This window comes from Pedobacter sp. T50_32 (assembly GCF_057652195.1).
In genome coordinates this window covers 1-115,343 of sequence record NZ_JBYFBY010000006.1, presented here as the reverse complement: position 1 = coordinate 115,343, position 115,343 = coordinate 1, and the positions used below count along the sequence as shown (strand labels likewise).

Sequence of the window (115,343 nt, the reverse complement as noted above, 5' to 3'; positions counted from 1 at the left end):
GTTATCCATTTGAAAGTGATGCTGCTAAACAATTGAACAAAGATATTTTCGAAACCATCTATTTCGCCGCAATGACTGCTTCGGCTGATTTAGCAGAGAAACATGGTGCTTACAAAACTTTCAAAGGTTCGCCATTATCAAAAGGTCAGTTCCAATTTGATTTATGGAATGTGACTCCAGATAGCAACCGTTGGGATTGGGAAAGTTTAAGAAAGCGTGTAGTGAAAAAAGGTGTGTACAACTCGTTACTGGTAGCGCCAATGCCTACGGCTTCAACTTCTCAAATTTTGGGTAACAACGAATGTTTCGAACCATATACTTCAAATATTTACACTCGTCGTGTATTGAGTGGTGAGTTCATCGTGGTAAACAAACACTTATTGAAAGATTTAGTAGCGTTAGGCTTGTGGTCTCCACAAATGAAAGATAGAATTATCTTAGCTAACGGATCGATCCAAGACATCGCTGAAATTCCAGATTACATCAAAGAATTGTACAAAACAGTTTGGGAAATCAAGATGAAGAACATCATTGATATGTCGGCTGATAGAGGTGCATACATTTGCCAATCTCAATCGTTGAACTTGTTCATCAATGCACCGAATACTTCAAAACTAACTTCAATGCACTTCTACGCTTGGAAAAAAGGTTTGAAAACCGGTATGTATTACCTACGTACGCAAGCAGCTTCGCAAGCGGTTAAATTCACTGTAGAAAATCAAGGTGGTAAAGCAATTGAAGCAGTAATTCCTGCAAGTATTCCGCAAAACCAAGTTGCAGAAGAAATTATTGATGGACCAGTTTGTACAATGGAAGAAGGTTGTATCAGCTGTTCTGGATAATATCGGCTCAATAGTTCACTAGTCATTGGTTCATTAGTTTTGAGATGAACTTCATGATAAAGCAATAATAATAAGGTTCTGGATATAAAGTTCAGAACCTTATTTTTTGTCCGTACTTTTGCTTTTAGCTCAATAGTTCATTTAGAAATAGACTGCCAAATGAACTATTGAACCAAGGAATCAATGAACAAGCCTCATTTACATAGCAAACATGAAATTATTGCCTGCGAGCGATGTGGTACCGCTATTGAGTGCAAAGCAAATGCTTACACTAAATGCCAATGCAGCGTTGTTCAGTTGACCATTAATGAGGTGCAATACGTTAGCGAGTTGTACGATGGTTGCTTGTGCGCCAAATGTTTAATGGAGCTACAGCAAGAATATCGAGACGAAATAGGGATTTAAGGTAAATGTATTGCTACCAATGTTCCTTTACCCGCTGTTGAGTCGATATCTACTGTTCCCTTTAAAAACTCTACCCTAGAATAGATGTTGCTCAGTCCGATGCCGGCTTTTACATCAACTTTATTCTTGTCGAAACCTTTTCCATTATCTTCTATGGTAACCGCAATTCCTTCTTCGTCTTTAATAATTTGAATATCAAGTTTCGAAGCTTCGGCGTGTTTAACCACATTGTTCACAGTTTCCTGAATTACCCGATAAATTACCGTTTCAGTTTGTTCGTCAAGTCTTTCATTTAAACCAACCGTTTCCAAAGTTACTTTGAGTTTGTCTTGATCTAATTTTCCGATAAATTCTTTTACTGCTGATGCCAGTCCAGATTTGATTAAGGCATTTGGCATCATTTGGTGCGATATGGAACGCATCTCGTCGTAACTTTCATTCACGAGCGCTAAAGCTTGTTCTGCCTGTAGGTTAACTTCGTTTTGTAGGTTAAGTTTAGAGAAAAGTCCATTGAGGTTCATTAACGCAGCAGATAACATCTGACCGACGCCATCGTGTAAATCTCCAGCGATACGTCTGCGTTCCCTTTCTTCAGCATCTAAAACCGCTTTAGAAGCAATATCTTGTTGTTTTATAATTTCCGATTGGAGTTCTGCTTTAGCTTTAAGCTTACGACGGTTAATAAGTAGGTAAGTAAAAAGAATACCTAATAAAAGCACGCCGCCCGCAATGCCTAAGCCTAAGTTTCGCTGTTTGATTTTTAGTCTTTGTATGATGTTTTGCTGATGTAACGACTTTATTTGCTCCTCTTTCTTTTCAGTTTGGTATCGTACTTGATAGTCAGAAATTAAAGCAGTTTTATCTTTTTGAAATAGCGAATCCTTAATTTTGGTAGATGCTATATGAAGCTTATATGCTTCTTTAAATTTTCCTTGTTTTTGGGATATCAGTGCCAAGGTTTCTTTGGCATCCATAACTTGCTTGCTTGCGCCTATTTCTTCGGCAATGGTTATTGCTTTTTTAGCACTTTCATTAGCTTCGTTAAGTTTTCTAGTTTTAAGCATCAGCTTTGCTAAATGGATATAAGTAAAAGCAAGTTCCTTTCTGTTGTTGTATTTTTGGTTTAAACCAACTGCGGTATTTAGAAATTCAAGTGCTTTTTGATCATCGCCTTTGGCAGCATAACCTATACCTGCATTAGTGTAGGTAAGTGGTAAAAATTGTAAAATATTGAGTTCCTTAAATGCCTTTTGTGCTTTTAGCGAATAATATATGCAGCTATCGTACTGGTTGGTATAGTAGTAAACCGAACCTAAATTGGCTTCTGTAAAAGCAGTTTCTCTAGGTTTGTTTAATTTTTTATAAATAGCATTTGCCTCCTGATAGTACTTGATTACATTTTTATAGTCTTCGTGCGCTTTAAATAGAATGCCCAAATTGGAACTTACCATAGCAATGCCTTCAATGTGTTTTTTCTTTTTGTAAGTTCGATAGGCTTCGTTGTAATACTTTAAAGACAGCGAAAAATTTCCCAATTCGTCGTAAGCTACACCAATATTGTTTAGTGTATTAGCAGTCTTGATCTCATCATTAAGCTGTTTTCTTAATTTGAGTGCATCTAAATTGTAAGCCAGAGATTTTTTATAATCGCCCTGTGCTTCGTAGGTAACTGCCAAATTATGAAAGGCTTCTACTTCAAGCTTATTTTCCTTCTTTTCCTGTGCTAGTTTTAACGCTTGATAACCGAATATTCTTGCAGAATCTGGATGGTGATATCTGTATTCCCAACACAGCTCTAATAATATTTTAACATCGTTTTTATTAGCTTTTAACGCTTTTGTTAGGCTATCTATCCTGGATTGGGCAAAAACCGGAGTTGAGGTAAGAGCTAATAGCGCAAAAAAGAAAGTTATTTTTAAAAGAGAGTTGCTTAGTGGCATAGGTTCAGTTACTTAGCTCTAAGTTACGCATAAATTGTTTTAAAAATCTAAGGGTTATTACTGATATTGATAAAGTGAAATAAAAGTTTACTCCAATAAATAATATCATTACTTTTAAACAAAATAAACTGAATTAATGAAGCTTTTACTTGTTGACGATCACGCTATTGTAACCGATGGATTGCAGGTCTTACTGCAAAATGAGGAAGGATTTACCATTGTAGAAAAATTGGTGTCTGGAAATTTTGCCTTGGCGTATTTAAAACAGAACGAAGTGGATTTAATGATCACCGATTATTCTATGCCCGACATGGATGGATTGACTTTGGTGAAACAAGCAAAAGCTTTACGTCCAGATCTGAAAATTATTGTGTTGAGCATGCATGATGAAGCAGTAATGATTAAAGATATGCTAAGTGCAGGCGTAGATGGTTATGTGCTTAAAAAATATGCACAACAAGAATTGCTTAACGCAATACAAGCAGTTGGCAACGGCAGACAATTTTGGAGCGCCGAAGTTAACAGAGCGCTATTAACGGCTTTGCAACCTCAAGAAACAGAAAATCATGTTACGGAGCGAGAGCTGGAGGTGTTGAAACTCTTGGCGCAGGAGCTTACCAGTAAACAAATTGCTGAAAAGTTGTTCATCAGCGAACGTACTGTAGAAACCCATAGAAAAAATTTGATGAGAAAAACGGGAGCCAGTAACGCCATTGGACTGGTGCGTTATGCATACGCTCACAAACTTATTTAAAATACGCAATAATACGTAGCTGTTTTCAGTAGAAATGCTGAAGTGTTTGGCAAAGGTTCGAACTTAATTTTGGTTTATAAATCTTAAAATAACCAAAATGAAAAAGTTTCTTACCATCGCTTTGTTGTTGACAATAATGGGCGCTAGCGCTTATGCGCAAAAAATAGTTTATTATTCTACCGTTATCAGTACACCAGATAAGGCGATAGATTTTGATTTCGGATTTTACCCGAAAACAATGCAGTATGTTGAGCCTGCAGATGGCAAAGGCTATACCGTGATTAGATGTGCTGTCATTAATCAAAAAACTGCAAAGCCTTTCGAATGGAGAGATGAGAAAGTAAATATCTACCTTAAATCGGGTAAACTAATTAGAAACTATACTACCAGAGCAGAAAGCGGCGATTATGCTGTTAAATATACTGTTGATCCTGGAGTAACTCGCTATCAAGAATATTGTTTTAGCCATAAGTTTGCTGTTGATGAAATTGAGAAAGTTTGGCTGGTGCTGGGAGATAACCAAATTTTTGAGCTATACAAGAAAGAAGTAGATCCTAAGCCTGCAACTAATGCCACTGCCGCTAAGCAGTAATTTAATTTTGGTTAATTGTTTGAATTGGTTAACTGATTACTAGACTAATCGCCCAATTAGAAACTGCCAACTGAAAACTTAGTTCTTTTTAACGCCTTTTAAAATCATTAAACTTAGCGGATTGATATTATATCCGCTAATGTTGTTTTGCAGCATTACCACAGATTGGTCATATAAAATAGGAACAACAGATGCGTGCTCTAAAACCATGTTATCCATTTTATGATATAACTCGAAACGTTTTTTAGGGTCGTTTTCATAGTAACTTTGTTCGAAAAGTTTATCGAATTCTTTATTAAAGTAACCAGTGTAGTTGGGACCGAAAGGAACCTTGTTTTTAGAATAGAAAACAGAAAGATAATTTTCTCCGTCGGGATAATCGGCGATCCACGAACCTCTAAAAAATCCTACTTCGTTTTTAGACATCAAATCTCTTAAACTGGTGCTTGGGCTTACATCTACCTTCGCTTTAATACCAATATTGGTCAATTCGCCCTGTATAAACTCAATTAGGTCTTTGTAAGTGGTAGACGTGCTCAGTTTAATTTCGGGCATTCCTTTGCCATTCGGAAAGCCAGCTTCGGCTAGTAGTTTAGCAGCTAAAACTGGGTTATAATCATAGCCCTTTACTTTAACGCTGTCGAAACCAGGCATCCCTTTGGGAATAAAACCAGAAGTTGCGGGCGTACCGATGCTGTTACGCAAATATTTAATCAATTTTTTCCTATCGATGGCGTAGTTGATAGCCTGACGAACTTTTTTAAATCTCAAAGGCGAGTTCTTTACCAGTTCTTTATCTGGATCAACCAGGATACCCAAATATTCTGTGCAAAGGTAGGCGCCTTTAGTAAGCTGGAATTCGCCTTTATACTTACTTGTCATCTGTCCGCTTTTGGTCAGGATATCATCGCGATAGCTACCATCCACACTGTAAAAGAAATCTAATTCCTTTTTTAGGAAGTTCATGAAGGCACTCTGTTTATCGTTGATGAACGAAACTTTAACCGCATCTAGGTGAGGTAGGGTGTTTCCTATACTATCTTTCTCGAAGTAGTTCTCATTTTTGAGCAATACCAAAACTTCATCCTCTTTCCAGTATTTAAACTTAAAAGGGCCTGTGCCCACGGGATTGTTCCTGAAATCTTTTCCATAGTGTTCTACCACTTCTTTAGGCACAACAGAGCAATATTGCGCTGTGAGCAGGTTCATAAATGCAGGAAAAAGTTTAACCAACGTTACCTGAAAAGTGCTATCATTTAAAGCTTTGAAACTGCCGGCATCCTTAACTTTGTCGCTGAAAATCCAGCCGCCAGAAGAAGCAACCTTCGGATCAATTAATCGGTTAAAACTGTAGGCAAAATCTTCTGCAATTACTTTTCGCCCTTTTCCATTTTTGAAGAGGCTGTTATCATGAAAGAAAACATCGTTACGAAGGTGAAACGTGTAGGTTAGTCCATCTTCAGAAGTGTCCCAAGTTTTTGCGATACAGGGTACTGTGTTCAAATCTTTATCTACCTGTACCAAACCGTTGAAAATTTGGTTAATCATCCAAACTGCATTTTGGTTGCGGGCAAAAGCCGGATCTAAAGACGTAAGGTTTTGATCTAGGTTAATGTTAAATACTTTCTTATCGCTATGCTGATTGTTTTTACAAGAAAACAAGATGGTTAACAGGAAAAGGCAAAATATATTGATTTTAATGGTACGCATCGCTAGCGGAAATAGTATTTTTGTGGAATTGGAAACATTAAGGAGTTAAGGTACATTAAGTTTTTGAGCTAACAAAAAGCTTTCAACTAATATTACTTAAAGCGCTAATGTTTAATAGCATTTTATCACATACCCATAACGAAAATTTAGATGTCGTCTTTTAATGAGCTTTTAAATACTGAAAATGATATCGCTTTGCGTGAAGAATTACAAGAGCGTTTAGATATAGTGGAACACAAAATTAAGTTCATAGATAAGATGCCAGTTTGTTTTTTAAATACTGACGGACAGCCTCATGTTGAAATTGCTGCAATTGCAGAATTAGGTGGGGCTATTGTAACGTTAGAACCTATGGAAGCTGTATATGTGATCTTTTATGAACAAGGTAGGCTGTTGGATGATTTGATGCGCAAAGCTCCCGTTTTGTTGGTGGAAGATTGGCCTGCAGTGAAATTTAGTAGGGTATGCCTTATGGCAGATGACTACCGTTTGTCTAGAGCTGAAGATGCTGTCGCTTTGGTAGAGGATATTGCCGAGATGATACACCCTGGCCATTTTATCTTTGGTCACGAAGGGGATAAGTGGATTAGATTTACGGTTTAACGTTTGTATTGTTATTGGCGATGAACAAGCCAAATACAGTTAACCAGTTAGCCAATTACCCTAATAAGCCACAAACTTTTCCATTTGTTGGTCTGTAAACTTCAAGGTGTCTTCTTGATAAAATTCGCCTTGTTCGTTAAGCTCGTTTTTAATGTAGGAGATGTGCAAACGTAAAGGCATTACGTTAAGATGTAGATAAGCGCAAACGCCATTGAAGTGCTCTATACCTCTAATGTTGCCATATTTGCCAGAGGAGATACCAACCAAACAAGCTTTTTTATCGTAAAAACTTTCTGGAAAAGCACAGGCATCAATTAAGGTTTTTAAAACACCTGGGTAACTGCCATTATACTCTGGAATAACAAATAGGAATTTGGTTGTTTGCGTAAATAGTTGCTGTATTTTGTCGAATGCTTCTGATTTTTTTCCGTACAAATCTTCGGCTACAAAATTGGGTGGTAAGTCTTGTAAACCAAACAAGGTAGTTTGTAAGCCCTTTTTAGCCAGTTCATTTTGATAATATTTAGCAACTTTTAACGTATTGCTATTAGGTCTGTTAGTTCCGGCTATGATGGTTATCATTTAAAAATTGTTGATAAGATGTGTAAAACACAAGTAGCCGCGATACTATTATTTAGTTTTAGTTCGTATCTTAGCTAATTGTTAAAAAATGCCTATACATTACAAAAATAGCATTTTTTAGAGATTTTTAGTTTAAAAATAAGGCCATTACATTTGTGGCGTTTTCAAGGAGAATAAATGAGTAAGATTATTGCTTTAGCAAACCAAAAAGGAGGAGTGGGGAAAACCACATCGTCTATTAATTTAGCAGCTAGTTTGGCGGTTTTAGAATATAGAACGCTTTTAGTTGATGCAGACCCTCAGGCTAACTCTACTTCGGGTATTGGTTTTGATCCTAGAAACATCAAGAACAGTATTTACGAGTGCATCATCAACGATGTTGAACCAACTGATGCCATTGTAAAAACAGAAACCCCGAATTTGGATCTACTCCCTGCGCATATTGATTTGGTAGGTGCCGAAATCGAAATGATTAATTTGACCAACCGTGAGTACAAAATGAAAGCGGTATTGGAGAAAGTAAAAGATCAATATGATTTTATCATTATCGATTGCTCGCCATCTTTAGGTTTAATTACCATCAACTCCCTAACCGCAGCAGACTCTGTGATTATTCCCGTACAGTGCGAGTATTTCGCCCTAGAAGGATTGGGTAAATTGTTAAATACTATCAAGATTGTGCAAAATAGGTTAAATCCGGCTTTAGAAATTGAAGGTATTTTGTTAACGATGTACGATGTAAGGTTACGTTTGTCGAATCAAGTGGTAGAAGAGGTGAAAACGCACTTCCAAGATCTGGTTTTCGAAACCATTATACAGCGTAATACACGTTTAAGCGAGGCTCCAAGCTATGGTGTTTCGGTAATTATGCATGATGCAAATAGCAAGGGCGCAATCAATTATTTAAATTTAGCAAGAGAAATTGTTCGTAAAAACGGATTGCTTAAAGAAGAGCAGGAAGAAAATACAGCAACTATTTAAGATATATAGATGACATCTTTTCAAAGAAAAACCGGATTAGGTAAAGGATTAAGTGCACTTTTGGATGATAACGAAACGGTTAATTCAGCCCCTAAGTCTGCCGTAGAAAATATACCAGCAACGCCTCAAGTTGGAAGTATTAGCCATATTAAATTGGTTGATATTGAGACTAACCCGTATCAACCGCGTACCGAGTTTGATCAAGTGGCTTTAGACGAATTGTCTGAATCGATTAAGGTGCAAGGTTTGATACAACCCATCACCGTTCGTAAAAATGGAGATAAATATCAGCTAATTTCTGGTGAGCGTAGGTTTAGAGCGTCTAAACTTGCAGGTCTTACCGAAATTCCAGCTTACATCCGCACTGCTGATAATCAGCAAATGCTGGAAATGGCGTTGATCGAAAACATCCAACGTGAAAATTTAAATGCTATTGAAGTAGCTTTAAGTTTTCAACAAATGATAGACGAGTGTAACTTAAAATCTGAGCAACTAGGCGAGCGTGTAGGTAAAAATAGAACTACCGTAGCCAACTATTTAAGGTTGTTGAAACTGCCGCCTGTTATTCAAGCTTCTATCCGCGATAACAAAATCTCCATGGGCCATGCCCGTGCTTTAATCTCTGTAGATGATGAAGCAAAGCAACTTTTCATCCACCAAGAAATTCTAGATAAAGGACTGTCGGTGCGTAAGGTAGAGGAGTTGGTAAGAGGTATTCACCATGTACAGGTAAAAACACCGGTTAAGCAAGAAGCAGTTTCTTTTGAATATCAAAAGTTACAAAATGACTTGGCTTCTAAGTTTGCAACTAAGGTGAAATTGAAGGTAAAAGATAATGGAAAAGGGGCTATCGAAATTCCTTTTGTAAGCAACGAAGATCTTAACCGTATTTTAGAACTATTAGATTGGTAATGCGGGCATTTCTGCTTTCTGTTGTATTGTGTTTCGCTTTTACTTTGGTAAAGGCACAAATTCCTACAATCCCAATTAGGCCAGATACAACTGCCAAATTAGATACGCTTGCACCTGCAAAGTATATCAATCAAGGCAGAATTGCGGGTAGAAAAGCAGTTTATCGTTCACTAATTTTTCCAGGTTTAGGTCAGGTATATAACTATGGCTTAGTGGTTGATGATGTTAAAGCTGGAAGAACACAGGGAAAACGTATTGGACAGAAGATGTACCTAATCGGTAAGATCGGCGCTATTTATGCAGGCGGTACCATGTTGGTGATGTCGTATATCGAAAACAACAACAATTATAATAGATTTTTGCGAGAACTACAGTACCGTAGAATAAATAATACTAATGATGCCATGCCTGATAATGGTCTAGAACGATATGAAACAATAGAATCGTTAACTACAGGTAAAAACATTTACAAGCGTAACCGAGAAGTGGTACTTATTTCTTTGGTCGGTTTGTACGGGCTAAACGTGTTAGATGCTTATGTAACTGCTCGTTTAAAATACTTCAACGTAGACGAAACATTATCGTTTAAAATATCACCAACAACTATAAATTCAAATACAATGTTTGGTTTTAACAACGTTACGCCAGCATTAAAACTTACGCTTAGATTATGACACCGATCCCGATGTTGTCGGGAGAGTTCTCATCAACATTTAAAATAAAAATATAAACGGATGAAGATAGCACTTTTAGGCTATGGCAAAATGGGGCAAATTATCGAACGTTTTGCTACCGATCGTGGGCACGAAATTGTGCTTAAAATAGGAATTGAAAACTTAGAAGATCTCAACATAGATAATCTTAAAAAAGCTGATGTTGCGATAGATTTTAGTGCGCCAGCAGCTGCAGTAGATAATATTTATAAATGTTTTGAAGCTAAATTGCCAGTGGTTGTAGGTACTACAGGTTGGTATGGCGAGCTGCAAAAAATAAAAGATGATTGCGAATCTAGTAACAATACCTTGCTTTATGGTTCTAACTTTAGCATTGGAGTAAATATCTTTTTTCATTTAAATAAGGTGTTAGCAAAGCTGATGAACAACTATCCTGCTTACGACGTACAGGTAGAAGAAATACATCATACGCAGAAATTGGATGCGCCAAGCGGAACTGCAATGACTATTGCCGAAGGAATAATTGAGCAATTGGACGGCAAAAACGAGTGGGTTAACGAATTGGAGGGAACTCCAATGGTAGATAAGCTGAAAAATGAGCAACTTTTAATCGAATCGCTTCGAATTGAGAACGTGCCAGGAACACATACCGTTGTTTACAGTTCTGAGGTAGATGACATTGAAATAAAACATACAGCACATAGCAGGGCAGGTTTTGCTTTGGGTGCGGTTGTAGCGGCAGAATGGCTACAGAACAAAAGAGGTTTTTACAGCATAGCTGATATATTTAATTTTAAAGATTAACGATGAATTGGAAATTCTGGCAAAAGAAACAGGAATCTGATAAGCCAAAAAAGAAAAAAACTAAAACTAGAGAATGGGTTGATGCAATTGTTTTTGCAGTAGTTGCTGCAACTATTATTCGCGTATTCTTTATAGAAGCTTACACTATTCCTTCAGGTTCGATGGAGCGCTCACTTTTAGTTGGCGATTTCCTTTTCGTAAGTAAAGTGAATTATGGAGCCCGAGTGCCGATGACACCTGTTGCTTTCCCTTTCGCACATCACACTATGCCATTTATCAATACCAAAGCTTATTGGGATGGCGTGCAGTGGAAATATAGAAGGCTACCTGGTTTGCAGGATATCAAACGTAATGATGTGGTAGTTTTCAATTTTCCAGAGGGAGATACGGTAGTTTTAGAGCGTCAGGATGATAACTATTACCAGATGCAGTTGCGTGGTGAGAGTAGAGAATCGATTTGGTCGGGTTACAATGTGGTAAGTAGACCGGTTGACAAGCGTGAGAATTTTATCAAACGTTGTATTGCCATTGCTGGCGATACCATTAGTATGAGAAACGGATTGGCTGTTGTAAATGGCAAGCCAGAACCACTGGTTGGTACTGGAGGTTTTACTTACAGTGTAGAGTTTACTACAGCAGATATCAATTTGAATTTGTTTGTAGAAATGGGTTGTAAAGGTTTAAATCCAACAGCACTTCCAACTGTTTACACTTTTGAGGCTACGCCTGATGTTGTTAAGGAGCTCAAAAAATCACAGTATGTAAAAGCGGTGAAGGAAGAAGTATTGGAACCTGAAGATTTTGATGTAACAATTTTCCCTCATGATAAAAACAGAAAGTGGAATTTGGATAACTATGGACCGTTTGTAGTACCTAAAAAAGGTTGGACCGTTACTTTAGACAGTTTAAATATGCCTTTGTACGAAAGAGCAATCCGTATTTACGAAGGTAATAAATTAGATAAAGTTGGTAACGACTGGATGCTAAATGGAAAGAAAGCGACTACCTATACTTTTAAAATGAATTATTATTGGATGATGGGTGATAACCGTCATTCATCAGCAGATTCACGTTATTGGGGTTTTGTACCAGAAGATCATATTGTTGGTAAGGCATTGTTCATCTGGTTAAGTATTGATGGAGAAGGCTCGTTCTTGAATAAAATAAGATGGAACCGAATTTTTAAAGGAATACATTAATATTCTGCCGTCATTGCGAGGTACGAAGCAATCTTAACGGATCGCAATAAAAAAGCATCACTCAAAAAAGTGATGCTTTTTTTGTTGTCGTGTTATGCAAAATGGTTTAGTCTTGCATCATGGTTTTATAAATTCAATCCATATGTACAGAAAACTATTTTTTTCAGCGATACTTTTTTTTAATGTTGGAGCTTTTGCCCAAGAAAATCAAATTAACGTAAACTCTAAAATTAGCGACGTTACAGTTTTTATGAACGGCGCACAGGTTCAGCGCTTATCCGATAATGTGGAGTTGCCGCAAGGTGTTAGCCTCCTAGTTTTTTCTGGGCTTTCTTCGAGTATAGAAACGCAAAGTTTACAAGCCAAAGGTGAAGGTAATTTTACTATTCTCTCTGTGACCAAGCAAAATAATTTCTTGTTGGATAAAAAGAAATCGGAGCAAAAAATGGCTTTAGTTGGTAAATCTGAAGAGCTTTCGGATAAAATTATCGACCTGAATAATCAACTGGCGGTTTACAAGGCAGAGGAGGAAATGCTGATGAAAAACCAAACAGTAATGGGGCCAAATGTAAATTATGATTTGGCGAAGTTGAAAGCTGCGTTAGATTTTCAAAAGCTAAGGTTAAATGAAGCTAAAAATAAGCAAGCAGCTTTGCAAAAGGAGATTGCCAAATTGCATGAGGAAATTAATAGAATAAATAGACAAGCTACCGAAATAGATGGAAAACCGATTGGCAACTCTAACGATGTAGTAGTTAAAGTATCTACCAAAGCTGCTACTAGAGGTAAATTTGCATTAACCTATTTAGTGAAAAATGCAAGTTGGTATCCATCTTATGATATTAGAGCAAAAGATGTAGCAAGCCCAATTCAGTTGGTTTACAAAGCCAATGTTAGCCAAAATTCTGGCGAGGAATGGAAGAATGTAAAGTTGATTTTGTCTTCTGGAAATCCATCTAATAATAACGAGAAGCCTGTGTTGCCAACCTATAATTTGGGTTATTTAAGTGCTGGATATTCATTTTTTAATCCGGTAGCGGCTACTTCAAATATTGTTAGAGGAAAAGTAGTCAGCGCAAGTGATAATTCAGCGTTGCCAGGAGCGTCTATTAGAGTTAAAAATTCATCTATTGCAACAGTTACGGATCTTGATGGAAATTATTCGATACAATTACCAGCGGGTTCAAGCACTTTAGAGTTTAAATATATCGGTTATGAACCTCAAGAGTTAGTTGCTTCTTCAGGACGACAATTAAATGTTAGGTTGAACGAAGATGTTAAAAGGTTGGATGAAGTGATGATTACAGCTGCGGGAGAGGGGGCAGCTAAAAAGAGATATAACACAACTGCTTCAGTTGCTACTATTAGGGGGGGGAGCTCGCTATTTTCTATGCCTTTGGAGGTTAAAAACATAGAAAAGCAAACCAACGTTACCTTCGAGATTAAAATGCCTTACACGATTTTAAGTGATGGCAAGCAAGCTACGGTTGATATTGGTAACTACGATTTTAAAGCTGACTACGAATATTATGCAGTGCCGAAAGTAACCAGCGACGCATTTTTGACAGCAAAGATTACCGATTTTAATGATGTAAACTTTATTAGCGGCGAAGCCAGCATTTTCTTTGAAGGAACTTATTTAGGAAAGTCATTATTGGATATTCAGAATACGGATACTTTAACGATTTCGCTTGGCGTAGATAAAAATGTTTCTGTAAAAAGAGAAAAACAAAAGGGCTATACCGAAAGACAGTTTATTGGATCGTCGCAAAAAGATACACGCCATTTTGTAATTGATGTGAAGAACAGAAAAAGCCAGGCGGTGAATTTGACAATTGAAGATCAGTTGCCAATTGCTACCAATAATGATATCACGGTAGAGAAACAAGAGCTATCGAAAGCTAAATTAGATGAAACCAACGGCAAGTTAACCTGGCAGTTTTTGTTACAACCAAACGAGCAAAAGAAAATTGATTTGAAATATCAAGTTAAATACCCAAAAAACAAACCGATTAACATTGAGTAGTTGATTTAGCAGGTTATTTTAACGAAATATTTTACAAAAAAGCCCTGATTGAATTTTCAATCAGGGCTTTGCTATAATTTAAAGACGGAATTAAGCCAACTGTTTCAGTTGTTCTGCAATCTGAGCATCAAGGCTCGCACTTGCTTTAGCTAGTGGCAAACGAACATCGTCACCGCAAATACCTAACTGTTTCAATGCAGATTTAACACCTACCGGATTACCTTCTGCAAAGCATAACCTTGTGAATTCTATCAAGCTTAAATGTGCAGGCTTAGCCTTTGCGAACTCGCCGTTTAAACACAATCTAATCATATCCGAGAACTGTTTTGGTACTGCATTTCCGATTACAGAAATTACACCTACAGCGCCAATAGAAATCATTGGTAAAGCTACAGGGTCGTCTCCAGAGATTAACATGAAATCTGCAGGTTTATCTCTCATAATTTGGTTAAACTGGTCGAAAGTACCAGCAGCATCTTTAATGCCTATTAAGTTTTTGAAATCATGAGCTAACCTGCAAGTAGTTTCAGGTGTCATGTTAATTCCAGTTCTACCAGGTACGTTATAAAGTAAAATTGGTAAGCTGCTAGTTTCACTTAAGTATTTGTAGTGTTGGTAAATACCTTCTTGATTAGGTTTGTTGTAGTACGGACTAACAGAAAGAATAGCATCGTAACCCGTGCTTTCGAAAGTTCTAATTTCTTCGGCAACGCTTAACGTATCATTGCCACCAATGCCAGCCATTAAAGGCAAACGACCATTGTTAATTTCAGCGGTAAATTCCCACACCTTCTTCTTCTCGTTCTTGCTTAATGTAGCGGTTTCGCCAGTTGTCCCTAAAGATACGAGGTATTCGATACCTCCATTAACCAAGTGATTAATCAGGCGTTCTAAACCCTGATAATCTACCGAGCCATCGGTGTTGAAAGGTGTGACCAATGCTACACCTGTTCCGTGAAATTTGTTCATTATGTTTTATTGTTTATTAATTGCTTTTACTCTCGTTTACAGCAGTGATTAAATTAGTCGTCACTCTGAATTTATTTCAGAGTCGGTTAGCTGATGCTGAAATAAATTCAGCATGACGAGCGTAAAGGTTATGAATTTAGCATTTGCTCCAATTCTTCCTCGCTAATTAATTTGATATTCAGTTTAGTGGCTTTCTCTAATTTCGATGGTCCCATGTTATCGCCTGCAACTAGAAAGTCTAGCTTGGCTGAGATACCACTTAAGATTTTACCTCCGTTTTCTTCTATCAAATTCTTCAATTCATCCCTGCTATATTTTTCGAAAACGCCCGAAATTACAAATGTTTTTCCATTTAATTTGTCGCTTTGGAGCTTATTTAACGTTTCTTTTACTTCAAAGCACAAACCCGCATCTTTCAATTCATTTATCTGCGCTATGTTGCTGTTTTGTGCAAAATATTCGTTGATGCTTTCTGCAATACGAACGCCAATTTCATCTATGGCTGTTAATTCTTCCAAAGATGCAGCTGCAAGATTGTCGATATTCTTTACGCCTTTAGCTAATTTCTTCGCTACAGTTTCGCCAACATATCTGATACCCAATCCGAAAAGTACTTTTTCAAAAGGCATTTCTTTAGATTTTTCGATACCGGCTAGCATGTTATCGATAGACTTTTGACCAAAGCGTTCTATCGCTTTTAGTTCGTCTGCCTTTTCATGGAGTTTGTACAAATCGCTGATGTGACGAACCAAACCACGCTTGTAAAAAGCTTCGATAGTTTCATCGCCTAAGCCGTCTATGTTCATCGCCTTGCGACCAATAAAATGTTGGATTTTGCCAACTATTTGTGGTCCACAACCATCATCATTAGTACAGTAATAAGCCGCTTCGCCTTCTTTACGAATTAATGGAGTGCCACATTCAGGACAATTTTCGATAAAGTGAATGGCTTTAGTATCGGGTTTTCTTAGCTCTAAATTTACTTTGATAATTTTAGGAATGATTTCGCCGCCTTTTTCTACCCAAACGGTATCGCCTTCATGCAAATCTAGACGAGTAATTTCATCTGCGTTGTGTAGTGTTGCTCTTTTTACTGTTGTACCTGCTAAAACTACAGGCTTTAAATTAGCAACAGGTGTAACTGCGCCTGTACGCCCAACTTGATAGGTTACTTTCTCTAAAACTGTTTGTACTTCGGCAGCTTTGTATTTGTAAGAAATAGCCCAACGAGGAGATTTAGCTGTAAAACCTAATTCCTGCTGTTGTGCGTAGTTATTTACTTTGATTACGATGCCATCAATATCGTAGCTCAGTTTAAAACGTTCGGCATCCCAATAGTGGATGAAATCTAAAACTTCCTCAATATTTCCAGCTAGTTTAGTGTGCTCACAAACATGAAAGCCCCAGCTTTTAACCGCTTCTAAGCTTTCCCAATGTGTTTTGAAAAACTGCTTGTCAGTATATAAACCGTATAAAAAGCAATCTAACGGACGTTTTTTCACTTCCTTAGAGTCCTGCATTTTTACCGTTCCAGCAGCGAAGTTTCTTGGGTTAGCATAAGCCACTTCGCCAAGTTCTTCGCGTTCTTTGTTTAAACGTTCAAAGGCGGCTCTATGCATAAAAACTTCGCCTCTAATTTCGAAAGTTTCTGGCACGTCTGCACCTTTTACCTTGTGTGGAATAGAATGGATGGTCTTGATATTTGCAGTCACATCATCTCCTTGCGTGCCGTCGCCACGAGTTACCGCACGAGTGATTATGCCATTTTCGTAAGTGATGCTCATCGATAAACCATCAAATTTCAGTTCGCAAACATATTCGAAATTATCGCCAATAGCTTTGCGCACACGCTCGTCAAAATCTCTCAAGTCTTGCTCGTTGTAAGTATTGCCCAGCGACAACATTGGCCATTTATGCCTTACGGTATTAAAAGTTTTGGTGATATCGCCACCAACTTTCTGTGTAGGGGAATTGGCGTCAGCAAACTCTGGATTTTCTTTCTCCAATTTGGCCAATTCTTCCAATTTCTTGTCGAATTCGTAATCGGCAATGGTTGGCATAGCCAAAACATAATAATTATAAGTGTGCTGATTTAGCTCGGCTACCAGCGCATCCATTTGTTCTTTTATCGAAAATAGAGACATAAGGCGAAGATAAGGAGTTAGTAGATTGTTTGGTGGTTAAATTGCTAAATTGTTGAGAGCAATCAGTATAGATTTTGCTTTAGAAAAGCAGTGGTGTTGCTACTATAGAAATGTAGTCCCGTTATTCGCTTTACTTGGTTCGTGCCTCACCTGCGTGCTCGCTACTACCGGGTTTAGTTAAGCTAGGGCAATGCAAAATAAAAAAAGATGCATCGCCCTAATCAATTTTGTGGAAGTATTACCAACTGTCGGTTCTAAAAGGAGCTACAGGTAAGCCATTTTTGGTAAATAAATTAGAAATGCCAGCATCTGAAAAAGAAAAACGAACGGCAGTAGGCTTTTTAATTTCACTATTAAAAACAACCAATTGTTTACCTTTAATTTTAAACTTTGCTGGCTTGAAAACCTTGCTATCATCGGCAATCAATAAGTGAGCAATATCTTTTCCTTTCACTTCCAATCCATCATCTAAACCATCAAAGTCAATCACAATTTGATTTCCATCCACTTTGTGAGACTTATAAACTGGCGATTTGTAAGCCAGTAATTTCTTGCCGTAAACGTTTACCAACGACAAATCCGCCAAACGGCTGGCAACGTCTTTTTTTAGTATCGGGTGGATATTATTAGTATCTGGCGTTAAATCTGATACCACTACCATTCCTGTGTTTTTTAATGCCAAAAGTTTAGCTTGCTGTTCTCTTAGTAGCGCACCTTTTTGCAAATCAGGTTTAGATTTATAATTGTGAGGTGCAATTTGTACGAAATAGAAAGGTAAATCTGCTTTCCAAGCACCTCTCCAAGAGTTAACAAGTTTTGTCATTAAATGATTATAGTTGGCGTAAGTGTTCACGTTAGACTCGCCCTGATACCACAAAAAACCAGCAATGTTATAGCCAACCAATGGGTAAATCATGGTGTTCCACAACGTACCAGGCTCATGTGGGCGGCTGGCAGATGGTTTGAATGTAGCGGCATCTTTCGCCAACGCTGCATCATTGGTAACTGCGGTGTCTGGTAGCCAAACTTCTGCATTAGTGCCGCCAATGTTAGAACTGATAATGCCAATAGGTACTTTCAGTTCTTGTTGTAGTTTTTTTGCGTAGAAATAACCTATGGCGCTAAAACCATCAGCAGATTTTGGACTGGAAACTTGCCATTTGTTGCTGAAATTCTCTTGTGGATAGAAAGATGCAACTCTGTTTACATGAAGCAATCTTATTTGGTCGTTGCCAGCGTTAGGTAGCTCGTCCATCATTTCTTTTAGTTTGTTGCCCGAGTTCCATTCCATATTTGATTGTCCAGAACAAAGCCAAACTTCACCAATTAGGATGTTGCTTACTATTTGTTTGTATTTTCCATTTAAGATAGTGATGCTATAAGGACCGCCAGCTTCTGGAGTTTTAAGTTGTGTGGCAAACTTTGCATGTCCGCTTGCTTTCACAGTTAAAGTATCTTTGCCCCAACTCGGAATTATTTTAACGGTACCGCCTCTACCAGCCCAACCCCAAAAGTTTACATTGGAATTGCGTTGTAAAACCATATTATCCGAAAAAACGGAAGGTAAAGTGATTTGAGCTTTAACTGTTAAGCTTGCGCCGAAAAATAATGCTACAGCACAGGCTGTTTGGAAAATCTTCATGATGTATTAAGGTTTGAGAAACTGAAATTAAAAAAACGGTTTCGAATGTTAGTGTATTTCTTGGAAGTAATTATAGCACAGGCTACAACTCCGTAGATATTTGGCGAGGTTTTGTATATTAAACCCGATAGGAGTGGAAATACTTTTTGTTGCAGAAAATCAAACTTCGTAAGTTTCGAAAACTTACGAAGTTTCGTATGTTGCCGGCGGCATTCATAAAAAGATTGCAACGAAAAGCGGGACTTTCGGAAGCGAAAAATCACTGTATTTGCTTTTCTAATTAGTCAGCTTGCTGTAAGCCAAAAACTTAACGTTAATTGTTAAAAACTTCTGTCGTAAAAATGGGCTTCAAGTCTTATATTTACGCATCCCAAAAACTTTTTTTAGCGCATGAGTGAAGAACTGGACGATTTAAACGAAACCAATTTACCCGAAGAAGAGCGTGTTGAAGAACACAAACATACCGTTATTCCGATTAATGGTTTGTATGAAAATTGGTTTCTAGACTATGCTTCTTACGTAATTTTAGATAGGGCTGTACCGCACATTAACGATGGTTTTAAACCCGTACAGCGCCGTATTATGCACTCGCTAAAGGAGATGGATGATGGACGTTTTAACAAAGCGGCCAACGTGATTGGAAATACGATGAAGTACCATCCGCATGGGGATGCCTCGATTGGGGATGCGATGGTGCAAATTGGTCAGAAAGATTTGCTGATTGACTGTCAGGGTAACTGGGGCGACCCGATTACTGGCGATAGTGCTGCTGCGCCACGTTACATCGAAGCTCGTTTGTCGAAATTTGCGAACGATGTAGTTTTTAATGCGGATACTACCATTTGGTCGTTAAGTTACGATGGGCGAAATAATGAGCCTGTGACTTTGCCAGTGAAGTTTCCTTTGCTATTGGCGCAGGGAGCGGAGGGGATTGCGGTAGGTTTGGCCACCAAGATTATGCCTCACAATTTTAACGAATTGTTAGACGCTTCGATTGAGGTATTGAAGGGCATTCGTCCTAATATTTTGCCCGACTTTTTTACGGGTGGTATGGCCGATTTTTCTAACTACAATGAAGGCCAGCGTGGTGGTAAGATTAGGGTACGTGCAAAGATTACAGAGCGTGATAAAAAGACTTTGGTCATCACCGAAATTCCATATAGTACAACTACAGGTTCTTTAATTGATAGTGTTTTATCTGCGAATGATAAAGGTAAAATCAAAATCAAGAAGATTGAAGATAATACAGCTGCAAACGTAGAAATTGTAGTGCATTTGGCACCTGGTATTTCGCCAGATGTTACGATAGATGCACTTTATGCATTTACCAATTGTGAGGTTTCTATTTCGCCAAATACTTGCGTAATTAAGGATGATAAACCACATTTCTTAAGCGTTAACGATATTCTTGAGCAGAACACGAAGTTCACGAAATCGCTGTTAAAGCAAGAACTGGAAATCCGTTTGCACGAGTTGCAGGAGCGTGTTTTCTTTAGTTCTTTGTTAAAGATTTTCATTCAGGAAGGGATGTACAAAAATTCAGAATACGAAAATTCTGGAGATTTTGATACAGTGGTGCAGGTTTTACATCGTTTATTCGAGCCGTTTAAGGCATCCTTATATCGTGAAATACAGCCTGAAGATTTCAAAAAATTAATCGATAAGCCGATGAGTAGCATCACTCGTTTTGATGTGAAAAAGGCGGATGAGATGATGAAAGCTTTGGAAGACGAAATGAAAACCGTGAGAGGTCATTTGCGTCATTTGACGGATTATACTATTGCTTGGTTCGAGAAAATTAAGGCAAAATATGGTAAAGGACGCGAACGTAAAACTGAAATTAGGTTATTTGATAGGGTAGAGGCGGCTAAAGTTGCTTTGGCAAACGTAAAACTGTACATGAACCCAGAGGATGGTTTCATTGGTACGGGTCTTAAAAAAGACAAATTAATTGGCGACTGTTCTGATATTGACGAGATTATTGTTTTCCGTGAAGATGGTAGGTTTATTGTAACCAAAGTGGCCGATAAAACCTTTGTGGGCAAGAACATTATTCATGCGCAGGTTTTCAAAAAAGGGGATGAGCGTACGGTTTACAACATGATTTATAAGGATGGCGGAAGTGGCATCAGTTATATTAAGCGTTTCTCTGTTTTGGGAGTAACCCGCGATAAGGAGTACGATTTAACGAAAGGCAGTAAAGGTTCTAAGGCTTTATATTTTACCGCTAATCCGAATGGGGAGGCAGAGGTGGTTTCGGTGCAATTGAAACCTCATTCTAAGTTGAAAAAGCTGGCTATTGACATCGATTTTACGAATGTTGCCATTAAAGGGCGTAGCTCGATGGGTAATATTGTAGTGAAGTTTCCTATCAAGAAAGTATTACTGAAAACTAAAGGTGTTTCTACTTTAGCGGGTATCAAAATTTGGTACGATGATATCTTGAAGCGCTTAAATGTGGATGGTAGGGGTAAATATTTAGGTGAGTTTGATGGCGACGATAAAATCTTGCAGGTGTACGGCAATGGTACTTATGAGTTGAGTACTTTCGAATTGAGCAACCACTTTGACCCGGGCATTGTGCTGATGCAGAAGTATAACCCAGAGCATGTTTATGGTGTGGTGCACTACGATGGCAAGGCGAAGAATTATTTCGTAAAACGATTTGTATTTGAACTACAGCCAATTGGCAAAGTAGTAAGTTTTATCAGTGAAGAAAACGGTTCTAAAATGGTTTTCATTACTGGTAAAACCGATGCCAAGCTAACTGTTGATGTTGAAAAGGGCAAGACTAAAACTCCAGAAACTTTAGAGCTAGATTTGGCTAGTTTAATTGATGTGAAAGGTTGGAAAGCTAACGGAAACCGACTAACGCCACATACCGTAAAACAAGTTGAATTGGTAGATGCTGAGCTTGAAATTGGTCTGACCGAACTGGAAGAGTCGCATTTTGAAGTTACGGAGGTGCATACAGACCCATCGACAGGTAGAGAAGGTAGAGAAGAAGACACGGATGCTGATGTTGAAACTGTGGAGGAAATTCATGTTGCTGAGGTAACGCCAGAAGCTAATGAAGAAAGCCCGACTTTTGAAGCTCCTGAGAAGCCAGAGGAACCGAAAAAAGCAAAACCATCTTTCAAATCTGCCGCTAAACCATTGGTGGTAGAGGAATCGAAAAAGGAAGAGGTTAAAACCGAAGCAGCAGATAGTGAAAAACCTGCTGAGCCTGTTGTGCAGAAAAAGAAAATATCATTCGAGATTACCAATCCTGGGGATATTAAGATAGATGATAAAGGACAGAGTTCTATGTTTTAAATAAGCAAGGCTTTTCTATATCACAGTGTTCTGTTTTTTATTTTCTTAAGGTTTTCTTGTAAATTTTGAATTGGGATTTTTTGAAGCTTAGCTTGTGCAATAGCTAATTCTTGAATTTTAATAGCTTCATTCGTATAGTCTAATTGATATAATATATGCGCTAAGGTGTCGTAATAATGTGCAGAAGGATTAAGCTCTATCGAACGTCTACTCCAAATCATGGCTTTAGTAAGATAATTTATGTTTTTTGTCCCAGTTTTATAAAAATCCCAAGCTACGTTGTTTAAAATATTGGAATAAAGGTTGTTGTGTTCGATGCTTATGGACGATGTAGAAATTGATTTACTTTTTATTCCCACAGCTTTTACTTCAATACTGTCATTTTCAGATTTGACAATTGTTGGAGATGGAAAAGGTAGAGTTTTTAAAATTTCAGAGTGTAGGTATTTTTCTTGCTTCTTTTTAATTGTTTCTGCGCTTAAAGTCATATAGTTCTCGTCATAGAATGGTACAGCTTCTCTAAGAAAGTTTGTTGTATCACCAATACCTTTATAAAAACTTAACATAGTAGAAGTATAGTTTTTAGGTCCATAAATTGGTCCAGCTAATTCTTTTAGATAATTTCCAACAGCTATGGCTTGATTTACATTTTTCGTTTTAATAGCATTTATCATTGTATTATCCGTGATGGCGGCTCTAATTTTAGAAAATGTATTACCCGTACTATTGCGATAAACCATACTTATAAAATTTTTATTTGAAAAGGCGACTTTGAAAGCATTACCGTCAGCGTAAGGTCCCGCTTCTAAAATGAATAAAATAGTTTCATATTTTGTCAATTCTTCAGACGATAGTGTAGAGACATATTTTTCTATTAATTCTGCGTTATCTATAATACCAATAGATTTCCTAGCATCAATTACTTTCTTTAAAAGTACACTGCTATTTGGACTTTCTAAAAGCTCCTTTTCTAAGGTCCCTAATGTTTTCTCTTCCTTTTTTTCTATTGCATGCTTAATCATGGTTATGTACTTAGAAGTGACGGGGGAATAGCCTGTTTCCTTTAAAAAAGCCTCTTCATTATTATGTAGGAATAAAAAAGTTGGTAGCGTAGTTATCTTGTATTTTGAAACAATGTGTTTGATAGAAGGATTACCTATAGTGGTTTCAAAAATAATGAAATGCTCTGCTGCTATTTTAAAAAAATCAGAATTACGAAGAGTGTTTTTAGCATTTAGATTAGTTTGGTCTGAAGAGTTAGGTTCTATAATTATTAGAATAGATTTATCTTGAACTTTTGACAATTCGTGGTACTGTTTGAAGTTATTTGAATTTTGTCCAAAAGATACTAGAGGAAGAAAATAAATAAGATATTTAATAAGATATTTCATAGGAAGTTTTTCTAAAAATAGGAAATTTAAATTAAGTGGAATATAATAATACTATATTTGCCCAACTCAAAGGGGTGCTTGTTAAATACCCAATATTTAGCAGGCTGAGATTATACCCAGTTTGAGGTTTAAGGAAAAAGGTTTATGGTTTAGGGTTACCCTATGCCTTACTACCTCAAACCTTATACCTCCAAACGCACCTGATGCGGATAATACCGACGTAGGGATTTAATTTAGAGGTTTAAGCCAATTACTGTTTCGCCCTGAAAGCAGTTTTCAATTATTTTATTTTTAACGTAAGGTCGGCTATCGCTCAACGCCATACGCTAAACTATTAATCGCCGTTTGGCAAAATATTGAGAATGGAAATTCAGGAATATCTACGTCTGTTTATAGAACAGGCTCGTGCAATTAGTTACTTAGAATCGTTTGCCGTGGCTTTTGGTGTTGCCGAAGTTTTATTGGCTAAACGCAACAACATCTTACTTTATCCGGCAGGTATTATTGGAATATTGCTTGGCCTGTATCTAAAGCTAAACGTAAAGTTGTATGCTGAGAGCTTGCTGAGTATGTATTACTTGGTCATGAGCATTTACGGCTGGATTATTTGGAGCAAGCGCAAAGCAAGAAAGGAAGTGGTAAAAGTGAGTTGGACTACCAGACAAGAACTGCAAATTGCGCTGGCCATTTCTATTGGCGGTTATTTCGTTTTGTATTATGCATTGGTCAACTTCACCAATTCTGATGTGCCTATTTTAGATGCATTTGTTTCATCTGTCGCATGGGCTGGCATGTGGCTTTTGGCACGTCGTAAAATAGAGAACTGGATTTTCCTTAACATTTCGAACATTGTAGCTATTCCATTACTATGGCACAAAGACTTGGTTTTATTCTCGTTGCTAACATTATTCTTTTTCGTAGTGGCCATTTTCGGTTATTTCGATTGGAAGAAAATATACAATAAACAGTTGACAGTTTCCAGTTAACAGTTTTCAATGAACCAATTAAACAGTTAACCGATTAACCAACCTTACAACATTCCAACTTTTCAATCAACAACATTCAGCATGGAACAACTTACAGAAACTTGGCAGGAAGCCATTTTGAAATTAGCATCTCAATCAGAAGAACTTGGCGAATTACATCCTGATATTTTAGAAATAGCCTATGAGCAAGAATGGTTTAAATTGTATTTGCCAGTTGCTTACGGCGGACCGGGTAAAAAACTGCCAGAAATTTTGAGATTGGAAGAAGATTTGGCTTATGTAGATGGCAGTACCGCTTGGACGGTGACGCTTTGTAGTGGTGCAGGGTGGTTTGCTGGGTTTTTAGATGAAGAATTGGCAAAGGAAGTTTTTGCTGATAGAAAAGTTTGCTTTGCTGGCAGTGGTGCCGTTGGAGGAACTGCTCAAAAAACCGAAAATGGTTATCGTATTAACGGACATTGGAAATATGCAAGTGGAGCTTTGCATGCTACTATTTTCACTGCAAACTGCATAGTGCAAGATGAAAATGGTAATGATATTTTAGATGAAGAAGGTAAGCAGGTAATCAAGTCTTTTATCTTAAAAAGAGATGAGGTAGAAATCCAATCGGGTTGGTCTTATTTTGGTTTGGTTGCCACGGGAAGTCATGCTTTCGATGTTCATGGTGTAGAAGTTCCTGCAAATCGTTCCTTTAAAATTAATGAACCGAAAGTAGCTGACGAAGGCTTTGATTATCCATTTTTACAACTGGCAGAAACTACTTTGGCGGTTAATAGCTTAGGTATGGCTCGCCGATTTTTAGATTTAGTGAATGATAGTTTCTTTAATCGTTCTGGATTTAAGAGATATTCGCCAGAACAGGTAATTTTCTTTCAAGAAGAGTTGATGAAGTGCAAACATACGTTAACTACCATCCGTGAACATTTCTACGAAGCTTTTGATAATTCTTGGCATCAGTTGATCCATAAAAAGTATATCGATGAAGATTTGTTAAAGGACGTGAGCAGATTGAGTAGGGAACTAGCGCATCAATCTAGAAGGGTAGTAGATATATTGTATCCTTACGCAGGTTTGGAAGCCGCGAGAAAAGAAACTGAGATCAACAGAGTTTGGAGAGATTTGCACACTTCTAGTCAGCATGCATTGTTAACTTTTTAAACCCCTAAATCCCCTAAAGGGGACTAATTACGAAGTCCCCTTTAGGGGATTTAGAGGTAAAGAAAAAGGGTGTCGAAAAGCTTTTCGACACCCTAATCCCAACAAGCCTCCGGCTTATTGATATTGTATGTAAATTGGTCGCGGTTTTAGTCTCATCAGTTCTTCTGGTGTCATCAACCTGTTTGGAGCTTTCTTCAAATCATTTTTATAGAAGATTTTAAAGCCTGTAAACTGCACAGGTTCTCCGTAAATAAAGTGACGATAAGTGCCAAATTTCAAGTCAGGTTCGCCCCAGCCGTCCATGTGCATTACCACTTGTACTTCTGGACGTAATTTAATGCTTTGAGAGTTAGTTACCATTTTTTTAGTGAAACGGTGAATAACAAATACCTTCGGAGGCAAGTTATATTTTTTAACCAAGTTAGCTAAGTAACCGGAAACATAGTTGATTTCACTGGCATCGTAAGTCCCAATTTTTCTGCCTGGTAAAACACCACCTTTCATAGAAAATTCAGGATCGATACCTAGGTGAACATTAGGAAGTTTTAAGTACTCCTCCAATAATGGCAATTCTACCTGTATGGTACTTAACGCTACTTGAATATCTAAGAAAACGATCATGTTTTTACGCATTTTCGCAATATTCAATACCGAATCGATATGTTTAAATGGCATGCGGTTTCTATACTTTCCGTCTTTGCCAGGATCTCCAGCAGCAACTACTGCAATATAATGTAAAGCTGGCTGTACTGGAGTAGTTGGATCGGCTTTGTTCCATTTAGCAACTTCTTTATCTAACATACTCAACATGGTTTTTGGCTCATATTCGCCCAAAGCACCCATTTTTTTAGAATAGAGATTTCCGTAGTAACAAACAATACGCTTAAATGGAAGTATAGCTCCGTCCAAAGGAATAGGATGGTTTTTTACGGGCCATTTTCCAGTCGTATCGCCATTGGCATTAGCTTTTACAAGTTCATTATACTTGGCACTGTCAACAGGAGTTATGGTCGCAACTTCCTCTTCTTTAGCTGTAGTGGTAGTGTCAGTCCCTTTTGCTCCGTCTTTGCCTTTTTTATCTTTTGCGTCAGAGGTACATTGGGTAAATGTACAGATGGTAGCTCCAGCTACCAAGATCATGCTTGCGATCTTAGTGAATTTCATCCTATTCTATTGGTTTTTAGTTAATGCTTTCAAGGGTATTAAGCAGCTTCTGCTTTAAAATGTTTCAAATTTTTCAAAAATACATCATTTGTTAAAAGTAGCTAAGCTTACTTATCAACATCGATAAAAAAATATACTCTCTAAAATAGATGTTTTTCAGCGAATTAAAATAAGATGATGAAAAAACTTTTAATATTATTTGTAATTAGTCTAAATAAATATTTAATATTGCGCTATTATTTGAAATCATTCTAAATAAGGTGAGAAAACAATTACTATTTATCCTAACATTCGTTTTAAACTTAAACATCATTTTTGCGCAAACTGCTACCATTAATTTGCGAGGTAAAGTGCTTACAGCCGATGGGCAACCTGCTTACGGGCTAACATTGTCTATTAAAGGCACTAAGCATATAGCTTACACTGATAAGGAAGGTACTTTTAGAATCTCTGCACCGAGTGGCAGTTCAATCTTGATAATTAAGTCTGGAGTTTCTAGTGAAGAGCAGCAGCTAACTATTAACGAAATTACCGATAAGCAGTTAGCTCCCATCACTATTAAGGAAAAATCTTACGAGCTAAATGAGGTAGTAGTTACAGGTCAATTTGAAGCGCAATCTGTTAAAAACTCGGTTTACAATGTGCGCAGTATCAACTCAGAAAAAATAAAACTGAGAGGCGCTACTAATATCCAGCAAATCTTAAATACAGAGTTTGGTTTTAGGTTTAGTAACGATTTGGTTTTAGGTATTAGTGATGTAGAACTAATGGGCATGGGCGGAAGGAACATTAAAATTTTATTAGATGGTGTGCCTGTAATAGACCGTTCGGATTCGAGGGAAAGCTTAAACCAGATTGACATCAATACCATTGATAGGATAGAAGTTATTGAAGGACCAGTTTCTGTAACCTACGGCACCGATGCTTTAGCAGGCGTAATTAACATTATCACAAAGGGCGCAGGGCAAGCCAGGTTTGGTGTTTCTGCTAGACTGCAGGAAGAAACAGTTGGGAAAGAATATGGAGCATTAGCAGGTGATGGTATTCACAATAAAAACATTTCTCTTAATTGGAGAAACAAAGGTTGGCACGCCTTAGCGGGTTTCAGTAGGAATGAGTTTGGTGGATGGAATGTGCCGCCTAAAACTACTACCATCCAAGAAATGCCTTTTATAACTTGGTGGAGGGCAAAGGATCAATACCTAGGAAATGCTAAGGTGGGATACGAAAATGCAAAATTTAATCTTTGGTATAGATTGGATTTGGTAGATGAAAGAATTGCTAGTAGAACAGGTATGAACCCGAATATTTACGTAGCTAAATTTCCTACGTACATTACCAATAGATATACCCATCAGTTGCAATCAGACATCAAGTTATCAAGTAAACTACGTATAAATGGAGTTTTGGGTTATACAGATTTGCAAAGGAAAACGAATACCATTGAACAAAACTTTGCCACAGGAACTAAGGTGTTAAGTACGGGACAGGGAGAGCAGGATATCGCCAAATTTAATACAGCCATTTTTAGAGGTGTTGCGTACTACAAGGCATCTGATATGATCTCTTTTCAGGGAGGATTTGAATATAATAGGGATGAAGCAAGCGCTAATAGGATCAAGGGGAACCCAGTAATTGAAGATTATGCGCTATTTCTATCTTCGGAAATAAAGTTCGGCTCAAAAATAAGTTTAAGACCTGGAGCAAGATTTATTAAAAATTCTATTTATGATGCTCCGCCAGTAATTCCATCTTTAAATACCAAGTTTATTTTAACGGATAACCTTGACTTTAGACTAGCCTATGCTCGGGGTTTTAGGGCGCCGGCTTTAAGAGAATTATATTACGATTTTGTAGATGCCAGCCATACCATCTATGGAAATCCGAATTTGAAAGCTGAGCACTCTAATAGTTTTAATGGTTCTTTTGTATGGTCGCCAATCAATCAAAATGAAATTCGTTATTCGGCTAATCTTTCTGGTTTCTACAATATTTTCAAGAATAGAATTGGTTTTACCCAAGATCCTAACGATAATACCGTTACGAGCCTTTTTAACGTAGGAAGATTTAAAACCACAGGTGCATCGCTAACCAATACGTTTGCTTATAAAGCTTTAAAGGCTGATTTGGGCTTGTCTTACATTGGTAGATACAACTCGTTTTCTGAAGGCGATTACAATATGGCAGTTCCGCAATTTTCTTGGACACCAGAATTATTCAGTAACCTAATTTACAATCTACCAAAAATAGATGCATCTATAAGCGCATTTTTCAAATACTCAGGCCAAAGACCTGGTTATACATCAGATAATACGGTGCCAAATGGAGTAAAGGAAACTAAGATAGGAGCATTTAGTTGGACAGATATTATGTTCAATAAAAATATCTACAAACGGTTCACCATCAATGCAGGTGTTAAAAACCTGTTCGATGTGACCCAATTAAGCAATACAGAAACTGGATCCGGTGGTCCTCATGGTGGTGGAGGTGGTTCTGTGGCCTACAGCTATGGTCGCTCTTACGTGTTGGGGCTTACCTTCAACTGGAACAAATCTTAATGAAATAGCAAATTATACTACTAAAAATAAATTAAAGAAGAAGATGAATAAACTTAACTCAATGTTTGCCGTGGTTTTGATGGCATCAGTATTTACAGCCTGCTCAAAAGATGAAGTCGATCCCATTATTGTTGTACCACCATCTGATGGAAGTACAATGACTTTAAATGGAATAGCAGGTACGGAAGATGGAGCTTCGGCGGCAAATAGTGTTTATGTAGATTTTAGTGCCAATAAACAAACTCCTGTTCTTAGAAGTTCATGGGATTTGGGTTTCTATTCAGGTGCTGAGTTTAGAGTAATCATCAATAATTCAACCAGTGCTGGTGCTAAAGTTATTCAAACTGCAAATAGTTTGACAGCTGTTGGAGAGGCCGACACAGTTGGTTTGGTACTTGGATTTAATCAGATGTCACCAAAAGCAGAAGATTTTAACTTTTATGATCCTATTAATGGAAATATTTCTTCTACAGTAATTCCGGCAGTTTCGGCTACTGCATCAGATAATAAGGTTATTATTTTAAACAGAGGTACAGGTGGCGGTATTGCAGCTAGAGCTTGGATTAAATTATTAGTAACCAGAAATACAACAGGCGGCTATACAGTACAGTACGGAACCATTAAACAAACATCAGGATTTAAATCAGTTGATGTAGCTAAGGATGCTGGTTTTAATTTCAAGTTCGTCTCGTTAACAAGCGGTACAACTGTTAATGTTGAGCCAGCAAAAGCGAGTTGGGATATAGTATGGGGATATTCAGTTTATGAAACCAATTTCGGTCAAATGGTGCCTTATAACTTTTCTGATTTAATATTCCTTAATAAATTAGGAGGTGTTACTGCTGCACAAATTTCTACAGATACGAAGTCTTACGCTGCTTACGCTGAAGCTGATGTAGCTAGCACCAATTTTTTATCTAATAGAGATGAAATTGGGTCTAAGTGGAGAATAACGAGCCCAGCGGCATCAGCTGGTGTAAACTCAAAGGTGTTCTATGTTATAAAAGATGGCGCTGGAAATGTTTACAAATTGAAATTTAACAGTTTCCATGCAAACGATGCAGGTACTCGTGGTAAGCCTGTTTTAGAATATAAATTAGTTAAAAAAGGATAGTTGGTTAGTTAGTGTATCTCAATTATTAATAGTTTGTTTTGTTTAGGGAAGGCCTCCATGGATTTGGGGGCTTCTCTTTTTTAGGCGAGTTGTCGTCATTGCCAGCTTGACTGGCAATCGTAATGAGGTAGTAGGGATAATCACACTAACGCATTAGGATTCCCGCTTTCGCGAGAATGACGTATAGCGCAGGTTAAGAAGTGGTTCTAAACTTGCCAAAAACTCCCAACGGCAATTTAATACCAGAAGTAGCTTGTAAAAATAATTCGCCAGTTTCTAAATTCTTAACCTGAGGGAATGAAGTTTTAATCAAATTCTCTACAATTACCGAAGAAAAACCAAGCGAATAAGTATTTAGAATTAAGAAGTGCTCCTCAGGATCTAACAACTGCACCACATCTTGCATCATCTCTTGGATATGATCTTCTAACTTCCATTTTTCACCATTTGGCCCGTGACCATAAGCTGGCGGATCTAGAATGATGCCATTATATTTTTTACCGCGTTTCAGTTCTCTTTTTACAAATTTCAAAGCGTCTTCTACAACCCAACGAACATCTTTCAATTTAGAAAGCTCTTGGTTTTCGTTTGCCCAGTTTACTACTTGTTTGATCGAATCAACGTGGGTGGTATCGGCTCCTGCCGCTTTAGCAATTAAAGATGCTGCACCAGTATAAGCAAAAAGGTTCAATACCTTTGGCGTTGGTGTTTTAAAACTTTTGATAGACGACGAGATGTAATCCCAATTTACAGCCTGCTCAGGGAAAACACCTACATGTTTAAACGAAGTTAAGCCTAAACGTAGGTTAATACTTACTTCGTTATTTTGGTAGTTCACGTTCCAACGGTCTGGTACACTTTTATTGTGTCTTACCCATTCGCCACTTGTAGCCGAGCGACCTCTGAAAGTAATGTGCGCTCTTTTTTTCCATTCCTCTGACGACATTACTTTTTTCCAAACTGCTTGCGGCTCTGGTCTAGATAATATAAGGTTTCCGAAGCGTTCCAATTTCTCAAAATCGCCGCAGTCAATTAATTCGTAATCTTTCCAGTGGGTTGGTGTAAGCAGTTGTATCATGTAATGTTATGGGTTGTTTAAAGCTGTAATTTCAATAATTTCTTCAATTAGAAGAGTATAGAAAATCTAATCTCAAAAAGATAATATAACAGATTTCTAATTTATACTCAAAATGACAGCAGACCGCAAAGATAGGAAATTTAAAATTTGTCTTTCGCTGCCTTCATGAAACGGCTCGCAAATACGAAATCATTAAGTTCCTCGATATCGGTTTTGGCAATTTCTTTATTAGAGCCTTCCCAAAACTTTTTACCTTGGTGCAAGAACATGATGTAATCGCCAATGCCCATTACCGAGTTCATATCGTGCGTTACCACAATAGTGGTAGTGTTATATTCTTCGGTAATTTCCTTAATCAATTCGTCAATAACGATAGAAGTTTTCGGATCTAAACCAGAGTTAGGCTCATCACAGAAAAGATATTTTGGGTTCATGGCTATCGCTCTAGCAATACCTACACGTTTTTTCATCCCTCCAGAAAGCTCTGCAGGAAATAGCTTGTTTTTGCCTTCTAAGTTAACTCTCTCTAAACAGAAGTTTACACGATCTAGCTTTTCGCTTCTAGACTGATCGGTAAACATATTTAAAGGAAACATGATGTTTTCTTCAACAGTCATCGAATCAAATAGGGCAGAACCTTGAAAAAGCATTCCTATTTCTTTCCTGATCTCGATACGTTCTTCGGTATTTAGTTGGGTGAAATCTCTACCATCGTATTCTACATTCCCTTTTTCTGGGTGATGTAAGCCGATCATACATTTCAACAATGTCGTTTTCCCGGAACCAGAACCACCGATAATTAAATTGGTAATACCTGGTTCAAATTTACCAGAAATGCCTTTTAGTACATCGTTATCACCGAACGACTTGTAAATATCTTTAATCTCGATCATAACATTAACTGGGTTACAATGTAATCGCAGGCTAAAATACTGATACAGCTTACTACTACTGCACGGGTACTTGCTTGCGCTACTTCTAAAGCACCGCCTTTAACGTAAAAACCTTCGTAAGCGGGTACCGAAGTAATGATGAAACCGAAAACAAAAGCTTTAACCAAAGCCACAGCAATAGTGAAAGGATTAAAGTCTGTGGTAATACCTTGAATATATTCTGCTGGAGAAACCGCACCAGATAGTGTACCACCTAAATATCCGCCAGTAATACTTAATACCATAGAAATGATAACCAACACAGGAACCATTGTAATACCTGCAATAATTTTCGGTAAAATAAGGTAGCCAGGAGCGTTGATACCCATAATTTCTAAAGCGTCGATTTGCTCGCTCACTCGCATCGTACCAATTTCTGATGAAATAGCCGAACCAATTTTACCTGCCAGTACAATGGCACTAATCGTTGGACTAAGCTCTAAAATTGAAGAGTCGCGGTTTACAGAACCGATAATAGTTTTGGGGATAAAATCGCTAACCAGCTGGAAGGCAATTTGTAAGGTCATTACCGCCCCAATAAATGTTGAAATAATACTGATTAGTCCCAGAGAGCCAACACCGATGAAATTCATCTGTTGAAAAATGGCTTTCATGTATATTTTCGTCTTTTCGGGCCTTTTAAACGCTGCTTTTAAAAGGAGTATGTATCGACCGAAATTGGTAAAATTCATCTAATAAACAATTGTTTAATTTAACTCAATAATATACAAAGAAACAACAAAAATGTTCTGGCTTAGCTTAATTATTGAAAAAATATTAGCGATTGAAATTTTATTGCCTCTTTTGTAGACGTAAAGGCGGGGAAGGAGAAGCGCTAAATTGATAAATTGCTTTATTGTTATCATAGCTATAATTCACTTCTATGAGTGATATTCCAAATCTCAACTTTATAATATTTCAACTTTACAACAATTTATATGAATGCAATAATAACTGGAGCAACAAAAGGAATTGGAAAAGCTATCGCAGTAGAATTGGCACAAAGTGGATATAATATTATTGCCTGCTCACGAAATCTGCACGAACTAGCTGCTTTAGAAGCTGAGCTAAAAAGTTTCAACGTTAACGTGTTGACTGTTGAAGCAGATTGTAGTTTGAAAAATGATGTGCTAAAGTTCATTGATGCAGCTCTAGCTTTTGCTCCAAATATTGATGTATTAGTGAATAATGTGGGTGTTTTCGTACCAGGATCTTTGATAGACGAAGATGATGAAGTTTTCGAAAATCAACTGCATGTTAACCTAAATGCAAGCTATTACATGAGTAAAAGGATTGGAAAATTGATGCGTGAACAAGCTTTTGGGCATATTTTTAACATCTGTTCGGTGGCAAGTAAGTCGCCAGTAGAAAATGCTGGGAGTTATAGTGTAACAAAAGCAGCGATGCTTAGTCTTAATCATGTAATCCGAAAGGAATTGGCCCCTTACAAGGTTAAGGTAACTGCAATAATTCCGGGTTCTACTTATACCGCTTCATGGGAAGGAACAACCCTATACAAAGCGAAATTTGTACAGCCCGAAGATGTTGCTAAAGTTATTAAGACTGTACTGCTGCTAAGTGATGGAGCAAATGTTGATGAGGTAACACTAAGCCCTTTGGATTTTTAGAAAGGAGACACACAAAATGGAAAAGAAACTATATAGAAACGAACATGATAAAGCAGTAGCTGGTGTAGCTTCTGGTTTGGCAGATTACATGCAGATTGATGTAACCATCATTAGACTATTGTTTGTACTAACAACCATATTTTTAGCTGGTAGTGGCATTTTAGCTTACATCGTGTTGTGGATTGTTGCACCAGTTAATAACGACCCATCGGTGAAGTATAAACACTTTAAGAATTTTTATCAGCAAAATCCTCAGGGCGGTTCAATTTTCAATTCGCCAGAAGCTTTTGCAGACCAGACGAAACAAACGGAGCAAACTAAATGGAATACGCAAAATGCAGACGCATTTACCAAGTTTGATAACCCACCAAAGGTGAAGAATAACGATACAGGCAAAACTGTAGTGGGTTTAATCTTATTGGTGTTGGGAGTTTATTTCTTGATGAGACAGTTAGATCTTGTGCCCCACTGGTTTAATATATTCAAGATTTACAAATTATGGCCATTAGCAATTGTTGCTTTAGGTGTAAGCTTGATCTTTAAAAACCAACGTAAAAACGAGTGGGAAAACTTCAAGAAAACTACCGAAGAAGCACAGCGTAAAGATGAAAATAGAGGCGGTTTCGCAGAACCATCACAAGAAACACCTCCAACAAATACTGATACAACCGAAGAGAAGAAATATTAGGCTGTACGAGTTTTCAGTTAACCAATTCAATCTTCGAACATTACAACTTTTCAACCTTTAACAATATAACAATGAAATACGAAAGAATAATATGGGGTGTACTACTACTGTTTGTGGGTGGTGTACTCTTACTAGATAACCTTAATATCATAGAGTTTTACTGGAGAAACGTTTGGGGCTTTTGGCCAATCTTCCTTATCATTGGCGGTGTGAACATGCTTTTGAATAGAAATGGTTCACAAACTGGTAGCATTGTTTCGCTAGCTATCCTCATTATTGCACTGGCCTTTTTATTTGTTAGAGGACAAGAAAAACCTCAACATAGAGGGTGGCTTGGATTTTGGAAAGATAAAAACATAGAAGCAGATATCGATTGGGATGACAATCAGGATGATAACGATACTACCTTTAAAGGTTTAAAGTTCGCTGAAAGTTATAATGCTGCAGATTCGAGCAAGAAAACAACATTAAACTTATCTGGTGGTGGTACTTCTTTCAAGCTTAGTGATGCTACAGATAGTTTGTTTGAGGCTAGTGTAAACAAAAGGAAAGGTAATTTTTCTTTAACAAAAACTACTACAGATACATCGAATACGCTAACCTTTAAAATGAATGACAGAAAATATAAAGGCAACAAAAATAACTGGACGTTCAATTCGGGTGGTAATCAAGTAAAAGTACGCTTAAATACACAGCCGCTTTGGACCTTGAACCTTACTATGGGTGCTGGCGAGCTAGATTTCGATTTAACTAAATACAAAATTAGAACATTGAACTTTGATGGTGGTGCAGCAGATTTGAAAATCAAAATTGGGCAATTGTTGCCTATTGCCGATGTAAATGTGAAGACAGGTGTTGCCAATGTAGAAATTAAAGTACCTCAAGGTTCTGGCTGTAGAATTAAAACCCATACCGGTTTGGCTTCTAAAGATTTTAAGGGTTTCATTAAAAAGGATGATGGTTATTATGAAACGCCAAACTATGAAGGCTCTAAAAACAAGGTATTTATTAAGCTTGACGGCGGTTTAAGTAATTTCGAAGTAGACACTTATTAAAATTGATTGAATTATCTATGATGAGTTCGCTCTGCTCAGTTTTGAATGAGAAAGTGATTGAATGAAAGTTTTGACAGTTTGCAATTACCTTTATGGTTCAATCAATTCAAATAATAAATAATTTTGCTAATGGTTGGTGTTATCACCAACCATTTTTGTAATAGCTTTTTTTACTTGATAAGTTAGTTTAACTACCTTTATACCTTTGGCAATTAAGCTAGCATACAATTTAAACAAAAACCAGTTTGTACACTATTGTTGTAAAAGGTAAACCTCAGGGCCCATATACTTTAGAGGAATTGAAAAAGATGGAGATCTTTCCAGATACTTTCGTGAGGAAGCCTGGAATGGATGACTATAAGGAGGCACATGAGCTAGAAGAACTTCGCGAGCTAATGGGGTTTCGTAAACCTAAGCATACACCTCAATATTTTGCCAGCTTCGATCAACGTTTAATGGCTTGGGCAATAGATTTTTTTATTATCACTTTAGTTTATGCAATTATTTTGGCTATTGCTGTACTTTCTATAGAAGATAAGGATACTAGAATTGCTTTGGTAGCAGCTGTATGTTTATTGATACCTTTTACGAAATTTCTATACAATATTATTGGCGAAAGTTCTAAAACGCAAGGTACCATTGGTAAGAAAATGATGGACATTAAAGTAACCGGAGATGATGGTGCAGCAGTTACTATAGGAACAGCATTAGTTAGAAACATCGCCAAGATTGTATCAAATATTACTTTTGGTTTTGGCTATCTCTATTGTTTCCTCAATAAAAAGCAACAGTGTTTACACGACTCCATTGCGGGTACGTTAGTAGTAAAAGACAGGTTATTGTAAACCTTTACTCAGGCTCTAATGGAATTGCATTAATTGTAGCACCGTTTTCCTTGCAGATACCGCCATTTTCTAAATTAAATGCCCATCTATGCCTCGGACAAACTAAAGTATTATTTTCAACCCAAGCTTGAGTCATATCAGCTCCTTGGTGTGGGCAATATCTATCTACTTTATATTTGCAGCCTCCAACTTCAACAACTATTCTTTCAGTTCTATTCTCAATTTCTAAAATAGAGTCACAGAAAAAGTTCATGTCTTCTTTTTCTAAAATTAAAAATCCTTGCATCAAAACTTGGTAAACATCAGGAGCTCTATTTAGTCGCATTCTAAAGGTTAGGGAATAATCTTCCCAAGTTAAATTGCCATCTAAAACCCGTTTGATGTCGTAAGAGTTTACGTTGATCAAATAAAAATTCTCTATTTGCGGTTCTTTTGAGAGCGCTATGGAATTGTCTTCAAATGAAATTTTAATCATTTCACTTTCTTTATCCATAAATTTTAAAAAAAGTGGACGCTTTATTTGGTTTCTGCTACTAAAGTTAGCTAGTTTCTCCTTAAACTCAGTGATTAGCTTTTCAACTAGTTCATCAAATTCAAGATCCGAAAGGGGCTTTTTTATATGCTCGAAAAACTTGTTGTAGCCACTTGCATAGTCTAGTATATAATCTTTAAAATTTTGCTCGTTAACCCTATGTTTTGCCTTTTTTTGAAAGCAAATTTTGGATGAGATTTCTATAGCATCTCCTGGCATGATATCAGGTACTACTAGATTTTTATTCTTTAGTCTTTTATTCAAATAGCTAATCACTTGCTCATTTCTGGGGAAAATATTTTCTTCTTGAAAATTAATATGAAGTAAATCTGGGTCTAAGAAACAGGCTGGTCCGGCAGAGGGTATATAAATATCAGGATTTACTTTTTCAATTGCCACAGCCGTAGCCTCGAACTTGCTGATTTTTTTCTTTTTAGAAATTTTTTGATATGCTTCGTCTGGATAATCGTAACAAGTTGGATGCCATGTAGCCCCACTAAATTGTGCTGCAAAAACGTGTATATGCCCTTCCTCAATTTTAATAGTTTCCAATCTGTCATGTATCTTGCAATCATTCAAGTTCAAAAATTTGTAGCCCTCACTGCAAAAAAGGATGGCAGAGTCTCTATTAAGCTCACTGTCTTCGGTGTAAATCTTAATAGTTTCACTTTCGTTTAATGTGATCAACTCTTCATCATCACACAGTAATATTTGGTTTTTAGAGGATGCATTAATCTGGTCGAACAACACTGCCCTCCTAAACCGTGGAATGATATATGTAAATTCATGATGGTCGATACTGTTTAGGTAATTTAAATCGTAATGATCCTTGTGTTCATGACTTACGTATACATAGACCGCTTTCGTTGTGTTTGTTGTAAGCCTTTCAGTCACAAAGCTTTTCATGTGGTGATTTTTTGGGAACTGAAACCACCCTCCATCGAAAGCGCCATTTTCAGATAACCAAGGGTCAATAATGAGAATAGATTTTGAAGTTTCGATGAGAAAGCCAGCATGACCAAGAAAGGTTATTTCCATTTAATTCAGATGTTGATAAAGATTATTTATGCTGCAAAATAATAATAAAACTAAAATTTCCTAACCTTAAAACCTTTAAACAAGCTCGTTAATAAAGTTATGGTCTGAATTTAAAACCGTTTAACAATCCAACATTTAGCCTATCTTTGTACACCATGCAAAAAGAAGCAATTTTGTTAGACGGAGGTTATTGTAACAGCTTAACCCAATATTCGAGGTTTGTAACCCGTGAAGTGCAAATAGGAGATACGCCAATGGGTGCACACCATCCAATCCGTATCCAATCTATGACCACTACCGACACCATGGACACCATTGGTACTGTAGAACAAACGATACGCATGGTAGAAAGCGGTTGCGAATATGTTCGTATCACTGCGCCAAGCATTAAAGAAGCCGAAAATTTAGCTAATATTAAAAAGGAGTTGCGTTTTCGCGGTTATAATGTGCCTTTGGTTGCCGATATCCATTTTACGCCAAATGCAGCTGAAGTTGCCGCACGTATTGTAGAGAAAGTACGTGTAAACCCCGGCAACTACGCAGACAAAAAGAAATTCGAAAATATAGATTATACAGATGCTGCTTATCAGGCAGAGCTAGGCCGTATCTACAACAAGTTTTCTCCGTTGGTGAAAATTTGCAAGGAAAACGGAACTGCTATGCGTATCGGTACCAATCATGGTTCTTTATCAGATCGCATCATGAGCCGCTATGGCGATACTCCGCATGGGATGGTCGAGTCGGCAATGGAATTTATCCGCATGTGCGAAGACCTCAATTTCTACAATTTGGTAATCTCCATGAAATCGAGTAATACTCAAGTGATGGTGCAAGCTTATCGTTTGTTGGTACAAACTATGGTGAAAGAAGGAATGAACTATCCTTTGCACCTAGGTGTTACCGAAGCTGGCGATGGGGAAGATGGGCGTATTAAATCGGCAGTAGGTATTGGTACTTTACTTGCCGACGGGTTAGGTGATACAATTAGGGTTTCGCTAACAGAAGATCCTGAGTTTGAAGCACCAGTAGCAAGAGCTTTGGCAAATCGTTTTGAAAGAAAGTCGCTGGCAGAAGCTGATGGATCTTTAACCTTCCAACCTTCTAACCTTTCAACTTCTCAATCTCTTTACAGTCCGTTCCAATACCACAGAAGAAATACCGAAGAGTTAGAAAACTTTGGTGGGCATCAAGTACCTAGAGTAGTGATCAATCTTGAGAGTGAAAACCTAAAAGATCCAGCTGTTTTAAATGCTGTAGGTTTTAACTATTCAGCTTTGCTAGATAAATATAACCTTACCGACCAGGCATGTGACATGGTTTATTTGGGTAATCAATTGCCATCATTTTCATTTCCTGGCGGATTAAAACAACTATACAATTACCAAACTTGGTTAGGCTTGGCCGATAAACAAAACTGTCATCCTTTATTTAGCTTAACAGAGTTTGTTAACGCCGAACAAAAAGATGATAAGTTGAATTTGGTAAGGGTTTTGGCTGAAGATTTAGTAGTTGAACAGTTATCGTCTTTACAAAACACTGTATTAGTTTTAGCTACCAATACCGAAAATGCAATGCAAACCATCCGCCATGCGTTTACAAAATTATTAGCAGCCGATTTAAAATTGCCAGTAATTATAGAAAGAACTTTTGATGGCGTTGGTTTAGAAGATTTTCAGTTGTACAGCTCAACCGATTTGGGAGGTTTGTTTATAGATGGTTTTGGTGATGGTGTTTGGATCAATGCCAAAGAAACTCCTTTGGCAGTTGTCAACTCAACATCTTTCGGAATTTTACAGGCTACCCGTACCCGTATTTCAAAAACTGAATACATTTCTTGTCCAAGCTGCGGAAGAACTTTGTTCGATTTGCAAGAAACCACGCAAGCTATTAGAGCAAGAACATCACACTTAAAAGGAATTAAAATTGGCATCATGGGCTGTATTGTAAATGGTCCAGGGGAGATGGCCGATGCCGATTATGGTTACGTTGGTGCAGGCGTTGACAGAATTACACTTTACCGCGGACAAGAAGTAGTAAAGAAAAATGTAAATACTGCAAATGCAATTGATGAGCTGATTGGCATTATTCGTGCAGATGGTAATTGGATAGAACGAGAATAAAAAGGGAATGCTAACAAGCGTTGATTGGTATTTTTAACTAAGCTATATCTTTAATTCATTTCAAAGTACAGTATAGGTAACTTGTTTTTGCATCCCCTTTTAGGCGTTAATTTACCTAAGGCTTGTGGCCACTAGGTTATATGGTGCAATTTGTGTGTTTGTTTTTGTAAGTCTTGTCGCCACGTCGTTAAGCTTTTTTTGTACTTTAACTCGGGTTATATTTATCATTTTACCATTAATTTCTTCCTGATATATTAATTCCTGCTTAGTATTATAGAATTTAACCACAGATATTTTTGGTGTTTTTACATTACTTTCTACCACCCAATTGGCAAAACCAGCTTTTTTAGCGATTGTACTATCTTGTGCGCTTGCGGAGGTAATTGCCAATAGTATTAAGACTATAAAGTATATGATGTTCATTAGTACAACTTTCATGATGTTAGTTCTTTTAATATTACAATGCTAAATTATGGGTATGTAAATCCAGTTTAAAGCATTAGAGCTATAAGGTGTGCAAGCGCATTCTAATTACCCTTCAGCTAAACTTAAGTCCATTCAACGTCAATTAATTACCTTTAAATGTTGCCGGGTTGTTGTTCGTAGTTAAATCGATGTCGTTCGTCTAAAATTTAACTGAAAAATGCTTAAGAAATGTATTTTTGAAAATGCAAATGATACAGGCATACCAGCAAAAAGGTAGCAATAAAACTAGGATATTGTCGCATATCGCTTTTTGGCTTTCTGTATGGTTTTTAACTTCCTTTGTTTATGGTTACGAAAAGCAACCTGTACTGGTAGCTTTAGAAAGCAATTTGATGCTTTTGCCTGTACACATGCTGTATTTTTATACTCTGGCTTACGTTATTATTCCAAAGTTCCTGCTAAAACGAAAATACATTCAGTTCTTTAGTTTTTTAGTTCTATTTGTTGTTGTAATGCCTGCCATTACACGAACCATAGATATATTTTTGGTAGAACCGCATATCGATTTTTATTTAAAAAGTTTTGGATATAGGAATTGGGAAAAGGTGCAGGGTACTCGTTGGGAGCGCTTTTCTAACGTTGTATATTATCTCAATGCAATAAAGGGGGCTAATTTTATTGTTTGGTTTGGGGTAGCTATTAAGTTTTTTAAAGCTTGGTATCAGCGGCATCAAGCTGCTCTGGAAGCCGAGCTAAACCTACTAAAAGCACAAATACACCCTCATTTTTTATTCAATACGCTCAATAACCTTTATGCACTAACCTTAAATAACTCTCCAAAGTCTCCAGAAATTGTAATGGGCTTGTCGCAGATATTACGCTATATGCTTTATGAATGTAATGTAGAAAAAGTGCCCTTGCAGAAAGATGTGCAAATGTTGGAAAACTTCATCCTTCTAGAGAAAATGCGTTACGAAGAACGTTTGGATTTCAATTTCACTAAAGAGGGTGAATTAGAAGGACATCAGATTGCACCCTTGTTGTTGTTGCCTTTGGTAGAAAATGCTTTTAAACACGGTGCCGGAGAAAAAGTAGGTCAAGCTTGGATCAATATCGATCTAGCGATGGAAGGAGAGATGTTGAAATTCAAAATTAACAACAGTAAACCGGAGCAGCCGCCAACGCAACTATTGGAGAAGAATGGCAATATTGGTTTGGAGAACGTGAGGAAGCGCTTAGAACTCATTTACCCTAATGCGTACCAGTTAAAGATATTTGATGAGGAAGATATGTTCGCTGTAATTCTAAAAATTGATCTATCGCAAAACCTAAGTATATAATTTGAAATGAAGATTAAAGCTTTAATTGTTGATGATGAACCACATGCCATAGAGGTGATTGCTAAATATTTAGAAAGTTTTCCGGAAGTGGAAGTGATAGCCGTTTGCAATGATGGTATACATGCCTTTCATGTGTTGCAGCAAAAGCAGGTAGATTTAATGTTTTTAGATGTTAAAATGCCAGGAGTTAATGGGATAGAGCTGCTAAAAAGCCTTAAAAATCCACCAAAGGTGATATTTACAACTGCCTACAGCGAATATGCAGTGGATGGTTTTGAGCTCGATGCAGTAGATTACTTACTTAAGCCAGTTCCTTTTAATCGTTTTTTAAAAGCGATGGATAAAACGTTAACTGTTTTAGGGGCACGGAAACAAAGTATTCTCGTTCCAGAAATTGCATCAACTAGCGAGGTAAGTAAGTTTTTGTATTTAAAGGTAGATCGAAAGACCGTTAAAGTTAATGTGAAGGATATCTTTTGGATAGAAAGTATTAAAGACTACGTGAAAGTGGTTTTATCAGATAAGGTGCTCATTAGCAAGCAAAAAATCTCTGTTTTGGAAGAGTTATTGCCCGAAGATCAATTTTGCAGAATTCACAAATCGTTTATTATTGGCACTACGAAAGTAGAAAGTTATTATACTTATGCGGTAGAAATTTTAGGGAAAGAACTGCCAATTGGCAGAAACTACAAGCAACAGGCACTTAAATGTCTGCAGTTAAACTAGGTCTAGTTTCCCCAGGCGCTAATTACAATTTTTCTACTGCCGCCTCTATTGCGGTGCTCGCACAGATAGATACCTTGCCAAGTTCCCAAATTTAATCTTCCATTGGTAACAGGAATAAGCACAGAAGCTCCCATTAACGAAGATTTGATGTGTGCTGGCATATCATCATCGCCTTCGTAGTCATGTTCATAATCAGGATCGTCTTCGGGTACAGCTTTGTTCATCCAAGTTTCAAAGTCAATTCTTACCGTGGGGTCGGCATTTTCATTAATAGTTAAAGAAGCCGATGTATGCTGAATAAATACCTGCAACATTCCAGTTTTGATGTTGTTAATATCAGGGAAAGCATGTAGTATTTCATCGGTTACCAAATGAAAACCTCTGTTGCGGGCTTTTAGGGATGTTTGTTTTTGAAAAAAATGCATCATCTTATCTGCTGCTTATACTATCCAAAAACTTCAAACTCTTTTCACAAACTTCAAATAAATGCGGAGGCAAAGTTTCGCCTGGGTAAGGATGTGCTGCACCATAAACGTGGTTTGCACCTTCAATACGAACCAACCTGCTTGCTGGGTTGGCATTTGCCAGTTTTTCTGCAGTTTCAAAAGGTACATTCACGTCATCGTCTCCCTGTACAATTAACCACGGAATGTTAATCTGCTTTGCAGCATTTACAATATTCAGCTGAGCTTCGTTTGTTTCAAAATCTTCAAGCAAGGTTACGTTCAATGGCATTTTTTCTTTGGTACGAGCATTTATAACTTCGATTTTTCCATTTTTTCGCCAATCTTCTTCCTGCTCTTTTTTCCACAAGCTACTAAAATCTGCAATGGAACTCCATGTAATCAAACCTCTTACGTGAGGATTGTTAGCTGCCTGCAAAATACTCAAGCCACCGCCTCTACTATGTCCAATTAAAAAAACATCTTTTACGCCTAAGTAGTTAACTGCGTGATTAATGATAATATCTACATCTGCCAGCTCCTTACTAAAGGTATTAGAAGCAAAACTATCTAAATCGCTTACATCTTTTGGTTTTTCGGGTGTTACACCGCTATGTGATAAATTGAATTTTAAATATCGGTAACCGTTCTGTACAAAATATCTCGCTACTAAATTGTGAGCTCCCCAATCTTTAAAGCCTTTAAAGCCATGTACAAAAATAACCAGAGGTGTATTAGAGTTATTTTCGTGGTAAGTTAAATCTCCATGTATGGGTTTGCCAGCGGCTCCTATTAGTGAAAATTGTTCTTGGTGTATCATTAAATTAAGATTTTTGTGCTCAAATCACGATCAGTTAATACATTATTAATTGCACTTTAAAGCAATTTAGCAATACAACAATAAAACAATCTTCCTGTTTGGTAATTTAAAACCTTTCTAAATTAGCCTAAATTACAGCTTAATGACAGATAAGCCCGATTGCCTTATTACTTTTGTTGCGCTAAAATAACACGGCTAACTATTTTGGAATATTTAAAGATTATTGCATTTACACATAAGCAAATTGACCTAAAGTCTTTAGGGAAGTTGGTTATCTGTGAGCAAACGTTGGATGATAGGTTGCGTAATATCCAGTCTGAGCTGAATATCAAAGAGATATTTTATGTAGGTACCTGTAATAGGGTCGAATTTATTTTTACCTCTGCAGCTCAGTTAGATAGGTCGTTTATTTCTAGGTTTTTACATGTGTTGGATATGGGGCTTCCAGAAGAGTACATGGAAAATTTCATCAATAATGTTTCTACTTACGAAAATGTTGAGGCCTTTAACCATCTTTTACGTACATCTTGTTCTTTAGAGAGTTTAGTGGTAGGCGAAAAGGAAATTTTAGCACAGGTACGCAAGGCTTACGAAGCTTGTAAAGAGGCTGGTTTTACTGGCGACTACATGCGTATGATCATGAACCGAGTGGTGAAAACCGCTAAAGAGGTTTACACGCACACCAATATTTCTCGAAATCCAGTATCGGTGGTTTCTTTAGGTTACAGGAAACTACGTGAATTAAACATGTGTGGCAATTCTCGTTTGCTAATTATTGGTGCAGGCGAAACTAACAACAGCATAGCGCAGTATCTTAAAAAACATAAGTATTCTAACTTCTCTATCTTCAACAGAACTTTAGAAAAAGCAGAAAGTTTAGCTAAAGAATTAAATGGAAAAGCCTTTCCGTTAGAAGAGTTGGCTAATTTTAAAGGTGGATTTGATGTAATTATCACTTGCACAGGTGCTACAGAACCTGTAATTACCACAGAAATTTATAAAAGCTTATTGAACGGCGAAACCGGTAAAAAGGTAATTGTAGATTTAGCGGTACCAAACGATACAGCTTTAGAAGTTAGAGAAAACTTCCCAATTCACTACATCGAAGTAGAGTCTTTAAAGGAAGTAGCTCGTAAAAATATCCAAGAGCGTTACGATGAATTGGTAAATGCCGAGCATATCATCGAAGAAAATATCAAAGAATTTGAATTGGTTTTACGTCAGCGCCGTATTGAGCTGGCGATGAGTGAAGTGCCAAGAAAAATCAAAGAGATCAAAGAAAAAGCGGTTAATACCGTGTTCGCACAAGAAATTAATTCTCTTGATGACGAAGCGAAAGCAGTTTTAGAGCAGGTAATTAGCTACATGGAGAAAAAATACATCAGTGTTCCCATGTTAATGGCCAAAGATATTCTGGTTAAGAATAGTTAGTAGGTTTGAGTATTAAGATGTGAGATATGAGACTGGTACTGCCATTTCATATTCAATAATTAACAATTCAACAGTAAAACAATCTTTCAATTTCTTATTTTAGCGCAAAATCTTAATATACAGTGAAGAAAGTAATTATCGGAACCCGCGGTAGTGATTTAGCCCTTTGGCAAGCCAACTACACGAAAGACAGATTAGCCAGCATTGGCATTGAGGCAGAACTGAAGATCATTAAAACGCAGGGCGATAAAATCCTAAATCTTCGCTTAGATAAGTTGGAAGGTAAAGGCTTTTTTACTAAAGAGTTGGAAGACGAGTTGATTAACGGCACAATTGATATCGCCGTTCACTCTCACAAAGATTTACCAACAACCAATCCTCCGGGATTAATCATCGCAGCAGTTCCAGAAAGAGAAGATCCTGCAGAATTATTATTGATTTTAAAAGATTGTGTAGATGTAAGCCACAAGCTTTCTTTGAAAAAAGGAGCAATGGTGGGTACTTCATCTAATCGTCGTAAAGCACAATTATTAGCTCTAAGAGCTGATTTAAATATTGAAGATTTACGAGGAAACGTGCCAACGCGTATCCAAAAATTACGTGATGAAAATTACGATGCTATTGTTTTGGCAAGAGCGGGAGTTAATCGTTTGGGATTAGATTTGAGTGAATTTCACGTTGAAGTAATTGATCCTATCGAGATTGTACCTGCGCCTGCACAGGGTGCTTTGGCAATTCAAATTAGAGAAAACGATACGGAGCTTTTCAATGAGCTTCAAAAGATAAATGACCCCGCAGTAGTAGAAGCTATTTCGGTAGAACGTAAAGTGCTCAATCTTTTCGAAGGTGGCTGCCACATGCCTTTAGGTTGTTTCTGCAGAAAAGAGGATGGCGAATTTGAGGTTTGGACATCTAAAGCAGAAACTGCGGATGACTTTCCAGATCGTTTATTTATAAGAGCTGCTTCAACTGAAGGTTTGGCGGAACAAATTGTGGCTAAATTTGCAGCAGAGAGAAAGAAACCTGCTAAAGTTTTTATCTCTAGAGAAGTTGGCGAAAACAGCTATTTCCGTAAAGCTTTAGAAAAACAAAACATAGAAATTGATGGGCGTTCGTTAATTCGCACATTTCCAATTGTGAATGTATTGGATGATTTCTTCCTTAAAAATGCAGATTGGATTTTCTTTAGCAGCAGAAACGGTGTAGAATATTTCTTCAAGCTAAATCCAGTTTTACCTAAAAAGGTAAAATTTGGTGTAGTAGGTCGTGGCTCGGAAGACTCGTTGCGTAAGTTTGGCCATTTGGCAGATTTTGTTGGCGAAGGTGGCGAGATTGAAGAAGTAGCAGAAGATTTTGCAAAAGCAGCAGACGGACAAACCGTAGTTTTTCCTCGTGCGCAAGACTCGCTGCTAACTATGCAAAAATTCTTAACGCCAACCACTAAAGTAATCGATTTGCCGATCTACGAAACTGTAATGGAAGAAAACATAGATGGTTCATCTGCTGATGTGCTAGTGTTTACCAGCCCAAGCAACGTTGATGCTTACTTTGTAGATAATTTATTAGAGCCAGAGCAAAAAGTGATTGCAATTGGTAATTCTACCGGGAAGAAATTTGATGAAATGGGTGTAAAATATACTTTACCATATTCGCCAGATGAAATTGGTTTGGCAGAAGCTGTTTTTGGTATCGAACTGAAATAAAATAGATTGTTAAAATAAGGTAAAGACTTTACAAATGACAGAAGCATAAGATAATAATGTTTCTGTCTTTGCATTTTTGCACTATTGAAATAAATCTCAATACTAATTATTCATATCTCACTACTAAAATATGCTGCACAGACCACGTAGGCTAAGAAAAAATCCAATCGTAAGAGAAATGGTTGCCGAAACGAAATTATCGAAGGATATGTTTGTTTATCCGTATTTTGTGGTGCCAGGAAATAATGTTGTTCATCCTATTGATGCAATGCCGGGTATCAGCCACTTTTCTACAGATACTTTATTGAAAGATGTAGAGAAAGGATTGAGCTTAGGTGTAAATAAAATCATGCTTTTTGGTGTTGGCGATGAAAAAAGTGCCGATGCAAAATCTGCTTACGATAGCAATTCATTAGTGCCGGTTTCGGTAAGGGAATTGAAAAAACAATTTGGCGATGATTTGTATATCGTTACTGATGTTTGTGTGTGTTCTTACACCAATCATGGGCATTGCGGTATTATGCACAACGATTATATCCAAAACGATTTAAGTGTAGAGTTGATCGCGAAAATGGCTTTGGCACATTCGCAAGCTGGTGCCGATATGTTGGCGCCTTCAGACATGATGGATGGTAGAGTAGCTGCGATCCGTGAAAGGTTAGATGGTAACGGTTTTGAGAATGTGGCGGTAATGAGCCACGCCACTAAATTTGCTTCGGCATATTATGGCCCGTTCAGAGAAGCGGCAGATTGTGCACCGAGCAAAGGAGATAGAAAAGCTTATCAAATGGATTTCCGTAATCCGGATGAGGCGGTGAGAGAAGCTTTGTTAGATGAAGCAGAAGGTGCTGATGTGCTGATGGTTAAACCAGGCTTAGCTTACTTAGACGTAATCGCAAGACTGAAACAAAATACCAAATTGCCAATTGCTGTTTACAATGTATCGGGAGAATATTCAATGATTAAAGCAGCAGCAGAAAAAGGCTGGATAGATGAACAAAAAGTAGTAATGGAAACGATGTATGCCTTTGCCAGAGCAGGAGCAAGCATTATTACCACTTACCACATTAGAGATATTGTAGAGAATAAATGGCTTTAGAGGTGTAAGAGGTTTAAGGCGTAAGGTTTTTGCGCTTAGAACCCTAAACCCTAAATCCTAAAACCTAAAATAAATGCAAGACATATCAAGAGCCAAATCGGCAGAACTATACGAGAAATCGAAAACTTATTTTCCTGGTGGAGTTAATTCTCCAGTACGTGCTTTTAAATCGGTTTACGGTACGCCGTTGTTTATTCAAAAAGGTGATGGGCCATATATCTGGGATGCTGATGGTAACCAGTTTATAGATTTTTGCGCAAGTTGGGGACCTTTAATTTTAGGACATAACAACGCTAAAATTAGAGAGAAAGTAACCGAGGTAATGCAAAACGGAATGAGCTTCGGTGCACCAACAGCATTAGAAAATGAGTTGGCAGAGCTGATTATCAAGAACAATCGTTTTGTAGAGAAAATTCGCTTTACCAGTTCTGGTACTGAGGCGGTAATGTCGGCAATTCGTTTGGCAAGAGGTTATACTGGCAGAAATAAAATTATCAAGTTCGAAGGTTGTTACCACGGTCATAGCGATTCTCTTTTAGTGAAAGCTGGCTCTGGTTTGGTAACTTTTGGGGAAACTTCTTCGGCGGGTGTGCCTAAAGCATTTGCTGATGAAACTATCGTAATTGCTTTGAACGATAAACAAGCAATTACAGAAGCTTTCGCTCAGTTTAAAGATGATGTTGCTGCAGTAATTATCGAAGGTATTCCAGCTAATAACGGATTGTTGATCCAAGATAAAGACTACGTTGAGTTCTTAAGTGAAACTTGTACGGCTAATGGCGCTTTATTAATTTTTGATGAAGTAATTACAGGTTTTAGGGTAGGTTTTGAAGGTGCTGCAGCGCATTATGGCATCAAGCCTGATATTGTAACTTACGGGAAAATTATTGGTGGTGGTTTGCCAGTGGGAATGTATGGCGCTTCTAATGAAATTATGGCACATATTTCTCCTGATGGCGGCGTTTATCAAGCGGGCACATTGTCTGGAAATCCAGTGGCGATGGCGGCTGGGATTGCAACATTAACTATTTTAAGCAGTGAAGGTTTTTATGAGGAGTTAAATGCCAAAGCACAAGCTTTTGTAAACGACTTGAAAGCTCATATTGCCGATAAAGGTTACAAGTTGAAAATCTTCACAGTGGGCTCTATTTTCTGGTTTGCTTTTACAACTGAAGATATTAAAACCGCCGAGGCTATTGATCCAACCAGTATGGATAAATTTAAAATCATGCACCGTGAGTTGTTGAATAGAGGGATTTACTTTGGTCCATCGGGTTATGAAGTGGGTTTTGTAAGTGCAGCGCATACAGGATTGGAGTTGGATAAAGCAAAGCTGGCGATATTTGAGGCTTTGGAGGTGGTTTTCGGATAATAAGGATAAAGGAACAAAGAGCAAGGAACAAAGATTAAGGAGCCGAGTTGTCTATCTTGCTGTCATTGCGAGGAGGAACGACGAAGCAATCTTAAAGCGTTGGTTTGTTCTTTTGATAGTTGTAGGCTTGCTTCGTTCCTCGTAATGACGATAATAGTATTGTTCTCTCCCATTTAGGGGAGAAATGTCCAAAGGACAGAGAGGGGTTTGTTTGTTAACTAAACCCGATTGAAGTAAAAATACTTTTTGTAAGTGTCATCCTGAGCTTGTCGAAGGATTAGTTGTTATAAAGATGCTTCGATAAACTCAGCATGACAAATAGTTAAGAGTAGTGCCAACAAAAAGATTAAAACGAAAAGCGGGACTTTCCTGGGCGAAGCATTACAGAAACCTGCTTTTCAAATAAAAATAATTAAATTTAAAAGTCCCTTTTGGGGGTTTGGGGTATGAAAAAATCCATTATCATATTTTATGTTTTACTGTTCTACGCATTAGGTCAACTCATTAGCTGGGGCGCTTTAGTAGTAAAAATTGATGCCAGCCGTATGCCGATGATTATGGGCGAAGGTGCGGTTTTCTTGTTTCTTTTAGGTATCGGCGCTTATTTTATCCACGCTTCTATCAAAAAAGAAGGGCGTTTGAAAGAGCAACAACAAAACTTTTTAATGTCGATTACGCATGAGCTGAAATCTCCTTTGGCAGCTATAAAGCTATCGTTGCAGACTATTGTACGTAGAGAATTGGACAAGGAACAACGCACAACGTTAATAAGAAACTCGTTAAAAGATGTAGAACGTTTAGATGATTTAGTGGAGAATATGTTGTTGGCTACCAAAATTGAGAGCAGAACTTATTCTTTTCCGAAAGAGCAGTTTAATTTTTCTGATTTAGTTACCCGAATTTCGGATAGATTGCAGGTTCACTCTTGTGGTTGTGAGCAAATTATTTCTACTAAAATAGAAGACGGGGTGATGATTGAAGGCGACCAATTTGCGTTATCATCTGTGGTGACGAATTTAGTAGAAAATGCCGTGAAGTATTCTGGGCCATGTGCCGAAATTACAGTAGAGCTGTGCCAAAATGACGGTAAGCCGAAATTAGTGGTTTCGGACAAGGGTTTGGGCATTCCCGATAGTGAAAAGATGCATATTTTCGATAAATTTTACCGTGTGGGCGATGAAAATGTGCGTAAAAGTAAAGGTACTGGACTTGGCTTATTTATTGTTAAGGAAGTATTACAAAACCACGACGCCGATATTAGCGTTAAAGATAACGTACCTCACGGTGCAATTTTTGAAGTAACATTTAATTAATATGTCACAAAAATTAAGAGTATTATTGGTTGAAGACGAAGATCATTTGTTAGACGCCATCAAATTAAACCTCGAATTAGAAGGTTATAAAGTTCATGCCGTTAAAGACGGTAAAACCGCACTAAAAGTATTTAAGGAAGAACGCTTTAACTTGGTAATTTTAGATGTAATGCTACCAGAAATGGACGGTTTCCAAGTTTGTGAAACTATTCGTTTAGAAAATACAGAAGTACCTATTTTGTTCTTAACCGCTAAAAATACAAGTGAAGACAGGGTAATGGGATTGAAAAAAGGTGCCGATGATTATTTGGTAAAGCCTTTCAATCTTGAAGAACTGATTTTACGTGTGGGTATCTTAGTGAAACGCAGCTTAAAATCAGACGATTTAAAAGAACTGAATTCTTACAAAATTGGGGATAAAACCATTTACTTTAACTCTTTTGAATTGAAACAAGATGATGGTACTGTAGTGCCTTTGACCAAAAAGGAAACTATGCTATTAAAGCTTTTGATTGAGCGTAAAAACGAAGCGGTTTCTCGTGAGCAAATCTTGGAAACAGTTTGGAATTACGATGTATATCCATCTACCAGAACTATCGATAACTTCATTTTAACGTTCCGTAAGTATTTCGAACCAGATCAAAAAAATCCAGTTTATTTCCACTCAATTAGAGGAGTAGGTTATAAATTTACCGACATTCACTAATGTACAATAAGTTAGGCAGATATATCTTAATAGCGATTTTTGCTGTTTCAGCGCTGGTGAGTTTATATATTCAGCAATACCAGTTGGCGTCAATTTCGGGTATGTTAGCCGCTTTTATTCTTTGGAGTCATTTTAAACATGGCTCTGTACTTTTAGCGTCTAAGCATTTTAAAAACTCCGACTACGAACGAGCGGAAAAAATGTTAGATGAGGTAGAAAACCCTGATCATTTATCTAAAAGCAGACGTGGGTTTTATGAGTTTATGCGAGCTAACATAGCACTAAAGCGCGAAGATTATGAAAAAGCTGAATTTCATTTTCAGTTGGCAAGCCGTTTTCCCTTAGGCGGAAAAAACGATAAAGCTTATGTGTTAATTCATTTAGCTAACTTAGCGCTCCGAAAAAGAGATGTAGAAAGAGTTTTGGCTTACACTGGGAAGGCTAAAGAGCTTGCAACATCATCAAGAGCAATAGAAATTATATCAAATATAGAGAAAGAGGCCAATAAGTTGGCAAATTAGAAACATGGAGAACAATTTATTTTTAGACGCAGCATTTTCAAAACAAACAGAACGCCCACCGGTATGGATGATGAGACAAGCCGGTAGGTTTATGCCTCAATACTGGGAAATTAAAAACAAGTACTCTTTTTTAGAGATGTGTAAGACCCCAGAAATTGCTGCCGATGTAACCATGTTACCTGTTGATTTGCTAGGTATTGATGCAGCGATTTTGTTCTCTGATATTTTAGTGACAGGTGAAGCAATGGGTGGAGATTTGAGCTTTACCCAAGGAGTGGGACCAAAGTTTGCCAATCCAGTGCGTAACGAAGCTGATATTGATGCTTTAGCGACTGATTGCTTGGATAAATTACAATATGTTGCTGATGCGATTAAAGTAATTCAGCAACGTTTAAATGGCAGCATTCCGTTAATTGGTTTTGCTGGTGCCCCTTTTACGGTAATGAGCTATTTGGTAGAAGGTGGTTCTTCTAAAGATTTCAAGTTAACGAAATTGTTAATTCACAATCGCCCAGAATTAGCACACAAGCTTTTGGCTAAAATTGCCAAGGTAACTATCGACTACTTAAACTTACAAATTGAGGCTGGCGTTAATGCTTTACAATTATTTGATAGCTGGGCTTTAGCTTTATCTTGGAACGATTATCAAGAGTTCTCACACCAATACAACCAACAGATTATTGCTGGTTTAAACAGAACAAACATTCCGGTAATTTCTTTCTGTAAGGGAAGTTCTGTGTTTGCGCCAATTATGGCAGAAGCAAAACCAGATGTAATTTCTGTAGATTGGAATGCTGATTTGTTGAACATCAAAAAAGCTTTGCCAGCTGGCATTGCTGTACAAGGTAACTTAGATCCGCATATTTTATATGCAGACCAACCAGTAATTAAAGCGCAAATCCATAAACTGTTTGAGCGTATGCGTGGCGAAAATGGATTTATTTTCAACTTAGGTCATGGTATTATGCCGGATATTCCTTTCGATAATGTAAAATACGCTATCGAAGTAGTGAAAGAGTTTAAGTATTAATATCTTTAATCCCCGATTGGGGATTTTTTTATGGAAGAATACTACTTTTATATAAAAGCAACACATATTGTGTTTATGGTAAGCTGGATGGCTGGTTTATTTTACGGCGTTCGTTTGTTCATTTATCATACAGAGGCCAATAGTAAGCCAGAACCTGAAAAGACGATCTTAACTGCAGAATACGCCAAAATTACAGCGAGATTGTGGAGCATCATTGCTACACCAGCTATGATTTTAACTGTTGTAGCGGGGTCTTTGATGCTATATCTGGTGCCTACGTTGTTGCTAACGCCTTGGATGCACGTTAAACTGGGTTTTGTTGTTGCTTTATTGGTTTATCATTTTATTTGCCAAAGCGTGATGAAAAAGCTCCGTAACGGTACTTCCAAATGGACATCTAACCAGTTGCGTTTGTGGAATGAAGTAGCAACGATTTTATTAGTAGCGATTGTATTTACCGTAATTTTAAAAAGTGCTGTGAATTGGGTGTATGGTCTAATTGGCCTAATTATTTTCTCAGCAGTAATCATGATGGCGGTGAAACTCTATAAGAAACATAGGGAGAAGAAAGGTGAATAGGATTTTGTTGATAGGAAAAGCGCAACAGTTGAAAAATCTTAAAATGAAAAAGCAATTACTAGTCGTCTTTTTATTGACTTTGGTTCATTCGGTTAATGCCCAACTCAACAACAATTATCTTTACAATCGTATACGTCCAGCAGATAGTTTAAGTAAGGAACTACATCTCAATTTCTATAACTTCAACTATGTTAGAAACTACGAGTATTCCAATGATTTCCATGACGGATATACGCTTTATGGTACACAGCTGGAACCACAATTAACCTACTACGCACATCCAAACTTAGCAATTACGGCTGGCGCATATTTGAGGAAAGATTTTGGAAACGAACGTGGACTGTATGATGCAAAACCTTTATTTAATGTAAAGTATAGCAAGAACGATCTTACGTTAGTATTTGGAAGTTTAGAAGGCAATATTCAGCATAATTATATCGAACCGATCTATAATTTCGAACGAAAAATAACCACGCCAGTTGAGTACGGCACACAACTATTAATCGACAAAGAGAAATTCAGTTTAGATGCTTGGATTGCTTGGGAGAAAATGATTTATCGCGGCGATGCTGCTAAAGAACGAATTTCGGGTGGTTTCACTGCAGATATCGCTTTGATAAAGAAGAATGGCTGGAAGTTCAGCATTCCAGCGCAAGTTTTGGTTTATCACACTGGTGGACAGATAGATGTTTTGGAAGGAATTCCTTTATCAACTTTGTTTAACGGCGCTACGGGTTTTACGTTGAGCAAAGAAATTGGCTACCATGTAAAGCAAGTATATACAAATAATTATGTGGCTACATTTAAAGATAACTCACCCACCAAAACCAGAGCTTACGAAAGTGGGTTTGGTTTATGGTTAAACGCTGGAGTAGATACTCGTTGGGGTAATTTGGCTGCGTCGTATTGGCAGGGGAACAAATTTATAACAATTAAAGGAATGCCGCTATATCAATCAGTTTCTGAAAACCTGAATAACTTCGGTTTCACAACAGATAAGCGTCGTATTTTAATGCTGAGGTATCAATATCAAAGGGAATTATTACCAAACTTGTTTTTAGATGTTCGTTTTGAACCTCATTTCGATTTGGATAATGCTGAAAAAAACTTGCAATTTAATCAGTCGTTTTTTCTTACCTATAGAGAAAATTTTCGCTTATTTAAGCTAAAGAAATAGCTTACGTTACCGAGTGAAGAATATAAGTACAATTAAAGATAAGCTCAAACCAACAACCAGTAAAACGGGAATAGCTATATTACGTTTTTTAGTATCCTTTTTGATAATCCTCCAAATAAAAAAGCTTGCAATTCCAATTGGATAGGAGATGATTAAAGCAGCCCAATAAACCCAAATATATGCCGTGGCTGCAAACCAGAGTGCAAAAATTAGTGCGACCACAAAAAGAATGTTATTTTTCATCGGTTGGTAAAACTAAGAAAATAAGCAAAAAATCACATGCGTATTTCTTGGTATTTATAGCAGTTCGACACCAATTTTTTCGGCTAAACTATTTAGGTCATTCACCACCACATCAATTAAAGGAATTCCCGCTATTTTACGCTCACGTTCAAATTGATATTCTGGCTCTCCTGGAATGATGACTTGCTTACTTTCATCTACTGTTTTAGCACTTTTGAAACGCTCTATCCAATTATCTAAATGATCTTTGAAGTCTTGCGCAGGTCGGAAGCCATCTATACGCATAGCGCCCAAAAAGTGACCAATTCCTTCTCCAACCGGATTTGGATCTGGCTCTAAGAAAGCTACGAAAGGAGGCACCCAAGGACCGTAATTTGCACCAGAAAGCACAGCGGATAAAATATCTACCGTTGCTCCTAAACCATAACCTTTGTGGCTACCATGATCTTTATCGCTACCTAACGGAAGTAAAGAACCACCAGCTTTTAATTCATTTGGATTAATGGAAGTGTTGCCAGCTGCATCTTGCACCCAACCATCTGGAATAGCTGAATTGGCTCTCTGCGCAATTTCTAACTTACCATTAGCTGCTGCTGCAGTTGCCATATCAACTACTATCGCTGGGTATTTACCTGCCGGAAAAGCGTAGCACATGGGGTTGGTGCCTAATAAACGTTCGTTAGCATAAGTAGGGGCAACCAACGGACTAGCGTTGGTCATGCTAATGCCAATCATATCTTTATCTACTGCCATTAAAGCGTGGTAGCCTGCAATGCCAAAATGATTAGAATTCTTCACTGATACCCAACCACTACCATATTTCTCGGCTTTTTCAATTGCAATTTTCATTGCAAAAGGAGCAACTACTAAACCTAAACCAGCATCGCCATCTACAGTTGCAGTAGTTGGTGTTTCATGTACCACACGGATGTTTGGTGTAGCATTAATTCTATTTTTCTCCCAAAGACGATAATAACCACTTAATCTCGCCACACCATGCGAATCAATTCCTCTTAAATCTGAACGAACCAAAACATCTGTTGCCAAAGTGGCGTGCTCATCAGAACAGCCCATCTTTTTAAAAACGTCGTAAGTAAAGCTTCGTAATTTTTCTTCGGTGAAAGTGATAAACTTCATTTTAGGGATTAGGGATTAGGGATTAGGGGTTCGGTTTCAGTTATGAGGGTTAATTATTCAATCATTTACTCATTCAAAACTCAATCATTTTTATGCAAGTATCAAAGTAAAATCTCCACCTAATGGTTCAAAGTTTTCTATTAATGATGAAATAAAATCATCTCCATAATCTACATACATTGGTGCTAAGTTTGCTACACGTTCTTGCAAAGTGCCACCAGGAAATAAACGTTTTTTCAGATTTTCAATTTGTGTAATAGACACTTCGTGATTTCTTTTCTCGGCTCTAAAAAATTTCTTCTCTAATTTATCCAATAACTTTTCCGTTTTGGTTAATACCGCATCGGCGGATACTTCTAAAGTTTTATCAATCTTAAAAGCATTTAATTTTATTTTGTCGAAAACAGATTTGATGTTTGCTTTTTCGTCGTTTAAGTGAAGGGTTGCATTACTGTTGGCTTCTATCCATTTTTCCTGTAAAGCTTCAGTAGAAAGAAAAATATCCTCAAAATTAAAGCCTAATTTATGCAGATTGGCAAAACTTCTTTTATCGACTACCAAAGCAGAATTGCGCAATAACAGAACTGGAAAATTCACCTTGTAAAAATCGAAATTAGCTTTCAATTGCATCCAGTAAGAAACTTCGGCGCCGCCACCGATATAGGCAATGTTTGGTAAAATCACCTCTTGGTACAGCGGACGCATGATTACATTTGGGCTAAACCTTTCTGGATGTTGTTCTATTTCCGCAAGTATTTCGGCTTCTGTAAATTTAATTTCAGTGTGGTTAACGGCGTATAAATCTCCTTCTTTAATAATCCTTTCGCGAAGATTTTCTTTTAGGTAAAAGAAGTTGATATCACGACCGTTTACTTGAGATTTATAACCGCTTTCTTCTAGAGTTTTACTCGTTTCTTCAGTTAATCGGGCACTGTTTTGTTGGGTAATATCACTTTTAATGATAGTTGCAAATTGTGCTTTTAAAGAAGCATCATCGGCATTGATTATTACCAAACCATATTGTTCGAACAAGCTATTGACCAAAACTCGGGTAGCATCAGCCAAATTTTCATTTTCTAAGTATGCTTGCTCTACCAGTTTTCCTAGCTTTTTGCCATTTTCACTAATGCCTAAATAACCCTTGTAAGCTTGTACTGCAGCAGCTACGGTTTTAGTACTTAATCTGCCAGTTGCTCCGTTAGTTTGTTGTATCCAACTGATGTTCTTTTCATCTACACTTACATGATTAATTTCCTCAAAATCATGGTCTTCTGTTGCCATCCAATAAACAGGTACGAAGTTTTGCTCTGGATAAGCTATTTTCAGTTCCAGTGCTAAATTAATAGTAGTTACAATCTTGTAAATGAAATATAGTGGGCCCGTAAAAAGATTAAGTTGATGTCCAGTGGTAACGGTATAAGTATTGTCGGCTGCTAGTAAATCAATGTTAGCGCTAACAGCTTGGTTAACCTTTATCGATTGATACTGTTGTTTTAATGCTTTAACTAAAACGTCTCTATTTCCAGTAAATTGATGTGCATCTACAGCCTGTTTTAAACCATTGATATCTGGTCTATAGCTGTAGAAAGATTTTAGAAATTCAACATCGTTCACGTAATCTAAAACTAGTTTAGAGAACGAATGTGTATCCTGATAAGAAATGTATTTAGCCTTCACATTTCGAAATTAAATTAAATTTTGAAACAAGAGTAGCCATTCGGTTTATTTTACACTTTATCAATGTTTCGCTGTTGCTAAAACGAAAAAAGGTCGGATTATTTAAACCGACCTTTTTATATACTATGCTTTGAATTCTACTTTACTATTTGCCCGTAAAGGTCAAAATCTTCTGCTCTATCTACTTTTACATTCACAAAACTTCCGATAGCTGCATAGCCAGAGTTTGCATCAATTAAAACTTCGTTATCCACTTCTGGAGAGTCAAATTCGGTACGGCCGATAAAGAAATCACCTTCTTTTCTATCTACCAATACTTTATAGGTGTTGCCTACTTTCTCTTGGTTGATTTCGTAAGAGATACCTTGTTGCAATTCCATGATTGCATCTACACGTTCTTGCTTAATTTCCTCAGGAACATCATCTACTAAATCATAAGCATGGGTTTTTTCCTCATGCGAATAAGTGAAGCAACCTAAACGGTCGAAACGAGTGTCAGCAACCCATTGGTACATTTCTTCGAAATCACGCTCTGTTTCGCCTGGGTAACCACAAATTAAAGTGGTACGCATAGCGATGTTTGGAACTCTAGCTCTAATTTCGTTAACAATATCAATCGTTTTCTGCTTGGTAGTACCGCGACGCATTGACTTCAACATGTTATCTGTGATATGCTGCAATGGCATATCTAAATACTTACAGATATTCTCACGCTCATTCATCGCATCTAAAATTTCCATCGGGAAACCAGCAGGGTAGGCGTATTGTAACCTGATCCACTCGATACCATTTACATCAGATAAACGACGTAAAAGTTCATCTAAATTTCTTTTGCCATAGATATCCAAACCGTAGTAAGTTAAATCTTGTGCAATTAAAATCAATTCCTTAGTGCCGTTAGCTGCTAGTATTTTTGCTTCGTTTACCAGCTCGTTCATATCTCTAGAAACGTGTTTTCCACGCATTAGTGGAATTGCACAAAAAGAACATGGACGGTTACAACCTTCGGCAATTTTAAAATACGCAAAATGCGATGGCGTAGTTAACAAACGTTCGCCAATTAGCTCGTGCTTGTAGTTGGCACCTAAAGAATGTAAGATATTTTGAAGATCGTTAGTGCCAAAATATGCATCAACGTTAGTGATTTCTGCTTCTAGGTCTGGTTTGTAACGCTCAGAAAGGCAACCAGTAACAATCACTTTTCCAACTTTACCTTCATCTTTTAACTGACTGTATTGTAAAATGGTGTCTATAGATTCTTGCTTTGCATTATCTATGAAACCACAAGTATTAATTACTACAATATCATCTTTCCCTAATCTGTTCGACTCGTGTTCAACATTAAGATTATTACCTTTCAATTGTCCCATTAACACCTCACTATCGTAAGTGTTTTTAGAGCAACCAAGCGTAATTACATTAATCTTAGGTTGAGCCGTTTTTGTAGTAGTTTTGTTTTTTGTAATCATTCTTTATTTAAACAACGAATTCACGAATTCTTTCTTATCGAACAATTGCAAATCGTCCATTTTTTCTCCAACACCGATGTACTTCACTGGAATTTTGAACTGATCGGAAATGCCAATTACCACACCACCTTTAGCTGTTCCGTCTAATTTTGTAATGGCCAAAGCATTTACATCTGTAGCTTCGGTAAATTGTTTGCACTGCTCAAAAGCGTTTTGACCTGTAGAACCATCCAATACTAATAAAATTTCATGCGGCGCATCTGGAACAACCTTTTGCATTACATTCTTGATTTTACCCAGTTCGTTCATCAATCCAACTTTGTTGTGTAAACGGCCTGCAGTATCAATAATTACCACGTCTTCTTTATTAGCAACTGCAGATTGTAAGGTGTCGAAAGCTACTGAAGCTGGATCAGATCCCATAGCTTGTGCAACCACACGCACATCAACACGTTCGCCCCAAAGTTTAATCTGGTCAACAGCGGCAGCACGGAAAGTATCTGCAGCACCAAGTACAACGCTTAAGCCTTCTTTTTTAAGTTTATGAGCTAGTTTACCAATGGTAGTAGTTTTACCAACACCATTTACGCCCACTACCATAATTACATAAGGTTTGTGGTCACCATATTCGAAATTCCTAAAATCGTTGCTGTTATTTTCGGCAAGTAACAGCTGAATTTCGTCTCTCAATAAACCATTAAGTTCAGAAGTAGAAAGATATTTGTCTTTAGCTACACGTTCCTGAATTCTCTCAATGATTTTTAACGTTGTGGTTACGCCTACGTCAGAAGTTACAAGCACTTCTTCGAGGTTGTCTAACACATCGTCATCTACCGTAGATTTTCCGGCAACGGCTTTGGTTAGTTTACTGAAAAAACCTTCTTTAGTTTTCTCTAGTCCTTTATCTAGCGCTTCCTGAGCTTCAGGTGCGGTTTCTTTCTTTTTGAAAAAATCGAATAAACCCATAGTCTATGTAAAATAAAAAAAGCCCTTCCGTTAATACGGAACGGCTCTTAAGCTATTCTTAAATATTGTTACTTGCCGTTTGCTGCAGCAATAGCATCTTTAACGTGATCGTTGTGAACGATTGATTCTTTGAATGAATAAGCACCAGTTTTAGGCGACTTAACCATCGTGATCACTTTTGAATATTCTTTACCTGTACCTGTTTTAAGGGTTGCAACTACTTTCTTTGCCATGTTTTTTTAAATTTAATGATTGAGTGAGTGAATTAAGAATGACTGAATTTCAATTCTATAATTCAATCATTTACCCCTTCAAAATTATTTAATCTCCTTGTGTACGGTTACTTTCTTTAAAACCGGGTTGTATTTTTTCAACTCTAAACGCTCTGTAGTGTTCTTACGGTTTTTAGTAGAAATATATCTAGACATACCAGGCATACCACTTGTTTTATGCTCTGTGCATTCTAAAATAACTTGAACTCTGTTACCTTTTTTTGCCATTTCTTTATCTATTTATGCCGTAGGTCCGGCAAATGTTTTTTACAAATATCCTTTTTTCATGAAACGATTAATCGCCTCAGAAACACCAATTTTATTGATGGTTTTAATAGCCGAAGTAGATACTTTTAGTGTTATCCAACGATCTTCTTCAGGGATATAAAATTTCTGAAGTTGTAGGTTAGGATAAAACTTGCGCTTGGTTTTAACGTTTGAGTGAGAAACGTTATGCCCTTTCATCGCGGTTTTTCCTGTTAAATCACAAACTCTTGACATGACTTTATTTTGTTATTTGTTATTCGTCGCTTAATTCTTTTTAAGAGCCTGCAAATATCAGAATAATTTTTCTAAACATCAAGTGTGTTGAGAAAATATTTTCAGATATTTTAATTGACCTTTTTTAGATGCTACATTTTTCCCAAAATACTAACTTCTAGGTATTTCAGCTAACTGTAAAGTAATTTACTTTTGTAGTGCAAAGAAAAATCTGCCCAGCGCAATTTGCACAAAGATATGTAACTAAGTTATAAGCTCTACGTTAGCCCCGAATTTGTTCGGGGCTTCTTTTATTATTGGGCATTTTTTTCAATTAAGAAAAATGGAATTTAAATAGGTGTTTATTGATAGGATGTTTATAAAATTGAGACGATTTTGATGTTTTTATAGTATTTAATTACTTAATTTAGCAATCGAACAAATCCAAAACCTATTATAGATATACTATGCAGATCAAATCTTTCGAGCAGTATGAAGAAAGCTACAAAAAAAGTATTGAAAATCCAGAGCAGTTTTGGGGCGAAGTAGCCCAAAATTTTCAGTGGAGAAAACCTTGGTACAAAGTTCTTTCATGGAATTTTGAAGAACCAGAAATCAAATGGTTCGAGGGCGCTAAGCTTAACATTACCGAAAACTGTTTAGACAGACATTTAGAACATAATGCAGATAAACCTGCAATTATCTGGGAACCAAATAATCCAGATCAAGATAGTGTAACCTTAACTTATAAGATGTTGCACGAAGCCGTTTGTCGCTTTGCGAACGTTTTAAAAAGAAACGGTGCTCAAAAAGGCGATCGTATTTGTATATATATGCCAATGGTGCCAGAATTGGCAATTGCTGTTTTGGCTTGTGCTCGTATTGGTGCGGTACATTCTGTGATTTTTGGTGGTTTTTCTGCCAAATCTATTGCTGATAGGATCAATGATTCTAAATGTAAATTAGTAGTAACTGCAGATGGTGTTTATCGCGGTGCAAAACCTATTCCGTTGAAAGACGTAATTGATGATGCTTTGATCGGTTGCCCAACGGTAGAAAAAGTAATTGTACTTACACACGTAAGAACACCGGTAAGTATGTTGAAAGGTAGAGATGTGTGGTGGGAAGATGAAGTAAAACACGTAAATGCAGTTTGTGAGGCGGAAGAAATGGATGCAGAAGATTTGCTGTTTATTCTTTATACTTCTGGTTCTACAGGTAAACCAAAAGGCGTAGTACACACTTGTGGTGGCTACATGGTTTATGCAGGCTACACTTTTAGTAATGTATTTAATTACCAGCCTGATGAAGTTTATTTCTGTACAGCAGATATTGGTTGGATTACTGGTCACTCGTATATCGTTTACGGACCGCTATCTCAAGGTGCAACGTCTTTGATTTTTGAAGGCGTACCAACTTATCCAACACCATCTCGTTTTTGGGATATCGTAGAAAAACACAAAGTAAATACACTTTATACAGCACCAACAGCAATTAGATCTTTAATGGGCTTCGGCGATGAACCATTAAAAGGAAAAGATTTAAGTTCGTTGAGAGTTTTAGGTTCGGTGGGAGAGCCGATTAATGAAGAAGCTTGGCATTGGTTCGATGAAAAAATTGGTGGCGGAAAAGCGCCAATTGTAGATACATGGTGGCAAACAGAAACTGGTGGTATTATGATTTCTCCAATTGCTACCGTTACTAAAACCAAGCCTAGCTATGCAACCTTGCCTTTGCCGGGTATACAGCCAGTTTTGGTAGATGAAAATGGTGTGGAAATTGAAGGTAACGATGTAAGTGGTAATCTTTGTATCAAGTTTCCTTGGCCGGGAATGTTACGTACAACTTATGGAGACCATGAACGCTGTAAACAAACCTATTTTTCTACTTATCCGGGAATGTATTTTACTGGAGATGGATGTTTAAGGGACGAAGATGGTTATTACAGGATTACTGGTAGGGTAGATGATGTTTTGAATGTTTCTGGACATAGAATTGGAACAGCTGAGGTTGAAAACGCTATTAATATGCATGCTGGTGTAGTAGAAAGTGCAGTAGTTGGTTATCCTCACGATGTAAAAGGACAGGGCATTTATGCATTTATCATCTATCCAAATCACCATCAAGATGCGGAACTGACTAAAAAGGATATTCTACAAACAGTAACCAGGGTAATTGGTGCTATTGCCAAACCTGACAAAATGTTATTTGTATCTGGACTACCAAAAACTAGGTCTGGTAAAATTATGCGTCGAATTTTGAGAAAGATCGCTGAGGGCGAAACCTCAAATTTGGGAGATATTTCGACTCTATTAGATCCAGCAGTAGTGGAAGAGATTATCGAAGCTGCTAAAGGATAATTATATCTTTTGGAAATTGTTAAAGGCAGGTTTTAATTAATCTGCCTTTAATTTTTTACCTCAATGCTTTTTTCTGTGTATATCACATCGTCTTTTACAGCACCTTGTATTACTATTTTAAATTTACCTGTAATATCACTTGTATAAAAACTTATCTCATTCGATTTCTCCGGACTTAATATTGTGCCATAGTTCCAATATATAGTTGAAAAAAAAGCAGGCTCGGTTGTGTCTTTGTAATCATTTGTATAAAATTCTTTATGGTAGCGTACACCAGAAAACTCTATGTCTTCATTATATTCTTCCATCTTTTGACTTCTCTTTTTTTTAGCCATTTGCACCATCCAGGAAGGAGCTCGTCTATTGCCTGTGTCATTGACATGATTTGGGCAATTTAGGATACCACTTACACAAATATAATCTTCTATAATATAACCCCGGGTCGCAGCTTTGCGCTCAGCTTCAGAATAAAAAAAGCTATTATCGTTATTGTTCTTGATTGTGACTTCTTTTAATCTTGTAGCTTTTTCCTTACTGGTAAGCGACATACTCAAATTATCAAGAGAGTTTGCTAAATAGATAGGAGACTCACTTAAATTGTTAGTTAGCAATTGAATATTTGCTTTTACAAAATTATCCTTTATAAGGATGTCAAATTTTCCTAGGTTTTTAGAATCGACGGATAAATATGCTCTCTTTTCTTGATCCAATAGATAGTTGGAAAGATTGAAATTACCGTTAGCGTTTGTAGTAATGAGTTGAATTTTATTACCTCCAAATAAGGTAAGGTTAATTGGAGAGGTAAGAGGTTTCTTATCCTTAGTGATTAATCCTGAAATTGTTAAGCTATCTGTTGTTAATAAAGTATCTGTGTATTTTAAGTTTTGAATTTGTTGCCAAGTATATCTTCTCCATCCTCTCACCAACAAAATATCCTTTAAATAATCTTTGTCTTTGTAATACTTATTGCTGGTGTGTATAGGAATATTTTCGATCTCATTTTTAATATAGAAGTAGCTTTCTATATCATTATTGTTTTTGGAGGTAAACCTGTTTTCTTGTGTCACTGCGATTGATACAATAGAATTTCCTTGTAAATTTTTAGGAGTAAGTTTTAGAGTGACCTTTTGCCTCGGCTTATAAGTTAAACTATCTGTTTGAATAGTAATGATCTCTCTGTTGTCGTAATGCGCAAAGAATAATCTTTCTGCTAAAGGTCTGTCTAAGCTATCTGTTATCGTAACTGTGTTGATGCCTTTTGGGATATCATGTAAAGGGATATTCATTTTTCGGCTCATTGTTTCCATGTTAAAGGGCACATCTAAAAAGCATTTTCGGAAATTATGTACACGAATGAATAGTTTTTGGGGATTTGTTGTCCGTAGTGTAAATCTTAGTGTATCGTTTGCAACTACATTTTGTATGTTCATTACCAAACCATTTTTTAGCGCTTTTGGTAAATTGTAGCAGCTATCTGCAAAATTGTTGCTCACAATTTTTACAGTATAATTGGTGTTTTCTTCTGATACTAAATAAAATTGTCCAATGCCGTAGCTATTTGTTTCTATGGTATCAAAAACAATATCATTTTTATATAATAGGGCACATAAGTGTAAAGGTTTGCTATATTGGTCGGTCACTTCCCAACTCACCATAGATCTAGTGTTGTTTACTAAATTCCCACCCTCGGGATAAAATTTAACCTTAGCTTTTATCTTGTTTGAAGTTAAGGGCAGAGTTAAAAAAATACTGTCTTTCTGGTTTTTTAGCTTTAAATAGATATTGGGATCTATATCATTCTCTTCTTTGGGGATTGTAATTGTCAATTGTCCCATTAAATCTGTTTTACCCATCCTAATCAATTTTCCATATCGATAATTGATGGTAGTCGGTTTTGGTAAGAGCTTATTGTCATTAGATGTTACAGAAACAATCAACTTATGATTTCCTTGCGATGAGTCTGGCTTCTCTAAAAAATTGATGTTAGCTTTAAAAGGTGGGTCGATATTGGTTTTGATAATTATTGGCTGTTTAAAGATGAGTTCTGGTTTGCCATTCACTAATTTGTCTGTATAAGCTAAAAGATGATAATTGCCAGTATTTATAGAATCAGGAATAATTAGGTTACCGAAAGCTAATCCATCTTGAACCAAGAATTTTTCTGTTTTAATAAATGCAGTATCTAGATCTTTTATTAGCGCAACTGCTAAAATTTTATGCTCAGTTAAATTAAATTTTCCAGTTTTTAAAATATATGCAGTAAAATATACCGTTTCGTTATTTGAGTAAATATTTTTGTCGAAATGTACAAATAGGTTAGTTGTTGGATTTGCAATACTGTTAATTGCCATTTTCCGGACTATATCACTCTGTGAATAAGCACAAAAAGGTAAGATTAAAAGCAATATGAAAAATAAGAAAAGGCGCATTTATAAATTTAGTGTTTTGAATTATAAATGATAGGCTGCTTAGATAAATATTTCGTTTCATGTTATTTACATTAAATCAAACATAGTTGGTATCTTCTTGTTCTTCTAATTCAATATAAAACTTAATAGAATAGATTATGGATAAATTAGAATTAAAAGGAATGTGGAATGAAGCTAAAGGGAAAGTTAAACAAGCTTATGCAGATTTAACTGATGATGATTTGAAATATGAGGAGGGAAAAGATGATGAGCTTTTAGGCAGACTTCAACAAAAAACTGGAAAAGGTAGAGACGAATTAGTGAAATGGATTAAATCATTATAAAAACAAGGGCTTCAGTTTTGAAGCCCTTGTTATATGCACTACTTTTTGTCTAAAACATTAAAACTATGCTCTTGATAAATTAGATCCTTTTTGCTCATTCCTTGCACGATGATTTTAAATTTACCACTAATATCTCCAGTGTAAAATTCAATTTTGGAAGTTTGCCCTTTCTTAACCATTGTGCCATAATTCCAATATAAGGTAGAAAAATAAGCAGGTTCTTCTGGTTGTTCGTAATTATCTACGTAAAAATCTTTGTGTATGGTTAGGCCATTAATGGCAATGTAGCCCAGTTTTTCTTCCTCTGTTGCACACTTCTGATAGATTGTTTTTACACCGTCTAACATGTATTGTCGTCCTGGAATTGGCTGCGTGTTGTTTGAGTCTCCTGGATGATTTCTACAGTTCAAGATGTTATAAAGACAAACGTAATCTCCACAGGCGTTAGCTCCATACTTCCCCGAGAATAAAGTGCCTTTGTCTTTAGTGATGACTACTTCCTTTAGTCGTAATACTTTTTCCTTCGAACTTAATTTTAGCTCTTCAGTATTGAAGAGTGTTGATGGCAATTGTAGCACAGAAGAAAAAGACGATTTTGCTAGCAGCCGATTTAGGTTTTCGTAGTCATCGTTAAGGTTTATTTGATAATTTAGTCTGTTTTTTTCGGTGACAAACAAGTATAGCTTTTTATCAAAAGGAGTTAGGGTTTCAGGAAGCGCTACGTTAAAATTTCCAGTAGCATCTGTATTTATGAATGAAATATTGTTGTTCCCTAAACTGGTTATTGATACGCTTTTGTTGATTGGTTTATTATTGCTTTTAACGATTATGCCACTAACGATTAAGCTGTCTATCTCCGTTTTGATAGGATTTTTTGCGGTTGATGATTCTGCCCACGAATACTTTCGCCAACCTTTTACCAATAGCATATCTTTCACATATTCCCTGTTCAATAGTGCGTTTCCTGAAATACTTGCCGGTAGTTGTTCAAGCTGGTTGTGTAAGTAATAATAACTTCGGATATCATTCATTTTTCCCTGCTCTATTCTATTTTCCTGTACACAGGCTATAGACACAATTGCTTCCTGTTCTATGTCTTCCAAGTCAATTTCTAGTTCAACTTTTTTCCTCTTTAGATAGTTGTGTTGATCAGTAGACACTGTCAGTGCCTTAGAACCATCGTAATTGCCAAATATCATTCTTTCTGCCATCGGGCGATTTAAGCTATCGCTAACAGTTATAGTAGCTAGTCCCTTAAATTCGATAGGTATTTTTACAAGCTGCTGCTGCTTGGTAAGCTTTACAGGTGCATAGGTAATACTGTCTTTGAGATTATAAACACTAACAGACACTTTCTGTGGACTTGTAGTTCGTAAGATTAAATTCAACGTATCGGAAGTTAATGCATTACGCACTTCTAAAGTAACTCCATTTTGAAGGAGCTTTGGCAAAAAGTAAGTGCTGTCTACTAATTGCGAGTGAACCAATTTTAGTCGATACGCTTTTTGGCTAGCTGGTAATAATCTAAATCTGCCAATTCCATAGCTATTCGTTTCCAAAGTATCTATGCTAACATCGTTTTCATAAAGAATTGCTTTTAATGGCATTGGTGCATTTCGCTCATCTTTAACTTCCCACGCAATGTTGTTAATTAATCCTTCAATGATATTTCCTCCCTCTGGGTAAAACTTTACCGACGCTTTGTACTTAGGCTTTGGCAGTACAATGTTCATAAAACTGCTATCCTTCTCGTACTTAAGTTTCAGTTTTAGATTTTGATCACCGTTTTTTAAAACAGGCAGTTGCAAGGCCACCTGTCCAAAGCCGTCGGTTTTTGTTGTGGTGGTCTTTCCGTCATACTTGTAACTTACAACGGCAGGTTTAGGGAGGAATCGATTATCGTTAGAAGTTACTGATAGTAGTACATGATTATCGTTTTGAGCTGCAGTTGCAGGTTTTACAACTTTTAACGACGCTTTGTAGTTTGGTTCTAAGCCACTTTTTATAGTGATAGGCTGTTTAAACATCACCATTGGTTTACCGTTTAAAACCAAATTAGTGTAAGCCAACAAATGATAATTGCCCACCAAAACACTATCAGGAACGCTCAGACTTCCAAATGAAATACCACTTTCCATTAAAAACTTACGTTCTTGGATCACCAAACTATCCGCATCCCTAATTAAAGCTACCGATAAAACTTTATGGTCTGCAATATTTGTAGCAATCAAGTATCCTGTAAAGTAGATCATCTCATTATTTGCATATACGTTCTTATCGTAGTGTACAAACAAAAAATTATCTGTTTTGCCTTGCCCATATGCTGTTATTTGCCTTGCCATAGGCTCTTGGGCTATCAGCTTTTCACTAAAAAAAGATAAGATGAAGACGAAGAGGAGTATGCGCATACGGTTAATTTGGAGAGTGATTACTAATCTAGCTAAATTAGTAAAAATAAAACAAGCGGCATCCTACTGAAGAATGCCGCTTGTAGCTTGTACTTGGAAGAATGGACTTAGTAGCCGAAAATTTCTTCTAAGGTTAAAGTTTTAACAGTCCCAAACTTAGCCATATCGTCTTGTTTCACTCTTTTATCAGAAGCTACAATTAAATAAGTGTAAGGTTGGTTAGCTATTTTTTGCTGATGGAAAGTATTGATGTTATCGAATGTGATAGGTTTAATCTCTTTGTATCTATCTGTTCTCGAATCGTAAGTATAGCCTAATTTTTTGTCAGCGAAGTAATAAGAGAAAATGGCGTCTTTCAGTACTCTATCTGATTCGTAATTGCTTAACAGATTGGTTTTAGCACCTTCGAAAGTTTTTTCGCTTTTAGGTAATACATTTAACAACTCATTCATGCCAGCAACAGCATCATTCATTTTATCTGCTTGACTACCCACGTAAGCCACCATGCTGTATTGTTTGTCTGCTCTATCTGGCGATGCATAAGTTGCAAAAGTAGAATAAGCCAACGCTTTAGACTCTCTGATGGTTTGGAACACTACAGAACCCATACCACCACCAAAGTAATTATTGAATACCTCGATAGTTGCGGCATCTGCTTTATTGTACAAGCCTGTATTTCTTAACCAACGAATTTCCGATTGTACCATATCGTAATTTGCAAAGTAAACTCTGTTCGAATCTTGAACAGCATAAGTGTAAACTTTAGCAGGTGCAGCAGGCGTAAACTCTTTTGGTAAAGCATGTGCTTTTTGAATGTTAGCCGTAAATGCAGCCAAATCGTTTGGTCCGTAGTAAGTAATTACGTGCTCGTAGTTATTTAAGTTTTTAAGCGTATAAATCAAGTCTTCTGCTTTAATGTTTTTAACTTCATCATTAGTTAAAACATTGTTAAACGGATTTAACTTGCCATATTGAGCGTAAGAAGTTAAGCCATTCATGATGGCACCTTTATTCAATTTGGCATTTTCTCTTGATTTAAGAATACTGCTTTTCAACTCGGCCAATGCTTTGTCGTTAGCTTTTACATTTGCAAAAATATGCTCAACTAAAGCAACAGCTTTATCAAAGTTTTCTTGCAATCCGCTAATGTTAATGGTTGTAGTTTCTGTGCCAACGTTTAAGCTGTAGCTACAAGCAATATTGTAGAACTGCTTACTTAATTCTTCCGCTGTATACTTATCCGTACCTAAAAATGGAAGGTAAGAAGCGGCGTATTGTAATAACTTGTAGTTGTTAGAACCCAAGTTAAAACGATAGCTCATTCTAAAGATTGAGTTTTCTGTGTTTTTGATGGTTAAAACCTCGGCTATACCAGATTTACCAAAGGTGATGTCTTTTTGGTAATCTAAGAATTTAGGTGCAATTGGTTTTACTGGCGCTTCTAAAATGTTCTTCACAAATGGAGAAGTTAAGCCTGCATTTGCATTGATAGGTGTAATCGTTGGCTTCTCTACTTTAGTGGTGTTTTTATCTTCACCTTTATGTTTGTAGCCAATTACATAATTATCTTTAAAGAAAGTGTTAGCAAAAGCAATTACCTGTGCTTTAGTGATTTTAGCAGTTTCATCTATATCGCTTAAGCTCATGTTCCATTTGGTGCCACGATGTGCTACAAACTGATTTGAAAGGATATTTGCTCTATTGTCATTTCTATCGAAAGCTTGTAAATAGCTTAATTTTTGGTTAGCTACAATTGCTTTCAACAATTCGTCATCAAACTTGCCATCTTTTAACATTTGGATTTGCTCCAACAAAAGTTTCGTAACCTCATCTAAACTCTGACCTTGTTTTGGTTGTGCAGATAAATTAAACACACCATAATCTTTCATTTGTTGATAGGTGGCGTTGGCTCTCAATACCTTTTGTGCTTTATTCAAGTTAATATCGAACAAACCAGCTTTACCATTGGTTAAAATGCTTTTAATTAAAGACAGCATTAAACTTTCTTTGCTGTTGTTTGCAAAACCGCGATAATAGATTTCAACAACTTCTGCACTTGGACCATAAACATCAACTTTTTGGATTTGAGTTAATGGTTTTTCTGGTGCAGGGTTATAAAGTGCCAAAGGTTTTGAAGCCATATAGCCAAAAGCTTTGTCTACTTTCTTAATCATTTCATCTGGATTTAGATCTCCAGCTAAAATTAAAGCCATGTTATTTGGTACATAGTACTTGTTGTAGTAGTTTCTAATTTCTACCAATGAAGGATTTTTCAAGTGCTCAATAGTACCAATGGTAGTTTGTTGTCCGTAATTGTGCGTTGGAAACAATTTTGCCATCATTTCTTCGTCCAATTTCCAGCTGTCGTTATCTAAACCTCTGTTTTTCTCTTCGTAAACAGCTTCTAACTCTGTATGGAAAATACGGAAAATCGGATTACGGAAACGCTCCGCTTGAATGGTTAAGAATTTATCGGTCACGTTAGACGGAAAATCTTCTTTGTAAACAGTTTCTTCGTACCAAGTATGAGCATTGGTAGAGTTACCACCAAGTCCTTGCATCATTTTATCGTATTCGTTTGCAATAGAGAAATTAGATGCTTCGCCAGAAACCTTATCGATTTCTTTATAGATTTCTTTACGCTGTGCAGGATCTGTAGTTTTGTTGTACTTTTCGTAAAGGGCATCTATTTTAGCCAGCAAAGGTTTCTCTTTTGTCCAATCTGCAGTACCAAATTTATCGGTTCCTTTAAATAAAAGGTGCTCAAGGTAGTGTGCTAAACCAGTAGCATTTTTAGGGTCGGTATTACTACCAGCTCTAATGGTCATGCGGTACTCAATTTTTGGCTCTTTGTAGTTTGGCGATAAAATTACCGTTAAACCATTCTTCAAAGTATAAAAACGCGTTTTAGAAGGGTCGTTGGTCACATACTTGTAGGTATAACCTCCAGCGGTTGCTGTCTTCCACTGGTAAGTGGAATTTTGGGCAACCAAGTTTGATCCGGCAAAGAGCAGGCAAACAAATAGTATAAGTTTAATTTTCATGTTGAATAAGTTATGAATCAAATATACAAAGACAATTGTATTATAAAGATGTTGCACCAATAAAACTGTTATTTGGGGCGATTAGCATATTTTCTTGTATTTTTGATGATATGATGACGTCGTGGTATCCCCTTATTGTTGTTAATCAATAAACCACGATAGTTTCTTAATACAAATAATGAGTAACACGATGAAAACTAAACCTTCAATATTAGTAGTTAACGATGATGGTATTACTGCAACGGGCATTAAAGCTTTAATTGAGGTAATGAGTGAAATAGGAAATGTAACTGTGGTAGCGCCAGATGGACCACAATCCGGTATGGGGCATGCCATTACCATTGGAAAACCATTGCGTTTTGACAAGGTCGATTTGTATCCGCCAATTGAAATGTACAAATGCTCTGGAACGCCAGTTGATTGTGTAAAGTTAGCGGTAAACAAGGTATTTAAAGGTAAAAAGCCAGATTTATGCGTTTCGGGTATTAACCATGGATTGAACAACTCTATCAATGTGATTTACTCCGGCACCATGTCGGCTGCAGTTGAAGGAGCAATTGAAAAAATTCCGTCTATTGGTTTTTCTATGGACGATTTTGCACAAGATGCCGATTTTTCGCACTGCAAAAAATACATCAAGCAAATTGCTGAGCAGGTTCTAGAAAAAGGTTTGCCCGAGGGTACTTTGCTGAACGTGAACTTCCCGAAAGGTGATCAAATTAAAGGAATTAAGATTTGTAGACAAGCAAATGCTAAATGGGCTGAAGATTTTGAAGAGCGCCAAGATCCTTATCGTAGACCATATTATTGGTTAACTGGTGTTTTCGAAAATTACGATAAAGGCGAGGATACAGACGTTTGGGCATTAGATCATGGTTATGCTTCGGTTGTACCAGTGCAATTTGATTTAACGGCACATCATGCCATCCAAATTTTAAGCAGTTGGGATTTGAATGGCAAAACAGCACAAACGACGAAAACTACAAGCCCCGATGGTACTAATTTAGGATAGATGGCTAAACTGTTTTCATCGATAAAAAATCACGTGTTAATTGGCTTGGGCATAGGTTTGGTTAGTCCACTGCTTTTAGGTTCAATAGCTTGGTACTTGATGCACTATACTACCATTTTTAAGCAGGCAGATCTACTGTTAATTGCATCTGTTGCTGTAAACTTGATTTGGGTTAAGCATTTCAATGCCATAAATAAGGAGAATATTATTAGAGGAATTGTAAGCGCTACGTTTTTATACGGATTTGCTTTCTTCTTTTATAAAGTAGCGCAAGAAGCTTAAGTCTAACCCTTTAGGGGGAATATGTTTAAATTGATAAACTGTAAGATTGTTTAGCTACGAATTGATGTTTCAATCTCGTATCTCAATACGCATATCTAAAAAATGAAATATTATTTAATAGCAGGAGAAGCCTCTGGCGATTTGCATGGCGCCAATTTGATGAAGGCGCTAAAGACTGAAGATGCAAATGCTGATTTCAGGTATTTTGGCGGCGATAAAATGCAGGCTGAAGGCGGAGATTTGGTAAAGCACTACTCCGATATGGCATTTATGGGGTTTACTGAAGTGCTACTGAATTTACGCACTATTTTAAAAAACCTAAAAACTTGCAAAGCAGATGTATTAGCTTTTCAGCCAGATGTTTTGATATTAATTGATTTTCCAGGTTTTAACTTGAAAATTGCTGAATTCGCAAAAGAACATGAGATTAAGGTTTGCTATTATATTTCTCCGAAAGTTTGGGCTTGGAACCAAAAGCGAGTGCTAAAAATCAAACGCATCGTAGATCACATGTTCTGTATATTACCATTTGAGGTAGATTTTTATAAGAGTTGGGGAATGGATGTAGACTACGTAGGCAATCCGTTATTGGATGAAATTTCTGCGTTTTCTCCGAATGAAAATTTTAAAATTCAAAATCACTTAACCGAAAAACCTATCATAGCACTGTTGCCGGGTAGTAGAAAGCAGGAAATAGAACGACTGCTACCAGTAATGCTAAGTGTAGTAGAAGACTTTAAAGACTATCAATTTGTAATAGCTGCGGCACCAACATTTACTTCCGAATATTATCAGCAATTTATTAGAGAGGCGAAGGTTACCTTAGTGTTTAGCCAAACTTACGATTTACTTCACCATGCACATGCTGCTGTTGTAGCTTCTGGAACTGCAACACTCGAAACTGCTTTGTTTAAGGTACCTCAAGTGGTTGTTTACAAAGGTGGCACTATCTCTATCGCTATTGCCAGATTGCTGGTTAAAATCAGGTTTATTTCATTGGTGAATTTAATTGTAGATAGAAAAGTTGTAACAGAGTTGATCCAAGAAGATTGTTCGAAAGAAAAGATAGGCTCAGAACTAAAGCTGATTGTGTCAGGGCAGGGCAGAGCTCAAATGTTAAAAGATTATGATGATTTGAGTTTGATGATGGGAACAGCTGGAGCCTCAGAGCGTACTGCTAAATTGATTACTAAATATTTACCTTTGTCAAAATAGTTTATCTTATGAAAACCCTATCTATAAAAGATATTGCTCTTAAAGCCAATGTATCCATTACAACGGTTTCGTTTATTATTAATGGTAAGGCAAAAGAAAAGGCCATAAGCGATGCTGTAATCAAGAAGGTACAAAAGATAATAGAAGATAGCGGTTATAAACCTAATCAACTCGCACGTAGCTTAAGGACTGGCACTTCTCATATCATCGGCTTAATTGTTGAAGATATTTCAAACTCGTTCTTTTCTAGTATTGCTCGTTTAATAGAAGATAAAGCATATAAAAAAGGCTATAAAATTTTTTATTCGAGTACAGAGAATAAAGTAGAGAAAACAAAGGAGTTGATCAATCTTTTTAAGGTTAGAAAAGTTGATGCTTATATTATATCACCCATAAAGGGAATTGAAGAAGATATACAGGACTTATTGAACGATAACAAACCTGTAATTTTATTTGATAGAAATTTGCCAAAGATTGATACAAATTATGTAGGTGCCAATCATTTTTCAGCTTCCTATGAAGCGGTAGAGAGTTTTATCAAAGATGGTAAGCGAAATATAGCCTTAGTAACCACAGATATAGATGTACAACAAATTGCTGAACGTTTCGAAGGCTATAAAAAATCGATCATAGATCATAAACTGTCTTACCAGGAGCGCTTAGTTTTAAAAATCCCGTTTAATCAAGCTGAAACAACCACGATCAACCAGATCAAAGAATTGCTGGGAAATACGGAAATAGATGCAGTTTTGTTTGCAACAAATTATCTAGCTATAAGTGGCTTAAAAGCTTTGAAAGATCTTAACAAGAAAATTGATGATAGTTTTTCTGTTATTGGATACGACGATCACGAAGCTTTCGAATTACATAGTCCAGGCATTTCCACCATCCAGCAGCCGCTAGAAGAAATTGCGGAAGCTATTATCAAATTGATCTTAGCGCAACTCTCAGTTAAAACAAAATTGCCAGATCAGCAAATTGTTATTCCAGCAAAGCTAATTATAAGAAGCTAACCCCTAGGGCTACTTATATGGCCTTCGGCGTAAATATTTTTAATTTATTTTTTGTAAGCAGAAAAATTATCATTATCATTGAATTACTAAAACGTTTTACGTGTTCTGCTCAATTGTTTAATTGTGTACGATTACATGAAATAACCAAATATGTATGGGCGATGCCGAAAAAGAAGTTGTCAGTAGACAACGGTTTTTTTTGTCTCTTTTACTAAAACGTTTTAGTTTAATTGATAACCATAAAACTATATGAAGACTATCTGTTTATCAGCATTTCACCTTTTGGTAGTTGATTTAAAACTATCTACACAAGATATGGTGTTAGTACGACCGTTAATCATCCTAAATTCTCACTTTAATATATGCTCTAGCGGTAGCATTGATGGGTATGTCGCAAAATAATATTTATAGTGAGGTAATATGGTTGGTCGGGATTAGAGATGATAGAGGCGAACAGTAAAAAAGCAGTGAAAGCGAATAGAAATAAAACCAAAAGCAATTAAGAAGAATGGAAAAACCTACAGTTTTAGGTGTAGATATCGGCGGATCACATATAACCGCGGCAATAGTAGATTTAGATAAAGGAGTTTTGGTTAAAGATTCTATTAAACGTAATGAAGTAAACTCTAGAAATGAGAAGGATGAAATTTTTTCGGCATGGTATAAAGTAATTCGTAGCGCAAATGGTGGCGACTTAAATGAGAACTGTAGAGTTGGCATCGCAATGCCAGGACCCTTCGACTATAAAAATGGGATATCTCTAATTAAAGATCAGGATAAATTTAATTCACTATTTGGCCTTAATGTTAAAGATGAGTTGGCCCAAAGGCTGGGAATACCTTCAGCCAACATAAAATTTGTAAATGATGCGGCTTCTTTTATGTATGGTGAAGTAAATTATGGCGCAGCAAAAGGCTTTAATAATGCTTTAGGGGTTACGCTAGGCACAGGGTTGGGCTCTGCAACGTCGATAAACGGAGTTGCAAAGGATGCGGAATTATGGAACTCGAAATTTTTAACCGGTATCGCCGAAGATTACCTATCCACCCGTTGGTTTGTAAATAAGTATAAGGACTTGACGGGTAAAGAAGTTGAAGGTGTAAAGAAGTTAGCAGCTATGGTAAAAGCAGACCCATTTGCAAAGCAGATTTTCAATGAGTTTGGACGGTCGCTTGGTCACTTTCTGGTTGATTTTATTAAGACCACTGGATCTGAAATTGTGGTTTTAGGAGGCAATATTTCTAAATCCTTTGATTTATTTGGGCCGCCATTAATTGAAAATTTAAGAGCTTTTAGTTTAAATACTGTAGTTAAAATAACAAAGTTAAACGAACATGCACAGCTTATTGGAGCAGCAAGTAGATGGAAAGATGTGGTTGACGAGAAAATTGCTCAACATTAGTTTACATAAATTATAACTGCGAGAGACATTCATTTTGTCTTTTTAGTAAAACGTTTTATTTGAATATCTAATAAGTACATATATCAGTTTTTTGATTAAATGAGTGAAAGGGTTTAAGAGTGGAGAATTAATGTTTTAAATAACCTAATCTATATAAACAAATTAAATTTATGACCATTTTAAAAATCGCAAAGGGAGCTATTGGGCTGTGTGCCTCGATAGTTTTACTGATGGGTTGTCTAAAGGAGGACTATCCAAGCACAGAATTATTTACATGGAAGGCAAAAGTTGATGTTACCGACAAAGCGGTGCTTTCGGTCAACGTGGAAAACGCCGCTGGACCATCAGGAGGAGAAGGATCTTCTAAGGTTGTAGACAACAACATTAATACGAAGTTTCTCATCAATCCTTATCGAAATGATCTTTATATGCAACTGACATTTCCACAACCACAACAGGTCGCTTCTTATACCTTAACATCAGGTGATGATGCTCCAGCTAGAGACCCCAAAGATTGGAAGTTTAGCGCCTCTACCGATGGAACCACTTGGGTTGATTTAGATGTGAAAACTGGACAAAGTTTCGCTGATAGAAAGATGACTAAAACATTCAGTTTTAAAAATAAAGAAGCATATAGGTTTTATAGAATAAGTATTAGCGCTATAGGCAGTGGCTCACTATTTCAATTAAGTGAATGGCGTGTAATAGAAGTGCCAGAGGAATTACAATAGTAGCTAAGCATTACTTATCAAAACAGATATGATTGACCTTTTATAATCATTAAACAAACCTAAACCAATTAATAATAACAAATTGATTATGACAAAAAAAGATACAACTTTAACCAAGCTGTGGCCTAGGTTTAAAAATTGTGGATTTATTGCATTAGCTTTTACGCTAGCTTTATTTGCCAGTTTTTATTCTTCGGCAATGGCTAGTTCCGTTAAGTTTAACGGGGTTAATTCAGTTAATAAATTACCACTTGATATAAAAATACGAGGGATCGTAAAAGATTCGACAGGAGCGCCGCTACCTGGTGCTGGTATTAAAGTAAAGGGCTTATCTACAAGTGCTGCGACAGATGTTAACGGCGCTTTTACAATTACCGTTCCAGACCAAAACAGCATTTTAATATTCACTTATGTAGGTTATGATACTCAAGAAATTCAGGTGGGTACTCGAACTACAATTGAAGTGGTTTTGAAAGAGACTGTAGGTTCCGATTTAAAAGAAGTAGCTATTGTAGGTTTTGGTACTCAGAAAAAAGAAAGTTTGGTAGGTGCTCAGTCATCAGTAAGTGTTGATGACCTAAAGCAACCGGTTTCTAGCATGAGCCAATTGTTAGCGGGTCGTATACCAGGTGTGGTAAATGTATCAAGAAATGGAGAGCCTGGAGCAACAGGATCCGATATCTTCATTCGTGGTATATCTTCTTTAACAGCAGGTGATAGAGGTCCATTGGTAATTATAGATGGTGTGCCAAATCGTAACTTAAATGATATCAGTGTTTACGATGTAGAAAATTTTACCGTTTTGAAAGACGCTGCTGCAACCGCTGTATATGGTATACGTGGGGCGAATGGTGTAATCTTGATTAATACCAAACAAGGAAAAACGGGGACGCCTAAAATTTCTGTTGAATATTTTGAAGGTGTTAGTCGATTTACAAAACGACCACAGCTTATTGATGGTGTAGATTACATGAACTTAGCCAATGAAGCAAAGTATTCGGATTATATTAGAGGTGGTGCAGCAGGAGCATTTAGTCCAGCTTATTCAATAGAAGCAGTTCAGAAAACAGCCGAAGGTTCAGATCCAATTCTTTATCCAAATATCGATTGGTTTGATGCAATCTATAATGATTTCGGCAGAAATAGATCGGCAACTGCAAACCTTTCTGGTGGCGTTAGTAATGCCAAATACTATGTTTCGCTTGGGTACTATGGCGAAGATGGTTTGTTTAAAACAGAAGATGCACTAAATGCTGCAACTAAACAAAATTTCGGTCGTTACAATGTAAGTGCTAACTTAAACTGGGATATTACAGGAACTACAAAATTAGATCTAGGCATTAAAGGAATTTTAGCACAAACAAATTATCCTAGTAGTTTTACTGCTCAAGAAATTTTTAGTCAGGCCTTTCAAATTAACCCAACCTCATTTCCAATTCTTTATCCTAATGGCAGTCTGCCGGGTATAAGTCCGCAATCAGATCAGAGAAATCCCTATGGAGATGTTACTAGAAATGGATATAGGAGGGGATATAGTAACCAATTGTATTCTAATATTCGTTTAACGCAAGATTTAAAAGAGATTACGCAAGGATTATCCGTTACAACAATGTTTTCTTTTGACGTTAACAACGCTAATACAATTTCTAGAACTAAAAGAGAGTCATTGTATAGGATCAATCCTATTGATCCATATATTACACCTAATGATCCAACTTCTGGTTATAAATACGCACTAGTATTACAAGGACAAGATTTCTTGAATTATAGTGTTGCAAATGGAGGTGACAAAAAGATTTATTTTGAGGCGGCTGTTAATTATAATAGAACATTTGGTAAGCATGCTGTAACTGGCTTAATGCTTTACAATCAGAATGATAATATTGCACCTTTTGCAGGGAATTTAACTTTGTCAATTCCTTATAGATTGCAAGGTATAGCAAGTAGAGCTACTTACGCTTACGATAATAAATATTTCTTTGAAGTAAACGTTGGATATAACGGTTCAGAAAACTTCGCACCTAATAAACGTTACGGTTTCTTCCCTGCCATAGGCGTGGGATGGTTATTGTCTAACGAGAAATTTTTTGAGAGGTTGAAAAGCACTTTCCAGATGGTGAAATTCCGCTACTCAGACGGTATTGTAGGTAGTGGTGGTAGTGGTAGTGGATATGCTTCAAATGAAAGTGAAAGGTTCTACTATTTAACTAAGGTAGGTGGCTCAGCAGGATATACTTTTGGTAGCAATGCCGATATTACCCCTGGTGGTTCTACAAGTACTGGCGGTTTGGGCGTTACTGCTTATGGTGTAGATGTAACTTGGGCCGAAACACGCAAGCAGGATTTGGGCTTTGAATTAAAAACGTTAAACAACAACTTATCTTTAATTGTAGATTTCTTCAGGGAAAGAAGAGAAAATCAATTTATTTCCAGAGGGGTTGTACCTAACTATATTGGTTTAGCCAATACACCAATTGGCAATTTGGGTATAGTAGAAAATAAAGGTATTGATGGAACTTTGCAATACGATACACAATTGAGTTCTAATTGGTCGCTTAACCTAAGAGCCAACGTAACTTTCAACAAAGATAAAGTGATCGAAAATGACCAAGCACCTAAAGCTTTCCCTTGGTTAGAACAGAGAGGCCTTAACATTTTAGCTTCTACCCGCTTCGGTTACATTGCAGAAAAATTATTCGAAAGTCAAGCGGAAATTGATGCGAGCCCAACTCAATTTGGAAAATTAATGCCTGGCGATATCAAGTACAAAGATTTAAACGGTGATGGTAAGATTGACTCTTTTGACCAGACTAATATTGGTAGAGGAGATATTCCAAGTACAACTTACGGTGCAGGTTTTTCACTAACGTTTAAGAACTTCGATTTTGGAATGTTCTTCCAAGGGCAGCACAATGCAGATATCTTCTTAGGTATTCCTTCTTTTGCTAACTCGGGTGGTTTGGGTAATATGTTGGCTGTAGCCACAGACCGTTGGACACCGAGTAACCCGCGTCAAGATGCGTTTTATCCTCGCTTGTCTTATGGCGGAACTAACAACAATAACTATCAAAATAGTACTTGGTGGTTAAGAGACGTGAGTTTTTTAAGATTGAAAAATGCGGATTTAGGATACACGCTTAAAGACGGTATCAAATCTATAGGCGTAAAAAGATTAAGAATTTATGCTATGGGTTACAACGTATTTACGTTTAGCAAATTTAAGTTATGGGATCCTGAACTGTTGACGAACAACGGTACAAGATATCCGCTAACAGCTAACTATTCTTTAGGCGTTACCGCTAATTTTTAAACTAAAATCGAATGAAAAAAATATTAATATTTACAGTTGGAACGTTGCTGATAGTCAGCAATTATAGTTGCAAAAAATATTTAGAGCAAGTACCTGATGATAGACTTACCTTTGAACAAGTTTATGAAAGGAAAGCTACCGTTGATCAGGCCTTAGCAAATGTATATTCTTTTTTTCCTAGCCAAAATGGAGATAGGTTTCCAAGTCAGCAGGGTAATATAGGGCCATGGACGGCTGCATCTGACGAAGCAGATTATACTTTGCCCAATTTTTCTGAAGTAGTAAACTCAGGCGCATGGGATGCAACCAGAGGTGAGGTTAATTACCACTGGCAACAATTTTATCGTGGTATACAGGCTGCCAGTACGTTTATGGCAAACATCTCAAGATGTACAGATTGTAACATAGGTGGTATTGATATCGTTAATCGTTATTACAATGAAGCTAGAGCTTTAAGAGCAATTTATTACTATAATTTAGTGAGGATATATGGCCCAGTGGTATTGCTGGGTAATGATCCTATTGCTTCTGATGCGCCATTGCAAGCAATTAGTAAACCACGTAACTCTATGGATGAATGCGTAGAGTATGTTGTAAGCGAACTTGAAGCTACAGCTGCAGTTTTACCTGCAACACCTCAATCAAACGAAGATTACGGTCACATTACAGCTTCTGTAGCAGATGCATTTAAAATTAAAATGTTGTTAACCGCGGCTCGTCCATTGTTTAATGGAAATACAGATTATGCCACATTGAGAAATCAAGATGGTAAACAACTCATTAATCAAACCTATAGTGCGGCAAAGTGGACAAGGTTAGCAACTGCAGCAAAAGCATTTTTAACCAACCCTAATTATGCTGGTTACGCATTGTATAGTGTAGCTAGTACCCCAACGGGCTTACCCAACACAGCGTTTAATAGAGCATTTATCTCAACTAGGGATGCGATGTTGGTAGCATGGAATTCGGAAATCATCTTTGCTAGAGGTGGTGATGTAACCAGTTATCAATACTCACTAGCCCCCAATCATCTAGGTGCTCCAGATACCGATAAAGGTGGCTCATTCTTATGTCCTTCTCAACAATTGGTAGATGCGTTCTTCACTGCTAATGGATTGTCAATTCAGGACGATCCGAGCTACACAGCTTCGGGATTTTCTGCTTTTCAGGCTCCAGATGTACATGACCAAGGTGTGACAAGACAAATTAGCAATATGTACGTGAACAGAGAACCTCGTTTCTATACGAATATTACTTATACAGGACGTAGGTGGATTAATCCGCAGTCTGCGATTGTTACAGATTTTACATTTAACGGTAATGCTGGAAAATCAAATATCTCTAATAATGACTATACCAAAACTGGTTATACACCAAGAAAGCATCATACTGTTTCGGGTAGAAATACAAGTAGACCAATGTTTAGCGTAATTAGGTTGGCTGAGATCTATTTAGATTACATCGAGGCATTGCAGGAAACAAATCCGTCAGATCCTGATATCTTAATCTACCTGAATAGAATTCGTACAAGAGCTGGTATACCAAGTTATGGTAGTGGTGCATTGCCAGTACCTACCGATATGAAACTTGCAATTCATAAAGAAAGACGAGTAGAGCTTGCTTTCGAATTGGATCGTTATTTCTATACTAGAGAGTGGAAAATAGCTGAAACTACTGATACTCAAATCAGAGGTTTAAATATCAACCAAAACTCACCTGGCTTTTACACGCCTGTTGTAGTAGAAAATAGAGTTTTTCAAAAGAAACATTATTTATGGCCTATTCCTGAAGGAGAAAGACAAAAAGTTCCTTCAATTGTACAAAATACTGGATGGTAAATAGTTAATAATTGCACCGTGTATCATTTGTACACGGTGCTTCTTTAAACTTTTAAACTACTATTAACATGACGAAAAACATTATCTTATCACTAATACTAGTGGCTAATGTTGCTGTAATTTCTTGTAACACTAAAAAACAAAGTTTAAATACAGTAAAACCAGCACCCGAAATTGTACCGCAAACAGATCCTCCGGGTGCACCACCAAGAACTTGGAAGGAAAACTGGTTTGAACACGTACAATTGTTAAATCGAATTCATTACGATACCAGTGTAGTTGTTTATTACGATGGCGATGTAAAGGCTGCGGTTACCTGGCCAAAAACATACATGGCAGAAGCTTGGAACTATACTAAAAAACACTATGGTAAATTTGGTGATGATAGCCGCTTGTTTGTCATCTATCACGCTGGTAAATATGCTGGTGGTCATCCTGGTACGTATTTAAGTGATAGACATGGTTTTAGAAATGTTACTGACTGCGGCGGCAATGGCTTAGATGCATGGACACTGGGAATAGACAACGACATTGATTTATCTACTCACGAAATTGGACATATTGTAGAAGGCGCTTCGAAAGGGGTAAAAGAATCGCCTGCTTTTGATATATGGCATGATAGTAAGTGGATGGAAATTTATCAGTACGATGTTTACAGGGGCTTAAATAGAACAGAAGATGCTCAGCGTTGGTATAATAAAATGATGACCGTTACAGATAATTATCCTAGACCAGGTACACAATGGTTTAAAAATTGGTTCTTGCCAATTTACAATGAGTACGGCGGTGTAAAAGTGCTGAACGGATTTTTTACCACCTTATCTATACATTTTCCAAAGCGACCAATTACAGTGCAAGGTAAGAGTTATCACGAGTACACAAGAAAAATGAACTTTGGTGAGTTTATCCATTTCTGGAGCGGCGCAGCAAAAGAAAATTTAGAACCTTTAGCACTCGCAGCTTTTGGTTCAAAAGACGAAAAAGGCGCCGATTGGCAACCTATGTTGGCAAAGGCGAAAATAGATTTTCCAAATATCACTTACTAAAATAATACATAACGGCTGATGATTTTGCAAAAGCTGCAGCGTTTCCTCCTTTAAATACACAGCACACAAATGATCCTGAAAAGAAAAATAATAATGATTTTGTTAGCATGCTCAGTTAATGTCTATGCGCAAAATAATAATCGCTTCCAAATAAATATTGAAGATCCGAATAACCAATTAGATGCCGAGACAGCAAGTAATTTAAGAGCCTCATTTAATCTGCAATATCCAACGTATGCTAGGTTAGACGGCTACCGAACAAAGCGAAACGTAACCCTTCAAATAGCAAATAACGAAACCGAAACTATCAAAGCTAAAGCAGGCGAAATCAAAGTAAATAGCGATTGGGTTAAAGGCAAGTCGTTAAATAAAGTAAATAAAGAACTGTGGAATGCTTTAGCTAGTAACTGGTCTTCTTTTAGCAAAGACAAATGTAAAGGTTATTCGCTCACCTTTGTTAGTAAAGACCCAAACTTAGATCCTGTACTCAGAAAAAAGTTGATAGATACTTATTTTGAAGTTTATCCAACATTGGTTAAAACCTTTAATGATAAATCTCCCAAAGATGTATTATTCGTGGTAGATACCGCCTACAAAGCTGTTGCCGAAGCAAGTTGCAATAGAATTTTATTTAGTGCAGGTTACATGAAAGCAAATCCTACAGATATAGATGTTGTAACCCACGAGGGCATGCATGTGGTGCAAGGCTACGGATACGGTTCTGGTCCTGTTTGGTTAACAGAGGGTATTGCCGATTATGTTCGTTACAAGTATGGTGTAGACAATGTTGGCTCGAAATGGAGTTTGCCCGCATTTAAAGACACGCACAGTTATAAAAATAGCTATAGAATTACGGCAAGGTTTTTTGTTTGGTTAGAGCAAAATGTGAAATCTGGTTTAATTGCTACACTCGACCAACAATTAAGAGTGCATCAATACACTGAGCAATCGTGGGTAAATTTGACTGGAAAAACGCTAGAACAACTTTGGGATGACTATGCTAAAAATCCAAATCAAATTCAATTACAATACAGTGATAAAAAATCGAAATAATGAAGAAATTAATTTTAGTTGCGAGCATAGCCTGTTCCATATTTACTTCTTTAAAAGCCCAAGAAACTGAAACTTTTAAGGAGAAAGGATATACCTTGATTTTTAAAAGCAACGATCCGTCTTTTAACCCAGCATTAAAGAAACGAATGGTAGAAACTTTCTTTAAAGTATATCCAGTGTTAGCTAACGACTTCAATAAAAATGCGGATAAGTTAGTAACTTTTCACGTTGATACTGCTTATAAGGGCGTTGCTGCGGCGGGCGGCGGCAGAATTGTTTACAATCCGGGTTGGTTTATAAAACATCCTGGAGATATTGATGTGGTAACTCATGAGGTGATGCATATCGTACAAAATTATGGCAGCGGTGGCGGGCCAGGTTGGTTAACAGAAGGCATTGCAGATTATGTAAGATATAAGTATGGCGTTGATAATGCAGGAGCTAAGTGGGCGTTGCCTACTTTTAAAGCAGAACATAACTATAAAAATGCTTACCGAATTACTGCCCGATTTTTAAATTGGTTAGAAGTGAATGGAAACAAAGGAATTGTTGTGAAATTAGATGCGGCAATGCGCAATCATACCTACAAAGAAACGATTTGGGCCGAATTAACGGGAAAAACAATTGACGAACTTTGGGCCATGTATGCCGCAAACCCGGGAACATAACACTAGAGAATAAAATTGCTTAAATAATTATTACGAAATGATCAAAAGAATATTAACCTTAACGCTGGTATTAGCTGTTTCTGGATTATCTGCTCAAACCGTAGGTAAATTGTCTGATCCGGTAGAATGGGTAAATCCCCTAATGGGAACACAATCTAAACCAGAACTCTCTAATGGAAACACTTACCCAGCTGTTGGTGTACCTTGGGGAATGAACTTGTGGACACCGCAAACTGGAAAAATGGGTAATGGTTGGGCATATCAATATGATGCTGATAAAATAAGAGGTTTTAAGCAAACCCATCAACCATCGCCATGGATGAACGATTACGGTGCTTTTGCAATTATGCCAGTTACCGGAAAGTTAAAATTCAATGAAGATCAGCGAGCGAGTTGGTTTACACACAAAGCTGAGATCGCTAAGCCGTATTATTACAGTGTATACTTGGCTGATGCCGATGTAACCACTGAAATTACGCCGACAGAAAGAGCGGCACAATTCCGTTTCACATTTCCGAAAACAGATAGCGCCTTTGTAGTTGTAGATGCTTTAAATAAAGGTTCTTATATCAAGATCATTCCATCGCAGCGCAAAATTATTGGCTATACCAGCAAGTATGCTCGCGGTCCACTGCCTAGCAATTTTAAAAACTATTTTGTAATCATCTTTGATAAAGATTTTGCCATTTCTAAGACTTGGTCTGGTAATCAGTTAAATAATTCAGACTTAGAATTACAGAGCGATCATACTGGTGCGGTTATTGGTTTTAAAACTACCAAAGGTGAAAAAGTGCATGCAAAGGTTGCTTCTTCGTTCATCAGTTTTGAGCAGGCGGAAATCAGCTTAAACAGAGAGATTGCTAAAGATAATTTTGATGTAACAAAAGAAAAGGCAAGAGTAATTTGGAACAAAACGCTGAGCAAAGTTTCGATAGAGGGTGGTACCGTAGATCAAACACGTACTTTTTATTCATCGTTATATCGTGCCGTTTTCTTCCCCAATAAGCTTTATGAAATAGATGCAAACAACAAGATTGTGCATTGGAGCCCTTATAATGGTAAAATCTTGCCCGGCTATATGTTTGCAGGTACTGGTTTCTGGGATACTTTTAGAGCCTTGTATCCTTTCTTAAATTTAGTTTATCCTTCTATCAACAAGGAAATGCAAGAAGGTTTAATAAATGATTATAAGGAGGGAGGCTGGCTGCCAGAGTGGAGTAGTCCGGGTTATGCAAATATTATGATTGGCAACAACTCTGCCTCTGTAGTTGCTGATGCCTACATTAAAGGCTTGCGAGGCTACGATATCGAAACTTTATGGCAAGCATTAAAACACGGAGCAAATAACGAAGGGCCTATGGAAGCTGTTGGTCGTTCTGGGGTTAAATATTACAATGAGCTAGGTTACGTACCATTTGATGTTAAGGTGCGGGAAAATGCAGCAAAAACTTTAGAATATGCATATGATGATTTTACCATTTATCAATTGGGTAAAGCATTAGGTAAACCAGTCAGTGAAATAGATATTTACGCTAAACGAAGCATGAATTATAAAAATCTATTCGATCCATCATCAGGTTTAATGAGGGGTAAAAATGCGGATGGTACATTTCAGTCTCCGTTTAGTCCGTTTAAATGGGGTGGTGCATTTACAGAAGGCAACAGCTGGCACTATACCTGGTCTGTTTTCCAAGATATTGCTGGTTTAGCAAAGCTGATGGGCGGCAATGAGAAATTTGTAGAGAAGCTCGATTCAGTATTTTCTATGCCGCCAATTTTCGATGAAAGTGCTTATGGTGGTGTAATCCACGAAATTCGTGAGATGCAGATTGCCAACATGGGACAGTACGCCCACGGAAATCAACCGATACAACACATGATTTATCTTTACAATTACGGTGGTGCACCTTGGAAAACGCAATATTGGGTACGTGAGGCTATGAACAGGTTGTACTTTGCAACGCCAGATGGTTATTGTGGTGATGAGGATAATGGACAAACATCAGCTTGGTATGTATTTTCTGCTTTAGGATTTTATCCAGTAACGCCGGCAACAGATCAGTACGTAGTTGGAGCGCCATTGTTTAAAAAGGTGACTTTATCTTTAGAAAATGGAAAAACTGTAGTCATTAATGCACCAACAAATAACGCTGATAATAGGTATGTAGAATCGGTTAAATTTAATGGTGTAACTTATGATAAAAACTGGTTGAGCCATTCTGCATTGCAGAAAGGTGCGGTAATAGATTTTAGAATGTCTGCTACACCCAACAAAACTAGAGGCACAAAAGAAAGTTCATTTCCTTATTCTTTCTCTACCGACAAGTAAAATACCTAATTCTGGGTATTGTTTGTAGCAAAGAGTTGAGATATTTTTGATGAAATTTAGGTTAAGTCGACAGAATTAATGTTTGTCTATTCTCACTTAACTATGTTATTGTGTTTGGGAGGGCTGGATAGTCTTCCCTTTTTTTATTTTAGACTTGTAGAATTATCAAAATTACTTACTTTTGCTCGCAAGGGGGATTAGCTCATTTGGCTAGAGCGCTTCGCTGGCAGTGAAGAGGTGATCGGTTCGAATCCGATATTCTCCACCACAATACAAAAGCAGCTTTTAAAGGCTGCTTTTGTTATTTCTGAGCACTGAAAAAAGCTGAATAATCACATGGTGAGAAAAGGGCTTTCTTTTATAAAAGAAATAATATTTATCTGTTTGTTTTTAAATATTTTTAAAAACTATCGTTGTTTTCTTGGAAGTCTATATCCTATAAGTTAGTTTTGTTATTGTGATTATCTTGATTTATATCTTAATAATCCTTTCAACTTACAAACTATATGGAATTTTTAAACGGCGTTAATGCCCTTACCCTTGTATTTGTTTCGCTTTTGGTATTTGCCATAGCATATCGTTTTTACGGTATTTTCATGGCTAATAAGGTGTTAAAATTAAACGCAAATAATGTAACTCCAGCAGTTGAGTTTGCCGATGGTAAAGATTACGTAGCCACCAATAAGAATGTACTTTTTGGACATCATTTTGCAGCCATCGCTGCTGCGGGACCACTGGTTGGACCAGTTTTGGCCGCACAGTTTGGTTACCTGCCAGGTACATTGTGGATATTAATCGGCTGTGTATTGGGAGGTGGGGTACATGATATGATTGTGCTTTTCGCCTCTGTGCGGCACAAGGGGCAAAGCTTGGCTACCATTGCCAGTAAAGAAATTGGAAAGGGAACAGGAACTATTGCAGGTTTTGCCATCCTTTTTATCCTCATATTAACTTTAGCTGGACTTTCGCTGGCTTGTATCAGTGCAATGCACGAAGCTTCATGGTCACTATTTACCGTTATTGCCACCATGCCCATTGCTGTGCTAATGGGTTTGATTATGCGCTACAGGAAGAACAGCGTTACCTTGGCAAGTATCATCGGCGGTATTTTGCTCATTGCAAGTATTATCGGCGGTCATAACCTAATGCAAATCAAGGAAATCAGCGATCTTTTCCATTGGAATGTGAAGACAATTTCTATTTCAATTACCATTTATGGCTTTTTAGCATCGGTTTTACCGGTGTGGCTATTATTGGTTCCTCGAGATTACCTATCAACCTACCTAAAAATCGGAACTATATTGATGTTGGCTGTGGGTGTAATTTTCGTTCATCCAACTTTACAAATGCCAGCCATTACCGATTTTATCAATGGTGGAGGTCCAGTAATTGGTGGTCCAGTATTGCCGTTTATCTTTATTGTAATTGCCTGTGGAGCTATTTCTGGTTTCCATGCGGTAATTGCCACAGGTACTACACCAAAGATGCTGAACAGTGAAAAGGAAATTCTTTTTGTGGGTTATGGCGCTATGCTGGTAGAAGGTTTTGTAGCTTTAATGGCTTTAATTGCTGCTTGTACATTAGTGCCAGGCGATTACTTTGCTATTAATACGCCGAAGGAAATGTACGATACTTTTCTTGCACAAAATCCTGGACTGCATACGGTAGACCTAGATCATTTCAGCGAGAAAATAGGTGTTGATTTACACGGAAGAACGGGTGGGGCGGTATCTCTAGCAGTTGGTATGGCGCATATCTTTAACAAAATTCCTTTTATGGATGATGTGATGGCCTATTGGTACAATTTCGCCATCATGTTCGAAGCGGTATTTATCCTTACGGCAATTGATGCCGGCACAAGGGTAGGACGTTTCTTCCTGCAAGAGATGATTGGTGGAGTAATCCCGAAATTCAATGATAAGAATTGGATGCCAGGAATTTTAATCAGCAGTGCCATTTTTACTTTTTCTTGGGGATATTTAGTTTATACAGGTAACGTAAGTAGCATTTGGCCTTTATTCGGCATCAGTAACCAACTTCTAGCGGCTTGTGGTCTAATTGTATGTACTACAATGCTTATTCGAATGAATAGAAAGAAATATGCATTATGTTCTGCTATTCCTGGGGTGTTCATGGCCATCATCACCTTTTGGGCAGGGTATGAACAAGTGTTCAATATCTATCTCCCAAAACAGCAATATTTACTGGCATCTTTAGCCATCTTGGCGATGTTGCTCATGCTCATTGTATTCATCAACACTTTTAAAAGATGGAGCAAGCTTTTGAAAATGGAAGCGAAGCACATCGATTATTATGGGGATACAGTGAAGGAGTTAGTAGAGAGGTAATTGGATAGCAAAAAAATTAAGCGAAACCATTAAGAAGTTAAGGTTCATTAAGTCTTAACTATTCTTAATGTCTTAATGTATACAGATTGACTGAAAACCAGTCATTTATGACGACAGAAGGAGGGGAGCCGAAGCTCTACGAAGTAAAATCTCATATCGAAGCGATTATGCAAAAGATATAATGTTCGAGATGACGCAAATTTATACACCGTTTGTACATTTCTAACGCGAAGCCACAAAAAAAAGCCCCGATAAACTCGGGGCTTTTCATTTATGCTATTTCAGCTTAGTATCTGTAAGCTTCTGGTTTAAATGGACCTTCTACAGCTACACCAATGTATTCTGCTTGGTGAGGATCAAGAACATCTAACTCTACACCGATTTTTTCTAAGTGTAAACGAGCTACTTTTTCGTCTAAGTGCTTAGGTAAAACGTAAACTTTGTTTTCATAAGCATCTCTGTTAGTCCAAAGTTCTAACTGCGCCAAAGTTTGGTTAGTGAATGAGTTACTCATTACGAAAGATGGGTGACCAGTTGCACAACCTAAGTTTACCAAACGACCTTCAGCTAAAATGATTATATCTTTACCATCAATAGTATATTTATCTACCTGAGGTTTGATTTCAACTTTAGTGTTGCCATAGTTTTGGTTTAACCAAGCCATATCAATTTCGTTATCGAAGTGACCGATGTTACAAACGATAGCTTTATCTTTCATTGTTTTGAAATGCTCGCCACGAACGATGTCACGGTTACCAGTTGTAGTTACCACGATATCAGCTTCTTTCACAGCAGTAGCAAATTTCTTTACTTCGTAACCTTCCATTGCCGCTTGTAAAGCACAAATTGGATCGATTTCGGTAACGATTACACGTACACCTTGTGAACTCAAAGATGCAGCAGAACCTTTACCAACATCACCGTAGCCACAAACAACAGCTACTTTACCAGCCATCATCACATCGGTAGCACGACGAATTGCGTCTACTAGTGATTCGCGACATCCGTATTTGTTATCGAATTTAGATTTAGTTACCGAATCGTTAACGTTGATCGCAGGTAAGTGCAATGTTCCGTTTTTCATACGCTCGTATAAACGGTGTACACCAGTAGTAGTTTCTTCTGATAAACCTTTAATTGCGGCAATTAACTCAGGATATTTATCAAACACCATGTTGGTTAAATCACCACCATCGTCTAAGATCATGTTTAATGGTTGACGATCTGGACCGAAGTGTAAAGTTTGCTCAATACACCAATCAAACTCTTCTTCGTTTAAGCCTTTCCAAGCATAAACTTGAATACCAGCAGCAGCAATTGCAGCAGCAGCGTGATCTTGTGTAGAGAAAATATTGCATGAAGACCAGGTAACTTCTGCTCCTAGTTCTACCAAAGTCTCAATTAAAACTGCAGTTTGGATAGTCATGTGCAAACATCCTGCAATTCTAGCACCTTTTAGGGGTTTTGTTGGACCAAATTCTTTTCTTAATGACATTAAGCCTGGCATTTCTGCCTCTGCCAATTCGATCTCTTTGCGGCCCCATTCCGCCAGTGAAATGTCCTTAACTTTGTAAGGTACGTAAGTTGTCTCTACTGATGACATATTCTTTTCTTGTTTTAATTTGAGCTGCAAAGTTACGGCATAGCTTTGTGAATATCAATTTAATAAGACGTGCTTTACAAAATTGTGTTTCTAATTCTTTTTGAACTGTAGAAACCTATCATCAGCGTTTTGTTTTTTATTTGTCGATTAAAATTAAACTTAGTTATTTTTGATAGGTTTACGCTTGTTCTGTTCAATATTAAATTGATCAAATAATTCCAAAACCTTTTCTTTTTCATGTTTTTTGAACACCTTATTGATCATCCAGTAAGTTTCTCTTTTGGAATGTGAGTTGTAAATTAACGAGATTTTATAAAGTTTACTTTTTGCCTTTGCGTCAAAATCCTTATTAAAAGAAAAGTCTATATCAGTTAGTTCTTTGTCAAAGTATCTATAAAGTGAGTCAGGTTCGTTGTTTCCCTTAATTTTGTTAGCATATTTTTCTACTCGGATCTGTTGAAGGTTATCTTCTTCAATTTTGCTTGGAGGCCCCAAGTCAAGCTTGAAAAAGTCGTAGTTGAAAAAATCTAATCCATTAGTTTTTAGAAATAACTTATGATTAAATGTTTTCCATTTGCCTTGCTCGTCATAAACTAAACCTTCTTCTTTGGCTTTGTTTATGAAATAGTAAAAGTAAGTAGTGTCATTTAGGTCGCTCTCAAGCTTGGAATCTTCTTGTAACTCTTCGATACTGGTTATCTTGGTTTTGTAAATGATGCAGTCTTCCAAGTAAATAATTAAAATATCATTTCTGATATCGATGTCAGGATCTCTTTTATCGACAGAAAATGAATAAGAACTAAAATTGATGATTTTAATATCTTTTTGAGATAGTGATTTTTGGCATGAGGAGATAAGTAAAATGCAGGCTAGGGATATTATCTTGAGCATTTATTGTGAGGCTAAATAGATTTAATTGAATTGTAAAGTTATGAGATGGTTTAGTGAATATCAGTTTAATAATTTTGATTTACTTTGTTACATTATTCTGTCTTATCAAGTTCATATCTTTTTACAATCTCCTTAAGAAAGTGTTGGTTTTGCATATTTAACAACCTAACCTCTGAATAAAACTCAGTTCTAATAATACTGTCTTTTATATCCTTCCCTTGATAGATATTAATAAAGCTTGACTTGGATAACTTACTTTTCTTTTTTTTATCCAATAAAGTGGAGAGTGAAAAGTTAATGCCAACTAATCTTTTATCAAAATAGCGATAAATTGAGTCAGAATCCTCTTTGGTATTTTTTTCATTTGAATATTTTTCAATTTCTAAAAATTCATTAATCCTTTCTATTTTGTCTGGCTTTCCTAAATTCAACTCATAAATTTCAAAATTTTTAGAGTTAAGCCCGTTTTCAACAAGTAGGGAGTCTAAGGAGAACTGCTTAACATACTTTAATTTGTTATCGTACTCAATACCGTAATTATTACTTCCTTTTACGATGTAGTATTTAAAAGTTGTATCAGGATCAAAAAACTCTAAATTAATAGTATCGCCAATTACTATACTTCTACTATTCTTGAATACTATCTTGGGTAGCTTATAAATAACATAATTATGATTATAAAATTTAAAAAGCCAGGTGCTATCATTTGATATTTGACCATTTAACGTATGGGTTTTATCTACGTTGACTAAGGCAATTCCTTCAAATTTATTTTGCTTGTTTACGATTTTACAGCCTACAGATAACAAAAACAATAAAATACCAAGTGTTATTTTTAATTGGCTTTTAACCCTTATTAACTTCATTAGCTTCTTCTACAACTGCCTTAACCAAATATTCCTGAAGCTTATTGGCTCACTCGGATCACCGTGATCTTGGAGTTTAATTGGAGTTGCGCCATGCGCTTTTTTGTAAGATGCCTTACCGATGTATTGCGTTGGACCTTCTAAAGGAATGTTATTTTGCACCAGCACGCCGTTAAAGAAAGCAGTAACCCTAGCTGGAGATTTCAACGAACCGTCGGTATTAAAGGTAGGGGCGGTCCAAATTATATCGTAGGTTTGCCACTCGCCAGGTTTTTTATTTGCAGTTGCTAGAGGGATAAACTGCTTGTAAATACTACCCGCCTGTCCATTTACGTAAGTGTCGTTATTGTAGTTGTCTAAAATCTGAAGTTCGTAACCGTCATCGCCACCGCCAGTAGAAGCAAGAAATAAACCGCTATTTCCTCTAGCTTGTCCTTTGCCAGTAATGTTGGCTGGAATTTTCCACTCCAAATGCAATTGGTAGTTTAAAAATGATTGCTTGGTTTGGATGTTTCCAGTTCCTTTTTTAACGGTGAAGGCGCCATCGGCAACGGTCCAGGCAGCTGGTTTTGTATTGTCCCTTACAGATACCCATTGGTCTAAGTTTTTTCCATCAAAAAGGATAAGTGCATCCGAGGGAGCATCAGAAAAATGATTTCCTGGGGTAACTTTTGGCGGTACAGGCTTGTAAAACTCGGTGTCTTCTGGTTTTTGCGCTTGTGCTTGTAAGGCAAATAGAGGTAAGGCAAGTAATATCAGTCGTTTCATCGTTTATAGATTAACAGTAGTTAAATCGGGATAAGGTTCGTTTTTTATGTTTGGGAGTGTTGCTTTAGACTTTTAGCTTTAATCTTGTTTCTTTATTGATGCAATTTAACAATTAGGCTGATATAAATTAACAGGTAATTTATATTTTAGTGGCGAATGAAAGGTGCATTGGTACTATTTACTTTGATTTTGCTGACTGAGGGCAGGGGCTTGATCCATTGGTTGGAAACGCATTTGCTTTCTTGCCCTTTTAAACAAATGACGGGTTCAGATTGTCCTGGTTGCGGCTTTCAGCGTTCGGTAGTGGCTTTATTAAAGGGGGACGTGGTAGATTCGGTTAAATTGTATCCCGCAACTATACCTTTTGTAGGGCTAATGATCTTTCTTTTACTACACCTAAAATTTGATTTTAAAAATGGTGCATTCATCATTAAGCTAATGTATATTTTGATTACAACAATTATAATAATTAACTATATTTATAAAGTTTATCATCAACAATTATTCTAGAAAACTATGTCAGAAGAACAAGAAGGTCAAGCTCAACCAAATCCACAACCAGAGCAGCCAACTAATCAAGCTTTTAATCAAGGTAATCCTTTCCAACCACAAGGCGGAGGTTTTGGTTTTGGGGGCATGCAACAAGCTTTACCAAATGCTACAGCAGTATTGGTTTTAGGTATCTTATCTATTGTTACCTGTTGCTGTTATGGTGTTATCGGTTTAATATTAGGTATTATAGCTTTGGTATTAGCGAAGAAAGATAAAGCGCTTTACAACGCTAATCCGTCTGTGTACACCGAAGGCTCTTTTAAAAACCTAAACGCAGGTAGAATTTGTGCTATCATCGGCTTAGTTCTTAATATTATCTACTTGTTGCTTTATATTGCTTTAATTGCGATGTTTGGTTTCGGAGTATTAACAGATCAGGATGCGATGAAAGAATGGATTATGCAAATGCAAAATCAATAATATACACTTGCTTAAACAAAAAAGCTTCCGAAATTTCGGAAGCTTTTTTGTTTTCAGCTGCTGCGACGTGATCAGCATTTCATTACTGTAGAAATGGTTGGTGATAAACCAGCTATAAGATGAGAAAATATTCTGAATGTGCTACTTTAAAACTGATGCTGACCTGTAGCGAAGCGAAAAGCTACGGAGTAAAAAATAAAATTACTTTGTCACACCGCTTTCAAAACCTTTTCTTCAGTTTTAATCATCTGCTTCATTTCTAGCTTGCCATTATATTGTGCTCCTAATTCTATCTCTAAGGTCTCAGTTTTAATGTCACCATTAACCACGCCTGTTTTTTTAATTTCAAGCTGGATAGCCTCTACATTTCCTGTTACTTTGCCATAAATGATAGCCGATTTGGTTTTGATATTTCCAACTACAATACCTTTATCACCCAAAATAAATCCGCCCTCGGTAGTTACATTTCCGGTTACTTTTCCATCTATTCTAATCACGGATTTTCCAGAGATTTCTCCATTAATTTCGTAGCCATGACCAATTAGGGTGCTAATTTCTTGCTGGTTTAAGTCTAAGGATTTCGCGTCTTTGTTTTTTTTGAACATATTATTCGAGGCTTAAATAAGATTTTGGATTAACAATTTTTCCGTTTCTGTGTACTTCGTAGTGTAAGTGTGGGCCAGTAGACCTGCCCGTAGAGCCAATTTTGCCAATAATATCACCAGCTGCTACTCGTTGCCCCTGTTTAACAGCAATTTTAGAGAGATGCCCGTAATAGGTTTCGAACCCGTTGCCATGGTTAATGATAACCACATTGCCATAACCACCCTTTCTGCTTGCAAATTTCACCACGCCATTGGCCGTTGTCTTTACCGCTTCACCGTGATTTCCCTTGATATCTAAACCCTTATGGCTTTCTATACTTTCGCCAGTAAATGGATTTTCGCGGTGGCCAAAGTTAGAGCTAATTCTACCTTTATGCGGGTAGCCCATGGGCGTAAAGCCAACCAGGCGTATCATCCGTTTAAGGTATTCTTCGTAGAAACTGCCAATTTCTTCCGTAGAGCCCATTTCGCTACTTTCTTCGCCTCCCTGACTTTTAGGGATAGGTTTCAACCCTCTTGCTTTAAGGTATTTATTGATCGTTTTTAGCTTATCATCTATAGATAAATAATGTTTCTTAATGGCTGATGTATCCAATTGTACCGTTTCATTCTTGTGTTTTTCTAACATCAAGGCTAAATTTTCGCTCGAAAGTCTGGCTTCGGCCCTGCTTTTTACCAAGTGCATGATGGTAATTAAGAGCGAACACAACAACACAATTAAGCCGCCAACAATTTTTTTCCAGTGCCTTAAATAGTAAGAATTTACCTGCAAAGGCTTGCTGTAAGCTTGGTTTTTATTAAGAAAGATGATGGTTGTTTTATCCTTCTGTTTAGACATGTGTATTCTTAATTTGTTTAGTTTGGTGAGCAAATATATGATTTTCAGTAATATATGGCTAGTACCTACAATATCATTTTATTGTTAAAACTAGGTGTATTAACGTTAAAAACTGGAAAACCTGTATAAAATGATTATTTTTGCAGCCACATTTAAAAAATAGATATGTATCCAGAATATTTAGTAGCGCCTATGCGTGCCGAGTTAACTAATGTTGGTTTTGATGAATTGAAAACAGCTGAAGAGGTTGACGCTGCCATTAGTGGTGAGGGAACTGTATTTGTAGTTGTAAATTCAGTTTGTGGCTGTGCTGCTGCGAATGCTCGTCCGGCGGCTAAATTGGCTGCGGCTAACGAGAAACACCCTGATAAGTTGGTAACTGTTTTTGCAGGTATGGAAAAAGATGCTGTAGATAGAGCAAGATCATATATGATGCCTTTTCCTCCGTCATCGCCAGCTATGGCTTTGTTTAAAGATGGTAAATTGGTTCACATGATCGAGCGTCACCAGATTGAAGGTAGACCAGCACAAATGATTGCTGAGAACTTAATTGGAGCTTTTGATCAGCATTGCTAATTAGCAAGTAATATAAAGAATAGGGCAGGGCTTAAAAGCTTTGCCCTTTTTTATGCCAATATTGCTGCTACTTTTTCAATTTCCTGTGCTGTGTTGAAATAGTGAGGAGAAAAGCGTAAAGCCCAATCTACATTTTTACGGGTAAAATCTATTAGTGCACTACTTTTATGGCTAACTGAATAATAGATGTTGTTATTAGAAAGTAGTTGCTCTAGCTCAACTAAGTCCATCTTTTGATGATGAAAAGTGACTATGCTGCTCAATCTGCTTCCTTCGTCCAGTATTCGCAGACTTGCATTTTCAGCTAACAACGCTCTAAGTTTTCCGCTAAGCACTTGGTTGTAATTCTGGATGTTGGATAGACCAATCTCGTTGGCGTAACGGATAGCCTCTGTAAATCCAACAATTGAAGCGCAAGGTTGTTCCCAAAATTCAAATCTCTTAGCGGTTTTGCCGAGTTCAAAATCATCAAACGAAGTCCAAGTAGCATCTTTCATATCTAAGGTTAACGGTGCTAATGGTAGCTGTAAAACTTTATCCGATACGAAAAGAAAGCCAGTCCCTCTAGGGCCTCTCAAAAATTTTCTACCTGTGGCGGTTAAAAAGTCGCATTTAATGTGTTGCACGTCAACCACTAATTGTCCTACAGACTGGCAGGCATCAACCAAATACAAAATATCATGTGCTTCGCATATATTTCCTACGGCTTCCACATTCTGTATTAAACCAGAGTTGGTAGGGATGTGGGTTACTGCTACCAATTTAGGCTGATGTTTTTTGATCAACAGCTCTAAATCATCTAGATCAATTTCTTGGTTAGCTAATTTTTTGATCCTATGGATGCTGATATTTAACCTCTTTTTCAACGAAATTAAGGCGATTTGGTTAGATACGTAATCATCATCAGTAGTGATAATACTGTCTCCGCTTTTAAATGGAATGCTAGATAAAGCCTTTGCATAGGCATCTGTAGCACTGTTCGCAAAAGCGATATTTTGCTCTTTAGCATTAATTAATTTTGCAGCTTCCGTATAAAATTGGCTGATAAGACTAGCATATTTGTTGGCAACGAAATAGCCGCCGAATTGTTCTTCGTCTTTTAAATAATTGATGGTTTTATCTAATACAGATTTTGGTGTTAACGAGGAGCCTGCGCTATTAAGAAAAATTTTATCACTACAGCCAAGTGTGTCTTTTCTAATTTGATCAATATTCATAAGGATTGGATAAACTGCCAAGGCAAATGTAATGTGAGCTAATTTTATAAACAAAAAAAGTCCCGCAATATGCGAGACTTTAAACTATTTTAGATTTCACTCTTCTGTAGAAATGATAGAAGGGCTGTATCTCTTATTTCTTCTCTTTAGCGTAAGCTTCGTTTAAGCCTTTAATCACTTCGCTAGTCACGTCTAAGCTTTGGTCAGCGAAAAGAATATCGCCCATACCTTTTTGGTATTTTAAAACCATTTTGTAGCCTTTTTCTTTAGCATACACTTTTAGGTAATCAGCAACTTTATTGTAAAGTGCTTCTTGCTCTTTAGCTTGCTCATTTTGGAAAGCTGCACCAGCATTTTGTTGGTAAGCTTGTAATTCTTGTTGCTTACGTGCTAATCTTTCTTCTGTAGCCGCTCTTTGCTCGCCTGTCATACCGTTAGCTTGTGCTTGGTATTGTTGCATATCGCGTTGGAAAGCCTGACCTTTTGCTTTAAGATCTGCATCGGCAGCTTTTCCTTTAGATTCCATTTTTGTTTTCAGTACTTTGAAGTACTCATATTGGTTTAAAAGCGAGTCCGAATCAACGAAAACGATTTTCTCTTTTTCTGCATCTGCGGTTACCGCTGGTTTTGCTGCTGTGCTTTCTGTTTTTGTTTCTTTATTTCCGCAAGCGCTCATGATAGAAACGATAGCGATTGCAGTAGCCAAACCGCTAAATTTTACTGTGTTTAGTTTCATTTATTTTTTTGTTGTTATTAATTTGTCAGATTTTTAACCCGATTTTTAGGAACGCTTGCGCCGATATTTAACCAAACAAGGTTCGTTCTGTTCTTGTAAATTTTAACAAATATAGAAATCAAATTCAATTCTTCGGTTTAAATGTTGAAAGCTTGGGAAGTTGTGATGTGGGTTGGCTGCTTAACTCGTTAAGGTGCTAGGTTTTAACCACTAGTTCAGAACTGTAAATTGTTGGCTAAAAAGTGTCCAAATAGTTATCCACACTACCCTAAAATCCATAAAAATTGCGTATTTTTGATTCTTAATTTTTCACATTAAATATGAGCGAAGAAAAAAATCCAAACTCTAATTATTCGGCGGATAATATACAGGTTTTAGAAGGTTTAGAGGCTGTTCGTAAGCGTCCTTCGATGTATATTGGTGATACCGGCGTTAAAGGTTTGCACCATTTAGTTTATGAAGTTGTAGATAACTCTATTGATGAGGCTTTGGCCGGTCATGCAGACACGATCTATGTAAATATTTTAGAAGGCAACTCTATCAGGGTTGAAGATAACGGTCGTGGTATTCCAACCGGTATCAATAAAAAAGAAAATAAATCGGCATTAGAAATTGTAATGACCGTTTTGCACGCTGGTGGTAAATTCGATAAAGATACCTACAAGGTTTCTGGAGGTTTGCACGGTGTGGGTGTAAGTTGCGTTAACGCCTTATCTACCCACTTAAAAGCAGAGGTGCACCGCGAAGGCAAAATTTGGATGCAGGAATATCAAATTGGTGTTCCACAGTATGATGTAAAAGAAGTTGGTACAACTGATAAAAGAGGTACCATTGTAACTTTTAGTCCAGATCCAACCATCTTTACGCAAACCACAGAGTATAAATATGATACTTTAGCAGCTCGTTTACGTGAGTTGGCTTTCTTGAACAAGGGCATTAAGCTTACCCTTACAGATGAGCGTGAGGTTTTGGAGGATGGTACTTTCTTTCAGGAAGTTTTCCACTCTGATGGCGGCTTAAAAGAGTTTGTTGCCTTTTTAGATGATACTAGAGCTTCGTTTTTACCTGAGCCAATCTATGTAGAAGGTATTAAAAATGGTATTCCGGTTGAGCTGGCTTTCCAATACAACGATAGCTATTCTGAGAACGTACACTCTTACGTAAATAACATTAATACGCACGAAGGTGGTACGCACATCGCAGGTTTCCGTAGAGGTTTAACACGTACTTTAAAAGCTTACGCTGATAAATCTGGTTTGTTAAAGAATCTTAAAATGGAAATTACAGGTGATGACTTTAGAGAAGGTTTAACTGCGGTAGTTTCTGTAAAAGTTCAAGAGCCTCAATTCGAGGGACAGACCAAAACCAAATTAGGTAATAGCGAGGTAATGGGTGCAGTAGATGTTGCTGTAGGTGAAGCTTTAGGTAATTACTTAGAAGAAAATCCAAAAGAAGCTAAAATGATCATTAACAAAGTGATTTTAGCTGCTACGGCTAGAGCTGCTGCTCGTAAAGCTCGTGAAATGGTGCAACGTAAGAGCGTAATGGGTGGTTCTGGTTTACCAGGTAAATTGGCCGATTGCTCTGATAGTGATCCAGAAAGATGTGAGTTGTTCCTAGTAGAGGGCGACTCGGCGGGTGGTACCGCTAAGCAAGGTCGTGATCGTAACTACCAAGCTATTCTTCCGTTAAAGGGTAAAATCTTGAACGTAGAAAAAGCAATGGAGCATAAAATCTACGAGAACGACGAGATCAAGAATATGTTTACCGCATTAGGTGTAAGTATTGGTACTGAAGAAGATGATAAGGCTTTGAACTTAACTAAACTTCGTTACCATAAAATCGTAATCATGACGGATGCTGATATCGACGGTTCGCACATTACAACGTTGATCTTAACATTCTTCTTCCGTTATATGAAACCTCTGATTGAGGCTGGTTATGTTTATATTGCTGCCCCACCACTTTATCAAGTTAAAAAAGGTAAGGAGTTTGAATATTGCTGGAATGACACTCAACGCGACGCTGCTATTCAGCGCTTAAAAGGTGCTGGTAAAGAAGATAGCGTACACGTACAGCGTTATAAAGGTTTGGGTGAGATGAACGCAGAGCAATTGTGGGAAACTACCTTGGATCCAGCTCGTCGTACCTTAATGCAAGCAACTATTGAAAATGCTGCAGAATGTGACCACACTTTCTCTATGTTAATGGGAGATGAGGTGGCACCACGTAGAGAGTTTATTGAGCGTAATGCAAAATACGCAAAGATAGACGCTTAGTTTTTCTCTCTTTAAAACCAAGTATAAAATTAAACCCCTTCCTGTTTCGGCAGAGAAGGGGTTTTTGTTTTGAGAAGGATGGGATGAATTTTATAAGTGCCTCACAGACTTACGAAGTCTGTAAAACTTCGTAAGTCTTCTAGGTATTTGATGAATTGCTGAGGTGGATTTTTAAGCAGTTAACAGACTTGTGAAGCTGTAAATTCGTAGCCTAACTTCGATTACTTATAGACAGGTACATTATGTAAGCCTTTCAGGCTATTTGATGTTGATGCAACAACCCAACGCAATGCGTTAGGTTAAAATATAATTCCCTTTCAGGGAATCTTTATCAACCTAAAATAACCTGTCGTAAACTTTTTAATAATGATAATATGAAAGGCTGAAGGCCTTCACATATAATAGCCAAAGCCAACAGCTTTGGTTATTATATGTGAGTAGACGGCCACCCTGAAAGGGCAGTATCGTTTTTGCAGAAATGGATTTACATTCATTTACGTTTAACTTTAGCCTATGTGTATAGCAATGCAAGTTGATCAAAAAATAACCCTCTCCGCATTTAGCAGTAGAGGGTTCATTGAAATCAAAAACAACACTAAGAAAATCTTGAACTTTATAAGATATAGTAAGAGCCTACTGGCGCCATATCTACGTGAGCTTTGTCTTCGAACAACTTATTGTCATCTAACATCTGGCACAAGTCTTTTTCAATTGTTCTGCAGATGGTAGTTGTAGGGGTGTCAGTCGGCTTATTTTCAAACGGATCTTGCAAATGCACAGCCATTTTCTCTACCAGTAAGAAAAATACAGAAATAGAGACAACCACCGGAATTTCCATTAAACCGAAATACTCAATTAAGCCAAATGGCAACATCATAATGAACAATACAATAGACATATGGATGTACTTGCTATATGTAACCGGGAAAATGGTTTTCTTGATACGCTCGCATCCACCCATGTGGTTACAAAGTGCATTTAAGGTTTTATCCAACTCAATTTGTTGGTACTTGTTGATCCACCCTTCTTTAAGCGCCTTCTTTAAATCCATAGCGTGTAGCTCTAAAAGCGCCACTGTTACATTGTTCTGCTTTTTTAAATAAGCATACTCTTCTGGATCTAAATATCTGTCTAAACCTTTAGAAGAACTGTGCCCTCTCAAAGATTGACTCAATGCATAGCACCAAGCAATTTGCCTCTTAATAAACCTATTTTTAAAGGCTTCTACTTCTTCTAGTGCATACGGACTGTCTACAAACGACATGATCTGTCTTGCTAAAGACCTCGAGTCGTTTACAATGGCTCCCCATAATATCCTAGCTTCCCACCATCTATCGTAAGCTTGGTTAGACCTAAATGCTAACAAAAGTGATATAATAGTACCTAGTAAAGCTGGTACGGCGATTGGAATGGATATTCTGGTAAAATGAAAATTTTGATACAGGACAACTACCGCAACTGCGTATAGCACTACAAAAAACAACTCCTGTTTAATTTTCCCAAATATGTAGGTAATCGGTATATTTTTACGTAACAGCATGATATTGGGTTTTAATTTTTATAACAATTATTAAGCTGATACAGCTTCTGCGGCTCTTTTTGGCTCTACTTTAGTGTCAAAAAGCTCGTAAGCAGCAGCAACCACATCAGTATCTAGTTCTAATACTTCGCAACCGCAACGAGCAGTTAAATATTTAGGATCGATACTGTATTTATTGATAGGTGTAAAGTTGTAGTTTTTAGGGTATACAACTAAATCAATCTCTAGCCCATCAATTAAGTTTCTGAAAGCAGCTGCAGTACTGCCGTAGAAAAATTCAACGCCTATACCTTTAACTTTCTTTTGGTACTTAAAAGTGTAAGCATCTATTTTCTGGTTAAACTCATCACTAATTTTTTCGTAGTCTTTGCTTCTTCTGCTCAGCATCAACATATCTGTAATCGAGTCGGATAATTTAAAAGCGTGTAAAAAGATAACGGTTACTTCTTCAAGACCTGGGTGTAATGCGATGGCGTCAATAGTTTTAATGCTTTCTACATTGAAATCGGTTGGAACTAATATTCTTTTCATGACCCTTGATATTTAAATGTTTAACTAATTATTTAACACAAAACTAAGGAGGCGATATTATAGCCGTTTAAGAAAAGGATTAGAATGAGATTAGAATTTCAAATATCTTAATTTATGGGAAGCATGACCTTGATTTCTGAGCCTAAGCCTTCCTGAGATTTGATACCGATGCTGCCGCGATGTAACCTGATGATATTCAGTGATAACGGTAATCCTACGCCATAGCCCTTAAAATTACTCGTATTAGAGGCCCTGAAAAATGGTTCAAATATATGTTGTATATCGTCTTGCGGAATACCAATACCTTGATCTGTTACTGCAATTGATAATAAGTTGCCATTGCTTTCTAATTTCACCATCACAGGTTTAAAATCTGAATATTTGCAGGCGTTACTTACAATATTGGTAACGGCAAGCTTTAGCAGGTTTTTGTTAGCTTTTAATGTTACGGCAGCTTCATCTTCAGGTAATTTGCTCAGGTCTAGCTCTATTTTACTCTCAGGATGTACTTGATACACTGCTTCTTTAATTTCCCAAAGCAATTCATCAATTCTAACTTCTTCCCTTGGTTGTACTTTTCCGTTAAAGCCAGATTGTGCCAAACCTAAAAGGCTGGTTAAAATATGTTCTAACCTATCGGCTTCTAATTTGATTTTTTCAAGTGCGGCTAAGTGTTCCTTCGAACCCATTTTTGCTTTTGCTGCTAACTCTACTTCGCCGCTAATAATGGTGAGAGGTGTGCGTAACTCGTGCGAAGCGTTGCTGATGAAATTGTTCTGCGTTTCAAAAGCAGTTTCCAATCTGTTCAGCATGTTATTAAAAGTCTGTGCCAAATCAGACATTTCATCGCCGCCGTAACTTTTCACATCTAAGCGTAAGTGCAGGTTTTCTGCCTTAATCTTTTTCATGCTTTTGATGATGTTTCGCAGCGGATTGAGCGTGTAATTAGAGAATTTCCACCCTACTACAAAAGAGAGAATGACCGATAGAAAAAAACCTGCTATCAATATCTTCTGCAGATCTCTAAGTTCCCTAAAGCCGTAGGGGTCGTTGGCAGCAATAATAACGATGTAGCCTGAGCTGCCAATATCAAAGTATTTTCCGGCGTAAAAATGGTTCTCCTTGCGGTATCGAGCCATTTTACCTTCTTTTATACGTTGGTAAAAACTTTTAGGAAGTGGGTCATCTGTGCTGACATCAGGATGTGTATTTGTATCAGCTTTAATAACGTATTCTTTTTCTGAAGGCAGATGTTCTAGATATTGAGCACGCATTTTAGCGTAGGCATCATTATTTTCATCCTTAACTAATTTGATTTGAGCTGCGATATTTACCCTCGCTTCTAATCGTCTGTAAAAATCTTCGAAAGCAAATTCGTTAGAAAAGTACCAAACGAAGCCGCTTAATAAGGAAATGATAACGGCTGATAGAATGGCAAACAGTAAGGTTATTTTTTTGGCAATTTGCATTAGGTTTCTTTCAGTACATAACCCAGCCCAACGGCGGTATGTATCAGTTTTTGGTCGCTATTTTTATCTATTTTTTTGCGGAGATAATTTACATATACATCCACCACGTTGGTGCCAAGGTTAAAGTCTATGTCCCAAACGTTTTCTAAGATATCAATTCTCGATAAAATTTTGGCTTTATTTTTCGCCATAAATTCTAACAAACGGTACTCTGTAGCGGTGAGCGTAATTTCTTCATCGCCTCGCTTTACACTTTTTGCGGTGAGGTTAATTTGTAAACTGCCAATATTGATGATCTGATCTGGGTTTACAGTACCACTATATCTTCTCAATAACATTCTAATGCGGGCAAACAACTCAGCAAACTTAAAAGGCTTAATCAGGTAATCGTCGGCACCATTGTCTAAACCATTTACCACATTTTCTGTGGTACCTAATGCCGTTAGCATAATGATAGGCACATTTGGTTTTTCCTTTTTGATGATTTTACACAATTCTAAACCATTGATGCCGGGTAGCATAATGTCTAAAATAATAAGGTCGAAATGATTTGCCAATGCCATTTTTTCTCCTGTCGTACCGTCTGGAGCTACACTTACGCTAAAGCCCTCGGCAGAAAGACCACGCACTACCACCGATACTACATTCGGCTCATCTTCAACTAATAATAAATTCATCGGGGGCAAGTAGTTTAAAAAAAAGCAGATTAAAAAATAATATGATAAAATAGATATGAATTTTACTGTTTTTTAACCAACAACAGACAAAAGCGAAATGTTTTTTCTACTATAAACAAAAATAGCCCTGTTCTTTTATTTACAGGGCTATCTCAATTAAGGGGTTGATTTTATTTTTTCTCCGACAATTCTTTCAATGATTGTAGCCCTTGTTCAAAGTCTTTTCCAATCATAGCGTCCATATCCATAAATACACACATCCATTTGCTAATGATATTGTGGTCACCTTCCATCGTCCAAGTAACATTCGTATTGGCACCTTCTTTAGCTAAGTTGAAGCCAACCTTTGAGTGGCTTTCCCACGGTTTAATAAACTTCATGTCCATTTTTACCACATTATATGGAGTGGTTTCGCTAAGTGTCATTTCACCTTCCCCAGATTCTTCTCCAGTCCAATGGTATTTGTGACCAACTTGTTCTGGTGTTCCAGTAACATCTACTTTGGCTTTTGGATCCATCTTAGACCAAGCATTCCATTTTAAAAAGTTGTTAAAGTCGGCAATGTTTTTGTAAACTACAGTGTCGCTTGCAGCAATACTACTCGATCTGCTTACCGAAAAGTTTTTTGGAAGAAACATGCCTCCAATTAAAATGATAGCAATAAGCACAGCAATTACTATCAAAAAGATTTTTAGAAATTTCATTAGTTTATTTTTGTTTGATTGAAATAAAGTTAAAGAAATTTATACCGAACAAACAAGTATATTTAATTGCTTGGTACTCCTTTTAAAGCTAAGTCTTTTAAATTTTTCCTGATTTTCTGCATAAAATCAACACCAGGATCGCTTTTTCCAGTAAGATAATTTGGATTGGTTTCTTTCCAAAGCGCCGTACCTTTAAACTTACTGTACTCGTAATGGCCAATCAGATATTCAATTTTGTATTTTTTTTGTAGGTATCTCACCAAGTCTTCGTTCGCTCTAAGTTGAGCATCCGTTAAAGGGAAATCGGCACTGCCCACATTTTCTACACCAATGGCACAGTAGTTCAATCCAATGACATGGCGGGCAAAATAATTTTCGGGCATCAAGCGGTAAATCGTTCCGTCTCTATCAATCAAAAACTGCGAAGAAGTATTTAAGCTACTTACTTTCGCAATATCTTTTCTATCCCCGTTAGGTAGCTTCGATGGATAGAATGCGTTAAAGGTAGAAGAGAAAGTTTTTGCCGCTGTCCAATGCAGTACTACTACTTTAGGTTGTATAGTTGGTGTATTTTGGGTAATGCCGTGCCTTTCTTTTAAGTATTCGAGAGATAATCGAACTCTTGTAGAATCGAAAGTGATTGGTTTATCTATAATTTTGATTTCTTGGGAAAAGACTAAGAATGAACTGAAACAAAGAAGGATAAATAAGGTAAGTTTTCTCATTGAACAAAATTTGTATGAAACCATTAAGAAGTTAAGATAGATTAAGGTTTTTACATTAAAGTAGCTATTAACTTTTATAAAACCTCATTATTTTCTTGTTGTAGTCAATCTTACAGCTGAATTCTACCAAAATGTCGCCACCAATAATGCCAGCGATAGAAGGTTGCCCCATTTGTATATAGGTATCAGAAACACTTTGCAAATCTAAACCAACCGTTTCGTAATTCGGTAGTTTTAACTGACCAATCTGCAATAACGGAATAGTGCCAACTAGGGTAGTGGCACTGCTAAAAATAGTGGCAGCTTGCTGTTCATCATTTTCTTGCAAACTCTCTACATTCGCTTCCAATAAAGCTTTATCAAAAACCGAACGAGAAGCACCGGTATCTACCACTGCAAAAAGCTTTTGCCCAAAAACAACAATTTCCACCAAAATGTGGAAACCGTTGTTTTGTAAATTCACTAAAATTAAGGGAACAGTTATCGTCCTCATCACATTGTTTAATCGGTTAATTGTTTAATAGGTTAACTGTAGCTATACAATTAACCAATTGAAACGATTAAAACAGTTAACCATTTTTTTAAACTAATTTCATTTCAGCCAAAACGCTGTTCATGTTACGAACCGCATCTGCACTTTTGTTGAAAGCAGCCTGTTCCTTTTCGTTTAATTTATAATCTAATATTTTCTCCCAGCCGTTTTTACCTACAATTACAGGTACGCCTAAGCAAATATCTTGCTGACCGTATTCGCCTTCAAGCGCTACACAGCAAGTGAATAATTTTTTCTCGTCACGTACAATTGCCTCAACTAAAGCAGCGCCGGCAGCACCAGGTGCATACCAAGCAGATGTACCCAACAAACCAGTTAAAGTTGCGCCACCAACCATCGTGTCGGCAGCCACTTTTTCTAAAGTAGCTTCGTCAAGCAAGTCGCTAACAGGCAAACTTTGGTAAGTCGCAAATCTTGTTAAAGGAATCATGGTGGTATCACCGTGACCGCCAATTACAAAACCTTGCAAATCGTTAGGGCTGCAATGTAGGGCCTGGCTCAAATAATATTTAAAACGGGCGCTGTCTAAAGTTCCGCCCATACCAATAATACGGTTTTTAGGTAATCCCAAAGATTTCAATGCTAAATAAGTCATAGTATCCATTGGGTTACTAATAACGATGATAATTGCATCAGGAGAGTATTTTAGAATGCTTTCTGCCACGCCCTTAACAATACCCGCGTTAATGCCAATCAGTTCTTCGCGGGTCATCCCCGGTTTACGTGGCAAGCCCGATGTAATTACCGCTACAGCCGAACCAGCAGTCTGGCTATAGTCGTTCGTAACACCTTTAATTTTCGTGTCGAAGCCCAACAATGTTGCTGTTTGCATCATGTCAATGGCTTTACCCTCGGCGAAACCTTCTTTAATATCTAATAATACTAGTTCTTCTGCTAATTCTTTGCGTGCAATGTTATCTGCACAAGTGGCACCAACGGCACCAGCACCTACTACTGTAATTTTCATATCGACTATATTGGTTTAATAAAGAAGCTTTTACACTTCGTTTAACGTAATTAAAGGGTGTAATACTTGCTGCATTTCACGAAACTAAGGTATAGATTTGTATTAGCTAAACAAATATTTTTTGCATTTCAATTGTCAAAAAAGAATACTTGAAAACTTATGGAAGTACATGTTGGCAAAATCAGTCCCGCTATCCGCTAAATCTTTTTGTTTTCAGTTACTGCCGTTCATTCTTTTCGTGCTGAGCTTATCGAAGGATAATAACGCTCAGCTTGACACGACAAAAAGGATATCGCTACTATCGGGTTTATAAAACCTAAACCTGTGCAGCACCTGCAAACTAAACCCGGTAGCAGCGGATACCGATTTAATCGGTAATAGCGAATAACGGGGCTGCATTTAAATAGTAGTATTTAGCTGCTTTTCAAATTGATATCAATTTTTTTTATTCCAACATATATTTTTTAGAACTATTTGAGCTAATTTTTTGTTTAGCTTTAAACTAATCTTCACTTAAATTTTTGGGTTATGAATATTAAGGAACTGTTACTAAATGGTAAAGCATTTTTGGCTCTCTTAAATGATTTTGCAATCGAAGCAAAAAACGTGATCATAGAAAATGAGGAGATGCTTTTTTCTGGCACTAAAAACCCTAAAAACTCGGTTTTGAAAGAAACGGTGTGTATTGAGGGTAAAAACGACGAAGGGATTTTCAATTTCTTTGGTACTGTACATTTTAACTGGCTAGATAAGTTAGCAGTTTTTGAAATGCAAGGCTTCGAAAAAATTGATGCGAAAGCTTAATTTTGTACCTTCGAATTAACCAATAAATAAACGTCTGGCTATGGACGTGTGAAATTGCTTTGTCTACGTGTATTCCTAAAAGGAGTAATCTAAAGTGATGGCAATACAAATAACATCCAAAAATTAATGTTTAAATAAAATTATGAAAAGACTTACATTAACAGCACTATTGATCTGCTCTACATTTTTTGCATTTGCACAAGTGCTACCATCTTTCCAATTCGGGTTAAAAGGTGGATTTAACCTTTCTAAATTTAGTACAGAAAATACCTTTGGTAGCGACAATAAAGCGGGCTATTATGCTGGTGTTTGGACAAGAATTGGTGCGGCAGGCATTCATTTGCAGCCAGAATTGTACCTGTCGGGCAAGAATACAACCTTAAATAACAACGGCATAGAAAATGAAGTGAAATTCACAAGCTTGGATGTGCCTGTACTTATTGGTACTAAGATTGGCGCTGCAGGTGTTGGTGTTAGGTTAAATACCGGTCCTGTGGTATCTTTTATTCTAAGTGAGAAACAGAGCTTCGGCGATGCAGCTTCGAATGTTTTTAATGGCAGTTTTAAAGATCAAGCCTTTGCGTGGCAATTTGGTACTGGTTTAGACGTTGGTAAACTTAGCGTAGATTTAAGATACGAAATGGGTATGTCTAAACTTAATGATGCTGGTTATCCAGATACCAAACTAAATATATTTACGCTAGGCTTGGGCCTCAAGTTGTTCTAAACAACTTAGATAATTTCTTTTAACTCGTAAGCATGTGCGCCCTTAATTGGGCGTATGTCTTCGTGTTTTCTTTCGCTAATTACTTTGATAAAACATGCGCCAAAATAGAAAATTAGCGATGAGTAAAATACAAAAAGCATGATTAGAATGATGGAGCCTGATGCTCCGTAGATGTTTTCGATGTTGCTTAGAGGTAACATGATGCGAAGTATATACTTGCCCACATTAAACAGGACAGCTGTTAACAAACCTCCTTGCAAGGCAATTTTCCAATTTGGTCTGGCGTTGCTTAAAAATCTAAATAATATCGTAAACCAAACCATCACAATTAAGGTGAAAACGGTTTGATTTAGGATCCAAACCAACCATTTTGCTACATTAGGTGCAGTATCATTTAAGTAGGTGCCTACAAGAGCCTGAATACTATCTGTAACTAAACCTACAAAAAATAGGATCCCTGCTAACAGGATAATAATCATAGATCTAGCTCTAATTTTCAAGGTAAAAAGCACGCCGTTTTTTTCATTCTGACCAATATTCCAGATCTGCTCTACCGAGTTTTTGATGACATTAAATAGGGTAGTGGCTACAAAAATAAAGAACACAAAAGTCAATATGGTTGCCCACCAATTGTGGTCTATCCCACGAATATTTCTTAGGGTGTCTTTAATTTGATCGGTACTGCTGGGAATTAAAATTTCGGAAATACGGTCGAAGATGCGGGTTGCCAAAATCTTTCTATCTACAAAAAAACCAAATAATCTAATTAAGATAAGTAGTATTGGAGGGATCGCGAAATTAGCAAAAAATGCAGTTGCACCAGCCAATCGCAATGGATCGTTTTTTTGATATAGGACAAATGCTTTTTGTAAGTGATAACAAAAATGAAAGAGCTTCGATTTTTTGATGGCGGCAAGTTTTCCCATTAGCGAATTTCAAAAGTAACAAAATATGTTAACAGATGTTTGTTATTCCTTTTTTTATCGATAATTCGCTATAGTTTAGCGGTTTGTAAAATGCTCAAAACTTTATTGGCGGGTTTCGGTTATGCTAGTTATAAATCAAAAAATATGAATAATTTCTTTAGAACATTAATAGCAGGCTGGGGAGCTTGGAAATTAGGTGGAGGTTGTTTATCAACCATAGTGGTGTTTGTGGCATTGTATTATTTGCTGGGGCATTGTTAAACGTAAAAAGCTGTCATTCCGAGGAACGAGGAATCTGTTAGCGACTTAATAGATTCTTCGCTGTGCTCAGAATGACAGCAACAATATAGATTACAGTGGGTGCTACTACAAATTCCCTCTTAACGCTTGTTCACGTTCTAAGCTTTCGAACAATGCTTTAAAATTACCCGCACCAAAACTTTGTGCCCCTTTGCGTTGAATAATTTCGAAAAACAAAGTAGGTCTATCTTCAACAGGTTTTGTGAAAATCTGCAATAAATAACCTTCCTCATCACAATCTACCAAAATACCAAGGCCTTTTAATAGCTCAATTTCTTCGTCAATTTCGCCTACACGAGTAGGCATCATTTCGTAATAAGCTTGTGGTGGAGCACTCAAAAATTCTACACCTCTTTCTTTTAATTGTTTTACAGTTTTAACGATATCGCTAGTTGCTACGGCAATGTGCTGTACGCCTTCGCCTTCGTAAAACTCCAAGTATTCTTCAATCTGTGATTTTTTGATACCTTCAGCAGGCTCGTTAATAGGGAATTTAGAATAACCATTTCCGTTACTCATTACCTTGCTCATTAACGCAGAATATTCGGTGTTGATTTGCTTGTCATCAAATGAAAGGATGTTCACAAAGCCCATTACATCTTCATACCATTTTACGGTTTCGTTCATGCGGTTCCAACCCACGTTGCCCACGCAATGATCTATATAAAGTAAACCTGCGTCGCTTGGGTTATACTCACTTTCCCATTTTTTATAGCCTGGCATAAACACACCATTATAATTCTTGCGCTCAATAAACATGTGAATGGTTTCACCGTAAGTGTAAATGCCCGACATTTTTACTTCGCCGTTTTCATCTGTTAAAGTTTGCGGCTCTAAATAGGGTTTTGCCCCACGTTTCGTGGTTTCTTCAAAAGCGCTGTAGGCATCATCAACCCAAAGTGCCAATACTTTTACACCATCGCCGTGCTTTTTCACATGTTCGGCAATAGGGTTGTCCGATTTTAAAGCCGTAGTTAAAATCAAACGGATTTTTCCTTGTTGTAAAACGTAAGAAGCTCTATCTCTAACTCCGGTTTCTGGTCCGGCGTAAGCTAAGGATTGAAACCCGAAAGCGGTCTTGTAGTAATGTGCCGCTTGTTTGGCGTTACCCACATAAAATTCTATATAATCCGTTCCGTTAATTGGAAGGAAATCTTGTGCCTTAGCTATTTTTTCTGCAAATGTTTGTGTCGACATTTTGTTTGTATATTAATAGTTGTACTGTTTATGTTTTGCGCATTGCGTTTGCAACGCTCAACGCTTACCTTTATTCCACGTTAACCTGCCAACTTTTATGATAACTCTCATCTTCGATCGCGATAGCATCTTCAGTTAGCATCAATGGTCTAAAAGGATCAATCATTACGGCAAGTTCTTCGGTGCTTTCTTTGCCAATTGATTTCTCAACTGTGCCTGGGTGTGGTCCATGAGGGATACCGCCCGGATGCAAGGTAATCTGACCTTTCACCACACTTTTTCTGCTCATAAAATCGCCGTCTACGTAGTACAAAACCTCATCGCTATCTACGTTACTGTGGTTGTAAGGCGCAGGAATTGCTAATGGATGATAATCATATTTACGAGGTACGAAAGAACAAATCACGAAGTTGTGCCCTTCGAAAGTTTGATGTACTGGAGGCGGTTGGTGCAAACGACCTGTAATTGGTTCGAAGTTGTGAATTGAAAAACCCCATGGATAATGAAAGCCATCCCATCCTACAAAATCGAAGGGATGCGTACCGTAAGTGTACGGATACATAATTCCTTGCTTTTTAATCAGCACTTTGAAATCTCCAGCTTCATCAAAAGTTTGTAGATTTTCTGGACGTTTGATATCTCGTTCACAAAATGGCGAATGTTCTTCTAACTGACCAAAAGCATTTCTATATCTTTTCGGTGTACGAATTGGACTGAAACTTTCTACAATGAACAAACGATTTTTCTCATCGTTAAATTCCAGCTGGTAAATCGTACCACGAGGCACAACGAGGTAATCGCCATACTCAAAAGCAATTTCGCCAAAACCAGTTTTCAATTTTCCTGTTCCTTCGTGAATAAAAATTACTTCATCAGCCTGACTGTTCTTATAAAAGTAATCACTCATCGATTTTCGAGGAGCAGCTAAAGAAATATGCAAATCGCTGTTTACCAATACAGGTTTACGACTTTCCAAATAGTCATCTTCTGGTTTTACGTTAAAACCTAGCAGGCTTGTATGGCGCAAATGCTTTTCTCTAGCAATTTTTGGTTCTACATTATAAGGCTCGCCAATGGCTTTTACAATAGTTGGCGGATGGCAATGATAGACCAACGAGTACAAGCTCGAAAAACCTTCGGTCGAAACCAATTCTTCAGCGTATAAATCGCCATTTGGCTTACGGAAAACTGTATGTCGTTTAGGAGGTATACTTCCTAAAGTGTGATAAATTGGCATATGATACGGTTAATTTGGTTAGAATTAAATATAACGAATAATAACGGAAAGCGTTTGAGAGCGTTTTGGTAACGTTGTAAAACGCTTGAGATAAATGGTTATCTATAAAGAATATTGCGCAAAAATCAGCTTAGACAGCATCGCATATCGGTAAGCAGAAAATACTTCTGCCACACAATGGTTTTGATATGGGAAAATCTCGTTCATTTTGCTGATGCAAGTTAGTAGTTTTAAATGAATTTCTTAAATTTATAAAGATTACAATGACGAATGAAAACGATTTTAATCTCATTAATTACGGTACTGTTTGCTAGTAGTAGTGTTGCACAACAAAAAAAGCTGTACTATATTAAACTTGAAACCACTAAAAATCAAGCTTTAAAAGGTGTTTTTTACGAAATTAACGATAGTAGTTTTGTAGTGATATCTAATAAGACAGATACTTCATTCGTTACTTTTGCCATAGTAAAGAAATTGAAAGTATATGAAAAAGGTATTTTGATACCTTCGCTGCTAACCGGTGCAGGAACTGTCGGTCTACTTTCTTTAGCGGTTGGTCCATTGGCAGTACCTTTTCTTATTGTAGGTGTGCCCGTCGGTTTGGCGGTTGGCTACGGAGTTTCTAGTGTCGTTTCAGTTAAAAAACGATTTCGCAATTTTCAAGCTTTGGATAGGTCTCTGACAAGACATAAACTACAACCTTATGCCCAAAATAATTAGTGATTAATAACTCGCCACTTTTCTATCTAATTTTTCTTGAGAAATTGATGATAACTACGTCTGTTTACTCATTGTTTCGAACCACAAGGCAATTGTAAAACATTAGCGTTTAAAGGTTGCTCAACTTTTCTTTCTAGCTTTTTATCGTGAACTAGAACGGTGATTTCCATTGATCCCGTACCAACCGTTAATTCAAGTAGGTGTCCGCCGTAGGCTTTAAAATCTTCATCTGTTGCTACACCATGGATGTGCAGAGAGGCTTTGCCTTCGCTCCAAGCGATAGAGCCATTTAAGCTACCCATCTCTACCTTTTTAAAGGTTTTTGGGTTGAATTTCTTTTTTGCGAAATCGTAAAAGCCAAAGGTTGCCTTGCCGCCAAAGCCAATACCATAAATAGTTGCAGATGGAATTTGTTCTTTCGCAGCAAGTTCTTGTAGGTGTTGGAAAACATCATCACCCTCCCGTAAAACCATTAAAAAACCGCTGGGTGTTTTGATGTAGTGTTGTGTACAATCTTTGTCTTGGGCATAATTCGCAAATGCCATCAGCGCAAATATCATTGTAAATAAGACTTTTTTCATCATCTAGGTTCTGTTCTATTTTCTTATTTTGATTTGGATCTCGCTACAATTCTTTCCAATCTGTTTGCAGCGCTTCATTCATTTTGATGCTCTTGTATTGCATGGTGAGTTTGTTTTTGCCATCGCTAGTGACAGTTGTATATTTCGGAGAAACTGACCATGGGATTCCGTGTCAAACTGACCACCCAAACTGCTGGCGAACCTGTGCAACA

At 37.1% G+C, this 115,343-nt stretch carries 102 protein-coding genes and 1 tRNA gene (1 of these 103 running past the window's edge); 57 read left to right on the top strand and 46 right to left on the bottom strand.

The genetic code is table 11. From position 1 onward, the window contains the following. Together AC23ME_RS17120 and AC23ME_RS17115 are read left to right on the top strand one after the other, a co-directional pair. A protein-coding gene (locus tag AC23ME_RS17120) for a ribonucleoside-diphosphate reductase subunit alpha (RefSeq protein WP_487728984.1) crosses the window boundary here: on the top strand, positions 1-842 show its 3' end. 1,543 nt of this gene lie to the left of the window's left edge; the window shows 842 of its 2,385 coding nt (coding positions 1,544-2,385); its start codon lies off the left edge, out of view; its stop codon occupies positions 840-842. A gap of 183 nt (positions 843-1,025) precedes the next feature. Beyond that, positions 1,026-1,247 carry a cysteine-rich CWC family protein gene (locus AC23ME_RS17115; protein WP_487728983.1) on the top strand — a complete coding sequence of 74 codons (222 nt, stop codon included), beginning with the start codon at positions 1,026-1,028 and terminating at the stop codon, positions 1,245-1,247. Here the strand turns inward: AC23ME_RS17115 and AC23ME_RS17110 are convergent. Further along, the gene (locus AC23ME_RS17110) at positions 1,244-3,187 is read right to left on the bottom strand and encodes a tetratricopeptide repeat-containing sensor histidine kinase (RefSeq protein ID WP_487728982.1); all 1,944 of its coding nucleotides are present in this window, start codon (positions 3,185-3,187) and stop codon (positions 1,244-1,246) included. The genes AC23ME_RS17115 and AC23ME_RS17110 overlap by 4 nt on opposite strands. A gap of 136 nt (positions 3,188-3,323) precedes the next feature. Here AC23ME_RS17110 and AC23ME_RS17105 point away from each other — a divergent pair, with 136 nt between their 5' ends. Beyond that, positions 3,324-3,941, top strand: coding sequence for a response regulator (locus AC23ME_RS17105; RefSeq protein ID WP_487728981.1), 618 nt, complete (start codon positions 3,324-3,326; stop codon positions 3,939-3,941). 97 nt (positions 3,942-4,038) lie between these two features. Then, the gene (locus AC23ME_RS17100; protein ID WP_487728980.1) at positions 4,039-4,533 is read left to right on the top strand and encodes a hypothetical protein; all 495 of its coding nucleotides are present in this window, start codon (positions 4,039-4,041) and stop codon (positions 4,531-4,533) included. Positions 4,534-4,611: 78 nt separating this feature from the next. On the opposite strand, the gene AC23ME_RS17095 is transcribed toward AC23ME_RS17100, so the two are convergent. Then, positions 4,612-6,243 (bottom strand): ABC transporter substrate-binding protein, encoded by a 1,632-nt coding sequence (locus AC23ME_RS17095; protein WP_487728979.1) that lies wholly within the window; start codon positions 6,241-6,243, stop codon positions 4,612-4,614. A gap of 150 nt (positions 6,244-6,393) precedes the next feature. On the opposite strand from AC23ME_RS17095, the gene AC23ME_RS17090 reads away from it, so the two are divergent. Next, positions 6,394-6,846, top strand: a complete 453-nt coding sequence (locus AC23ME_RS17090) for a hypothetical protein (protein ID WP_487728978.1) — start codon at positions 6,394-6,396, stop codon at positions 6,844-6,846. Between the two features lie 60 nt (positions 6,847-6,906). Here the strand turns inward: AC23ME_RS17090 and AC23ME_RS17085 are convergent, their stop codons facing one another. After that, positions 6,907-7,428 (bottom strand): NADPH-dependent FMN reductase, encoded by a 522-nt coding sequence (locus tag AC23ME_RS17085; RefSeq protein ID WP_487728977.1) that lies wholly within the window; start codon positions 7,426-7,428, stop codon positions 6,907-6,909. Positions 7,429-7,605: 177 nt separating this feature from the next. On the opposite strand from AC23ME_RS17085, the gene AC23ME_RS17080 reads away from it, so the two are divergent. The 6 genes from AC23ME_RS17080 to AC23ME_RS17055 all read left to right on the top strand — a co-directional run bounded on the left by AC23ME_RS17080 (position 7,606) and on the right by AC23ME_RS17055 (position 14,024). Next, positions 7,606-8,409, top strand: coding sequence for a ParA family protein (locus AC23ME_RS17080; RefSeq protein ID WP_487728976.1), 804 nt, complete (start codon positions 7,606-7,608; stop codon positions 8,407-8,409). A 9-nt stretch (positions 8,410-8,418) separates the two neighbouring features. Then, on the top strand, positions 8,419-9,321 hold the full coding sequence (locus tag AC23ME_RS17075) for a ParB/RepB/Spo0J family partition protein (RefSeq protein WP_487728975.1): 903 nt from the start codon (positions 8,419-8,421) through the stop codon (positions 9,319-9,321). Continuing rightward, positions 9,321-9,995, top strand: a complete 675-nt coding sequence (locus AC23ME_RS17070; protein WP_487728974.1) for a DUF5683 domain-containing protein — start codon at positions 9,321-9,323, stop codon at positions 9,993-9,995. Before AC23ME_RS17075 ends, AC23ME_RS17070 begins: the two co-directional genes overlap by 1 nt. Positions 9,996-10,055: 60 nt before the next feature. Continuing rightward, a complete protein-coding gene (gene dapB, locus AC23ME_RS17065; protein ID WP_487728973.1) occupies positions 10,056-10,799 on the top strand; it encodes a 4-hydroxy-tetrahydrodipicolinate reductase in 744 nt (247 codons plus the stop codon). Positions 10,800-10,801: 2 nt separating this feature from the next. Then, positions 10,802-11,998: a signal peptidase I gene (gene lepB / locus AC23ME_RS17060; RefSeq protein ID WP_487728972.1), complete on the top strand. Its 1,197-nt coding sequence runs from the start codon at positions 10,802-10,804 to the stop codon at positions 11,996-11,998. Between the two features lie 142 nt (positions 11,999-12,140). Further along, complete coding sequence (locus AC23ME_RS17055) at positions 12,141-14,024, top strand: mucoidy inhibitor MuiA family protein (protein WP_487728971.1); 1,884 nt, start codon at positions 12,141-12,143, stop codon at positions 14,022-14,024. 90 nt (positions 14,025-14,114) lie between these two features. Here AC23ME_RS17055 and dapA read toward each other — a convergent pair whose 3' ends face one another. From dapA to AC23ME_RS17040, 3 genes are all read right to left on the bottom strand, one after another. Beyond that, the gene (gene dapA / locus AC23ME_RS17050) at positions 14,115-14,993 is read right to left on the bottom strand and encodes a 4-hydroxy-tetrahydrodipicolinate synthase (RefSeq protein WP_487728970.1); all 879 of its coding nucleotides are present in this window, start codon (positions 14,991-14,993) and stop codon (positions 14,115-14,117) included. Between the two features lie 128 nt (positions 14,994-15,121). Continuing rightward, complete coding sequence (ligA, locus tag AC23ME_RS17045; protein ID WP_487728969.1) at positions 15,122-17,137, bottom strand: NAD-dependent DNA ligase LigA; 2,016 nt, start codon at positions 17,135-17,137, stop codon at positions 15,122-15,124. A 238-nt stretch (positions 17,138-17,375) separates the two neighbouring features. Further along, positions 17,376-18,779 (bottom strand): sialate O-acetylesterase, encoded by a 1,404-nt coding sequence (locus tag AC23ME_RS17040; RefSeq protein WP_487728968.1) that lies wholly within the window; start codon positions 18,777-18,779, stop codon positions 17,376-17,378. A 390-nt stretch (positions 18,780-19,169) separates the two neighbouring features. Here AC23ME_RS17040 and AC23ME_RS17035 point away from each other — a divergent pair, with 390 nt between their 5' ends. Next, the gene (locus tag AC23ME_RS17035) at positions 19,170-22,094 is read left to right on the top strand and encodes a DNA gyrase/topoisomerase IV subunit A (RefSeq protein ID WP_487728967.1); all 2,925 of its coding nucleotides are present in this window, start codon (positions 19,170-19,172) and stop codon (positions 22,092-22,094) included. Between the two features lie 20 nt (positions 22,095-22,114). On the opposite strand, the gene AC23ME_RS17030 is transcribed toward AC23ME_RS17035, so the two are convergent. After that, positions 22,115-23,485 carry a hypothetical protein gene (locus tag AC23ME_RS17030; protein WP_487728966.1) on the bottom strand — a complete coding sequence of 457 codons (1,371 nt, stop codon included), beginning with the start codon at positions 23,483-23,485 and terminating at the stop codon, positions 22,115-22,117. Positions 23,486-23,847: 362 nt separating this feature from the next. On the opposite strand from AC23ME_RS17030, the gene pnuC reads away from it, so the two are divergent. Together pnuC and AC23ME_RS17020 are read left to right on the top strand one after the other, a co-directional pair. Further along, positions 23,848-24,471, top strand: coding sequence for a nicotinamide riboside transporter PnuC (gene pnuC, locus AC23ME_RS17025; RefSeq protein WP_487728965.1), 624 nt, complete (start codon positions 23,848-23,850; stop codon positions 24,469-24,471). An 81-nt stretch (positions 24,472-24,552) separates the two neighbouring features. Then, positions 24,553-25,629, top strand: coding sequence for an acyl-CoA dehydrogenase family protein (locus AC23ME_RS17020; RefSeq protein ID WP_487728964.1), 1,077 nt, complete (start codon positions 24,553-24,555; stop codon positions 25,627-25,629). 114 nt (positions 25,630-25,743) lie between these two features. On the opposite strand, the gene AC23ME_RS17015 is transcribed toward AC23ME_RS17020, so the two are convergent. Further along, positions 25,744-26,793, bottom strand: coding sequence for a hypothetical protein (locus AC23ME_RS17015; protein ID WP_487728963.1), 1,050 nt, complete (start codon positions 26,791-26,793; stop codon positions 25,744-25,746). Positions 26,794-27,053: 260 nt separating this feature from the next. Between AC23ME_RS17015 and AC23ME_RS17010 the strand changes: the two genes are divergently transcribed. Then, on the top strand, positions 27,054-29,351 hold the full coding sequence (locus AC23ME_RS17010) for a TonB-dependent receptor (protein ID WP_487728962.1): 2,298 nt from the start codon (positions 27,054-27,056) through the stop codon (positions 29,349-29,351). Positions 29,352-29,394: 43 nt separating this feature from the next. After that, complete coding sequence (locus AC23ME_RS17005; RefSeq protein WP_487728961.1) at positions 29,395-30,465, top strand: HmuY family protein; 1,071 nt, start codon at positions 29,395-29,397, stop codon at positions 30,463-30,465. A gap of 193 nt (positions 30,466-30,658) precedes the next feature. Here AC23ME_RS17005 and AC23ME_RS17000 read toward each other — a convergent pair whose 3' ends face one another. The 3 genes from AC23ME_RS17000 to AC23ME_RS16990 form a co-directional block, all read right to left on the bottom strand. Further along, the gene (locus AC23ME_RS17000) at positions 30,659-31,543 is read right to left on the bottom strand and encodes an RsmD family RNA methyltransferase (protein WP_487728960.1); all 885 of its coding nucleotides are present in this window, start codon (positions 31,541-31,543) and stop codon (positions 30,659-30,661) included. Positions 31,544-31,683: 140 nt separating this feature from the next. After that, a complete protein-coding gene (locus AC23ME_RS16995) occupies positions 31,684-32,436 on the bottom strand; it encodes an ABC transporter ATP-binding protein (RefSeq protein ID WP_487728959.1) in 753 nt (250 codons plus the stop codon). Further along, a complete protein-coding gene (locus tag AC23ME_RS16990) occupies positions 32,433-33,167 on the bottom strand; it encodes an MlaE family ABC transporter permease (protein ID WP_487728958.1) in 735 nt (244 codons plus the stop codon). Before AC23ME_RS16990 ends, AC23ME_RS16995 begins: the two co-directional genes overlap by 4 nt. Before the next feature lie 246 nt (positions 33,168-33,413). Here AC23ME_RS16990 and AC23ME_RS16985 point away from each other — a divergent pair, with 246 nt between their 5' ends. The 4 genes from AC23ME_RS16985 to AC23ME_RS16970 all read left to right on the top strand — a co-directional run bounded on the left by AC23ME_RS16985 (position 33,414) and on the right by AC23ME_RS16970 (position 36,691). After that, entirely contained in the window at positions 33,414-34,103 is a 690-nt protein-coding gene (locus tag AC23ME_RS16985; RefSeq protein WP_487728957.1) for an SDR family oxidoreductase, read from the top strand. A gap of 16 nt (positions 34,104-34,119) precedes the next feature. Beyond that, positions 34,120-34,791 (top strand): PspC domain-containing protein, encoded by a 672-nt coding sequence (locus AC23ME_RS16980; protein ID WP_487728956.1) that lies wholly within the window; start codon positions 34,120-34,122, stop codon positions 34,789-34,791. A 71-nt stretch (positions 34,792-34,862) separates the two neighbouring features. Continuing rightward, on the top strand, positions 34,863-35,846 hold the full coding sequence (locus tag AC23ME_RS16975; protein ID WP_487728955.1) for a toast rack family protein: 984 nt from the start codon (positions 34,863-34,865) through the stop codon (positions 35,844-35,846). 245 nt (positions 35,847-36,091) lie between these two features. After that, positions 36,092-36,691: an RDD family protein gene (locus tag AC23ME_RS16970; RefSeq protein ID WP_487728954.1), complete on the top strand. Its 600-nt coding sequence runs from the start codon at positions 36,092-36,094 to the stop codon at positions 36,689-36,691. 4 nt (positions 36,692-36,695) lie between these two features. Here AC23ME_RS16970 and AC23ME_RS16965 read toward each other — a convergent pair whose 3' ends face one another. Next, positions 36,696-38,261 carry a Rieske 2Fe-2S domain-containing protein gene (locus AC23ME_RS16965; protein WP_487728953.1) on the bottom strand — a complete coding sequence of 522 codons (1,566 nt, stop codon included), beginning with the start codon at positions 38,259-38,261 and terminating at the stop codon, positions 36,696-36,698. 155 nt (positions 38,262-38,416) lie between these two features. On the opposite strand from AC23ME_RS16965, the gene ispG reads away from it, so the two are divergent. Then, positions 38,417-40,381 carry a (E)-4-hydroxy-3-methylbut-2-enyl-diphosphate synthase gene (ispG, locus tag AC23ME_RS16960; protein ID WP_487728952.1) on the top strand — a complete coding sequence of 655 codons (1,965 nt, stop codon included), beginning with the start codon at positions 38,417-38,419 and terminating at the stop codon, positions 40,379-40,381. 111 nt (positions 40,382-40,492) lie between these two features. Here ispG and AC23ME_RS16955 read toward each other — a convergent pair whose 3' ends face one another. Next, complete coding sequence (locus AC23ME_RS16955; protein ID WP_487728951.1) at positions 40,493-40,819, bottom strand: hypothetical protein; 327 nt, start codon at positions 40,817-40,819, stop codon at positions 40,493-40,495. A gap of 236 nt (positions 40,820-41,055) precedes the next feature. On the opposite strand from AC23ME_RS16955, the gene AC23ME_RS16950 reads away from it, so the two are divergent. Beyond that, complete coding sequence (locus tag AC23ME_RS16950; RefSeq protein WP_487728950.1) at positions 41,056-42,147, top strand: sensor histidine kinase; 1,092 nt, start codon at positions 41,056-41,058, stop codon at positions 42,145-42,147. 6 nt (positions 42,148-42,153) lie between these two features. Continuing rightward, entirely contained in the window at positions 42,154-42,873 is a 720-nt protein-coding gene (locus AC23ME_RS16945; protein WP_487728949.1) for a LytR/AlgR family response regulator transcription factor, read from the top strand. 2 nt (positions 42,874-42,875) lie between these two features. On the opposite strand, the gene AC23ME_RS16940 is transcribed toward AC23ME_RS16945, so the two are convergent. Both AC23ME_RS16940 and AC23ME_RS16935 read right to left on the bottom strand, forming a co-directional pair. Beyond that, positions 42,876-43,298: a secondary thiamine-phosphate synthase enzyme YjbQ gene (locus tag AC23ME_RS16940; RefSeq protein WP_487729138.1), complete on the bottom strand. Its 423-nt coding sequence runs from the start codon at positions 43,296-43,298 to the stop codon at positions 42,876-42,878. Between the two features lie 4 nt (positions 43,299-43,302). Then, a complete protein-coding gene (locus tag AC23ME_RS16935) occupies positions 43,303-44,136 on the bottom strand; it encodes an alpha/beta hydrolase family protein (RefSeq protein ID WP_487728948.1) in 834 nt (277 codons plus the stop codon). A 204-nt stretch (positions 44,137-44,340) separates the two neighbouring features. On the opposite strand from AC23ME_RS16935, the gene hemA reads away from it, so the two are divergent. The 10 genes from hemA (at position 44,341) to AC23ME_RS16885 (ending at position 55,067) form a co-directional block, all read left to right on the top strand. After that, positions 44,341-45,567: a glutamyl-tRNA reductase gene (gene hemA / locus AC23ME_RS16930; protein ID WP_487728947.1), complete on the top strand. Its 1,227-nt coding sequence runs from the start codon at positions 44,341-44,343 to the stop codon at positions 45,565-45,567. 122 nt (positions 45,568-45,689) lie between these two features. Continuing rightward, on the top strand, positions 45,690-47,270 hold the full coding sequence (gene hemC / locus AC23ME_RS16925) for a hydroxymethylbilane synthase (RefSeq protein WP_487728946.1): 1,581 nt from the start codon (positions 45,690-45,692) through the stop codon (positions 47,268-47,270). Positions 47,271-47,400: 130 nt separating this feature from the next. Then, positions 47,401-48,369 carry a porphobilinogen synthase gene (hemB, locus tag AC23ME_RS16920; RefSeq protein WP_487728945.1) on the top strand — a complete coding sequence of 323 codons (969 nt, stop codon included), beginning with the start codon at positions 47,401-47,403 and terminating at the stop codon, positions 48,367-48,369. A gap of 73 nt (positions 48,370-48,442) precedes the next feature. After that, complete coding sequence (gene hemL, locus AC23ME_RS16915) at positions 48,443-49,741, top strand: glutamate-1-semialdehyde 2,1-aminomutase (RefSeq protein WP_487728944.1); 1,299 nt, start codon at positions 48,443-48,445, stop codon at positions 49,739-49,741. A 446-nt stretch (positions 49,742-50,187) separates the two neighbouring features. Beyond that, the gene (locus AC23ME_RS16910) at positions 50,188-51,054 is read left to right on the top strand and encodes a sensor histidine kinase (RefSeq protein ID WP_487728943.1); all 867 of its coding nucleotides are present in this window, start codon (positions 50,188-50,190) and stop codon (positions 51,052-51,054) included. 1 nt (position 51,055) lies between these two features. Beyond that, positions 51,056-51,760: a response regulator transcription factor gene (locus tag AC23ME_RS16905; RefSeq protein ID WP_487728942.1), complete on the top strand. Its 705-nt coding sequence runs from the start codon at positions 51,056-51,058 to the stop codon at positions 51,758-51,760. Beyond that, positions 51,760-52,281 (top strand): hypothetical protein, encoded by a 522-nt coding sequence (locus AC23ME_RS16900; RefSeq protein WP_487728941.1) that lies wholly within the window; start codon positions 51,760-51,762, stop codon positions 52,279-52,281. Before AC23ME_RS16905 ends, AC23ME_RS16900 begins: the two co-directional genes overlap by 1 nt. A gap of 4 nt (positions 52,282-52,285) precedes the next feature. Beyond that, on the top strand, positions 52,286-53,311 hold the full coding sequence (hemE, locus tag AC23ME_RS16895) for a uroporphyrinogen decarboxylase (protein WP_487728940.1): 1,026 nt from the start codon (positions 52,286-52,288) through the stop codon (positions 53,309-53,311). A gap of 30 nt (positions 53,312-53,341) precedes the next feature. After that, a complete protein-coding gene (hemJ, locus tag AC23ME_RS16890) occupies positions 53,342-53,890 on the top strand; it encodes a protoporphyrinogen oxidase HemJ (RefSeq protein ID WP_487728939.1) in 549 nt (182 codons plus the stop codon). Between the two features lie 43 nt (positions 53,891-53,933). Then, the gene (locus tag AC23ME_RS16885) at positions 53,934-55,067 is read left to right on the top strand and encodes a hypothetical protein (RefSeq protein ID WP_487728938.1); all 1,134 of its coding nucleotides are present in this window, start codon (positions 53,934-53,936) and stop codon (positions 55,065-55,067) included. Positions 55,068-55,073: 6 nt separating this feature from the next. On the opposite strand, the gene AC23ME_RS16880 is transcribed toward AC23ME_RS16885, so the two are convergent. The 8 genes from AC23ME_RS16880 to rpmB all read right to left on the bottom strand — a co-directional run bounded on the left by AC23ME_RS16880 (position 55,074) and on the right by rpmB (position 61,332). Further along, entirely contained in the window at positions 55,074-55,310 is a 237-nt protein-coding gene (locus tag AC23ME_RS16880; RefSeq protein WP_487728937.1) for a hypothetical protein, read from the bottom strand. Positions 55,311-55,364: 54 nt separating this feature from the next. After that, positions 55,365-56,447, bottom strand: coding sequence for an Ldh family oxidoreductase (locus AC23ME_RS16875; protein WP_487728936.1), 1,083 nt, complete (start codon positions 56,445-56,447; stop codon positions 55,365-55,367). A 90-nt stretch (positions 56,448-56,537) separates the two neighbouring features. Then, the gene (gene bshC / locus AC23ME_RS16870; RefSeq protein WP_487728935.1) at positions 56,538-58,124 is read right to left on the bottom strand and encodes a bacillithiol biosynthesis cysteine-adding enzyme BshC; all 1,587 of its coding nucleotides are present in this window, start codon (positions 58,122-58,124) and stop codon (positions 56,538-56,540) included. Positions 58,125-58,261: 137 nt separating this feature from the next. Further along, positions 58,262-59,593, bottom strand: coding sequence for a 30S ribosomal protein S12 methylthiotransferase RimO (rimO, locus tag AC23ME_RS16865; RefSeq protein WP_487728934.1), 1,332 nt, complete (start codon positions 59,591-59,593; stop codon positions 58,262-58,264). Positions 59,594-59,596: 3 nt separating this feature from the next. Continuing rightward, positions 59,597-60,559 (bottom strand): signal recognition particle-docking protein FtsY, encoded by a 963-nt coding sequence (ftsY, locus tag AC23ME_RS16860; RefSeq protein WP_487728933.1) that lies wholly within the window; start codon positions 60,557-60,559, stop codon positions 59,597-59,599. A gap of 68 nt (positions 60,560-60,627) precedes the next feature. Further along, on the bottom strand, positions 60,628-60,792 hold the full coding sequence (locus AC23ME_RS16855) for a DUF4295 domain-containing protein (RefSeq protein ID WP_487728932.1): 165 nt from the start codon (positions 60,790-60,792) through the stop codon (positions 60,628-60,630). 84 nt (positions 60,793-60,876) lie between these two features. Next, on the bottom strand, positions 60,877-61,059 hold the full coding sequence (gene rpmG, locus AC23ME_RS16850; protein WP_107216618.1) for a 50S ribosomal protein L33: 183 nt from the start codon (positions 61,057-61,059) through the stop codon (positions 60,877-60,879). A gap of 39 nt (positions 61,060-61,098) precedes the next feature. Further along, positions 61,099-61,332, bottom strand: a complete 234-nt coding sequence (gene rpmB / locus AC23ME_RS16845; RefSeq protein WP_097132999.1) for a 50S ribosomal protein L28 — start codon at positions 61,330-61,332, stop codon at positions 61,099-61,101. A gap of 446 nt (positions 61,333-61,778) precedes the next feature. Here rpmB and acs point away from each other — a divergent pair, with 446 nt between their 5' ends. Further along, a complete protein-coding gene (acs, locus tag AC23ME_RS16840; protein WP_487728931.1) occupies positions 61,779-63,671 on the top strand; it encodes an acetate--CoA ligase in 1,893 nt (630 codons plus the stop codon). Between the two features lie 47 nt (positions 63,672-63,718). Here the strand turns inward: acs and AC23ME_RS16835 are convergent, their stop codons facing one another. Continuing rightward, positions 63,719-66,022: a hypothetical protein gene (locus AC23ME_RS16835; protein ID WP_487728930.1), complete on the bottom strand. Its 2,304-nt coding sequence runs from the start codon at positions 66,020-66,022 to the stop codon at positions 63,719-63,721. Positions 66,023-66,237: 215 nt separating this feature from the next. Here AC23ME_RS16835 and AC23ME_RS16830 point away from each other — a divergent pair, with 215 nt between their 5' ends. Continuing rightward, complete coding sequence (locus tag AC23ME_RS16830; protein WP_487728929.1) at positions 66,238-66,423, top strand: CsbD family protein; 186 nt, start codon at positions 66,238-66,240, stop codon at positions 66,421-66,423. A gap of 38 nt (positions 66,424-66,461) precedes the next feature. On the opposite strand, the gene AC23ME_RS16825 is transcribed toward AC23ME_RS16830, so the two are convergent. Both AC23ME_RS16825 and AC23ME_RS16820 read right to left on the bottom strand, forming a co-directional pair. Continuing rightward, positions 66,462-68,765 carry a hypothetical protein gene (locus AC23ME_RS16825; protein ID WP_487728928.1) on the bottom strand — a complete coding sequence of 768 codons (2,304 nt, stop codon included), beginning with the start codon at positions 68,763-68,765 and terminating at the stop codon, positions 66,462-66,464. Between the two features lie 173 nt (positions 68,766-68,938). Continuing rightward, the gene (locus tag AC23ME_RS16820; protein WP_487728927.1) at positions 68,939-71,875 is read right to left on the bottom strand and encodes a M16 family metallopeptidase; all 2,937 of its coding nucleotides are present in this window, start codon (positions 71,873-71,875) and stop codon (positions 68,939-68,941) included. A 190-nt stretch (positions 71,876-72,065) separates the two neighbouring features. Here AC23ME_RS16820 and surE point away from each other — a divergent pair, with 190 nt between their 5' ends. The 14 genes from surE to AC23ME_RS16750 all read left to right on the top strand — a co-directional run bounded on the left by surE (position 72,066) and on the right by AC23ME_RS16750 (position 90,122). Next, complete coding sequence (surE, locus tag AC23ME_RS16815) at positions 72,066-72,887, top strand: 5'/3'-nucleotidase SurE (protein WP_487728926.1); 822 nt, start codon at positions 72,066-72,068, stop codon at positions 72,885-72,887. Next, complete coding sequence (locus AC23ME_RS16810; protein WP_487728925.1) at positions 72,888-73,169, top strand: stationary phase survival protein SurE; 282 nt, start codon at positions 72,888-72,890, stop codon at positions 73,167-73,169. A gap of 102 nt (positions 73,170-73,271) precedes the next feature. Further along, on the top strand, positions 73,272-74,384 hold the full coding sequence (gene lpxB, locus AC23ME_RS16805) for a lipid-A-disaccharide synthase (RefSeq protein ID WP_487728924.1): 1,113 nt from the start codon (positions 73,272-73,274) through the stop codon (positions 74,382-74,384). A gap of 8 nt (positions 74,385-74,392) precedes the next feature. Continuing rightward, the gene (locus AC23ME_RS16800; RefSeq protein ID WP_487728923.1) at positions 74,393-75,397 is read left to right on the top strand and encodes a LacI family DNA-binding transcriptional regulator; all 1,005 of its coding nucleotides are present in this window, start codon (positions 74,393-74,395) and stop codon (positions 75,395-75,397) included. A gap of 508 nt (positions 75,398-75,905) precedes the next feature. After that, on the top strand, positions 75,906-76,799 hold the full coding sequence (locus AC23ME_RS16795; RefSeq protein WP_487728922.1) for an ROK family protein: 894 nt from the start codon (positions 75,906-75,908) through the stop codon (positions 76,797-76,799). A 170-nt stretch (positions 76,800-76,969) separates the two neighbouring features. Beyond that, positions 76,970-77,530: a discoidin domain-containing protein gene (locus tag AC23ME_RS16790; RefSeq protein WP_487728921.1), complete on the top strand. Its 561-nt coding sequence runs from the start codon at positions 76,970-76,972 to the stop codon at positions 77,528-77,530. Positions 77,531-77,618: 88 nt separating this feature from the next. Further along, positions 77,619-80,840, top strand: a complete 3,222-nt coding sequence (locus tag AC23ME_RS16785) for a SusC/RagA family TonB-linked outer membrane protein (RefSeq protein WP_487728920.1) — start codon at positions 77,619-77,621, stop codon at positions 80,838-80,840. Positions 80,841-80,851: 11 nt separating this feature from the next. Continuing rightward, a complete protein-coding gene (locus AC23ME_RS16780; protein WP_487728919.1) occupies positions 80,852-82,678 on the top strand; it encodes a RagB/SusD family nutrient uptake outer membrane protein in 1,827 nt (608 codons plus the stop codon). A gap of 68 nt (positions 82,679-82,746) precedes the next feature. Continuing rightward, positions 82,747-83,724, top strand: coding sequence for a hypothetical protein (locus AC23ME_RS16775; RefSeq protein ID WP_487728918.1), 978 nt, complete (start codon positions 82,747-82,749; stop codon positions 83,722-83,724). A gap of 93 nt (positions 83,725-83,817) precedes the next feature. Then, positions 83,818-84,777: a basic secretory protein-like protein gene (locus tag AC23ME_RS16770; RefSeq protein ID WP_487728917.1), complete on the top strand. Its 960-nt coding sequence runs from the start codon at positions 83,818-83,820 to the stop codon at positions 84,775-84,777. Continuing rightward, positions 84,777-85,445, top strand: a complete 669-nt coding sequence (locus AC23ME_RS16765) for a basic secretory protein-like protein (RefSeq protein WP_487728916.1) — start codon at positions 84,777-84,779, stop codon at positions 85,443-85,445. The genes AC23ME_RS16770 and AC23ME_RS16765 overlap by 1 nt, the downstream gene beginning before the upstream one ends. 37 nt (positions 85,446-85,482) lie before the next feature. Next, positions 85,483-87,774, top strand: a complete 2,292-nt coding sequence (locus AC23ME_RS16760) for a GH92 family glycosyl hydrolase (RefSeq protein WP_487728915.1) — start codon at positions 85,483-85,485, stop codon at positions 87,772-87,774. 191 nt (positions 87,775-87,965) lie between these two features. Then, a tRNA-Ala gene (locus AC23ME_RS16755) sits at positions 87,966-88,042 on the top strand. A 238-nt stretch (positions 88,043-88,280) separates the two neighbouring features. Further along, positions 88,281-90,122 (top strand): carbon starvation CstA family protein, encoded by a 1,842-nt coding sequence (locus tag AC23ME_RS16750; RefSeq protein ID WP_487728914.1) that lies wholly within the window; start codon positions 88,281-88,283, stop codon positions 90,120-90,122. Positions 90,123-90,408: 286 nt separating this feature from the next. Here AC23ME_RS16750 and ahcY read toward each other — a convergent pair whose 3' ends face one another. The 4 genes from ahcY to AC23ME_RS16730 all read right to left on the bottom strand — a co-directional run bounded on the left by ahcY (position 90,409) and on the right by AC23ME_RS16730 (position 94,250). Then, the gene (ahcY, locus tag AC23ME_RS16745) at positions 90,409-91,725 is read right to left on the bottom strand and encodes an adenosylhomocysteinase (RefSeq protein ID WP_487728913.1); all 1,317 of its coding nucleotides are present in this window, start codon (positions 91,723-91,725) and stop codon (positions 90,409-90,411) included. Between the two features lie 159 nt (positions 91,726-91,884). Continuing rightward, positions 91,885-92,616 (bottom strand): hypothetical protein, encoded by a 732-nt coding sequence (locus AC23ME_RS16740; RefSeq protein ID WP_487728912.1) that lies wholly within the window; start codon positions 92,614-92,616, stop codon positions 91,885-91,887. A gap of 92 nt (positions 92,617-92,708) precedes the next feature. Then, positions 92,709-93,482 carry a hypothetical protein gene (locus AC23ME_RS16735; RefSeq protein WP_487728911.1) on the bottom strand — a complete coding sequence of 258 codons (774 nt, stop codon included), beginning with the start codon at positions 93,480-93,482 and terminating at the stop codon, positions 92,709-92,711. A 9-nt stretch (positions 93,483-93,491) separates the two neighbouring features. After that, entirely contained in the window at positions 93,492-94,250 is a 759-nt protein-coding gene (locus AC23ME_RS16730; RefSeq protein ID WP_487728910.1) for a 3-keto-disaccharide hydrolase, read from the bottom strand. 156 nt (positions 94,251-94,406) lie between these two features. Here AC23ME_RS16730 and AC23ME_RS16725 point away from each other — a divergent pair, with 156 nt between their 5' ends. Continuing rightward, positions 94,407-94,760: a DUF2752 domain-containing protein gene (locus tag AC23ME_RS16725; protein WP_487728909.1), complete on the top strand. Its 354-nt coding sequence runs from the start codon at positions 94,407-94,409 to the stop codon at positions 94,758-94,760. 6 nt (positions 94,761-94,766) lie between these two features. Beyond that, on the top strand, positions 94,767-95,222 hold the full coding sequence (locus AC23ME_RS16720) for a CCC motif membrane protein (protein WP_487728908.1): 456 nt from the start codon (positions 94,767-94,769) through the stop codon (positions 95,220-95,222). Between the two features lie 209 nt (positions 95,223-95,431). Here AC23ME_RS16720 and AC23ME_RS16715 read toward each other — a convergent pair whose 3' ends face one another. Together AC23ME_RS16715 and AC23ME_RS16710 are read right to left on the bottom strand one after the other, a co-directional pair. Then, positions 95,432-95,827: a bactofilin family protein gene (locus AC23ME_RS16715; protein WP_487728907.1), complete on the bottom strand. Its 396-nt coding sequence runs from the start codon at positions 95,825-95,827 to the stop codon at positions 95,432-95,434. Between the two features lies 1 nt (position 95,828). Then, positions 95,829-96,665: a M23 family metallopeptidase gene (locus AC23ME_RS16710; protein WP_487728906.1), complete on the bottom strand. Its 837-nt coding sequence runs from the start codon at positions 96,663-96,665 to the stop codon at positions 95,829-95,831. Positions 96,666-96,830: 165 nt separating this feature from the next. Between AC23ME_RS16710 and AC23ME_RS16705 the strand changes: the two genes are divergently transcribed. Next, the gene (locus tag AC23ME_RS16705) at positions 96,831-97,241 is read left to right on the top strand and encodes a BrxA/BrxB family bacilliredoxin (RefSeq protein ID WP_487728905.1); all 411 of its coding nucleotides are present in this window, start codon (positions 96,831-96,833) and stop codon (positions 97,239-97,241) included. Positions 97,242-97,291: 50 nt separating this feature from the next. Here AC23ME_RS16705 and AC23ME_RS16700 read toward each other — a convergent pair whose 3' ends face one another. Together AC23ME_RS16700 and AC23ME_RS16695 are read right to left on the bottom strand one after the other, a co-directional pair. Continuing rightward, positions 97,292-98,458: an aminotransferase class V-fold PLP-dependent enzyme gene (locus AC23ME_RS16700; protein ID WP_487728904.1), complete on the bottom strand. Its 1,167-nt coding sequence runs from the start codon at positions 98,456-98,458 to the stop codon at positions 97,292-97,294. A 133-nt stretch (positions 98,459-98,591) separates the two neighbouring features. Continuing rightward, on the bottom strand, positions 98,592-99,194 hold the full coding sequence (locus AC23ME_RS16695) for an OmpH/Skp family outer membrane protein (protein ID WP_487728903.1): 603 nt from the start codon (positions 99,192-99,194) through the stop codon (positions 98,592-98,594). 320 nt (positions 99,195-99,514) lie between these two features. Between AC23ME_RS16695 and gyrB the strand changes: the two genes are divergently transcribed. After that, a complete protein-coding gene (gyrB, locus tag AC23ME_RS16690; protein ID WP_487728902.1) occupies positions 99,515-101,473 on the top strand; it encodes a DNA topoisomerase (ATP-hydrolyzing) subunit B in 1,959 nt (652 codons plus the stop codon). 613 nt (positions 101,474-102,086) lie between these two features. Here the strand turns inward: gyrB and AC23ME_RS16685 are convergent. From AC23ME_RS16685 to mdh, 8 genes are all read right to left on the bottom strand, one after another. Then, positions 102,087-103,013 (bottom strand): bestrophin family protein, encoded by a 927-nt coding sequence (locus AC23ME_RS16685; protein ID WP_487728901.1) that lies wholly within the window; start codon positions 103,011-103,013, stop codon positions 102,087-102,089. Between the two features lie 30 nt (positions 103,014-103,043). Further along, positions 103,044-103,544 (bottom strand): hypothetical protein, encoded by a 501-nt coding sequence (locus AC23ME_RS16680; protein ID WP_487728900.1) that lies wholly within the window; start codon positions 103,542-103,544, stop codon positions 103,044-103,046. Between the two features lie 107 nt (positions 103,545-103,651). Then, positions 103,652-105,013, bottom strand: a complete 1,362-nt coding sequence (locus AC23ME_RS16675; RefSeq protein WP_487728899.1) for a sensor histidine kinase — start codon at positions 105,011-105,013, stop codon at positions 103,652-103,654. Beyond that, on the bottom strand, positions 105,013-105,690 hold the full coding sequence (locus AC23ME_RS16670; protein ID WP_487728898.1) for a response regulator transcription factor: 678 nt from the start codon (positions 105,688-105,690) through the stop codon (positions 105,013-105,015). Before AC23ME_RS16670 ends, AC23ME_RS16675 begins: the two co-directional genes overlap by 1 nt. Positions 105,691-105,860: 170 nt before the next feature. Further along, positions 105,861-106,394: an SRPBCC family protein gene (locus AC23ME_RS16665; protein ID WP_487728897.1), complete on the bottom strand. Its 534-nt coding sequence runs from the start codon at positions 106,392-106,394 to the stop codon at positions 105,861-105,863. Between the two features lie 62 nt (positions 106,395-106,456). After that, on the bottom strand, positions 106,457-107,119 hold the full coding sequence (locus AC23ME_RS16660) for a peptidoglycan recognition protein family protein (RefSeq protein WP_487728896.1): 663 nt from the start codon (positions 107,117-107,119) through the stop codon (positions 106,457-106,459). Positions 107,120-107,186: 67 nt separating this feature from the next. After that, complete coding sequence (locus AC23ME_RS16655) at positions 107,187-107,612, bottom strand: aspartyl protease family protein (RefSeq protein ID WP_487728895.1); 426 nt, start codon at positions 107,610-107,612, stop codon at positions 107,187-107,189. 88 nt (positions 107,613-107,700) lie between these two features. Beyond that, the gene (mdh, locus tag AC23ME_RS16650; RefSeq protein ID WP_487728894.1) at positions 107,701-108,639 is read right to left on the bottom strand and encodes a malate dehydrogenase; all 939 of its coding nucleotides are present in this window, start codon (positions 108,637-108,639) and stop codon (positions 107,701-107,703) included. A 528-nt stretch (positions 108,640-109,167) separates the two neighbouring features. On the opposite strand from mdh, the gene AC23ME_RS16645 reads away from it, so the two are divergent. After that, positions 109,168-109,443 carry a hypothetical protein gene (locus AC23ME_RS16645; RefSeq protein ID WP_487728893.1) on the top strand — a complete coding sequence of 92 codons (276 nt, stop codon included), beginning with the start codon at positions 109,168-109,170 and terminating at the stop codon, positions 109,441-109,443. Between the two features lie 142 nt (positions 109,444-109,585). Beyond that, positions 109,586-110,170: a porin family protein gene (locus AC23ME_RS16640; RefSeq protein WP_487728892.1), complete on the top strand. Its 585-nt coding sequence runs from the start codon at positions 109,586-109,588 to the stop codon at positions 110,168-110,170. A 5-nt stretch (positions 110,171-110,175) separates the two neighbouring features. Here the strand turns inward: AC23ME_RS16640 and AC23ME_RS16635 are convergent, their stop codons facing one another. Beyond that, positions 110,176-111,096, bottom strand: a complete 921-nt coding sequence (locus AC23ME_RS16635; RefSeq protein WP_487728891.1) for a YihY/virulence factor BrkB family protein — start codon at positions 111,094-111,096, stop codon at positions 110,176-110,178. 90 nt (positions 111,097-111,186) lie between these two features. Between AC23ME_RS16635 and AC23ME_RS16630 the strand changes: the two genes are divergently transcribed. Continuing rightward, positions 111,187-111,357: a hypothetical protein gene (locus AC23ME_RS16630; protein WP_487728890.1), complete on the top strand. Its 171-nt coding sequence runs from the start codon at positions 111,187-111,189 to the stop codon at positions 111,355-111,357. Positions 111,358-111,462: 105 nt separating this feature from the next. Here the strand turns inward: AC23ME_RS16630 and hppD are convergent, their stop codons facing one another. Then, positions 111,463-112,593, bottom strand: a complete 1,131-nt coding sequence (gene hppD / locus AC23ME_RS16625; RefSeq protein WP_487728889.1) for a 4-hydroxyphenylpyruvate dioxygenase — start codon at positions 112,591-112,593, stop codon at positions 111,463-111,465. A gap of 70 nt (positions 112,594-112,663) precedes the next feature. Next, positions 112,664-113,830: a homogentisate 1,2-dioxygenase gene (locus AC23ME_RS16620; protein ID WP_487728888.1), complete on the bottom strand. Its 1,167-nt coding sequence runs from the start codon at positions 113,828-113,830 to the stop codon at positions 112,664-112,666. Positions 113,831-114,100: 270 nt separating this feature from the next. Between AC23ME_RS16620 and AC23ME_RS16615 the strand changes: the two genes are divergently transcribed. After that, positions 114,101-114,550, top strand: coding sequence for a hypothetical protein (locus AC23ME_RS16615; RefSeq protein ID WP_487728887.1), 450 nt, complete (start codon positions 114,101-114,103; stop codon positions 114,548-114,550). Between the two features lie 68 nt (positions 114,551-114,618). Here the strand turns inward: AC23ME_RS16615 and AC23ME_RS16610 are convergent, their stop codons facing one another. Continuing rightward, the gene (locus AC23ME_RS16610) at positions 114,619-115,134 is read right to left on the bottom strand and encodes a PPC domain-containing DNA-binding protein (protein ID WP_487728886.1); all 516 of its coding nucleotides are present in this window, start codon (positions 115,132-115,134) and stop codon (positions 114,619-114,621) included. Positions 115,135-115,343: the final 209 nt, after the last annotated feature.

Bases quoted from the DNA above. Each gene is read 5' to 3' on its own strand.
- AC23ME_RS17115 (WP_487728983.1), top strand. From the start codon at position 1,026: ATGAACAAGCCTCATTTACATAGCAAACATGAAATTATTGCCTGCGAG.
- AC23ME_RS17110 (WP_487728982.1), bottom strand. From the start codon at position 3,187: ATGCCACTAAGCAACTCTCTTTTAAAAATAACTTTCTTTTTTGCGCTA.
- AC23ME_RS17105 (WP_487728981.1), top strand. From the start codon at position 3,324: ATGAAGCTTTTACTTGTTGACGATCACGCTATTGTAACCGATGGATTG.
- AC23ME_RS17100 (WP_487728980.1), top strand. From the start codon at position 4,039: ATGAAAAAGTTTCTTACCATCGCTTTGTTGTTGACAATAATGGGCGCT.
- AC23ME_RS17095 (WP_487728979.1), bottom strand. From the start codon at position 6,243: ATGCGTACCATTAAAATCAATATATTTTGCCTTTTCCTGTTAACCATC.
- AC23ME_RS17090 (WP_487728978.1), top strand. From the start codon at position 6,394: ATGTCGTCTTTTAATGAGCTTTTAAATACTGAAAATGATATCGCTTTG.
- AC23ME_RS17085 (WP_487728977.1), bottom strand. From the start codon at position 7,428: ATGATAACCATCATAGCCGGAACTAACAGACCTAATAGCAATACGTTA.
- AC23ME_RS17080 (WP_487728976.1), top strand. From the start codon at position 7,606: ATGAGTAAGATTATTGCTTTAGCAAACCAAAAAGGAGGAGTGGGGAAA.
- AC23ME_RS17075 (WP_487728975.1), top strand. From the start codon at position 8,419: ATGACATCTTTTCAAAGAAAAACCGGATTAGGTAAAGGATTAAGTGCA.
- AC23ME_RS17070 (WP_487728974.1), top strand. From the start codon at position 9,321: ATGCGGGCATTTCTGCTTTCTGTTGTATTGTGTTTCGCTTTTACTTTG.
- dapB (WP_487728973.1), top strand. From the start codon at position 10,056: ATGAAGATAGCACTTTTAGGCTATGGCAAAATGGGGCAAATTATCGAA.
- lepB (WP_487728972.1), top strand. From the start codon at position 10,802: ATGAATTGGAAATTCTGGCAAAAGAAACAGGAATCTGATAAGCCAAAA.
- AC23ME_RS17055 (WP_487728971.1), top strand. From the start codon at position 12,141: ATGTACAGAAAACTATTTTTTTCAGCGATACTTTTTTTTAATGTTGGA.
- dapA (WP_487728970.1), bottom strand. From the start codon at position 14,993: ATGAACAAATTTCACGGAACAGGTGTAGCATTGGTCACACCTTTCAAC.
- ligA (WP_487728969.1), bottom strand. From the start codon at position 17,137: ATGTCTCTATTTTCGATAAAAGAACAAATGGATGCGCTGGTAGCCGAG.
- AC23ME_RS17040 (WP_487728968.1), bottom strand. From the start codon at position 18,779: ATGAAGATTTTCCAAACAGCCTGTGCTGTAGCATTATTTTTCGGCGCA.
- AC23ME_RS17035 (WP_487728967.1), top strand. From the start codon at position 19,170: ATGAGTGAAGAACTGGACGATTTAAACGAAACCAATTTACCCGAAGAA.
- AC23ME_RS17030 (WP_487728966.1), bottom strand. From the start codon at position 23,485: ATGAAATATCTTATTAAATATCTTATTTATTTTCTTCCTCTAGTATCT.
- pnuC (WP_487728965.1), top strand. From the start codon at position 23,848: ATGGAAATTCAGGAATATCTACGTCTGTTTATAGAACAGGCTCGTGCA.
- AC23ME_RS17020 (WP_487728964.1), top strand. From the start codon at position 24,553: ATGGAACAACTTACAGAAACTTGGCAGGAAGCCATTTTGAAATTAGCA.
- AC23ME_RS17015 (WP_487728963.1), bottom strand. From the start codon at position 26,793: ATGAAATTCACTAAGATCGCAAGCATGATCTTGGTAGCTGGAGCTACC.
- AC23ME_RS17005 (WP_487728961.1), top strand. From the start codon at position 29,395: ATGAATAAACTTAACTCAATGTTTGCCGTGGTTTTGATGGCATCAGTA.
- AC23ME_RS17000 (WP_487728960.1), bottom strand. From the start codon at position 31,543: ATGATACAACTGCTTACACCAACCCACTGGAAAGATTACGAATTAATT.
- AC23ME_RS16995 (WP_487728959.1), bottom strand. From the start codon at position 32,436: ATGATCGAGATTAAAGATATTTACAAGTCGTTCGGTGATAACGATGTA.
- AC23ME_RS16990 (WP_487728958.1), bottom strand. From the start codon at position 33,167: ATGAATTTTACCAATTTCGGTCGATACATACTCCTTTTAAAAGCAGCG.
- AC23ME_RS16985 (WP_487728957.1), top strand. From the start codon at position 33,414: ATGAATGCAATAATAACTGGAGCAACAAAAGGAATTGGAAAAGCTATC.
- AC23ME_RS16980 (WP_487728956.1), top strand. From the start codon at position 34,120: ATGGAAAAGAAACTATATAGAAACGAACATGATAAAGCAGTAGCTGGT.
- AC23ME_RS16975 (WP_487728955.1), top strand. From the start codon at position 34,863: ATGAAATACGAAAGAATAATATGGGGTGTACTACTACTGTTTGTGGGT.
- AC23ME_RS16965 (WP_487728953.1), bottom strand. From the start codon at position 38,261: ATGGAAATAACCTTTCTTGGTCATGCTGGCTTTCTCATCGAAACTTCA.
- ispG (WP_487728952.1), top strand. From the start codon at position 38,417: ATGCAAAAAGAAGCAATTTTGTTAGACGGAGGTTATTGTAACAGCTTA.
- AC23ME_RS16955 (WP_487728951.1), bottom strand. From the start codon at position 40,819: ATGAAAGTTGTACTAATGAACATCATATACTTTATAGTCTTAATACTA.
- AC23ME_RS16950 (WP_487728950.1), top strand. From the start codon at position 41,056: ATGATACAGGCATACCAGCAAAAAGGTAGCAATAAAACTAGGATATTG.
- AC23ME_RS16945 (WP_487728949.1), top strand. From the start codon at position 42,154: ATGAAGATTAAAGCTTTAATTGTTGATGATGAACCACATGCCATAGAG.
- AC23ME_RS16940 (WP_487729138.1), bottom strand. From the start codon at position 43,298: ATGCATTTTTTTCAAAAACAAACATCCCTAAAAGCCCGCAACAGAGGT.
- AC23ME_RS16935 (WP_487728948.1), bottom strand. From the start codon at position 44,136: ATGATACACCAAGAACAATTTTCACTAATAGGAGCCGCTGGCAAACCC.
- hemB (WP_487728945.1), top strand. From the start codon at position 47,401: ATGCTGCACAGACCACGTAGGCTAAGAAAAAATCCAATCGTAAGAGAA.
- hemL (WP_487728944.1), top strand. From the start codon at position 48,443: ATGCAAGACATATCAAGAGCCAAATCGGCAGAACTATACGAGAAATCG.
- AC23ME_RS16910 (WP_487728943.1), top strand. From the start codon at position 50,188: ATGAAAAAATCCATTATCATATTTTATGTTTTACTGTTCTACGCATTA.
- AC23ME_RS16905 (WP_487728942.1), top strand. From the start codon at position 51,056: ATGTCACAAAAATTAAGAGTATTATTGGTTGAAGACGAAGATCATTTG.
- AC23ME_RS16900 (WP_487728941.1), top strand. From the start codon at position 51,760: ATGTACAATAAGTTAGGCAGATATATCTTAATAGCGATTTTTGCTGTT.
- hemE (WP_487728940.1), top strand. From the start codon at position 52,286: ATGGAGAACAATTTATTTTTAGACGCAGCATTTTCAAAACAAACAGAA.
- hemJ (WP_487728939.1), top strand. From the start codon at position 53,342: ATGGAAGAATACTACTTTTATATAAAAGCAACACATATTGTGTTTATG.
- AC23ME_RS16885 (WP_487728938.1), top strand. From the start codon at position 53,934: ATGAAAAAGCAATTACTAGTCGTCTTTTTATTGACTTTGGTTCATTCG.
- AC23ME_RS16880 (WP_487728937.1), bottom strand. From the start codon at position 55,310: ATGAAAAATAACATTCTTTTTGTGGTCGCACTAATTTTTGCACTCTGG.
- AC23ME_RS16875 (WP_487728936.1), bottom strand. From the start codon at position 56,447: ATGAAGTTTATCACTTTCACCGAAGAAAAATTACGAAGCTTTACTTAC.
- rimO (WP_487728934.1), bottom strand. From the start codon at position 59,593: ATGATTACAAAAAACAAAACTACTACAAAAACGGCTCAACCTAAGATT.
- ftsY (WP_487728933.1), bottom strand. From the start codon at position 60,559: ATGGGTTTATTCGATTTTTTCAAAAAGAAAGAAACCGCACCTGAAGCT.
- AC23ME_RS16855 (WP_487728932.1), bottom strand. From the start codon at position 60,792: ATGGCAAAGAAAGTAGTTGCAACCCTTAAAACAGGTACAGGTAAAGAA.
- rpmG (WP_107216618.1), bottom strand. From the start codon at position 61,059: ATGGCAAAAAAAGGTAACAGAGTTCAAGTTATTTTAGAATGCACAGAG.
- rpmB (WP_097132999.1), bottom strand. From the start codon at position 61,332: ATGTCAAGAGTTTGTGATTTAACAGGAAAAACCGCGATGAAAGGGCAT.
- acs (WP_487728931.1), top strand. From the start codon at position 61,779: ATGCAGATCAAATCTTTCGAGCAGTATGAAGAAAGCTACAAAAAAAGT.
- AC23ME_RS16835 (WP_487728930.1), bottom strand. From the start codon at position 66,022: ATGGCAATTAACAGTATTGCAAATCCAACAACTAACCTATTTGTACAT.
- AC23ME_RS16830 (WP_487728929.1), top strand. From the start codon at position 66,238: ATGGATAAATTAGAATTAAAAGGAATGTGGAATGAAGCTAAAGGGAAA.
- AC23ME_RS16825 (WP_487728928.1), bottom strand. From the start codon at position 68,765: ATGGCAAGGCAAATAACAGCATATGGGCAAGGCAAAACAGATAATTTT.
- AC23ME_RS16820 (WP_487728927.1), bottom strand. From the start codon at position 71,875: ATGAAAATTAAACTTATACTATTTGTTTGCCTGCTCTTTGCCGGATCA.
- surE (WP_487728926.1), top strand. From the start codon at position 72,066: ATGAAAACTAAACCTTCAATATTAGTAGTTAACGATGATGGTATTACT.
- AC23ME_RS16810 (WP_487728925.1), top strand. From the start codon at position 72,888: ATGGCTAAACTGTTTTCATCGATAAAAAATCACGTGTTAATTGGCTTG.
- lpxB (WP_487728924.1), top strand. From the start codon at position 73,272: ATGAAATATTATTTAATAGCAGGAGAAGCCTCTGGCGATTTGCATGGC.
- AC23ME_RS16800 (WP_487728923.1), top strand. From the start codon at position 74,393: ATGAAAACCCTATCTATAAAAGATATTGCTCTTAAAGCCAATGTATCC.
- AC23ME_RS16795 (WP_487728922.1), top strand. From the start codon at position 75,906: ATGGAAAAACCTACAGTTTTAGGTGTAGATATCGGCGGATCACATATA.
- AC23ME_RS16790 (WP_487728921.1), top strand. From the start codon at position 76,970: ATGACCATTTTAAAAATCGCAAAGGGAGCTATTGGGCTGTGTGCCTCG.
- AC23ME_RS16785 (WP_487728920.1), top strand. From the start codon at position 77,619: ATGACAAAAAAAGATACAACTTTAACCAAGCTGTGGCCTAGGTTTAAA.
- AC23ME_RS16780 (WP_487728919.1), top strand. From the start codon at position 80,852: ATGAAAAAAATATTAATATTTACAGTTGGAACGTTGCTGATAGTCAGC.
- AC23ME_RS16775 (WP_487728918.1), top strand. From the start codon at position 82,747: ATGACGAAAAACATTATCTTATCACTAATACTAGTGGCTAATGTTGCT.
- AC23ME_RS16770 (WP_487728917.1), top strand. From the start codon at position 83,818: ATGATTTTGTTAGCATGCTCAGTTAATGTCTATGCGCAAAATAATAAT.
- AC23ME_RS16765 (WP_487728916.1), top strand. From the start codon at position 84,777: ATGAAGAAATTAATTTTAGTTGCGAGCATAGCCTGTTCCATATTTACT.
- AC23ME_RS16760 (WP_487728915.1), top strand. From the start codon at position 85,483: ATGATCAAAAGAATATTAACCTTAACGCTGGTATTAGCTGTTTCTGGA.
- AC23ME_RS16750 (WP_487728914.1), top strand. From the start codon at position 88,281: ATGGAATTTTTAAACGGCGTTAATGCCCTTACCCTTGTATTTGTTTCG.
- ahcY (WP_487728913.1), bottom strand. From the start codon at position 91,725: ATGTCATCAGTAGAGACAACTTACGTACCTTACAAAGTTAAGGACATT.
- AC23ME_RS16740 (WP_487728912.1), bottom strand. From the start codon at position 92,616: ATGCTCAAGATAATATCCCTAGCCTGCATTTTACTTATCTCCTCATGC.
- AC23ME_RS16735 (WP_487728911.1), bottom strand. From the start codon at position 93,482: ATGAAGTTAATAAGGGTTAAAAGCCAATTAAAAATAACACTTGGTATT.
- AC23ME_RS16730 (WP_487728910.1), bottom strand. From the start codon at position 94,250: ATGAAACGACTGATATTACTTGCCTTACCTCTATTTGCCTTACAAGCA.
- AC23ME_RS16725 (WP_487728909.1), top strand. From the start codon at position 94,407: ATGAAAGGTGCATTGGTACTATTTACTTTGATTTTGCTGACTGAGGGC.
- AC23ME_RS16720 (WP_487728908.1), top strand. From the start codon at position 94,767: ATGTCAGAAGAACAAGAAGGTCAAGCTCAACCAAATCCACAACCAGAG.
- AC23ME_RS16715 (WP_487728907.1), bottom strand. From the start codon at position 95,827: ATGTTCAAAAAAAACAAAGACGCGAAATCCTTAGACTTAAACCAGCAA.
- AC23ME_RS16710 (WP_487728906.1), bottom strand. From the start codon at position 96,665: ATGTCTAAACAGAAGGATAAAACAACCATCATCTTTCTTAATAAAAAC.
- AC23ME_RS16705 (WP_487728905.1), top strand. From the start codon at position 96,831: ATGTATCCAGAATATTTAGTAGCGCCTATGCGTGCCGAGTTAACTAAT.
- AC23ME_RS16700 (WP_487728904.1), bottom strand. From the start codon at position 98,458: ATGAATATTGATCAAATTAGAAAAGACACACTTGGCTGTAGTGATAAA.
- AC23ME_RS16695 (WP_487728903.1), bottom strand. From the start codon at position 99,194: ATGAAACTAAACACAGTAAAATTTAGCGGTTTGGCTACTGCAATCGCT.
- gyrB (WP_487728902.1), top strand. From the start codon at position 99,515: ATGAGCGAAGAAAAAAATCCAAACTCTAATTATTCGGCGGATAATATA.
- AC23ME_RS16685 (WP_487728901.1), bottom strand. From the start codon at position 103,013: ATGCTGTTACGTAAAAATATACCGATTACCTACATATTTGGGAAAATT.
- AC23ME_RS16680 (WP_487728900.1), bottom strand. From the start codon at position 103,544: ATGAAAAGAATATTAGTTCCAACCGATTTCAATGTAGAAAGCATTAAA.
- AC23ME_RS16675 (WP_487728899.1), bottom strand. From the start codon at position 105,013: ATGCAAATTGCCAAAAAAATAACCTTACTGTTTGCCATTCTATCAGCC.
- AC23ME_RS16670 (WP_487728898.1), bottom strand. From the start codon at position 105,690: ATGAATTTATTATTAGTTGAAGATGAGCCGAATGTAGTATCGGTGGTA.
- AC23ME_RS16665 (WP_487728897.1), bottom strand. From the start codon at position 106,394: ATGAAATTTCTAAAAATCTTTTTGATAGTAATTGCTGTGCTTATTGCT.
- AC23ME_RS16660 (WP_487728896.1), bottom strand. From the start codon at position 107,119: ATGAGAAAACTTACCTTATTTATCCTTCTTTGTTTCAGTTCATTCTTA.
- AC23ME_RS16655 (WP_487728895.1), bottom strand. From the start codon at position 107,612: ATGAGGACGATAACTGTTCCCTTAATTTTAGTGAATTTACAAAACAAC.
- mdh (WP_487728894.1), bottom strand. From the start codon at position 108,639: ATGAAAATTACAGTAGTAGGTGCTGGTGCCGTTGGTGCCACTTGTGCA.
- AC23ME_RS16645 (WP_487728893.1), top strand. From the start codon at position 109,168: ATGAATATTAAGGAACTGTTACTAAATGGTAAAGCATTTTTGGCTCTC.
- AC23ME_RS16640 (WP_487728892.1), top strand. From the start codon at position 109,586: ATGAAAAGACTTACATTAACAGCACTATTGATCTGCTCTACATTTTTT.
- AC23ME_RS16635 (WP_487728891.1), bottom strand. From the start codon at position 111,096: ATGGGAAAACTTGCCGCCATCAAAAAATCGAAGCTCTTTCATTTTTGT.
- AC23ME_RS16630 (WP_487728890.1), top strand. From the start codon at position 111,187: ATGCTCAAAACTTTATTGGCGGGTTTCGGTTATGCTAGTTATAAATCA.
- hppD (WP_487728889.1), bottom strand. From the start codon at position 112,593: ATGTCGACACAAACATTTGCAGAAAAAATAGCTAAGGCACAAGATTTC.
- AC23ME_RS16620 (WP_487728888.1), bottom strand. From the start codon at position 113,830: ATGCCAATTTATCACACTTTAGGAAGTATACCTCCTAAACGACATACA.
- AC23ME_RS16615 (WP_487728887.1), top strand. From the start codon at position 114,101: ATGAAAACGATTTTAATCTCATTAATTACGGTACTGTTTGCTAGTAGT.
- AC23ME_RS16610 (WP_487728886.1), bottom strand. From the start codon at position 115,134: ATGATGAAAAAAGTCTTATTTACAATGATATTTGCGCTGATGGCATTT.